General features: G+C 35.7%; 116 protein-coding genes, 10 tRNA genes, 1 other RNA gene and 3 pseudogenes (2 of these 130 running past the window's edge). 47 read left to right on the top strand and 83 right to left on the bottom strand.

Going from position 1 to position 115,343, the window contains the following annotated elements; genetic code table 11:
* Positions 1-1,933 carry the 3' portion of a 5-methyltetrahydropteroyltriglutamate--homocysteine S-methyltransferase gene (gene metE, locus EL158_RS07515; RefSeq protein WP_027304501.1) on the top strand. Its footprint begins 332 nt before the window's first position, so the window shows 1,933 of its 2,265 coding nt (coding positions 333-2,265); the start codon falls outside the window, past its left edge; the stop codon is at positions 1,931-1,933.
* Between the two features lie 9 nt (positions 1,934-1,942).
* Positions 1,943-2,803 (top strand): methylenetetrahydrofolate reductase [NAD(P)H], encoded by an 861-nt coding sequence (gene metF / locus EL158_RS07520; RefSeq protein WP_126361604.1) that lies wholly within the window; start codon positions 1,943-1,945, stop codon positions 2,801-2,803.
* 5 nt (positions 2,804-2,808) lie between these two features.
* Here the strand turns inward: metF and EL158_RS07525 are convergent.
* Positions 2,809-2,896 (bottom strand) — tRNA-Ser (locus EL158_RS07525).
* Positions 2,897-2,979: 83 nt separating this feature from the next.
* On the opposite strand from EL158_RS07525, the gene EL158_RS07530 reads away from it, so the two are divergent.
* A tRNA-Met gene (locus EL158_RS07530) sits at positions 2,980-3,056 on the top strand.
* On the opposite strand, the gene EL158_RS07535 is transcribed toward EL158_RS07530, so the two are convergent.
* The 7 genes from EL158_RS07535 to EL158_RS07565 form a co-directional block, all read right to left on the bottom strand.
* Positions 3,035-3,805: a TSUP family transporter gene (locus tag EL158_RS07535; protein ID WP_027304503.1), complete on the bottom strand. Its 771-nt coding sequence runs from the start codon at positions 3,803-3,805 to the stop codon at positions 3,035-3,037. The genes EL158_RS07530 and EL158_RS07535 overlap by 22 nt on opposite strands.
* Positions 3,795-4,535 (bottom strand): TIGR02757 family protein, encoded by a 741-nt coding sequence (locus tag EL158_RS07540; protein WP_027304504.1) that lies wholly within the window; start codon positions 4,533-4,535, stop codon positions 3,795-3,797. Before EL158_RS07540 ends, EL158_RS07535 begins: the two co-directional genes overlap by 11 nt.
* A 91-nt stretch (positions 4,536-4,626) precedes the next feature.
* Positions 4,627-6,453 carry a flagellar hook-associated protein FlgK gene (gene flgK / locus EL158_RS07545; RefSeq protein WP_027304505.1) on the bottom strand — a complete coding sequence of 609 codons (1,827 nt, stop codon included), beginning with the start codon at positions 6,451-6,453 and terminating at the stop codon, positions 4,627-4,629.
* 12 nt (positions 6,454-6,465) lie between these two features.
* Positions 6,466-6,897: a flagellar protein FlgN gene (locus EL158_RS07550; RefSeq protein WP_004275570.1), complete on the bottom strand. Its 432-nt coding sequence runs from the start codon at positions 6,895-6,897 to the stop codon at positions 6,466-6,468.
* A gap of 35 nt (positions 6,898-6,932) precedes the next feature.
* Complete coding sequence (locus EL158_RS07555) at positions 6,933-7,133, bottom strand: flagellar biosynthesis anti-sigma factor FlgM (RefSeq protein WP_004277937.1); 201 nt, start codon at positions 7,131-7,133, stop codon at positions 6,933-6,935.
* 57 nt (positions 7,134-7,190) lie between these two features.
* Positions 7,191-7,556: a rod-binding protein gene (locus EL158_RS07560; RefSeq protein ID WP_027304506.1), complete on the bottom strand. Its 366-nt coding sequence runs from the start codon at positions 7,554-7,556 to the stop codon at positions 7,191-7,193.
* Positions 7,556-8,602, bottom strand: coding sequence for a flagellar basal body P-ring protein FlgI (locus EL158_RS07565; protein ID WP_027304507.1), 1,047 nt, complete (start codon positions 8,600-8,602; stop codon positions 7,556-7,558). Before EL158_RS07565 ends, EL158_RS07560 begins: the two co-directional genes overlap by 1 nt.
* 135 nt (positions 8,603-8,737) lie before the next feature.
* Between EL158_RS07565 and EL158_RS07570 the strand changes: the two genes are divergently transcribed.
* Positions 8,738-8,812: transfer RNA gene (locus EL158_RS07570), tRNA-Glu, on the top strand.
* 183 nt (positions 8,813-8,995) lie between these two features.
* Here the strand turns inward: EL158_RS07570 and EL158_RS07575 are convergent.
* The 5 genes from EL158_RS07575 to EL158_RS07595 form a co-directional block, all read right to left on the bottom strand.
* Positions 8,996-9,080 (bottom strand) — tRNA-Leu (locus EL158_RS07575).
* Between the two features lie 5 nt (positions 9,081-9,085).
* Positions 9,086-9,162: transfer RNA gene (locus EL158_RS07580), tRNA-Arg, on the bottom strand.
* A 10-nt stretch (positions 9,163-9,172) separates the two neighbouring features.
* Positions 9,173-9,249, bottom strand: a tRNA-Arg gene (locus EL158_RS07585).
* Positions 9,250-9,252: 3 nt separating this feature from the next.
* A tRNA-His gene (locus tag EL158_RS07590) sits at positions 9,253-9,329 on the bottom strand.
* Positions 9,330-9,351: 22 nt separating this feature from the next.
* Positions 9,352-9,429: transfer RNA gene (locus tag EL158_RS07595), tRNA-Pro, on the bottom strand.
* 159 nt (positions 9,430-9,588) lie between these two features.
* Between EL158_RS07595 and EL158_RS07600 the strand changes: the two genes are divergently transcribed.
* Both EL158_RS07600 and feoB read left to right on the top strand, forming a co-directional pair.
* On the top strand, positions 9,589-9,813 hold the full coding sequence (locus EL158_RS07600) for a FeoA family protein (protein WP_004277973.1): 225 nt from the start codon (positions 9,589-9,591) through the stop codon (positions 9,811-9,813).
* Complete coding sequence (gene feoB / locus EL158_RS07605) at positions 9,814-11,823, top strand: ferrous iron transport protein B (protein WP_027304508.1); 2,010 nt, start codon at positions 9,814-9,816, stop codon at positions 11,821-11,823.
* Here the strand turns inward: feoB and EL158_RS07610 are convergent.
* Genes EL158_RS07610 through gap form a run of 5 tightly spaced genes read right to left on the bottom strand, consistent with a single transcriptional unit; the run spans position 11,815 to position 17,112 of the window.
* The gene (locus tag EL158_RS07610) at positions 11,815-13,443 is read right to left on the bottom strand and encodes a hydrogenase small subunit (RefSeq protein WP_225532316.1); all 1,629 of its coding nucleotides are present in this window, start codon (positions 13,441-13,443) and stop codon (positions 11,815-11,817) included. The two genes, feoB and EL158_RS07610, sit on opposite strands and share 9 nt — an antisense overlap.
* A complete protein-coding gene (fabI, locus tag EL158_RS07615; RefSeq protein ID WP_027304509.1) occupies positions 13,424-14,251 on the bottom strand; it encodes an enoyl-ACP reductase FabI in 828 nt (275 codons plus the stop codon). Before fabI ends, EL158_RS07610 begins: the two co-directional genes overlap by 20 nt.
* A complete protein-coding gene (locus EL158_RS07620) occupies positions 14,248-14,925 on the bottom strand; it encodes a triose-phosphate isomerase (RefSeq protein WP_004277969.1) in 678 nt (225 codons plus the stop codon). Before EL158_RS07620 ends, fabI begins: the two co-directional genes overlap by 4 nt.
* Positions 14,925-16,115, bottom strand: a complete 1,191-nt coding sequence (locus EL158_RS07625; protein ID WP_027304510.1) for a phosphoglycerate kinase — start codon at positions 16,113-16,115, stop codon at positions 14,925-14,927. The genes EL158_RS07620 and EL158_RS07625 overlap by 1 nt, the downstream gene beginning before the upstream one ends.
* A gap of 1 nt (position 16,116) precedes the next feature.
* Positions 16,117-17,112 (bottom strand): type I glyceraldehyde-3-phosphate dehydrogenase, encoded by a 996-nt coding sequence (gap, locus tag EL158_RS07630; RefSeq protein WP_027304511.1) that lies wholly within the window; start codon positions 17,110-17,112, stop codon positions 16,117-16,119.
* A 61-nt stretch (positions 17,113-17,173) separates the two neighbouring features.
* On the opposite strand from gap, the gene nadD reads away from it, so the two are divergent.
* Together nadD and rsfS are read left to right on the top strand one after the other, a co-directional pair.
* Positions 17,174-17,713 carry a nicotinate (nicotinamide) nucleotide adenylyltransferase gene (gene nadD / locus EL158_RS07635; protein ID WP_027304512.1) on the top strand — a complete coding sequence of 180 codons (540 nt, stop codon included), beginning with the start codon at positions 17,174-17,176 and terminating at the stop codon, positions 17,711-17,713.
* Positions 17,714-17,733: 20 nt separating this feature from the next.
* Positions 17,734-18,051: a ribosome silencing factor gene (rsfS, locus tag EL158_RS07640; RefSeq protein ID WP_027304513.1), complete on the top strand. Its 318-nt coding sequence runs from the start codon at positions 17,734-17,736 to the stop codon at positions 18,049-18,051.
* On the opposite strand, the gene EL158_RS07645 is transcribed toward rsfS, so the two are convergent.
* Complete coding sequence (locus EL158_RS07645; protein WP_027304514.1) at positions 18,031-19,722, bottom strand: tetratricopeptide repeat protein; 1,692 nt, start codon at positions 19,720-19,722, stop codon at positions 18,031-18,033. The genes rsfS and EL158_RS07645 overlap by 21 nt on opposite strands.
* Positions 19,723-19,732: 10 nt before the next feature.
* The gene (locus tag EL158_RS07650; protein ID WP_027304515.1) at positions 19,733-21,097 is read right to left on the bottom strand and encodes a phosphomannomutase/phosphoglucomutase; all 1,365 of its coding nucleotides are present in this window, start codon (positions 21,095-21,097) and stop codon (positions 19,733-19,735) included.
* 78 nt (positions 21,098-21,175) lie between these two features.
* On the opposite strand from EL158_RS07650, the gene fliL reads away from it, so the two are divergent.
* The gene (fliL, locus tag EL158_RS07655) at positions 21,176-21,712 is read left to right on the top strand and encodes a flagellar basal body-associated protein FliL (RefSeq protein WP_027304516.1); all 537 of its coding nucleotides are present in this window, start codon (positions 21,176-21,178) and stop codon (positions 21,710-21,712) included.
* Positions 21,712-22,059, top strand: a complete 348-nt coding sequence (acpS, locus tag EL158_RS07660; RefSeq protein WP_027304517.1) for a holo-ACP synthase — start codon at positions 21,712-21,714, stop codon at positions 22,057-22,059. Before fliL ends, acpS begins: the two co-directional genes overlap by 1 nt.
* Here acpS and EL158_RS07665 read toward each other — a convergent pair whose 3' ends face one another.
* The 5 genes and pseudogenes from EL158_RS07665 to EL158_RS07685 form a co-directional block, all read right to left on the bottom strand.
* Positions 22,060-22,467 (bottom strand): hypothetical protein, encoded by a 408-nt coding sequence (locus EL158_RS07665; protein WP_027304518.1) that lies wholly within the window; start codon positions 22,465-22,467, stop codon positions 22,060-22,062.
* Positions 22,464-23,825: a cytochrome P450 gene (locus EL158_RS07670; protein ID WP_027304519.1), complete on the bottom strand. Its 1,362-nt coding sequence runs from the start codon at positions 23,823-23,825 to the stop codon at positions 22,464-22,466. The genes EL158_RS07665 and EL158_RS07670 overlap by 4 nt, the downstream gene beginning before the upstream one ends.
* A 1-nt stretch (position 23,826) precedes the next feature.
* A complete protein-coding gene (locus EL158_RS07675; protein ID WP_027304520.1) occupies positions 23,827-24,954 on the bottom strand; it encodes a hypothetical protein in 1,128 nt (375 codons plus the stop codon).
* Between the two features lie 68 nt (positions 24,955-25,022).
* The gene (gene kpsS / locus EL158_RS07680; RefSeq protein ID WP_027304521.1) at positions 25,023-26,210 is read right to left on the bottom strand and encodes a capsule polysaccharide modification protein KpsS; all 1,188 of its coding nucleotides are present in this window, start codon (positions 26,208-26,210) and stop codon (positions 25,023-25,025) included.
* A gap of 22 nt (positions 26,211-26,232) precedes the next feature.
* Positions 26,233-27,363: pseudogene (locus tag EL158_RS07685) on the bottom strand (capsular polysaccharide export protein, LipB/KpsS family); the annotation flags it as partial.
* 67 nt (positions 27,364-27,430) lie between these two features.
* On the opposite strand from EL158_RS07685, the gene EL158_RS07690 reads away from it, so the two are divergent.
* From EL158_RS07690 to recO, 6 genes are all read left to right on the top strand, one after another.
* The gene (locus tag EL158_RS07690; protein WP_034956078.1) at positions 27,431-28,408 is read left to right on the top strand and encodes a galactosyltransferase-related protein; all 978 of its coding nucleotides are present in this window, start codon (positions 27,431-27,433) and stop codon (positions 28,406-28,408) included.
* Positions 28,409-29,392 (top strand): bifunctional diaminohydroxyphosphoribosylaminopyrimidine deaminase/5-amino-6-(5-phosphoribosylamino)uracil reductase RibD, encoded by a 984-nt coding sequence (gene ribD / locus EL158_RS07695; RefSeq protein WP_027304523.1) that lies wholly within the window; start codon positions 28,409-28,411, stop codon positions 29,390-29,392. It begins immediately after the preceding gene.
* Complete coding sequence (locus EL158_RS07700; protein ID WP_027304524.1) at positions 29,370-29,870, top strand: hypothetical protein; 501 nt, start codon at positions 29,370-29,372, stop codon at positions 29,868-29,870. The genes ribD and EL158_RS07700 overlap by 23 nt, the downstream gene beginning before the upstream one ends.
* A 14-nt stretch (positions 29,871-29,884) precedes the next feature.
* Positions 29,885-29,960, top strand: a tRNA-Ala gene (locus EL158_RS07705).
* Between the two features lie 2 nt (positions 29,961-29,962).
* Positions 29,963-30,038: transfer RNA gene (locus EL158_RS07710), tRNA-Val, on the top strand.
* 16 nt (positions 30,039-30,054) lie between these two features.
* Entirely contained in the window at positions 30,055-30,669 is a 615-nt protein-coding gene (recO, locus tag EL158_RS07715; protein WP_027304525.1) for a recombination protein RecO, read from the top strand.
* On the opposite strand, the gene EL158_RS07720 is transcribed toward recO, so the two are convergent.
* On the bottom strand, positions 30,664-32,493 hold the full coding sequence (locus EL158_RS07720) for a flagellar assembly protein A (RefSeq protein ID WP_051529142.1): 1,830 nt from the start codon (positions 32,491-32,493) through the stop codon (positions 30,664-30,666). The two genes, recO and EL158_RS07720, sit on opposite strands and share 6 nt — an antisense overlap.
* Positions 32,486-33,181: a bacteriohemerythrin gene (locus EL158_RS07725; RefSeq protein WP_034956081.1), complete on the bottom strand. Its 696-nt coding sequence runs from the start codon at positions 33,179-33,181 to the stop codon at positions 32,486-32,488. Before EL158_RS07725 ends, EL158_RS07720 begins: the two co-directional genes overlap by 8 nt.
* A 132-nt stretch (positions 33,182-33,313) precedes the next feature.
* Here EL158_RS07725 and ffs point away from each other — a divergent pair.
* An RNA gene (gene ffs / locus EL158_RS07730) (signal recognition particle sRNA small type) lies at positions 33,314-33,411 on the top strand.
* Here ffs and queC read toward each other — a convergent pair.
* A pseudogene (gene queC, locus EL158_RS07735) lies at positions 33,412-34,077 on the bottom strand (7-cyano-7-deazaguanine synthase QueC); the annotation flags it as partial.
* A gap of 112 nt (positions 34,078-34,189) precedes the next feature.
* Between queC and EL158_RS07740 the strand changes: the two are divergent.
* Positions 34,190-35,419, top strand: coding sequence for an HD domain-containing protein (locus EL158_RS07740; protein WP_027304528.1), 1,230 nt, complete (start codon positions 34,190-34,192; stop codon positions 35,417-35,419).
* Positions 35,420-35,438: 19 nt separating this feature from the next.
* On the opposite strand, the gene trxB is transcribed toward EL158_RS07740, so the two are convergent.
* The 5 genes from trxB to cueO all read right to left on the bottom strand — a co-directional run bounded on the left by trxB (position 35,439) and on the right by cueO (position 39,876).
* Positions 35,439-36,374 carry a thioredoxin-disulfide reductase gene (trxB, locus tag EL158_RS07745; RefSeq protein WP_027304529.1) on the bottom strand — a complete coding sequence of 312 codons (936 nt, stop codon included), beginning with the start codon at positions 36,372-36,374 and terminating at the stop codon, positions 35,439-35,441.
* 90 nt (positions 36,375-36,464) lie between these two features.
* Positions 36,465-37,655: a molybdopterin molybdotransferase MoeA gene (locus EL158_RS07750; RefSeq protein ID WP_027304530.1), complete on the bottom strand. Its 1,191-nt coding sequence runs from the start codon at positions 37,653-37,655 to the stop codon at positions 36,465-36,467.
* Positions 37,656-37,664: 9 nt separating this feature from the next.
* The gene (locus tag EL158_RS07755; protein WP_027304531.1) at positions 37,665-38,120 is read right to left on the bottom strand and encodes a molybdopterin synthase catalytic subunit; all 456 of its coding nucleotides are present in this window, start codon (positions 38,118-38,120) and stop codon (positions 37,665-37,667) included.
* Complete coding sequence (locus EL158_RS07760) at positions 38,121-38,342, bottom strand: MoaD/ThiS family protein (RefSeq protein WP_027304532.1); 222 nt, start codon at positions 38,340-38,342, stop codon at positions 38,121-38,123. It abuts the gene before it with no gap.
* Entirely contained in the window at positions 38,329-39,876 is a 1,548-nt protein-coding gene (gene cueO / locus EL158_RS07765; protein ID WP_027304533.1) for a multicopper oxidase CueO, read from the bottom strand. Before cueO ends, EL158_RS07760 begins: the two co-directional genes overlap by 14 nt.
* 126 nt (positions 39,877-40,002) lie before the next feature.
* Here cueO and nspC point away from each other — a divergent pair, with 126 nt between their 5' ends.
* The 6 genes from nspC to EL158_RS07800 all read left to right on the top strand — a co-directional run bounded on the left by nspC (position 40,003) and on the right by EL158_RS07800 (position 46,663).
* Positions 40,003-41,151 (top strand): carboxynorspermidine decarboxylase, encoded by a 1,149-nt coding sequence (gene nspC, locus EL158_RS07770; RefSeq protein ID WP_027304534.1) that lies wholly within the window; start codon positions 40,003-40,005, stop codon positions 41,149-41,151.
* A 302-nt stretch (positions 41,152-41,453) separates the two neighbouring features.
* Positions 41,454-42,152 (top strand): TorD/DmsD family molecular chaperone, encoded by a 699-nt coding sequence (locus EL158_RS07775; protein WP_027304535.1) that lies wholly within the window; start codon positions 41,454-41,456, stop codon positions 42,150-42,152.
* Positions 42,127-42,318, top strand: coding sequence for a twin-arginine translocation signal domain-containing protein (locus EL158_RS07780; RefSeq protein ID WP_004277943.1), 192 nt, complete (start codon positions 42,127-42,129; stop codon positions 42,316-42,318). Before EL158_RS07775 ends, EL158_RS07780 begins: the two co-directional genes overlap by 26 nt.
* Positions 42,318-45,104, top strand: a complete 2,787-nt coding sequence (locus tag EL158_RS07790) for a molybdopterin-dependent oxidoreductase (RefSeq protein WP_225532254.1) — start codon at positions 42,318-42,320, stop codon at positions 45,102-45,104. Before EL158_RS07780 ends, EL158_RS07790 begins: the two co-directional genes overlap by 1 nt.
* Positions 45,105-45,107: 3 nt before the next feature.
* Positions 45,108-45,749 carry a formate dehydrogenase FDH3 subunit beta gene (gene fdh3B, locus EL158_RS07795; protein ID WP_027304538.1) on the top strand — a complete coding sequence of 214 codons (642 nt, stop codon included), beginning with the start codon at positions 45,108-45,110 and terminating at the stop codon, positions 45,747-45,749.
* Entirely contained in the window at positions 45,746-46,663 is a 918-nt protein-coding gene (locus tag EL158_RS07800; protein WP_027304539.1) for a formate dehydrogenase subunit gamma, read from the top strand. The genes fdh3B and EL158_RS07800 overlap by 4 nt, the downstream gene beginning before the upstream one ends.
* 16 nt (positions 46,664-46,679) lie before the next feature.
* On the opposite strand, the gene EL158_RS07805 is transcribed toward EL158_RS07800, so the two are convergent.
* From EL158_RS07805 to EL158_RS07865, 15 genes are all read right to left on the bottom strand, one after another.
* Positions 46,680-47,546: a helix-turn-helix transcriptional regulator gene (locus tag EL158_RS07805; protein ID WP_027304540.1), complete on the bottom strand. Its 867-nt coding sequence runs from the start codon at positions 47,544-47,546 to the stop codon at positions 46,680-46,682.
* Positions 47,543-48,610 (bottom strand): HP0729 family protein, encoded by a 1,068-nt coding sequence (locus tag EL158_RS07810; RefSeq protein WP_027304541.1) that lies wholly within the window; start codon positions 48,608-48,610, stop codon positions 47,543-47,545. Before EL158_RS07810 ends, EL158_RS07805 begins: the two co-directional genes overlap by 4 nt.
* A 61-nt stretch (positions 48,611-48,671) precedes the next feature.
* Positions 48,672-48,977 carry a hypothetical protein gene (locus EL158_RS07815; protein WP_027304542.1) on the bottom strand — a complete coding sequence of 102 codons (306 nt, stop codon included), beginning with the start codon at positions 48,975-48,977 and terminating at the stop codon, positions 48,672-48,674.
* Between the two features lie 12 nt (positions 48,978-48,989).
* Positions 48,990-49,160 (bottom strand): hypothetical protein, encoded by a 171-nt coding sequence (locus tag EL158_RS08570; protein WP_164715690.1) that lies wholly within the window; start codon positions 49,158-49,160, stop codon positions 48,990-48,992.
* A 3-nt stretch (positions 49,161-49,163) separates the two neighbouring features.
* Positions 49,164-52,196, bottom strand: coding sequence for a helicase HerA domain-containing protein (locus tag EL158_RS07820; protein WP_051529143.1), 3,033 nt, complete (start codon positions 52,194-52,196; stop codon positions 49,164-49,166).
* The gene (locus tag EL158_RS07825; protein ID WP_027304543.1) at positions 52,193-52,720 is read right to left on the bottom strand and encodes a hypothetical protein; all 528 of its coding nucleotides are present in this window, start codon (positions 52,718-52,720) and stop codon (positions 52,193-52,195) included. Before EL158_RS07825 ends, EL158_RS07820 begins: the two co-directional genes overlap by 4 nt.
* Positions 52,721-52,792: 72 nt before the next feature.
* A complete protein-coding gene (locus tag EL158_RS07830; protein WP_027304544.1) occupies positions 52,793-53,155 on the bottom strand; it encodes a hypothetical protein in 363 nt (120 codons plus the stop codon).
* 62 nt (positions 53,156-53,217) lie between these two features.
* Positions 53,218-53,892, bottom strand: a complete 675-nt coding sequence (locus EL158_RS07835) for a hypothetical protein (protein ID WP_126361607.1) — start codon at positions 53,890-53,892, stop codon at positions 53,218-53,220.
* Positions 53,893-53,955: 63 nt separating this feature from the next.
* On the bottom strand, positions 53,956-54,618 hold the full coding sequence (locus tag EL158_RS07840; RefSeq protein ID WP_126361610.1) for a hypothetical protein: 663 nt from the start codon (positions 54,616-54,618) through the stop codon (positions 53,956-53,958).
* Between the two features lie 14 nt (positions 54,619-54,632).
* Positions 54,633-56,858 carry an acetate and sugar kinases/Hsc70/actin family protein gene (locus tag EL158_RS07845; RefSeq protein WP_051529145.1) on the bottom strand — a complete coding sequence of 742 codons (2,226 nt, stop codon included), beginning with the start codon at positions 56,856-56,858 and terminating at the stop codon, positions 54,633-54,635.
* A gap of 14 nt (positions 56,859-56,872) precedes the next feature.
* Positions 56,873-57,727: a coiled-coil domain-containing protein gene (locus tag EL158_RS07850; protein ID WP_126361612.1), complete on the bottom strand. Its 855-nt coding sequence runs from the start codon at positions 57,725-57,727 to the stop codon at positions 56,873-56,875.
* Between the two features lie 112 nt (positions 57,728-57,839).
* The gene (locus EL158_RS07855) at positions 57,840-59,063 is read right to left on the bottom strand and encodes a GTP pyrophosphokinase (RefSeq protein ID WP_027304546.1); all 1,224 of its coding nucleotides are present in this window, start codon (positions 59,061-59,063) and stop codon (positions 57,840-57,842) included.
* Between the two features lie 303 nt (positions 59,064-59,366).
* Positions 59,367-59,534: a hypothetical protein gene (locus EL158_RS08575; protein ID WP_164715692.1), complete on the bottom strand. Its 168-nt coding sequence runs from the start codon at positions 59,532-59,534 to the stop codon at positions 59,367-59,369.
* Positions 59,521-60,045 carry a hypothetical protein gene (locus EL158_RS07860; RefSeq protein ID WP_027304548.1) on the bottom strand — a complete coding sequence of 175 codons (525 nt, stop codon included), beginning with the start codon at positions 60,043-60,045 and terminating at the stop codon, positions 59,521-59,523. The genes EL158_RS08575 and EL158_RS07860 overlap by 14 nt, the downstream gene beginning before the upstream one ends.
* Before the next feature lie 2 nt (positions 60,046-60,047).
* Entirely contained in the window at positions 60,048-60,461 is a 414-nt protein-coding gene (locus EL158_RS07865; RefSeq protein WP_027304549.1) for a hypothetical protein, read from the bottom strand.
* A gap of 146 nt (positions 60,462-60,607) precedes the next feature.
* Here EL158_RS07865 and EL158_RS07870 point away from each other — a divergent pair, with 146 nt between their 5' ends.
* The 5 genes from EL158_RS07870 (at position 60,608) to selD (ending at position 66,527) form a co-directional block, all read left to right on the top strand.
* Positions 60,608-63,322: a S8 family serine peptidase gene (locus EL158_RS07870; protein ID WP_126361615.1), complete on the top strand. Its 2,715-nt coding sequence runs from the start codon at positions 60,608-60,610 to the stop codon at positions 63,320-63,322.
* Positions 63,323-63,412: 90 nt separating this feature from the next.
* A complete protein-coding gene (fdhD, locus tag EL158_RS07875; protein ID WP_027304249.1) occupies positions 63,413-64,189 on the top strand; it encodes a formate dehydrogenase accessory sulfurtransferase FdhD in 777 nt (258 codons plus the stop codon).
* On the top strand, positions 64,182-64,907 hold the full coding sequence (locus EL158_RS07880) for a winged helix-turn-helix domain-containing protein (RefSeq protein ID WP_034955988.1): 726 nt from the start codon (positions 64,182-64,184) through the stop codon (positions 64,905-64,907). The genes fdhD and EL158_RS07880 overlap by 8 nt, the downstream gene beginning before the upstream one ends.
* A 17-nt stretch (positions 64,908-64,924) precedes the next feature.
* Positions 64,925-65,497 (top strand): sulfurtransferase-like selenium metabolism protein YedF, encoded by a 573-nt coding sequence (gene yedF, locus EL158_RS07885; protein WP_027304247.1) that lies wholly within the window; start codon positions 64,925-64,927, stop codon positions 65,495-65,497.
* A 7-nt stretch (positions 65,498-65,504) separates the two neighbouring features.
* Positions 65,505-66,527 carry a selenide, water dikinase SelD gene (selD, locus tag EL158_RS07890; protein WP_081788092.1) on the top strand — a complete coding sequence of 341 codons (1,023 nt, stop codon included), beginning with the start codon at positions 65,505-65,507 and terminating at the stop codon, positions 66,525-66,527.
* Positions 66,528-66,529: 2 nt separating this feature from the next.
* On the opposite strand, the gene EL158_RS08610 is transcribed toward selD, so the two are convergent.
* Genes EL158_RS08610 through EL158_RS07910 form a run of 4 tightly spaced genes read right to left on the bottom strand, consistent with a single transcriptional unit; the run spans position 66,530 to position 69,353 of the window.
* Complete coding sequence (locus tag EL158_RS08610; protein WP_051529133.1) at positions 66,530-67,630, bottom strand: Cj0814-related protein; 1,101 nt, start codon at positions 67,628-67,630, stop codon at positions 66,530-66,532.
* A 37-nt stretch (positions 67,631-67,667) separates the two neighbouring features.
* Positions 67,668-68,285, bottom strand: coding sequence for a hypothetical protein (locus EL158_RS07900; RefSeq protein WP_034955987.1), 618 nt, complete (start codon positions 68,283-68,285; stop codon positions 67,668-67,670).
* A 40-nt stretch (positions 68,286-68,325) separates the two neighbouring features.
* A complete protein-coding gene (locus EL158_RS07905) occupies positions 68,326-68,727 on the bottom strand; it encodes a Cj0814-related protein (protein WP_027304243.1) in 402 nt (133 codons plus the stop codon).
* The gene (locus EL158_RS07910; protein WP_034955986.1) at positions 68,724-69,353 is read right to left on the bottom strand and encodes a hypothetical protein; all 630 of its coding nucleotides are present in this window, start codon (positions 69,351-69,353) and stop codon (positions 68,724-68,726) included. Before EL158_RS07910 ends, EL158_RS07905 begins: the two co-directional genes overlap by 4 nt.
* 194 nt (positions 69,354-69,547) lie before the next feature.
* On the opposite strand from EL158_RS07910, the pseudogene EL158_RS07915 reads away from it, so the two are divergent.
* The 4 genes and pseudogenes from EL158_RS07915 to EL158_RS07930 all read left to right on the top strand — a co-directional run.
* Positions 69,548-70,333 (top strand): annotated as a pseudogene (locus EL158_RS07915) (hypothetical protein); the annotation flags it as partial.
* A complete protein-coding gene (locus EL158_RS07920) occupies positions 70,318-70,914 on the top strand; it encodes a C39 family peptidase (protein ID WP_027304240.1) in 597 nt (198 codons plus the stop codon). The pseudogene EL158_RS07915 and the gene EL158_RS07920, both read left to right, overlap by 16 nt.
* A gap of 40 nt (positions 70,915-70,954) precedes the next feature.
* A complete protein-coding gene (locus EL158_RS07925; protein ID WP_027304239.1) occupies positions 70,955-71,449 on the top strand; it encodes a hypothetical protein in 495 nt (164 codons plus the stop codon).
* Between the two features lie 4 nt (positions 71,450-71,453).
* Positions 71,454-72,500 (top strand): Cj0814 family flagellar-dependent secreted protein, encoded by a 1,047-nt coding sequence (locus EL158_RS07930; protein WP_051529131.1) that lies wholly within the window; start codon positions 71,454-71,456, stop codon positions 72,498-72,500.
* A gap of 13 nt (positions 72,501-72,513) precedes the next feature.
* On the opposite strand, the gene EL158_RS07935 is transcribed toward EL158_RS07930, so the two are convergent.
* Positions 72,514-73,485, bottom strand: coding sequence for a glycosyl transferase family 90 (locus tag EL158_RS07935; protein WP_027304238.1), 972 nt, complete (start codon positions 73,483-73,485; stop codon positions 72,514-72,516).
* Positions 73,486-73,659: 174 nt separating this feature from the next.
* Between EL158_RS07935 and EL158_RS07940 the strand changes: the two genes are divergently transcribed.
* The 3 genes from EL158_RS07940 to ybeY are packed head-to-tail and all read left to right on the top strand — an operon-like array spanning position 73,660 to position 79,126.
* Positions 73,660-77,172, top strand: a complete 3,513-nt coding sequence (locus EL158_RS07940) for a proline dehydrogenase family protein (protein WP_027304237.1) — start codon at positions 73,660-73,662, stop codon at positions 77,170-77,172.
* A 9-nt stretch (positions 77,173-77,181) separates the two neighbouring features.
* Positions 77,182-78,663 carry a sodium/proline symporter PutP gene (gene putP / locus EL158_RS07945; RefSeq protein ID WP_027304236.1) on the top strand — a complete coding sequence of 494 codons (1,482 nt, stop codon included), beginning with the start codon at positions 77,182-77,184 and terminating at the stop codon, positions 78,661-78,663.
* Positions 78,664-78,718: 55 nt separating this feature from the next.
* Positions 78,719-79,126 carry an rRNA maturation RNase YbeY gene (gene ybeY, locus EL158_RS07950; RefSeq protein WP_027304235.1) on the top strand — a complete coding sequence of 136 codons (408 nt, stop codon included), beginning with the start codon at positions 78,719-78,721 and terminating at the stop codon, positions 79,124-79,126.
* On the opposite strand, the gene EL158_RS07955 is transcribed toward ybeY, so the two are convergent.
* From EL158_RS07955 to recA, 5 genes are all read right to left on the bottom strand, one after another.
* A complete protein-coding gene (locus EL158_RS07955; RefSeq protein WP_034955984.1) occupies positions 79,101-79,982 on the bottom strand; it encodes a DNA ligase in 882 nt (293 codons plus the stop codon). The two genes, ybeY and EL158_RS07955, sit on opposite strands and share 26 nt — an antisense overlap.
* Entirely contained in the window at positions 79,951-80,607 is a 657-nt protein-coding gene (cgpA, locus tag EL158_RS07960) for a glycoprotein CgpA (RefSeq protein WP_027304233.1), read from the bottom strand. Before cgpA ends, EL158_RS07955 begins: the two co-directional genes overlap by 32 nt.
* A complete protein-coding gene (locus tag EL158_RS07965) occupies positions 80,594-80,800 on the bottom strand; it encodes a hypothetical protein (RefSeq protein WP_004277997.1) in 207 nt (68 codons plus the stop codon). The genes cgpA and EL158_RS07965 overlap by 14 nt, the downstream gene beginning before the upstream one ends.
* A 65-nt stretch (positions 80,801-80,865) precedes the next feature.
* Positions 80,866-82,110, bottom strand: coding sequence for a phosphopyruvate hydratase (gene eno / locus EL158_RS07970; protein WP_027304232.1), 1,245 nt, complete (start codon positions 82,108-82,110; stop codon positions 80,866-80,868).
* Positions 82,111-83,139, bottom strand: a complete 1,029-nt coding sequence (gene recA / locus EL158_RS07975) for a recombinase RecA (protein ID WP_004277999.1) — start codon at positions 83,137-83,139, stop codon at positions 82,111-82,113.
* Between the two features lie 89 nt (positions 83,140-83,228).
* On the opposite strand from recA, the gene EL158_RS07980 reads away from it, so the two are divergent.
* The 8 genes from EL158_RS07980 (at position 83,229) to EL158_RS08015 (ending at position 90,094) form a co-directional block, all read left to right on the top strand.
* The gene (locus EL158_RS07980; RefSeq protein ID WP_027304231.1) at positions 83,229-84,086 is read left to right on the top strand and encodes a menaquinone biosynthesis family protein; all 858 of its coding nucleotides are present in this window, start codon (positions 83,229-83,231) and stop codon (positions 84,084-84,086) included.
* A gap of 9 nt (positions 84,087-84,095) precedes the next feature.
* Positions 84,096-84,365, top strand: coding sequence for a flagellar biosynthesis protein FliQ (gene fliQ / locus EL158_RS07985; protein ID WP_004278001.1), 270 nt, complete (start codon positions 84,096-84,098; stop codon positions 84,363-84,365).
* On the top strand, positions 84,362-85,138 hold the full coding sequence (locus EL158_RS07990) for a UDP-N-acetylmuramate dehydrogenase (protein WP_027304230.1): 777 nt from the start codon (positions 84,362-84,364) through the stop codon (positions 85,136-85,138). Before fliQ ends, EL158_RS07990 begins: the two co-directional genes overlap by 4 nt.
* A 36-nt stretch (positions 85,139-85,174) precedes the next feature.
* Positions 85,175-86,011, top strand: a complete 837-nt coding sequence (locus EL158_RS07995; RefSeq protein ID WP_027304229.1) for a biotin synthase — start codon at positions 85,175-85,177, stop codon at positions 86,009-86,011.
* A complete protein-coding gene (locus tag EL158_RS08000; RefSeq protein WP_027304228.1) occupies positions 85,992-87,167 on the top strand; it encodes a cation:proton antiporter in 1,176 nt (391 codons plus the stop codon). The genes EL158_RS07995 and EL158_RS08000 overlap by 20 nt, the downstream gene beginning before the upstream one ends.
* Positions 87,168-87,290: 123 nt before the next feature.
* Positions 87,291-88,556, top strand: coding sequence for a citrate synthase (locus EL158_RS08005; RefSeq protein ID WP_027304227.1), 1,266 nt, complete (start codon positions 87,291-87,293; stop codon positions 88,554-88,556).
* A complete protein-coding gene (locus EL158_RS08010; protein ID WP_027304226.1) occupies positions 88,553-89,317 on the top strand; it encodes a 3'(2'),5'-bisphosphate nucleotidase CysQ family protein in 765 nt (254 codons plus the stop codon). Before EL158_RS08005 ends, EL158_RS08010 begins: the two co-directional genes overlap by 4 nt.
* A gap of 36 nt (positions 89,318-89,353) precedes the next feature.
* Positions 89,354-90,094 carry a hypothetical protein gene (locus tag EL158_RS08015; RefSeq protein WP_027304225.1) on the top strand — a complete coding sequence of 247 codons (741 nt, stop codon included), beginning with the start codon at positions 89,354-89,356 and terminating at the stop codon, positions 90,092-90,094.
* Here the strand turns inward: EL158_RS08015 and EL158_RS08020 are convergent, their stop codons facing one another.
* The 9 genes from EL158_RS08020 to tolB form a co-directional block, all read right to left on the bottom strand.
* Positions 90,095-90,724: a hypothetical protein gene (locus tag EL158_RS08020; protein WP_027304224.1), complete on the bottom strand. Its 630-nt coding sequence runs from the start codon at positions 90,722-90,724 to the stop codon at positions 90,095-90,097.
* A gap of 54 nt (positions 90,725-90,778) precedes the next feature.
* Positions 90,779-91,297, bottom strand: a complete 519-nt coding sequence (locus tag EL158_RS08025) for a cysteine hydrolase family protein (RefSeq protein ID WP_027304223.1) — start codon at positions 91,295-91,297, stop codon at positions 90,779-90,781.
* Positions 91,298-92,053, bottom strand: a complete 756-nt coding sequence (locus EL158_RS08030) for a tRNA 2-thiocytidine biosynthesis TtcA family protein (RefSeq protein WP_027304222.1) — start codon at positions 92,051-92,053, stop codon at positions 91,298-91,300.
* Positions 92,050-92,736 (bottom strand): 5'-methylthioadenosine/adenosylhomocysteine nucleosidase, encoded by a 687-nt coding sequence (locus EL158_RS08035; protein ID WP_004278011.1) that lies wholly within the window; start codon positions 92,734-92,736, stop codon positions 92,050-92,052. Before EL158_RS08035 ends, EL158_RS08030 begins: the two co-directional genes overlap by 4 nt.
* A complete protein-coding gene (gene fabD / locus EL158_RS08040) occupies positions 92,733-93,656 on the bottom strand; it encodes an ACP S-malonyltransferase (RefSeq protein ID WP_027304221.1) in 924 nt (307 codons plus the stop codon). The genes EL158_RS08035 and fabD overlap by 4 nt, the downstream gene beginning before the upstream one ends.
* A complete protein-coding gene (locus EL158_RS08045) occupies positions 93,653-94,216 on the bottom strand; it encodes an FKBP-type peptidyl-prolyl cis-trans isomerase (RefSeq protein WP_027304220.1) in 564 nt (187 codons plus the stop codon). Before EL158_RS08045 ends, fabD begins: the two co-directional genes overlap by 4 nt.
* A 20-nt stretch (positions 94,217-94,236) precedes the next feature.
* Entirely contained in the window at positions 94,237-95,175 is a 939-nt protein-coding gene (locus tag EL158_RS08050) for a tetratricopeptide repeat protein (protein ID WP_004278014.1), read from the bottom strand.
* Positions 95,175-95,672: a peptidoglycan-associated lipoprotein Pal gene (pal, locus tag EL158_RS08055; RefSeq protein WP_004275651.1), complete on the bottom strand. Its 498-nt coding sequence runs from the start codon at positions 95,670-95,672 to the stop codon at positions 95,175-95,177. Before pal ends, EL158_RS08050 begins: the two co-directional genes overlap by 1 nt.
* A 77-nt stretch (positions 95,673-95,749) precedes the next feature.
* The gene (tolB, locus tag EL158_RS08060; protein ID WP_027304219.1) at positions 95,750-96,958 is read right to left on the bottom strand and encodes a Tol-Pal system protein TolB; all 1,209 of its coding nucleotides are present in this window, start codon (positions 96,956-96,958) and stop codon (positions 95,750-95,752) included.
* A gap of 119 nt (positions 96,959-97,077) precedes the next feature.
* Between tolB and EL158_RS08065 the strand changes: the two genes are divergently transcribed.
* Genes EL158_RS08065 through EL158_RS08075 form a run of 3 tightly spaced genes read left to right on the top strand, consistent with a single transcriptional unit; the run spans position 97,078 to position 103,009 of the window.
* Positions 97,078-98,694 (top strand): type I restriction-modification system subunit M, encoded by a 1,617-nt coding sequence (locus tag EL158_RS08065; RefSeq protein ID WP_027304218.1) that lies wholly within the window; start codon positions 97,078-97,080, stop codon positions 98,692-98,694.
* Positions 98,694-101,699: a type I restriction endonuclease subunit R gene (locus EL158_RS08070; RefSeq protein ID WP_027304217.1), complete on the top strand. Its 3,006-nt coding sequence runs from the start codon at positions 98,694-98,696 to the stop codon at positions 101,697-101,699. Before EL158_RS08065 ends, EL158_RS08070 begins: the two co-directional genes overlap by 1 nt.
* The gene (locus tag EL158_RS08075; RefSeq protein WP_081788091.1) at positions 101,696-103,009 is read left to right on the top strand and encodes a restriction endonuclease subunit S; all 1,314 of its coding nucleotides are present in this window, start codon (positions 101,696-101,698) and stop codon (positions 103,007-103,009) included. Before EL158_RS08070 ends, EL158_RS08075 begins: the two co-directional genes overlap by 4 nt.
* On the opposite strand, the gene EL158_RS08080 is transcribed toward EL158_RS08075, so the two are convergent.
* From EL158_RS08080 to rplO, 16 genes are all read right to left on the bottom strand, one after another.
* The gene (locus EL158_RS08080) at positions 102,993-103,760 is read right to left on the bottom strand and encodes a TonB C-terminal domain-containing protein (protein ID WP_027304215.1); all 768 of its coding nucleotides are present in this window, start codon (positions 103,758-103,760) and stop codon (positions 102,993-102,995) included. The genes EL158_RS08075 and EL158_RS08080 overlap by 17 nt on opposite strands.
* 2 nt (positions 103,761-103,762) lie before the next feature.
* Positions 103,763-104,152: an ExbD/TolR family protein gene (locus EL158_RS08085; RefSeq protein ID WP_004278019.1), complete on the bottom strand. Its 390-nt coding sequence runs from the start codon at positions 104,150-104,152 to the stop codon at positions 103,763-103,765.
* A gap of 1 nt (position 104,153) precedes the next feature.
* Positions 104,154-104,711 (bottom strand): MotA/TolQ/ExbB proton channel family protein, encoded by a 558-nt coding sequence (locus tag EL158_RS08090; protein ID WP_027304214.1) that lies wholly within the window; start codon positions 104,709-104,711, stop codon positions 104,154-104,156.
* On the bottom strand, positions 104,708-105,100 hold the full coding sequence (gene atpC, locus EL158_RS08095) for an ATP synthase F1 subunit epsilon (protein ID WP_004275659.1): 393 nt from the start codon (positions 105,098-105,100) through the stop codon (positions 104,708-104,710). The genes EL158_RS08090 and atpC overlap by 4 nt, the downstream gene beginning before the upstream one ends.
* On the bottom strand, positions 105,100-106,554 hold the full coding sequence (gene atpD, locus EL158_RS08100; RefSeq protein WP_027304213.1) for a F0F1 ATP synthase subunit beta: 1,455 nt from the start codon (positions 106,552-106,554) through the stop codon (positions 105,100-105,102). Before atpD ends, atpC begins: the two co-directional genes overlap by 1 nt.
* Before the next feature lie 23 nt (positions 106,555-106,577).
* Positions 106,578-107,465: an ATP synthase F1 subunit gamma gene (gene atpG, locus EL158_RS08105; RefSeq protein ID WP_027304212.1), complete on the bottom strand. Its 888-nt coding sequence runs from the start codon at positions 107,463-107,465 to the stop codon at positions 106,578-106,580.
* A 9-nt stretch (positions 107,466-107,474) separates the two neighbouring features.
* Complete coding sequence (gene atpA / locus EL158_RS08110; RefSeq protein ID WP_027304211.1) at positions 107,475-108,980, bottom strand: F0F1 ATP synthase subunit alpha; 1,506 nt, start codon at positions 108,978-108,980, stop codon at positions 107,475-107,477.
* A gap of 11 nt (positions 108,981-108,991) precedes the next feature.
* Positions 108,992-109,510, bottom strand: coding sequence for a F0F1 ATP synthase subunit delta (locus EL158_RS08115; protein ID WP_027304210.1), 519 nt, complete (start codon positions 109,508-109,510; stop codon positions 108,992-108,994).
* Positions 109,510-110,022 carry a F0F1 ATP synthase subunit B gene (locus tag EL158_RS08120; RefSeq protein ID WP_027304209.1) on the bottom strand — a complete coding sequence of 171 codons (513 nt, stop codon included), beginning with the start codon at positions 110,020-110,022 and terminating at the stop codon, positions 109,510-109,512. Before EL158_RS08120 ends, EL158_RS08115 begins: the two co-directional genes overlap by 1 nt.
* 8 nt (positions 110,023-110,030) lie before the next feature.
* Positions 110,031-110,456, bottom strand: coding sequence for a FoF1 ATP synthase subunit B' (locus EL158_RS08125; protein ID WP_027304208.1), 426 nt, complete (start codon positions 110,454-110,456; stop codon positions 110,031-110,033).
* A gap of 61 nt (positions 110,457-110,517) precedes the next feature.
* The gene (locus EL158_RS08130; RefSeq protein ID WP_027304207.1) at positions 110,518-111,357 is read right to left on the bottom strand and encodes a ParB/RepB/Spo0J family partition protein; all 840 of its coding nucleotides are present in this window, start codon (positions 111,355-111,357) and stop codon (positions 110,518-110,520) included.
* A 4-nt stretch (positions 111,358-111,361) separates the two neighbouring features.
* A complete protein-coding gene (locus EL158_RS08135) occupies positions 111,362-112,147 on the bottom strand; it encodes a ParA family protein (protein ID WP_004278029.1) in 786 nt (261 codons plus the stop codon).
* Complete coding sequence (locus tag EL158_RS08140; protein WP_027304206.1) at positions 112,144-112,779, bottom strand: biotin--[acetyl-CoA-carboxylase] ligase; 636 nt, start codon at positions 112,777-112,779, stop codon at positions 112,144-112,146. The genes EL158_RS08135 and EL158_RS08140 overlap by 4 nt, the downstream gene beginning before the upstream one ends.
* Positions 112,760-113,668 (bottom strand): methionyl-tRNA formyltransferase, encoded by a 909-nt coding sequence (gene fmt / locus EL158_RS08145; RefSeq protein WP_027304205.1) that lies wholly within the window; start codon positions 113,666-113,668, stop codon positions 112,760-112,762. Before fmt ends, EL158_RS08140 begins: the two co-directional genes overlap by 20 nt.
* 44 nt (positions 113,669-113,712) lie before the next feature.
* A complete protein-coding gene (gene secY, locus EL158_RS08150) occupies positions 113,713-114,978 on the bottom strand; it encodes a preprotein translocase subunit SecY (protein WP_004278032.1) in 1,266 nt (421 codons plus the stop codon).
* Positions 114,978-115,343 carry the 3' portion of a 50S ribosomal protein L15 gene (gene rplO, locus EL158_RS08155; RefSeq protein WP_004275671.1) on the bottom strand. Its footprint extends 27 nt past the window's final position, so the window shows 366 of its 393 coding nt (coding positions 28-393); the start codon falls outside the window, past its right edge — the gene reads right to left on this strand; the stop codon is at positions 114,978-114,980. The genes secY and rplO overlap by 1 nt, the downstream gene beginning before the upstream one ends.

A 115,343-nucleotide genomic window follows, 5' to 3' on the forward strand; every position in this document is an offset into this window, starting at 1 on the left:
GATGAAAAAGTGGTTTAATACAAATTACCATTACCTAGTGCCTGAATGCGATGAAGCAGAGCTTATAGCACTAAGCGGGGATAAAATTTTTAAAGAATATCTCGAAGCAAAAGAGCAAGGTATAGAAACTAAGCCTGTTTTAGTGGGAATTTTTACACTCTTTAAGCTCATAGCCTTTAAAGATGAAAGCACACAAAAACTAGCTCAAAAAAAGCTTTTAAACGCTTACCTAGAGCTTTTTGAAAAATTAAACGATTTAGGGGTGCAGTGGCTAGAGCTTGATGAGCCTTATTTGGTTTATGATTTAAGCGAGAAAGATTTAGCCTTATTTGATGAATTTTATAAAGAGCTTTTAAGTCATAAAAAAGGGCTTAAAATTTTACTGCAAAGCTATTTTGGAGATGTAAGAGACATTTATGCTAAGCTTTTAGAATATAATTTTGACGGCTTGGGGCTTGATTTTATAGAGGGAAAAGAGAGCTTAAATTTGATTAAGCAATACGGCTTTTCTAAGGATAAAATCCTTTTTGCAGGTATTGTTAATGGTAAAAATATTTACGCTAATGATTATGCTAAAAGTTTAAAGCTCATTAAAGAGCTTCAAAAATACGCGCAAAACATTGTTTTAAATACCTCTTGTTCGCTTTTGCATGTGCCTTATAGCACAGAATTTGAAACTAAGCTTGAAAAAAATTATCTCAAACTTTTTGCCTTTGCAAAACAAAAGCTTAAAGAGCTTAAAGACTTAAAAGAAATTTTAAATAGCAGTGAAGAAAATCCGCTTTTCAAAGCCAATCAAGAACTTTTTACAAATATCCCTAACCGCTTTGATGAAAAGGTTAAAGCAAGGCTTAATAGCCTAAAAAAAGAAGATTTTGTGCGTAAGCCTGAATTTAAAAAACGCATTAAAATCCAAGAAGGCGTTTTAAATCTCCCACTTTTACCGACGACGACCATAGGTTCTTTCCCGCAAAGTGCCGATGTGCGCTCCAACCGCCTCGCCTTTAAACAGCAAAAAATTTCAGCACAAAACTACACAGAATTTAATCAACAAAAAATCAAAGAATGCATACAAATCCAAGAAGAAATAGGGCTTGATGTGCTAGTGCACGGTGAATTTGAAAGAAACGATATGGTGGAGTATTTTGGTGAGAATTTGCAGGGCTTTTTATTTACACAAAATGGCTGGGTGCAAAGCTATGGAACAAGATGCGTTAAGCCGCCTGTGATTTGGGGCGATGTATCACGCACTAAGCCTATCACGCTTTCTTGGTCCAAATTTGCCCAAAGCCTTAGCAAAAAAATCGTAAAAGGTATGCTCACAGGTCCTGTAACCATACTCAACTGGTCTTTTCCAAGAGAAGACATTAGCCTAAAAGAAAGCACGGAGCAAATTGCTTTAGCTATAAGAGATGAAGTTTTAGACCTTGAAAAAGAGGGCATTAAAATCATACAAATTGACGAAGCGGCGTTAAGAGAAAAGCTTCCTTTAAGAAAAAGCGACTGGCATAGTGAGTATTTAAACTGGGCTATCCCTGCCTTTAACCTCGTTCATAGTGGCGTTAAAGCCTCGACTCAAATTCACACGCATATGTGTTATAGTGAATTTAACGACATTTTAAAGGATATTGACGCTTTGGATGCGGATGTGATTTCTTTTGAAGCGAGCCGTTCGAATTTAGAGCTTTTAGACACGCTTAAGGCGGTTAATTTTAAAACGCAAGTGGGTCCTGGCGTTTATGATATACACAGCCCTAGAGTGCCAAGCGAAGAAGAGATAAAAACGACCATAGAGAAAATTTTAGCAAAGCTTCCTAAAGAACAAATTTGGATTAATCCCGATTGCGGACTTAAGACTAGGGGCTATGAAGAAGTGGTTTTAGCGCTTAAAAATTTAGTCGCAGCGACTCGAAAAGTTAGGAATAGTTTATAAGGAGTTTTTATGTGTAGCTTTTCCTTTGAAGTTTTTCCGCCAAGAAGAGATGAAACTATCAAAAATTTAGACGCTATTTTAGAGGATTTAGGGCGATTAAGCCCTAATTTCATCAGCGTAACCTTTGGTGCAGGTGGCTCTATAAATTCGAAAAATACCATAGAAGTGGCAAGTCTTATCCAAGAAAAATACCAAATTCCTAGCATAGTGCATTTACCTTGCATACACTCAAGTAAAGAAAAAATTACAGCTATACTCAAAGAGTGCAAGCAAAGAGGGCTTAATAAAATTCTAGCCCTTAGAGGAGATGTGTGCGAGGGGCTAGAAAAGAGTAAGGATTTTTCTTATGCAAATGATTTAATTTCTTTTATCAAAAAGCAAGAAAATTTCGAAATTTACGCCGCTTGCTACCCTGAAAAACACAGCGAGGCTAAAAACATCATCGAGGATATTCATCATCTTAAAAATAAGGTAAATGTTGGCACAGATAAACTCATCACGCAACTTTTTTATGATAACGAGGACTTTTACGCTTTTAAGCAAAATTGTGCTTTAAGTGGTATAAAAGTGCCGATTTATGCGGGGATTATGCCTATTACAAACAAAAGGCAAATTTTAAAAATTTCACAACTTTGTGGGGCTAAAATCCCCACTAAATTTACTAAAATTTTAGAAAAATATGAAAACAATACCTTAGCCCTAGAAGACGCTGGCATCGCCTATGCGATAGACCAAATCGTTGATTTAATCACTAGCGGGGTGGATGGAATTCATCTTTATACTATGAATAAAACCAAAGCGGCTATAAGAATTTATGAAGCGGTAAAACATTTACCAAAAGAAGAAAACGAGGCTAAAAATGTGCTTTAAATTTGTGGCAGAAAGGAAGGGATTCGAACCCTCGAAAGCTTGCACTTTACACGCGTTCCAGGCGTGCTCCTTCAACCGCTCGGACACCTTTCTATGATAAGAAGGAAAATTATAGCTAAAAATTTTATAAAATCAGCCAAATTTTAGTAAAAAAAGATATAATTACACTTTCACAAGTCAGGGTAGCTCAGCTGGTTAGAGCGCTGGTCTCATAAGCCGGAGGTCGGGAGTTCAAGTCTCCCCCTTGACACCAATATAATCCCACGCTACTTTAATAATCGTCGCTCCCACAACAACTAAAAATAACACTTTAATAAATTTCCCATTTGTTTTTAGCACAAGCTTTGAGCCTAAAAACGCCCCAAAAACCTGTCCCACACCCATCAAAAGTCCCACAAGCCACAGCACATCATAAAGCCAAAGGAAGATAAAAAGGGCGATAATATTACTTGAGAAATTGAGAATTTTCGTGTTAATGCTAGCTTTTTTCATATTAAAACCCAAAAATAACACACAAGCAAAAATCCAAAAAGACCCCGTCCCAGGACCCAAAAAACCATCGTAAAAACCTAAAGTTAGCCCGAAAATGAGATGAAAAATTTTAATATTGTGAATTTTAGGCTCACTTTCTCTTTTACCAAGGCTAGGCTTAAAGGCTGTGTAAAGAAAGGTAAGGCTTAAAAAGATTAAAATAATAAGCTTTAAATGCTCATCTTTAATAAGCAAAACGCTCCAAGTCCCAAAAGCCGCCCCAAGTGCTGTAAAAAACACACCCCAAGCAAGGTGTGGGAGAGTGGTAGAGCGAAAATAAGTCGCTGCTGCTGTAAAAGAGCCAAAAACGCTTTGAAGCTTATTAGTCGCTAAAGCAAGGTGTGGCGGGATACCACTTGCCATAAGAGCCGGGATAGTAATAAGCCCACCCCCACCCACAATAGAGTCGATAAAACCAGCAAAAATAGCAACACAAAATAAAATCGCATAAGCGCTTAATTCAAGTTCCACTAGCTCCCCCCTGCCCTAGTCTATAAAGAGCGAAGTCGTATTTAATAGGATCTTTAGGGTCAAATTCTTTTAATTTTTGCGTAAGTTTTAAAACGGCTTTAAAATCGTAGCTTTTACGCTCTAAAAGTCCTAAATTTAACGCCATTTTCTGCGTGTGCGTGTCAAGAGGGATTAATAAATCTTTTGTTGAAATTTGCTTCCAAAGTCCTAAATCAAGCTCGTCTTTACGCACCATCCAACGCAAAAACATATTATAACGCTTAAGCGGAGAAGTCGGCTCTTTTTTCCACACTTTGCCAAAAAAGTGCATATAACCCTTGCTCGTGTAAGCATTGATTTTATAAATTTCTTTAATGCAATTTAAAATTCCATCCGTGATATTTCCACTTTTTTTATAAGGCTTTGTAAAAATTTCCTCTAAATCATAGGCTTTTTTAAGTCTAGCAAAAGTGATGAAAATTTGCCTAATATCCTCACTTGTTTGAAAGCGGTATTTAAGGTCTTTAACGCCCTCTATAATCTTTTTTTCCTCTTTATCGATGAGAGTAAAATCAAGGCTTTCTAAAAATTGCATAATATTTTTAGCACTTCCATAAGAAAATAAAGCACACATCAAAGCGATATAAGAATCGCTAAATCGTTTAGCCACCTGCAAGGGGTCGGCAAATTCTTTTAAGCCTCTTTCAGTGTTTTTCTCGCTTACGAGGGCATCAAGTTTAGCTTTTAGCAAAGCCTCCGCCCCTCAATTTTTTCAATTTTTCGCAGTTTTTCATAGTAATCCTTTCAAAAAAATTGAAAGGATTATAATATAAATTTTTAAATTAAGATTTAAGTCCTAGTAGCGTATCAAGCATTTGATCGACTGTGGAGACGATTTTCGCCGCCGCACCATAGCTTGACTGCCACTGGATAAGTGCGGCTAACTCCTCATTAGTATTTACCCCACTTTTACTTTGATACTCGGCATAAACAGAATTATAAAGGGTTGTGTTACTTTTATGAATCACATTATTATTTTCCCCATCGCTTGCGATTTTACCTGTAAATTTGCGGTAATACTCCTCCATAGTTAGCTCATCTACCGTGCCGTCTTTATTGTAAAAGCTAACTTTGTTATATTGAAGCTGTATGATTTGATTTGCCATATCATTCCCACTATCTACGCCGTTTTTACTCGCTCTTACCGTGCTTGGGTCGCTTAAAAGGCTTTCCTTAACCCTAATATCACTCGCATCTTTTCCGCTAAAAAAGCCCCCCACACTAAAAGCACCAGCGAAATTTGTGCCTTTATCCTCTAAAGAGACTTTAAAGCCATTTTTGGCATTGATTTGAAAAAGTCCGCTATTACTTTTAGAATCGAAGCTAAAACTCGCATTGATGAAATCATCGACATCGTCTTGGTTATTTTTATTTCCATTATCATCTGTGTTAGCCTTGATTTGACGCATTAAATCATTCATTGTAGTCGTTACATCGATGGTAATGCTCTTTCTAACCTTTTCATTACCTTTTTCATCGTAAATGACAATATCAAAAGTCCCCGCCTGTATGGTTCTATCGTAATTCATTAAAGGCACATCGCCCGTTAAACCCTCTAAATAATCCGAAGTTGCCGAATTTTTAGCTGAACCTGCGTAAAGATTATTTGTTTCGGTTATTAAAGTCTTTGAAAAGGTATTTAAAGAGTCGATATAACCTTGCAAAATTCCATTATCATAAGCTCCCTCAAGCTTATCATAATCACGCCCCCTTAAATCAAGCTGCGCTCCAAGTTGACCGCCCTTAAGTTTAGCTGTAAGGTCGTGAATTTTCTCATCTGGAGTTTGATAATAAATACTATAAGATTTATTTTTATCATCATAGTCAAGCTTTAAGGGGTGAAAATTCACCCCATCAACTATACTAAAGCCCTCAATGCTAAGATTATAATGATGTCCGGGGTCGGTTATAGTCTGCTCAAAGCGATTATCTTGCACAATTTCATTTTTACTTGCTACCGCACTTACAAGTTTAGAAAGTGTAAGCTCAAGCTCATCACGCCTATCTCTCAATTCGTTCGCGTGGTCAGTCGGTAAAGCCTCCTCACCATAAATTTGCTTATTAATGTGAGCAATTTCCTCTCCGATGCGATTAATCTCCTCAACGGTGGATTTAATGTCATCATTAACCTTTTGCTGGACTTTCTTAAGTGTGCTATGTGCTTCATTAACGCTTTCTGCTAAAGTCTTAGTCGCATTGACAAGGGCTATTTTGGTGGCGTTTTCGTTAGGATTAGATGCAAAATCGTTCCAAGCCTTATTATAATTTTCTAAATTATTTAAAATCCCTGTATTTTTAAGGTCTGGAAAGCGTTGCGAAATTTCTTCTAAAACCTGTCCTAAATAACCTGTGTATTCTTGCTGAGTGCTAGCATTTTTAAGCTTAAAATAAGCGTGTTCATCGTGAAGTCTCACTATGCTTTCTATCGCCGTTCCTGTGCCAACTTGCACTCCGCCTGTGGTAATATAGCCATTTGTCGTTTGCACAACTCTTTGACGAGTATAAAAAGTAGAATTGGCATTGGAGATATTATTACCCGTAGTGGCGATTTGCACTTCACTCGCTTTTAAGCCTGTAACTCCTGTATGTAAGGTCGCAAAGATACCCATTTTACCACTCCTTTACACTTTCATTTTAAAAATTTCTGGGATATGCTCTTTATCTCCATAAGCATTATTTGTTCCACCATTGATGTCAAACATTGTATTTACCAAGCCGTCTAAAAAATCTTTTACTATGAAGACATATTTGGCGTATTCTTTATTTTTAGTATGTAAGGTTTGAAGATTTTGTTTAAGTAGATCAAGCTTTTGCTTGTCCTCATCGTCAAGCATTTCGCTAAGTCCCTTTGTAGAGCTGTTATTTAAAGCCACTAAAGCTGCATCAAGTTCTTTTTTAGCTGCTACAAATTTGGTAATGAGTTCATTTTTAGCCTCGACACTAGGAGCGACCTTGTCGTGCTTGGCAACTTGTATGTCTTTAATATCCTCTTCGGTTAATTCTATCATCTGTGCTAAGATAGCATTAACCTCATCTAAGCATTTTTTTAGCATTTTTTCTCCTTTCCTAGTCAAAAAGGAGAAAAAATTTAGATTAAAGAGTCTGCTACCGCCGCTGCTGTGGCTTTTAAATCAACTTGATATGTGCCATTTTTAATTTGCTCAGCTATTTTAGAAACTCTATCGTTTTCTACCTTTTGACTTTGCTCTGTTTTTGCTTCTCTTTCGACCTTGCTAGTATTGTTTAAAGAAGCACTAGCGACATAACTTTGTTGTATAGGATTTATCATTTCTGCCTCCTTGATTTATAATCCTCTACAAGCTATATCGACTAAAATTATAAAAACTTAACCCCTCTCTTTTAAAAAATCAAATAATAATTTTGAAAAGCCCATTCCTCCACTTAAAGCCTTACTCATCGTATCGTTATACATAGAAGAATAAATTTCGCTACTTGCATCTTTACCAAAAAGTGAATTTTGATTTTTCAAAGAAATGTCTAAAACAGATTTAATTAAAAAAGCTTCAAAAGCATCTGTTTGCTCTTTTAAAGCCTTCTCTTCATCTGTTTTAGCGATAGCTTCATTGTCTTGCTCTTTAAAATAAGCTGCAAAATTTTCGTCCGCTTTTTGCGAATTTGAGCCTTTAGCCACCTTTTCTAAAAGCACATTTGAACTCATACTATAAGTGCTTAAAAAATGATCCACTTTCATTATATCACCTCTAAGTCCGCATTGATAGCACCTGCGCGCTTTAAATTTTCCATTATGGCGATAATGTCATTTGGCGTAGCACCTAATTTATTAAGCATTCTTGCGATATTTGCCACCGTTGTTTTTGGATTTGAAATTCTAAGGGTATTTGAAGCTGGATCAATAGCCCCTCCGTCCTTCATATCGATTTCATTTTGTGCTACGGCGTTTTGGTTATTTGGGTCGATTTTAATCGTAATATCCTTATGCGTGATTAGCACAGGCTCAACCTCCACATCAACGCCCGCTATCACAGTGCCTGTTCTTTCATCGATGATAACTTTACTTTGTGGAGTATAGGCTATATCTTGCTCTAAAACACGAGCCATAAATTCCACTGCACTAAATTCTTCAGGCTTATTAAGCTTAATCGTGCGGGAATCAATAGCCCTTGCCACGCTTTCATCAAAAACGCTATTTAAAACTCTTTCTATATCGTGAGCTGTTTTAAAATCCGCCGTTTTAAGACTTAAGGTTAAGTCGGTATTTTCATTAAAATTTTGCGGAATTTCTCTTTCAACATTTGCTCCGCCCATCACACTTGCAGCTGTGGAGTGTGAGCCTGCCCCACCCGGTCTAGCTGTAAGTCCTCCAGTAGAAAGCGAGCCTTGTGCTATGGCATAAATTTCTCCGTCAATCCCTCTTAAAGCTGTGAGTAAAAGTGTGCCACCTTGTAAAGATTTCGCATCACCTAAAGATGAAACAGTGATGTCAAGCTTATCGCCACTTTTTGCAAAGGCTGGAAGTTTTGCTGTAACCATAACTGCAGCGGTATTTTTGGATTTGATGTCGGCTGGATCGACTTTAATATTCATACCTTGCAAGAGATTTGAAACGGATTGTAAGGTAAATTTAGAGCTTGTGCCATCGCCACTGCCATTAAGTCCTACAACAAGACCATATCCTATGAGCTGATTATCCCTAACGCCCACGGTGTTAGCTACTTCCTTAATAGGCACTGCAAAAAGCATTGCGCTAAAGGCACAAAGACTTAATAAGAATTTCATAGATTACTCCTTTAATCTTCAACTTAATCACAAATAAGCAAAAAGAGTTCCACTTTTAAAATAGCTTAAAAAAACTGAAATTTAAAGTTTTATTAAGTATTTTTATATATAATTACATTTCTTTTATTTTGTATTGGCCCATTCGTCTAGCGGTTAGGACATCGCCCTTTCACGGCGGTAACACGAGTTCGAGTCTCGTATGGGTCACCACATACATCATTATTTAAGCTAATTTTGACTTCCTAAAAGATAGAGTTTCATTATATTAATCAGTCTCATTTTTTATCCAACATTTTCTAATATGTATTGAAATGGCATTCTAAATTTCTTTTTAAGTTAGGAAAAATGTGTTGTTTTATAAATGTTAAAGTATAAAAGTGAAGGTTGACAGCGTGGTGCGGATGAAAGGACTTGAACCTTCACGCATTGCTGCACCAGATCCTAAGTCTGGCGTGTCTGCCAATTTCACCACATCCGCAAAAATGGTACGCTCAAGAGGATTCGAACCTCTGACCTACGGCTTAGAAGGCCGTTGCTCTATCCAGCTGAGCTATGAACGCATATCTAAGGTGGTGCGCCCGATAGGAATCGAACCCATAACCTACAGATCCGAAGTCTGTCGCTCTATCCAATTGAGCTACGGACGCTGATGGGGTGAGTGATGGGAATCGAACCCACGACCCTCAGGACCACAATCTGATGCTCTAACCGACTGAGCTACACTCACCATTTTTATAAATTATAAAAGATGGTCGGGGTGAAAAGATTCGAACTTTCGGCCCCCTGGTCCCAAACCAGGTGCGCTAACCAGACTGCGCTACACCCCGTAAAATTAAAGTCGTTATTATGCCAAAAAAAGAATTTTATGTCAAGCATTGAAATTTATTAATGATACGATATTTTTAAAATATAATATTTTGATAATTAAACTCAAATTTATTTTTAAAAGAATATAATACGCCTTCAATATTTTTTAAGGAGATTTTATGACACTGGATTCTTTAAAAGATGGAGAAAGTGCTTTAATAATAGGTTTTGACGCTCCATTGGAACTTAAAAATAGGCTTTTAAATTTTGGTTTTTTAAAAAATAAAAAAATCAAAAAACTCAATTCTTCCTTAAAAAAAGCGACAATTTTAGTTGAGCTTGAAAATTCCTGCGTGATTTTAAGAGCTAATGAGGCTAAATTTATAAAAATAGAAAGAATTTAAATGAAAAAAATTAACATCATTTTAGTTGGTCAGCCAAATGTTGGAAAAAGTTCTCTTATAAATGCACTTTGCAAGTCAAATTTAAAGGTAGGAAATTTCCCGGGAGTTACAGTGGAGAAGGCAAGTGCGAAAATTGTTTATAAAAATTATACGCTTGAATTTATCGATTTACCTGGGACTTATGCGCTTGATGGTTATTCTGAAGAAGAGAAAATTACTCAAAATTATATTAAGACGCAAAATTATGATCTTATCATTAATATACTTGATTCCACAAATTTAAAACGCAATTTCATCTTAAGCACTCAGCTTTTAGAGTGTCAAAAAAAGATGATTTTAGCTCTTAATATGAGCGATGAAGCCAAAAAAGAGGGCTTTAGTATCGATGTAAAGAAGCTTGAAGAGCTGATTAAAACGCCTAGCATTAGCATTTCTTCTAGGACGAAAGAAAATTTAAACGCTCTTTTAGAGCTTATCATACAAACGCACGAAGCCGCTTTTACCCCCTTTTTGAGACCTTATGGGGAGCAGTTGGAAGAAGAACTTGCTAAAATTCAGCAAGATATAGAAAAACTTAATTTAAATGAAAATCCTAGAGCCTATGCCGTGTCCTTACTTCAAAATAAAATTCAAAATAATGTTTGTCAAGAGGTGGTAAAAAATTCGCAAAATAGGCTTTTTGAGCGTTATCAAAGTCAAAATATTGATGAAATTTTTAAGGAGGATTTACTCGCTTTTAGTGCAGGGCTTTCTCAGCAAATTTCAAAGCAAGAGCCCACTTCAAATAACATCACAAAAAGTCTTGATGCTCTTTTGATTAATAAATATTTTGGAGTGCCAATCTTTTTATTTTTAATGTGGGTGCTTTTTCAGCTTACATTTACGCTTGGTGCTATTCCTATGGATTATATAGAAATGGGCTTTGGGGCGCTTGGGGATTTGTGTAAAGAATACATTTCCAACGAGCTTTTAGCCTCTGTTTTAGCTGATGGGATTATAGGCGGTGTGGGGGCTGTGATTTTATTTTTGCCTAATATTTTGATTTTATTTTTCGGCATTGCTCTTTTAGAAACTACGGGCTATATGTCGCGTGTGGCGTTTTTACTTGATGGAATTTTGTATAAATTTGGCTTACACGGAAAAAGTTTTATTCCACTTGTTACGGGTTTTGGTTGCTCTGTGCCTGCCTTTATGGCTACAAGAACGCTTAAAAATAAAAGAGATAGACTTCTTACGCTTTTTGTAATTAATTTTATGAGTTGTGGAGCTAGGTTACCCGTTTATGTGCTTTTTATCGGTGCTTTTTTTGGGGGTGAGCAAGCGGGAAATTATTTATTTGGAATTTATATTTTAGGTGCTTTTTTGGGGCTTTTAGCGGCTAAATTTTTAAAAATGACTGCTTTTAGGGGCATTGATGAGCCTTTTGTTATGGAAATGCCAAAATACCGTATGCCAAATTGGAATTTGGTATGGCAAATGTCTCTTAATAAAGCTAAGATGTATCTTAAGAAAGCGGGTACTTTTATATTATTAGCCTCCATTTTAATATGGTTTGCAAGTAATTTTCCTATTCAAACAAATGCACCAGAAGATGAGAAAAAAGCTGCAGAATTACAGGTCGAAAACAGCTACTTGGGGCAGTTTGGTAAGACTATCGAGCCTATTTTTGCTCCACTTGAGCTTGACTGGAAATTAAGCGTTTCTTTGCTAAGTGGTTTAGCGGCTAAGGAAGTGATGATTTCAACGCTTGGGGTGCTTTATGCTTTGGGTGAGGATTTGGACGAAAATGATGAAAATTTAAGACAAACCCTCGCTTCAAATATCCCTTTTAGCACGGCGGTGGCATATATTTTGTTTGTGATGATTTATAATCCTTGTTTTGCGGCAACCATAGTTTTTGCAAAAGAAAGTGGTAAAGCTAAATACATGCTTTATCTTTTTTTATTTACTTGCATAAGTGCTTATATCGTGGCTTTCATAGGGCTTCATCTTAGTAAAATGCTAACTTAGAATTTGATGTAAAAAAGGCTGATTTAAGCTTTCATCAAGACTTAAAATCAGTCTTTTATCTGCATAATTTTTATGAATTTCTTTCAAACTTTTAGCCAAAGCATTAAGTAGAGAAAAGGCTATCCCCTCAAAGTCAAGCCCCCCACAAAGATAAATCAGGCTCATTCTTAAGGATTTATTTAAATCAAGCTTTACACCATCTTCTTTAACACTTAACTTAAAATCATAAGGGCTAGCGTGCTTAAAAGCGTAATTTTGTGCCGCTTCAATAAAATGCCTTTTGTCCTTTAAAAATTCTCCCTTAGCCAAAATATAACTTAAGCCAAAAAATTCCCAAATATCACTTGAAGGTCTTGAATTTTCGTCAAAATTTGCTTCGATGAAGGCGTATTGTTTAGGAAAGCTTTTTTTATAATTTTCAAGCAAATTAAGTCCTAGTTTATTTTTAGCCAAATTTGCTAAAGCACATTTTAAATTTGCTTCAAAATTAAATTTTAAAAGCTCTAAAACTTCTTCTTTTTTGATGAGAATTTGCATCGTTTCTTTAAGATATAAAATTAGCTCATCGTTTTTTACATCATTTTTTAAAGTGTTTAAATTGAGATTTTTGTTTTCTAAAAGAAATTCTTGTTTTCTAAAGATTTTTGAATAGGCAAAGGCGTTTGCCATAGGTTTTTCATAAAAGCCAAAATCATCCCAAAAATTCTCTTCGCTACAAGCGATGCATCCGTGCCCTGCCGCCACAGGCCAAGAAGTTTTAGCATTAAATTTCACTTTAGGGCAGTTATTGTAAGTGTAGGGTCCCTTACAGCCTAGTTTAAACAAGCACGCTCCATTTTTAGCCGCCTCATCATCAAAATTTTGAGCAAAAATTCCACTTTCAAATTTCGCCTTTCTTTCGCACATATCGTGCAAACACTTGCCATACGACCATTTAGGGCGATTTTTATCATCAAGCTCGGGAGAAGTGCCAAAAAGAGCATAAAAAGCTAAAGTAGCGATAATATTCACATCACTTGGCGGACAGCCCGGAATTTGAACGACTTTTTGACTTAAAACCTGCGAAATTCCGCAAGTTTTTGTAGGATTAGGCTTAGCAGCTTGTATCCCACCATAAGAAGAACAAGTCCCAGCGGCGAAGATAATTTGAGCTTTATCTGCGACACTTTGCAAAAGCTCATAGCCACTTTTACCCTCTGCTCCTATGCTAAGATAAAAGGTATCTATGGGTGCGACCGCCCCCTCAACGATAAGAGCAAATTCCTCTTCCATTGCTTTTTCTAGGCATTCTTCAGCCTTAGTGCCATTAGCACTCATTAAGGTTTCGTGATAATTTAAAGAAAAAAAGTCAAATATAAATTCGGCTAAATCAGGCTTTTCGCTTCTTAGTAGGCTCTCACTACAACCTGTACATTCTGCTAAATGAAGCCAAATGACATTAAGCTTAGGTGCTAGGGAAAAATACTCACAAGCAAGACTTAAAAGCTCATTAGAGATACCAAGATGTTTAAGCATAGTCGCCACACTTGCTTCATTAACAATTCTTTTTTCTTTGCCTTTTAAATTTACAAGGCGTTTTTCTAAACACGCTTTAAGGGCGTCATTGTCCATTGTGCTTATCCCAGCAAAGTATGGTTTGACCCTCATCATCTTTGGTTACATCGCCCATACCCATAATATTATAACCCGCATCGACATAGTGAATTTCACCCGTAACCCCTTTTGCTAAATCGCTTAATAAATACATCGCTGAATTTCCTACATCTTCTATGCTGACATTGCGTTTTAGGGGGGCGTTGATTTCATTATATCTTAAAATCATTCTAAAATCGCCTATCCCACTTGCCGCTAGAGTTTTAATAGGACCTGCGGAAATGGCATTAACGCGAATTCCACGCTCTCCTAAGTCCCTAGCCAAATATCTCACAGAGCTTTCCAAAGCCGCTTTAGCCACGCCCATAACATTATAATGCGGGACATATTTCACCCCACCTAAATAGCTTAAGGTTAAAATTGAGCCATTATTCTTTAGCACGGGTAAAGCAGCCCTTGTGAGTGAAAGTAGAGAATAAACGGAGGTTTGCATCGCTATATCAAAAGCTTCTTTGCTTGTTTGTAAAAAGGAATTTTCTAAAGCTTCTTTAGGTGCGAAAGCCACAGCATGCACGATAAAATCGATCTCACCCAAATCTTTCTTAATCAAGGAGGCGATTTTGTCTAAATGCTCTTCATTGTTCACATCAAGTTCATAAACTGCATTTGAGTTAAATTCCGCAGCGATAGGCTCAACGCGTTTTTTCAAAGCTTCATTTAAAAAGGTAAAAGCTAAAGTCGCCCCTTGCATAGCACAAGCCTTAGCTATGCCATAAGCTATGGATTTATTATTTGCTACGCCGACTATTAAGCCTTTTTTGCCTTGCATAATCATTTTGACCCCTTTATTAATGTGATGAAATTTTCTACTTTTAAAGCATAAGAGCCTACTAAAACTCCTCCGCAATGCTTAATTTGTGTGAGTTCTTTAATATTTGTCTCATTAACACTTCCCCCATAAAGTAAGGGCGCTTTTGTAAGTGTGCGTAAAAATGCCAAAATGGCTTCTATGTCTTCATTTTTAGCACTTATACCTGTGCCTATGGAATAAATCGGCTCATAAGCAATGATGAGTTTTTCATAATTTAAGTCCAAATTTTCAAGCTGTTTTTTTAAAAAATCTTTTGTTTTGCCCTCTTGCTTTGTTTTTAAATCCTCTCCTATGCAAAGAAAAATTTGCCATCCTTGCTCTTTGGCAAAGTCAAATTTCGCCTTTATCAAAGCTTCATTTTCAAAAATTCTACGCTCACTATGTCCTATTAAGACGCATTTGATACCAAATTCATCTAAATGTTCCTTGCCTAGCTCCCCTGTAAAAGCACCATTAACGCAAGGGTAGAAATTTTGCGTCCCTTGCGTGAAAAAACTTTCTTTTTGTGAAAAGGCTACGCTAGGAGGAAAGACAAAAACATTTTCATTTTGTGTTTTTAAAGCCTCATTTAAAGCCTTAAGATAAAGCTCAAAAGAGGCTCTTGTGTGATTGCATTTTAAATTCGCTGCGTAAATCATCACTCACCTCGTAAAGGTTTCACGCCCGGAAGTTCTTTACCCTCGATTAGCTCTAAACTTGCCCCACCTCCTGTGGAAATAAAGGTCATCTCATCAGCCTCGCCACTTCTTGCGACTACATCAGCCGTATCACCTCCTCCTATGATGGTCGTAGCGTGGCTATCGCCTATGAAATGTGCCATTTTTAAAGAACCTTTAGCAAATTTTTCTATCTCAAAAACGCCCATAGGTCCATTCCACCAGATCGTTTGTGCATCGGCTAAAGCTTCTCTAAAAAGTTTCCCACTAGCAGGTCCTATGTCAAGTCCCATAAAGCCACTTGGAATTTCTTGCGTTGGCACATAAGACATAAAAGCTTCGCTCGAACAAGTCCTTGCCACAGCCACATCAACTGGTAGGTAAATTTTCACACCAAGTTCTTTACCCTTTTTCATAATCGCCCTTGCATCTTCGAGTAATTCTTCTTCTAAAAGTGAATTTCCTATATCATAGCCTAAAGCTTTTAAAAAGGTGAAAGCCATACCTCCGCCTATGATGAGTTTATCGACTTTTGGCAGGAGATTGATAAGGGCTTGTAGCTTTCCGCTTACTTTTGAGCCGCCTACTACTGCGACAAAAGGACGAGCGGGGTGGCGTAAAAGATTATCAGCGAATTTAATCTCTTTTTGTAACAAAAAGCCTGCTGCTTTCACATCAAAAAATCTTGTAATCGCCTCCACACTCGCATGCGCTCTATGACACACGCCAAAGGCGTCGTTAATATAAATTTCCGCCATAGAGGCAAGTTCTTTAGCTAAATTTTCATCGTTTTTCGTTTCGCCCTTTTCAAAACGCAAATTCTCAAGCATTAAAATTTCACCTGCCTCTAAATTTTCCGCCTTTTTCTTTGCGTCTTCACCAATGACATCTTTAGCTAAAAGCACTTCTTTACTCATAAGTCTTGAAAGTCTCTTTGCTACAGGTTCTAGGGAGTATTTTGAACTAATTTCTTTTGGGCGTCCAAGATGAGAGGCTAAAATCACGCTACAACCATTATCTAAACAATATCTTATCGTAGGGATAGCCGATCTTATGCGTCTATCATCTGTGATATTTAAAAAATCATCTTGAGGGACATTAAAATCACATCTTATAAAAACCTTTTTTTTAGCTAAGTCTATATCTTTAATGGAGATAATTTCGCTCTTCATCTTAAGCTCCCATTACATAAACAGCCATATCGACAAGGCGACTAGAATAGCCCCATTCATTGTCATACCAAGCGACAATTTTAACAAAATCCTCGCTAATCACTTGAGTTAAATCACTTGCCACCACAGCACCAAAAGGCGATGTGATGAAATCGCTCGAAACTCTTTCTTCATCATCAACGGCTAAAATTCCTTTTAAATTTGTCTTGCTTGCCTTTCTAAAGGCTTCATTGAGCTCTTCTTTACTTACTTTTTTGCTTAAAAGTGCGGTTAAATCCACGCTTGAAACATCAATCACAGGCACACGCATACTTTGTCCGTGAAGTTTGCCATCAAGCTCTGGCATTACAAGCTTCATAGCTTTTGCCGCTCCTGTTGAAGTTGGGATAATATTTTGTGCAGCAGCTCGGCTACGGCGTTTATCCTTAGCCTTAGCATCGATAATGCTTTGCCCATTTGTATAAGCGTGTATAGTCGTCATTAAGCCTTTTTCTATGCCAAAATTATCTTGTAAAACTCTACAAACAGGACCTAAGCAATTAGTCGTGCAAGAAGCGTTAGAAATAATAGCCTCGCCTTTGTAAAGATGAGAATTCACACCCATTACAAAGGTTGGGGTATTATCCTTTGCGGGAGCGGACATTAGCACCTTTTTAATGCCCTTATTTAAAAAGGCTTGACATTTTTCTTGCGTTAAATGCGCACCTGTGCATTCAAAAACGAGCTCTGCGCCATATTTTGCAAAGTCAAGCTCATTAATATCACGCGTATGAAACATTTTAACTTTTTTGCTATTAATGAGTAAATCGCCATTTTCAAGCTCCACGCTCGCATCAAATTCGCCGTGAACAGAGTCATATTTTAAGAGGTATTTTGTCAGTTCAAGCTCTGTCGTATCATTGATAGCTACAAGCTCTAAATCATCACGCTTTGTGATGATTCTCGCTACACATCGCCCTATACGCCCAAAACCATTAATCGCAACTTTTATAGCCATTTAATTTCCTTTTGCAAAATAAAATGCTAGAATTCTACAAAAAAAAGGTTAAAAAATTTAAATGAAAATCGCACTTTTTGGAGGGAGTTTCGACCCACCACATCAAGGACACGAAAGCGTTATAAAAGAGGCTTTAAATACACTAGAAATCGACAAACTCATCATTATGCCAGCTTTCATTAGCCCCTTTAAAGAAAGTGTGAGTGTTCCTGCACAAAAAAGGTTAGAGTGGGTTAAAAAACTTTGGGGGAAATTAGAAAAAGTCGAAATTTGTGATTTTGAAATCAAGCAAAATCGTCCCGTGCCGAGTATAGAGAGTGTTAATTTTCTTTATCAAATTTATAAGCCTAGCAAATTTTATCTTTTAGTGGGAGCTGATCATCTTCAAACTTTATCTTCTTGGCACTCTTTTGAAGAGCTTAAAAAAAAGGTAGAATTTGTTATAGCAAAGCGTGATAAAATAGTAATTCCAAAGAATTTTAAAGATTTAAATACGCACATTAATATCTCCTCATCTTTTATAAGAAAGCATTTAAATTTAGATAAAGTAAGTGATGAAATTCAAGAAGAGGTGAAAAAATACTACCAAAAACAGCTATAATTTTAAAATAAAGGACGAAAATGCAAGAAAGAATCACCGCAATCACACAAATTTTAGATGAAAAAAAGGCTGAAGATATTGAAATTTTTGATATGAGAGGGGGAGAGTATTTTGTAAGCTTTGTCATCATCGCTACGACTTTGGGCGAAAGACACGCCCTTTCTTTAATCGATGAACTTAAAACTAAACTGAAAGCCAAAGGGGAGGAATTTTTAAACATAGAAAGCAGTGAGCAATGGAGCGTGATTGATTTGGGTGATATTTTAATCCACCTCCTAAGCCAAGAACATCGCGGAATTTATAAGCTAGAAGAGCTTTTAAGGGACTTTGTAATTTAAAATCTTACAAATTTGCTTTTTAATGCCGCTAGGTCCTTCTTGATTAACCCTACAAAAATGCGCTTTCTGCCAAAAAATGCTTTTAGGGCTTTCAATTTTCCCCCAACGCCAATCAAAGCGGTCTCCCAAAAGCACTAAAGTGGGAATTCCTAAAGCTAAACTCAAATGTGCTATCGCACTATCAATGCTTACAAGCAAATCCACCTCACGCAAAGCCTCGCTTGTAGCTAACCAATCATTAAGCTCAAAAGATACATCTTTAATATTAGCAGGAAGTTCTAATTCGCCTTTTTGATAAAGAGTGAAATTCACAAGCTCCACATCAAGTCCATCAAAAGCCTCAAGTAAAAATTCCAAATCAATATTGCGATAAAATAAACTTTGTGTATGGGGAATAGTGCTTGTGCGAAAGCAAATTCCTACCTTCGCTCTTTGCATCCGTGTCTTTTTCTCCACGCTAATGAGAGGCGAGGGTAATTTTGCTATGGTTTTCGCATTATAAACACCTAAGAAAAAATAAAGGGAGCAAATCGGCACCGCATAATCAAAATCTTGCGGAATTTGTGCGAATACTTTAAGATTACTTTGAATTTTATTTTGTTTTTGAAGCGTTTGAATATGTGTATTAAAAAGACTAAATAACGCACTTTGAGGGCAAAAAATCACTTCCTTTGCCACCTTAGAAAGACTGCGTAAAATGCGAGAAAACATTATTGTATCTCCATAACCTTGCTCGCAATACACAAGCACTTTTTTGCCGTGTAAAAAATTTTTATTTTCATAAAAAGCCGCATAAGCAGCATCATAATGCCTTTGAGAAAAAGTGAATTTAGAAGCTGCGTGTAAGCGTGTTTCATAATATAAAAAGCCCTCTTCAAAGCGTCCCAAACGCAAACAAAATTTAGAAAATTCAAAACTAGTATATATATCAGCATTCAAAGAAATAGCTCTTTTATAGCATTTATAAGCCTTATCATAATAGCCTGTATATTCTAAAGTTAAAGCATAAAAGAGGAAAAATTGAGGATTTTTAGCATTATAATTTTCTACTTTTTTAAATACATTAAGAGCATTATCATAGCGATAAAGTCTAAAATTTAAATATGCCAATTCAACAACCAAACGCATATAAAGAAAATCATCAAGTGCATTAAGCAATTCTTCTTTTTCCTTGCTTGGATTTTTTTCCTTCTCTAATTCTTGTTTATATTCTAAAAAATGATGATAAGCTTTCTCCACTATGGCAAGGGATTTTTCATCATTGGTATATTTGTGCGCAAGAGCGTAATTAAGCCAAAGTTCTTTAGAATAAGGCTCTTGTTTTAAAAGTTTTTCAAATAAAATTTCAGCTTCATCATAAAAACTATAAGACACAAGAATAAGAGTTAGCTCGAAAGTAAAAGTATAATCGTGCTCTCTTGTTAAAAGTTTATCAACAATATTTTGTATTTTTTCTGGGGGGGGGGTAGCATCTTGAAGATTGCCATATACGCGTAATAATAGAAGTAAAACATAAGAACTTTGCTCTTTCATATCTTCTAAAATTACTTGTGCTTTTTCATAATTGCCCTCCTCACAAGCTAACAAAGCTCCAGCATAATCATCGCAAGATAAAGCATAAATTTCCTTGTAATTCTTGCGGGAAATGTAAAATAAATCTTTTTGTGTCATCAATGTTTCCTTATGATACACTTTTAACTTGTTTAAAAAGTTCCATTACAGCTTCCTCAAGCTCCTTAGCCCTTAAAGGTGTATTTGCTTCAAAACGCGTGATGAGATAGGGACTAGTGTTTGAAGCACGCAGTAAAGCCCAGCCGTCCTCAAAGTCCATTCTAGCCCCGTCAATCTCACAAAGCTCTTTAACTCCCTTTAAAGCCCCTTTTCTAACTGCCTCTTTAAAAGCCTCTACAAGTTTAAATTTCTCCTCTTCGCTTACGGGAATTTTAAGCTCTGGTGTCGTATAAAGCTTTGGCAAAGCGTTAATTAAACTTTCTAAATTATAGCCTTTAAAGATGAGTTCTAAAGCTCTTAAAAACGCATAAATTCCATCATCATAGCCAAAATAACGATGTTTAAAGAAAATATGCCCACTCACTTCAGCTGCTAGGTCGATGTTAAGTTCTTTCATCATTTTTTTAATATTAGAATGCCCTGTTTTCCCCATAAAAATCGTCCCAAATTGCTTCACTGCATCAAAAAGATTTTTAGAGCATTTGACCTCACCTAAAATTCTAGGATTTTCAATATCTTTAGCAAATAAATAGCAAAGCTCATCACCGCAAAAAGTGTGTGTTTTGCTTAACGCGACAACTCTATCTGCGTCCCCATCAAAAGCAAAAGCCATTTGTATGTTTTGATTTTGTTCCAAAAATTTTTTAAGAGGGATTAAATTCTCATTTTCTGTTGGGTCTGGAGAGTGATTAGGAAAAGTGCCATCAGGCTCTTTAAAAAGAAAATGTGCTTTCAAATTTAAAGCCCTCATCAAAGGCTCAAGCACCACGCCCACAGCACCATTAGCACAATCTAAAGCAAATTCATAATTAAAATTTGCCAAATGCCCAAATTGCTTTTTCATAAATTCCACATACAAGCTTAAAATGTCGTATTTTTCAGCCCTTAAGTCTTGAGGAATTTCATCATCTAAGTGCCTATAAACCTCCTTAGAAAATTCCTTAAGCTCCGCCCCAAAAAAGCTTTCCTTGCCTATGGTGATTTTAAAGCCATTGTAATCTTTTGGATTATGTGAGCCTGTAATCATAATATTTGCGTCAAATTGTAAGCCCTCATAAAGTGAAAAATAGCCAAGCGGAGTTGGCACAAGCCCTATATCATAGACTTTAATCCCCGCTTTGTTTAAGCCACTTACAAGATAAGCAAAAAGCTCATCGCCACTATATCTTGCATCTTTTCCTACGCTGACATTTTTACAACCCTTTTGAAGCATCACTTCACCCAAACAAAAGCCTATGGCTTTAACGCTCTTTTCATTTAGCTCTTTATCATAAAGTCCTCTTATGTCATATTCTCTAAAAATCACATCTAGCATAAATTTCTCTTAAATTTAAATTGTATTTTAAAAAAATCTGCTACAATTTTACATCAAATTTACTAATAAGGAAGCTTTATGGAAGAAGAAGTAGAAAATTCGGAAGAGAAAAAGAAAAAAGGAAGTTCTCTTGTTATTATCATCATTGTTGTGCTTTTCGTTTTACTTCTTACTATTATGGGCTTTATCGCCTATCTTCTTACCTCCACTTCGAGCGATGAGGGTGCAGTAACCGAAGCACCAAAAGAAGAAGCCAAACCAGCAGCAAAAACCTCTCAAGCACCAACGCAAAGAGGAAGTGATTATGCTAATATCGGTCCTATGTATCCGCTTGAGCCTTTTACCTTAAATTTATTGAGTGATAGTGGTTCGCGTTATGTAAAATGCACCATAGAGCTAGAGCAAAATAGTGAGCTTTTAAAAACAGAGCTTGATAAAAAGGTCGCCATTATCCGTGATGTGATTATACGCACTTTGACGGCTAAGACTTTTGAAGAAATTAGCACGAGTAAGGGTAAAGAAAGACTAAAAGACGAGCTTGTCGGTAAAATCAATGAAATTTTAACGGACGGCTTTATTAAAAATGTCTATTTTACGGATTTTGTCGTTTCTTAATGCGTGTGGGTTGTGATTTAATTTCCATAGAAAGAGTAGAAAAAATTTACAACAAACACGGCAAAATTTTTTTAGATAAATTCCTAAGCCCTGAGGAGCAAAAACTCATCAAAAATTCAGCTACCTTAGCTGGCTTTTGGGCGGCGAAAGAAGCGGCAAGTAAGGCTCTTGGGGTTGGGATTTCTAAGCATTGTGGCTTTTTAGATATGACAATTTCAAAAAGCAAAAAAAATGCCCCTAAAATCAAATTTTGTAAAAAAACTAAACGCAAATTTCACATCAAAAAAGCTAAGGTAAGTATCACGCACGATAAGGGCGTGGCTATGGCTGTTGTGATTGTAAAGTAATTATTTTCCTATGGTTTGTTGGTCAAGCTTTCTTGAAAGGATGAAATCGACCACAGGTTGTTCTCTGCGGTTTGCCCTTTTGCAATGATCTTTTTGAAAAAAATCGGTGATTTTAATGACTATTTTCGCCCACTTTTTACGATTTCTCTCTCGCCAAGCGTGAGAGGATACGCTCTCCCAAGCATAGCCGTTAAATAAACTTGCATTGACAAAATGATCCAAAGCCCTAACTCCCTGTCTTGCTCTAGCTGTGCTAAAAAAAGTCCCTACAATCACAATGAACAAATAGCCAAGCACTGCCAAAGGCACAATGGCACAGAGTAAAATCGTCCCCGCTAATTTTTCCTTAAGGCTTCCTTTGATATTTTTCCGCACTTTTGCACGAATTCTAGGTTCTAATTTTTTCATCGTTTGCTAAATTTAATCCACATTCCATTAAGGGAGCGAATTGTAAGTCGCCCAACGACATCTGGCACAAAGCCTTCTTTAAGCTCAAGCTTATAAGTTTTTAAAATATTTGCTAAAATAAGAATTGCTTCTTGCATAGCAAAGCCCTGTCCTATGCAAATCCTCTCTCCCATACCAAAAGGTAAATACGCCTCTTTTTTATACTCTCTTTCAAAACGCGAAGGATCAAAGCCGTGAGGATTTTGCCAAAAAAGCTCGTGGCGATGAATCAGCCAAGGTGCTATCACAACGCCAGAGCCTTGCTTGATGAGCTTATCTCTTACCTGTGTATCTTTTTTAGCTTCTCTTGCAAAAAAGCCTACAGGTGGGTAAAGCCTTAAAGACTCTTTAAAGACATTGGTGAGAAATTTAAATTGTCTAAGATGGGCGATTTTTATCTCCTTGCTATCTTGCAAAATTTCGCAAATTTCATTATAAGCTCTTTCTTGCTCCTCAGGATACAAGCTTAAAAGATATAAAGTCCAAGTAAGAGAGCTAGCGGTCGTTTCGTGTCCTGCTAAAAATAGCATTGCCACTTGGTCTAAAATTTCCTCAAAAGAAAATCTTTGATTTGTCTTTGCATCGATAACTAAAAGTAAAGAAGAAAGTATATCCTCATAATCGCTTTTTTCTAAATTTGCTTCATAACGCGGTTTTATAATATCACTTAAAGCCTTTCTTATCAGCTCTCCTGCCTTAGCTCTTTTTCTATCTCCTAGCAGATAAGAAAGCCATTTTGGAAAATAAAACATCCCCCGCATCGCCGTTCTAACGCTTTCTTCTTGAAAGGTCGCAAAGGCTTCTAAAATTTGCCTACCTTGCACTTCATCAAGTTTAGAGGACATAATCGTTCTAAAAATCACATCAGCAGTTACGAAAGTCATCATTTCATCGACTTCTATGTAAGAATTATCGGGGTATTTTTCAAAACGCCTCATTAAATCCGCCACCGCTTCGCTCATCAAATTAAAAACCTTAGAAATTCGAGTCAGCTCAAAGCTAGGTTTTAAAAGCTCTCTTTGCTTATGCCACACCTCACCATTTGTTGTGAAAATGCTCTCTCCTAGCAAGGGACTTAAAAGCCTATGTAAAAGCTCACTTTTAGGAAATTCCCTCACTTCATCGACCATCATTCTTTTAACTTCTTTGGTATCATTAATCACATAAAGATCGAAATTTGGCATTTTCACATAGCCTGTTTGCATTTGATAACTTCTTTCATAAAGTCCGTCTAGCCAAGAGCGTCTTTTAAGCAAAAAGGTTAGTAAAGTCGAAGCCTTGTTTTTATAAGGTTTTGGAAAAAAGGGACACTCACTCATTTTAATCCTTAATCTTTTCTTCTAAAAATCGATCTAAAATGATGAAGTTGAAAAAATCATAACCCCCATCATTTTCTACACTCATTAAATACAAAAAATGCGCCTTATTTTTATCACGCTTGATTTTTTGATAATTTTGCGATTCGTAAAGGGTGTGAAAGCGCGGATTTAAAAGCTTTGGTCCAAAATGCTCTTTCGCATAAACTCCGCTTGTTCTTATAAAATCTACCTGCGGAAAACACGCCCCATCAATTATCGAAGTATAATCATACCATTTTAAGTCAAACCCAGCGACAAATTCGAGCTTTTTTCTAAAATCTGTGGATTTTTTTTGATAGCTCACTAAGGGGATACACTCGCCAAGCGTGAGAATTTTAAGCTTAGAAAAATCGACCCCATTTTCTTTACAAAGGATTAAAATTCTAGCTAAAACCTCAATGCAAAGCACACATCCCACACTATGCGTTAGTAAAATAAGCTCATAATTTTGCTCTTTATTTTCTTTAAGAGTATGATAAATTTTTTGAGAAAAAAGCTCCATTTTTTCTTCCAAAGCCCCCTTTTTTCTCTCTTGCCAATTTGCACAAAAAGAGCAAATTCTAGCAATCCAAAAAACGGCTAATTTTTTCCCATAATAAAATAAAAAACGATTAAGATAAAAAGCGAGTAAAATTCCCACCCCAATAGCCAAAAATAAAGGCACATAAAAATAAAGCAAATAAAAAGCGAAAAAACCAAGCCCTAAAGAAAATAGCAAAGAAAAAAGCACATAAAAAAAGGGGTAATAGCCCGTGATTAATTGATAAATGCTTTCTTTACCAAATTTAATAAAAAGTCCCGTAATGGTATAAATTCTAAAAAAGCTGTAACAATCATAAAGTGCGTCTTTATAATTTTGCGACCAATTCTTTTTAACGATATCATTCCACGCTAAAAAAGTATAGCGACACGAGACATTTTCCGCCTCCACGCTCCAAAAGGGAAAGTCCTCATCAGTATGGCTTTTAGAAAGCTTGGCTTTAATCTTAAAGCGTTTTTGATACTCCTCTAAATTTCTTTTAAATAATAAATAATAATACCGATATCCCTTAGGGTCATACCCTGCTATATAAAACACATCTCTTTTTATCATTTTAAAAACTCAAATTTAATTTTTGAAATTATAACGCAAGAAAATGATTTAACAAAAGGCTAATTTTATCTCATTAAAGAGGAATTTTTGTAAAAATTGCCATTGATTTGATTTGTTTGAAGGAGATATTTTTTAAATTGTGAAACAAGTAAGGAATTTGGCTTATAAGCGTGGGCTTCACGCCAGAAAAAATGAAGTTTCTTAGGATAAGTCAACCCCTCAAAATCATAAAAAGCCTCCCCACACACCTTAGTAGGACAGCCCTCCATAATCGCACTAAGTCCTACTGTGGAATTTATGGTAATGCAGCCTAGAGCATTTTGAAGTAAAAGTGGCAAATAGCTATCATGCACATATAAAATGCGTCCTTCGACATGGTATTTCTCGCTTAATTTCTCTATCAAAGCGGCGTAATTTCTATATCCTCTATCCATAGGGTGATGTTTAAAGACGAGGTAAGATTTAGCTCTTGCGTGATTAGCAAAAGAAAGGATAGTTTCTTCGATAAAATGCTCAATATCTTTTTTGTAGTGATGTAAAATTTGTGTGTCATTATAGACTTGTAAAATGGCTAAAAAATATTTTTTTTCTAGTTTATAAATTTTAGAATTGAGCCTTTTTTCACTGATTTTATACTTGTATTTTAAAAACAAAGCCTTAAACCAAGCAAACATTTCTAAAGGATTTAAAGGGCGGTGATGCAAAGAATTATTAAAAAATGGAGCTAAAATAAAGGCAAAAAACCAGTATAAAAAGCTATAAAAACCCATAAATTTAAAGCCACCTGGTATTTTTTTTATCTCAGTGCCGACATCTTTTAAATTTAAGCTTAAATAGAAATTTTTATCGCGTGGCATAGTCGAGTTTGCATTAACCCCATCTTTTTCTAAGGTGATACAATAAGGTCTTAAATACCCCTCCTCAAAAACCCACACCGCAATGCCCAGCTTTTTGGCGATTTCCAAGCCTGTATGATTGACAAAACGGCAGTCATTATATATCAAAACGACCTCAATTTGATTTTGCGTGAAAAAATCCTCATAAAAAGCGGCTAAATTTTCTTTGCTACCTCTATAAATTCGTCCCTTAGGATAAAAGAAAAAGTCTCCGCCGTTAAAATTGATTTTTACAATTTTCGCGTCCATTTTTTTAAGCTTTGCTCCCAAACGCGAGAAGAAATTTCCCACAGGACCTTGTAAAAGTGCGACATTTTTACCACTAAATTCTTTTTTTAACAAAAGATCAAATTGCATACTTTTACCCCCCCCCCCCCCCTCATTTTTTAAATCCTCTCATTGTTTCCCAAGTGCGTCTTAATTTCCTTAAAGCATAATTCCTAGAATCTATCCCCCACTTAATGTAGAATTTCGAAAAATATGCCCTTTGCATTTGTGTGATGATGTCTAAACTCGTCTCAACCTCACATAAATTCTTAGTTTTAGGATGTAAATAAAGCGGATAAAGAATCAAAACTCCAGCCACAAGCTCTTCAAGGCTTAATTTTCTACTTCGGCGTTTAATTTCGACCCTATCTTCACTTAGTCCCCAGCCTGCATAAAAAGGTGTGCCATAAACGACAACCTTTTTTCTCCTTAAAAGTGCGTCAAAACCAGCAGTTGAGGTAATGGTATGCACTTCATCACTTGCTTCTATGGCACTATGGATACTAGAATGACGCAACATTTCATCACAAATTTGCAAAATGATTTTTTCATCTTTCAAGCCTTTGCGATTTCCGCTTAAAACATCAGGGTGAGGTTTAAAAACTAGATGGGCGTTAGGATTTTCCTCTCTCACTTTTTGGATAAATTGCAAGGTATCAAGCCCTCCACCTCCCAAGAGCATAGAGGCGTCATCTTCGACTTGAGCGGGGATTAAGATAATTTTTTGCCCGGTCTTAGCTTTAAAGTGTAAATTGTCGTGTTTGAGGGTATTATATTTAGAAATTTTATAAAGCTTTAATTTTTCAATTAAGCTTTTTGCCCTTTTTAAAAGCTCTTCATCAAAGTTGTGATTTTGTAAAATTTCTTCTAAATCGCTTGGTTTTGAAGCATCGATGTAAAGCCCCTTGCTATCGACTACTAAAGAAAAAGGACGCGTAAGGTCAGAGCCTAAAGACACCGAACGGATAAAGCCATCTTCAACAAAACAAATTTTTGGTTTTAAATTTGCGTTTTGTTTCGCAATTTGCGTTTTTAAATCCTCTTTTTCTAGGCGTTTGCCCCAGATTAAAAACACATCATCATCATTTAGTCTAAATTTCTCAAGCTCCTTTAAAGAATTTAAAAAATGCATACTTTTAGCCTTAAAAAATGCCTTCACAAAAGAACGCTTCCATAAAGTAAAACCGAGAAAAAAAAGACGATGATTACTAAACACCCACACCCTTTTAACAAATTCTTTATATTATAACTTTTAAAGCTATCTATTTAGTAAATTTAAGTTTTGTTATAATTGCGTTTAAAGGAAAAATATGAAATATAGCATTATTATCCCTGTGGATTTAAAACTTCGCCCCCTTGATATTCTTAAAAAAGTAAGGCTCATCTTACAAAGGGCTAATGAGGATACAGAACTCATTTTTGGGCATAATGATAGAGGGGGATTTTTTGATAAAAAGCTTAAAAAACTCATCGCTACTAAAAAAAATGCCAAATTAGCCTCCAAACCCTTTTATAAAGAGCTTATCTGCCAAGCCTTGCTAAGAAATGAAGCCTTTAAACTTAGCTCTTGTGAATATATTTATTTAATGGATGTAGATTGCTTACTTGATGAGCAGGTCAATTTAGCTTGTATTAAGGAGCTTCAAAGTGGTCAAAGTGAATTTATGTTTTTGCCTTGTCTTTATCTTTCATCTAAAGGCTCAAGAGTTGTTTTGAAAAAGAGTCGTGAAGAGCTTTTTGACGCTTTTATCACTTATAAAAAGGACTTATTTACTAGCCTTGCCCTGCCTAGTGCTTGCATTTTTATGAAAAGGGCTGATTATATTGCTATTGGGGGCTTTGATGAGAATTTTAGGGGGCGTGGGGGAGAGGACTTTGACTTTATGCTGCGTCTTGCTTTATTTAAAAAGGCTTTGACACCGAGTAAGGATTTAATGGACAATGTTTTTTATAAAGCCCCCTTGCTTTCAAGTGGCTTTCGTAAATATCTTGCCTTTTTTTCTTTGCCATATTTTTTTGAAAAAAGGGTGATTTTTCACATACATCATAGTAGAAATAGGCTTCGTGCTTATTTTAGACGCTATGGACAAAACGCCCAAATTTTAGAGCAAAAACGCTATTTTGAAGAGGAAAATTTAAGTCCTTATGGAAAATCTTTACTCAAGCTTTATGAAAGCTTATGCCACAAATATCAAATTAATCTTGACACTTACTCCATTTTATTTCACGATTATCGTCCTAAACTTTTGAGTTTGGAGAGATTTTTACTTTTTTTAAAGAGACTTTAAATGAAAGAATTTTATATGAATTTAGCCCTAAAAGAGGCTTGGAAATATCAATTTTTAACTTACCCTAATCCAGCAGTTGGTTGCGTTATCCTTGATAAAAATAATCAAATTTTAAGCATTAAAGCCCACGAAAAACAAGGCGAAGCTCACGCTGAATTAAACGCTATTAAAGAAGCCTTAAAGGTTTTAAAGCCCGAATTTAATTTCCCAAAAGAGCCAAATGCCCTGCATGATTTTATCCTTACAAATCATCAAAAACTCCTACAAAACGCTACCGCTTTTGTAACTTTAGAGCCTTGCGCACATCAGGGTAAAACTCCACCTTGTGCGAAGCTTTTTAGCACGCTTAAATTTAAAAAAGTTTTTGTAAGTGTTAAAGATGAAAATCAAATCGCAAGCGGTGGGGCGGAGTTTTTAAGGCAAAATGGTATTTTAGTGGAAATGGGAATTTTAGAAAAAGAGGGTAGGGAGCTTTTAAAGCCTTTTTTAAAATGGCAAAAGGGCACTTTCAAGCTTTTTAAACTCGCCCTAAGTCTTAATGGCAGCGCTTTAGGCAAATTTATTAGCAATGAAACAAGCCGCACTTATGCGCATCAAATTCGCTCCATTATCGATCTTTTAGTCGTTGGTGGAGGGACTTTAAGAAAAGATCGCCCCATTTTAGACTCTAGACTTTGTGGAGGTAAAGCACCAAATCTTTGCATTTTAAGTCGTCAAAATTTAGAAAGTTTTGATAAAACTATCCCCGCTTTTAATGTCAAAAATCGCCAAATTTTCACGCAAATTCCTTCTAATGCGAAATTTTTAATGTATGAGGGTGGGGCGGAGTTTTTAAAAAGCTTTAAGAATCAAATGGATATGTTTTTAATCTTTCACAATGCTAAATTTAATCAAGAAGAAAATGTCAAACTTGATTTAGAATTAAGACCGCTTTTTAAAGGAAATTTTAAGGAGGATAGTTATGGAATTTACGAGCTTTTATAATTATGCAAGGAGTGATTTAAAATGCTTAAAAATTCAAAGTTTTGAGAAAAATCACACCCTTTATACGCTTCATTTTAAGCAAGACACTCTTAATCCAAACGCCCTAAGTTTGCAGTATAAAAGCCTTAAGCATTATCATTTTAAGGAAAATGACACACTTTTGCTCTGTCATTTAGAGGGTAAAATCATACTTTTTCATAATCTCACCCAAAAAGAAGATAATTTTAAAGAGGCTAAAATAAAACATTGCATTTTTTTATGTTTTTTGGGAATTTTTGCTCTACTTTTTGCCTTTTTTGCAGCGATTAACGCCTTTGCTTTGCTTTATCTTATTTTACTCAGTGCGAATTTAATTTTGCTTGTTTTAGCCTTTATTAATCTTGGCTTACTTTTTAAGCAAATTCGCATTTTAAAAACGAGTAAGCAAAGTGAAATTGAAGATTTTTTAAAACAAAATTTAAGCAAAAATTCGGCATAATTAGCGTTTTTTGTGGGGCATTAGCTCAGCTGGGAGAGCACGACGCTGGCAGCGTCGGGGTCAGCGGTTCGAGCCCGCTATGCTCCACCAGTGGTTCCGTAGCTCAGTTGGTAGAGCACTACCTTGACATGGTAGTGGTCGTTGGTTCGATTCCAATCGGAGCCACCATTTTTAAAGGCTTCATTTGCAAGGCTTCATTTTGCACACACAAAGGGTTAGAGACGAGGATTTGATCGTCTATATTTTAAGCCCTAAGACACTTTTAAAGACTTATAGATTTTACGGCTTAAGGCATTCTAGTATATTAAGTGGATATAAGATAGATTTTGCTCTTGAGGAAAATTCTAGCTTTTTGCCTCGTCTTAAAGATGTGCTTCATTTAGGTTTTTCGTGGATTTTAGATAGAGAGAAAATGCTTTTTTGGCAGGAATTTATACGCCTTTTATATGGGCATTTAAAAGAGGTAAGTGAGCTTGATAGCTTTTATTTTGACTTGCTTGATGAATGTGCCAAACGCTTTTTAAAGCAAAATCCAAAAAGAGTCATTCTAGATGCTTATGTGAGAATTTTAGAATTTGAGGGGAGGCTGCATAAAGACTTCATTTGCTTTGCTTGTGATGAAAAAATTAAAGGCAATATCACGCTTTTAAGAGCCTTTTTACCTTCGCACGATTTTTGTGCTTTTTCTTATGAATTTCCCCATCAAAAGCTTGAAATTTTTTATGAGAAGAAAAACTGCTCCATTTTTAATGACGAGGAAATTCACAAGCTTTATGAGCTTGTTAAGCAGGGCTTATGAATCTTCTTGTAAAAATTCCAAAAAAGGTGCTTTAAGTGTTTCTATTTCACTTTCATCATATTTTTCCTCACATTCAATTCCTTTTTCTTTCAATCTATAAAGCCCTTGTTTTTTAAGTTCTAAATAGACATTTTTCACGCCATCAAATTCTAAAATATTATCTTCTTCTTTTATTTCAGCTTGGATATAAATTTTGACTTTAAATATCATATTTTCAAGACTTTCAAGTCGTCTTTTTGTTTCATATTTTAAAGCGACAAGTTTTTTATATTTTACAACACTTACTTGGTATCTTTGTAAAATATCTTCATAAATCTCTATAATTTTAGTATCTACTTGATTGGCATATTTGTTTTTCTTCAACTTGATAACTTTTGCTTGATTTGTTACAAGATAAGTGTAAAAATTTTGCTTTTGTTTTAATAGGGTTGTTAATTTGATATTGATTTTAGCAAATAAAGCTTTAAGTTCTTTTGTTTCGTCTTCACATTTATTTATTGTAAAACAAACTTCTGGAGAGACTTTTATGCGATTATTTGCCTTGATATTTTTAAGAATAATTAAATTTTTCTTAGGATAGAGCTTATTATCCATAAATAAATCTTCAATAAAAATATTATCCGCTTCTATTTTGGAAGCGATACAACGCTTTACATAAACATTTTTTGCCTTAATCTCACCTCGTTCTAAATTATTGATAAAAACGACATCTCCCTCAAAAAATCCTTTATGATTTGCTATAAAAGCACTTTGTGCGTAAATTTTTGATTTTGCGTGTGTAGCACCTGAAATTTGAAGTTTGGCGGCTTTTAGTTCTGTCGCACCCACATGTCCTTCGATATTGACATTAGCGGCTTTTATATTGACTATTCCTGATTTTACAGCATCATCATTGAAATTTTTATTTGAAACTTCGATATTAATTTCCTCATCTAAATCTGTTTTAATTGAACCTGTATTTTTTAAATCTACTTTCGATACTTTTAAGGAATTATTTACACTAAAGCCCTCAATATCCTTAGTCAAAAAACCATAATTTGCACTAAAATATTGTATTCTATCTTCTAATTCTTTGGTGTAAATGCTATCATCTTTTAATTTGATCGCATTAAGTTCTTCTTCCAAAGGTTCTATTTTTAGTAATTCTCCTCTTAGATTTCGCCCAATTTTCCCTAGTTTTCTATACATATATTCAAATAAAAGCTCATCTTTTTGCACAGGTTGAGAATATTGTCTTTCATCATATGTTCTACCCTCACTCATTTCAACCTTTGTGTTTCTGTGAAAAATAAGTTTCGCATTTTGATGAGGGATTTCGCTCACGCCTCTTGCAACTATAAATTCAAAACCATCAGCCTTATCTTCTTTAAGCAAAGCAATACACTCATCTAAATTTCTTTCTAAATCCCTATCCAAACGCAAAATAAGAATTTTGTGTTTAATTAAAGTTTTATATAAAGCCTGTTTTAAATGATGATTGACATTTACATTAGAATCTATTTTTTCATAATTTAAACGAGCTTTTATAAGAGTTAAATTTGCATTAGTTCCTAAAGTAAATTTAAAAGGATTGTTGCTTGTTTTAGGAAAAATTTCTATCTTGAATTCTTGATGAATGGTATCATAATTTTTCACAAAAAAATCATCAGAATAAAACACTTCAAGATCAGTTCTAGGATAATTTTTGCTTCTTGGTGGATTTTGTTTGATGCCAAAAGTGTTAAAGTCTAAAATGCGAAAATCTAAGTCAAAATCACACTCTTTTTGCTCAGACTGCAAAACTTTAAAAGGATTTTTTGTTTGTAAGGCTTTATTTTCAAACATCATTTTTTCCTATTTTTATAAATTCTTTTTCTAAATATGAAAGATCCTTAATTTCCCCTTCTTCCCACAATACTAAAATTTGCTCACAAACTTCACATTTTAAAACACTCTCTTCTTTTAAAAGCTCCTCATGTATGCTTTTTGGCATTTGATGAATTTTATCCTCGCACATACAAAGATATTTAAAGCATTCTTCTTGGTCTATAGCGGGATTTCTTAAAGTTTGTATAGTTTTGTAAGTTTTTAAGCTAAAATGCACTTCGTTAAGATGAATTGCTCTATATTTGTAAGCATCAATCCACTTATCATCAACGCAAAAATGTTTAGAAATCCAATCTCTTGTCAAACTAGCAAGCTCTTTGGCAAATGTTTGAGGGTTTTTGGAGTGATTTAAAAGCTCTTTGGTTTTTTCCACTAAAACTCTATGCGCTTCCTTATGTTCTTCTAGCAATGGATAATCGATCTCTTTCATATAGGCTTCCTCATCTTTAAAATGAATTTTGATATAATCAAAAAGCCTTATAATTATTTTTTTAAGCTCTTCTTGTAAGGAGTCATCATAATGCTCTAAAACCTCTTTAGCAAGTTCATTGGCATGATTTGTGATGTCAAATATAAGCTCGTGTTGCTTATCTAGCGTGTAGTTGTTAATGCTAAATTCTTTATTCCATTCAATTTTTTTATTCATTTTAATCCTTCTATTCAATATTAATCGATTTTATATATTTTTTAATATATTTTATCAAAAAAAAAAAAACAAAATTAAATTTTTAATAACTCAACGCTTTTTAAGGCAAAATCATTATAATTTCATCGCCTTTTCTCAGACCTGTGCAATGTTTTCTTTAAGCAAAGCTTCAGGGTGGGAACACAGCAGAGCACTTGAATTTAATGTGTGCCGCAGTCATCTGGGGAGAGGTTTTCATATTCTATCTTATCCTTAATTCCCGCTTTTTCAAAGCCCTTTAGCCTTAATAAACAGCTATCGCAAGCACCGCAAGCCTTATCCTCACTCTCATAACAAGACCAAGTTAGCTCTAAAGGCACATTTTCTTTTAAAGCAAGACTTACAATTTCAGCTTTATTTAAATGCACCAAAGGCGTTTTAATGCTTAGTTTAAATCCCTCACTCGTGCCTTCATTGATAAAATTTTCCGCCTTTTTGATAAAATTCTCACTACAATCAGGATAACCGCTACTATCCTCCTCGACCACCCCTATATAAAGAGCCTCGCAGCCCTCTTTTTCTGCTAAAGAAGCCGCTATGCTTAAAAATATGCCGTTTCTAAAAGGCACATAAGTTATAGGCAAAGTGCTTTCGTGTAAGGAATTTTTAGGCACAGCAAGACTTTCATCAACCAAAGCATTTCCGCCTATGTCTTTAAGAAAACTTGCATTTAAAACATAGTGTTTTAAAACGCCCAAATGCTCACAAATTTGATGAAAACACTCTTTTTCTTTTCTTTTGGTGCGCTGATTATAGTCAAAATGCAAAGCGATAATTTCAAAGCCTTCCTTCTTTGCCAAATACGCACACAAAGCACTATCCATACCGCCACTTATGATACATAAAGCCTTTTTCATTTTTTCTCTTTATAAATTTTTCTAGCATATCGGCAAAATCATTTTAAAATTTAATATCTTGCAAAAAAAATCATAAAAATTTATAATAATGCCTTCAATGAAAGGATAAAAAATGATTAATATTAAATTAATAGAGCATATCTTTAAAGCCGCTTCTATAAGTCGCTGGAACGATTATCCTAGAATGGCAAATTTAGTCGAGCTTGACAAGCAAGCGCATAAATTCATTATCGCTTATTTTATCGCTAAAATGGAAAAAGATGTCGATATGAGAGTGATTATAGAGGGAGGAATTTTTGAATTTTTGAGCCGCGTTGTGGTTACTGACATACGCCCTGATGTGTATCATCAAATCGTGCGTCAAAAAAAAGATGAGGTGAATCATTGGGTTTTTAGCATTTTAGAACCTATGATAGAAAATATTGAAAATGGTGAATTTCTTAAACGCTTTGAAAATTATATTAAAGGTAACGATTATCCAAAAGAAAGGCTTATTTTAAAAGCAGCTTCTTATTTTGCCACGCGTTGGGAATTTAATATTGTTTATCAAACTTCTTCTTTTTTAAATGATATTGAGGAGATTAAAAATAAGGTCGAAGAGGAGCTGGAGGACTATTATGAGCTTATCGGTGCTAGGAAAATTGCCTTAAATCAAAAAATAGCAAAACTTGTGGATTTAAGTGGGAGGCTTCGTTTTCAAAAGCGTTGGGCGCAAACACCTCGTATCCCTGAAACTGCCGTGCTAGGACATATGCTTGTTGTGGCGATTTTGGGATATTTTTATTCCCTTAGCATTAAAGCTTGTGATAAAAGATTAGAAAATAATTTTTATTGTGCCTTATTTCACGACCTACCAGAAAGCTTAACGCGTGATATTATAAGCCCTGTAAAATACGGCATAAGCGGACTTCATACCATTATAAACGATTATGAAATGCAGCTTATTAATGATAAAATTCTACCCTTTGTCCCCGAACACTTAAGAGCTGAATTTGCTTATATTTTAGGCATTAGAGAGGGAAGAAATGGTGAGGATAAATGGGTCAAAAATGAATTTGAAAATCGCACCTTTAAAAATGGCAAGATCGAGCTTTGCAGTGGGAGTTTAAATATCTGTAATGAAAATGAATTTGGTGCTATTGACGGCAAGGCACTTAAATACTGCGATAAATTCGCCGCCTTTATTGAGGCTGGACTTTCTATAAGTTATGGAGTGAAATCCAAGGAGCTTTTAAGCGGCTTTAATGAAATGTTTAAATTTTTCTCTCAAAATAAAAGCATAGAGGGAGTTAATTTTCTCACACTTTGTGAAGAATTAAAAAAGGAATTTAATATCGCTTAAAAAGGGCTTTACGCCCCTTTTAATGCAAACTTTCTATGTAAGCTAGAGCTGAAAGTGCTGCCACAGCTCCGTCTCCAGCCGCACAAATAACTTGTTTGGGAGCATCTTGTCTTAAATCTCCTGCTGCAAAAAGTCCGGGGATATTTGTTTGCATTTTGAGATTAACGCTGACTTGCCCACCCTGCTCCATTTTACACAAAAATGAGCCATCATCTTGTTTTAAAATTTCATTACGCACATCAAGCCCTACGAAAGTAAAGATTCCCGGCACCTTTAAATCTCTCTCGCCATTTTTTAGCTCAAGTTTCACGCCTAAAACTCCACTTGCATCGCCATAGACTTCGTTAATACTTGCATTTGTGATAAGTTCGATTTTTTCATTTTTCTTAACCTTTTCTACCGTGCTAGGAGCAGCTCTAAATGTATCGCGGCGGTGGATTAGATAAATTTTAGAGCAGATATTTGCGAGATATAAAGCCTCCTCAAGTGCTGTATCGCCACCACCTAAAACGGCGACTTCTTTATTTTTATAAAAAAAGCCATCGCAAGTCGCACAAGTGCTAACCCCACGCCCAAAAAACTCATCTTCGCCTTTAAACCCTGCTTTTCTAGGTGCTGAACCCGTGCAAACAATTACCGCTTTAGCCACTTCACTCTTTCCTCCCTCAAGAATGATTGTAAAAGTGGCGTCTTCATTTTTACTAATCTTTTCAACGCCGACCATTTCGTGCTTTAAGCCAAAACGCATACATTGCTCACCCCAAGGAGCCATAAAGGAAATTCCATCCATTACTTGGGCGACTCCGGGGTAATTTTCAATTTCAGAGCTTGAAGTGATCTGCCCTCCTGGCATACCCTTTTCAAACATCACAACATTTTTAAGACCGCCTCTTGTCGCGTAAAGTCCCGCACTAAGTCCCGCAGGACCACCACCTATAATCGCTAAATCTAACATCATTTTTCCTTTAAATTTTTATTTATGCCAAATGATACAAAAAATTTCTTAAGGCTAGTTAATAAAAATTATTATTTGCAAAAATTTGCACTAGGGCATTAAGATTATATCTACTAAGGTTCCTTTTTGCACTTTTTCGCACTCTTTTGGGACTATCATTAAGGCGGCTTTGTTGTTAAGATTATTGATAATTGCACTTGAGCCGTCTTTTTTACCCTTTAAATTGACATAAATTTTACCCTCTTTAAATTCGACATTGCACGCGACAAATTCTAAATAAGGGCTTTTTTTAACATAATCTTGCTCCAAAAAAGCGTGTAAAATATAATCCTTTTTTTGCAAAAGCCAAGCGTTTAAAATTTCTCTTGCATATAAATTAAACATCACCATAGCAGAGTATGGAAAGCCGGGCAGTGCAAGGATAAATTTCTCCTCAAATTGAGCGATTTTAATGTGGCGACCGGGCTTGATATCAACTTTATCAATGATGATTTTATACGCTCTTACCGCTTTTTTTAAAAAGTCAAAATCTCCCATAGAAACGCCCCCTGTTGTGATTAAAATATCGCAAGTTTTAAGGGCATTTTCTAAGGTGCTTTGCGTGAGTTTTTCTTCATCTTTTAAAAGGGGGAAGACTCTAGCTTCACAGCCTAATTTTTGTGCTAAATTCGCTAAGGCGATGTGATTTGATGAGCGAATTTGCGCAGGATTTTCCAAAGCCTCACCCAAGTCCTTAATCTCACTTCCACTACTTAAAACTCCCACCACAGGACGCAAAAAAACGCTAATGTGAAAAAAGCCAAGTTCAGCTAAAAGCGCTATCTCACTATAATCGAGTTTCGTTCCTCTTGCTAACAAAAGCTCATCTTTTTGATAGCTCTCCCCTACTTTTCTTACCGCAAACCCCTTTTTAACCGCTTCTTTAATGTAGATTTGCCCCTCCTTTAATTCCACATTTTCCACAGGCACCAAAGTATCACTACCCTCACTCATCAAAGATCCTGTGAAAGTTTTCACACAAGTGCCACTTTCGACCTTAAATTCAGGCATTTTCCCTGCTGGAGTAACGCCTAAAACTCTCAATGGCTTGTTTTGCTCGTCAAATTTGAGTGCGTAGCCGTCCATAGCAGAGATGGGGAATTCGGGGTAGTTTTTAAGGGCTTTGATATCTTGAGCTAAAATGCGTCCTAGACACTGCGTTAGGGCGACTTTCTCCACCTTTTCATAGGGCTTAATATGTGCTTTTAAAAGCTCTAAACTTGTTTCATAAGACATTAACATTGTTTATCCTTAAGCTAAAATTCCAGCGCCCTTAAGTTTATAAGAGCGTTTTTTCGCGTAAATTTTTTCACCCTTTATCACATCATATTTCCAAATGGGCGCACTTTTTTTAAAATCTTCCACAAAATCGTTTAAAAGCTTTAAACCAAGTGTTCTATTTTTACTCAAAACCCCTGCCAAATAAGAACTTTGATGAATTTTTACCTCTCCTAAAGAATGCGCGAAAAAAAACTTGACTCCCTCATTTTTGTAATTTTCTTCCCAGCCCTTAAACCATGCCTTTAAAAGCGGCTCATAAATTTCAAAGCTAAGAGCCTCTACTATACCCTTAGTTTCATCGCTTTGCTCTTCTCTTACTATGCCGCAAAAGCTCAAAAATGCCCCGCAGTTTTTATCTCTAAGGCTTTCATACCATTTTGTATAAATGAGACTTATATCTAAAGCCCCTTTGTGAATTTCAAACATCTAGCCTCCACAAACAGGCGGTAAAAGGGCGATTGTATCCCCTGATTTTAAACTGACATTTTCATCAAAAACCATAACGCCATTTAAACAAATCGCACAAAGCTCAAGCCACTCTTTCAGGCTTTCATCTTGCTTTAAAATTTCTTTAAGCTCTTTTAAAGAAGAGATTTCAAGCTTTAAATTTGGCTTATTGATAGGTCCTAAAAATTCAATCGTTACCATTATCTTCAACCTCCAAATTTCCCATCATACCTAAATCCTCGTGTTCTAAAATATGACAATGATACATTCTAAGCCCCTTAAAATCTTGTTTCATTCTAAGTCTTAATTCTTCATTGGGACGGACATTAATCGTATCTCTTAAGGCTCTAAATTCGGCTTTTTTAATCTTGCCATTTAATTTTGATGAAATAAGCTCAAACTGCGTCCCGTGTATGTGAAAAGGATGATCCATATGAGATTTATTAATAATAATCCAATCTTCAACAACCCCCACTTTAGAGCTTAAATCAATGCGTTTTAAATCATAAATTTTATTATTGAGTAAAAACATCGAAGCTAAAGCCTTTTTTAAGTCCTCTTCGCCTTTTTTCATCAAGCCGTGCATTTGCGTATGATCTTCACTCATAATCACTTCTTTAAATTCCTTAGGCTCTTCTAAAGGCTTGAATTGTTTTAAAGCTTTTGGAAGTTCTATATTTTCTTTTTTTATACTAATATCAGCTAGAAAAAGTGTGCTAGGCTCTTCTTTTACCATCATTTTATCCCTATCATAATAAAGACTTTCTAGCTTAAATTCGCCACCCTCTGGCACAGAGATTAAAAATTCCGCCCTTGAAGCGGGGCTTAAAAAAAGCTCATCTTTAAAAAGTGGCTTTTCTATCAACCCCCCATCAGTGCCGACAAGGATAAATTTAGCCCCTTGTATGCGTAAATTTAAATACCTTGCCGCTGTAGCATTGTAAATGCGGATGCGCTCCTTTGTGCTAAGGGTGATTTTAGGCTTAAACTGCCCATTAATAAGCACAAATTCCCCCTCCCTACCATTAAGCCAATCAGTAAGATTATTATTTGGAATTTGAGCATTTTCATCAAGTCGCAAATCGCTTATCATCAAATCTTTTTCTTCAAAATGACTTAAAGCATCTTTTTTAGCCTTCACTACAAAAGCCCCAGCCAAGCCCATAAAAACTTGCTTAGAGCTAATAAAATGCGGATGCGGATGATACCAGTAAGTCCCTGCGCTGTCTTTAGGGATTGTAAAACGATATAGCCTTTCTTCTCCAGCTAAAATGGGATCGTGAGGATTTCCATCTTGCTCAGGTGGGACTAAAACTCCGTGCCAATGTATGGTCGTAGGCTCTTTAAGTTTATTTTTAACGATAATTTCAACAACATCTTCTTCAAAAACTTCTATTTTTGGGGCTGGAATTGAGCCATTGTAAGTATAAAATTTAGTTTTTTTACCTTTAATGAGTTCAATTTCACTTTCTTCAATGTCAATTTTTGCACGGAAAAAATTTCTCTTTTTGCTTTCATTTTGAAGTAGAGGTAAGGCTTTTAGCATTTCTCCTTGTGGAAAAATATTAGGATCTAAAAGCTTTAAATTTTTGGGAGCAAAATTGATAAAAGAAGTATTTAAATTCGTATGATTAACGCTATGATGTGCGTGGTGGCTTTGCATAGGATTAGCGTAGGCTATGCCTAAACTTGCCAGGCTTAGTGCGTTAAATTTTAAAAAATTTCTTCTATTCATAAATTTTCCTTATGTCTATTAAATTTCTGATAATTGTAACCATTTTTTTAAAATTTTTTGTAAATGTTTATTGTGAATTATTGTGTTAATTTTGTTATGATTTGGCAATTTAATTAAGGAAAAATAATGTTTTATGAAACAATTCAAACACCAGCTTACATTTTAGAAGAGGATAAATTAAGAAAAAATTGCGAACTTTTAGCCAAAGTGAGTGAAAAAAGTGGGGCAAAAGTGCTTTTAGCCTTAAAAGGTTTTGCCTTTTCGGGTGCAATGAAAATCGTAGGAGAATATCTGCACGGCTGCACTTGTAGCGGACTTTGGGAGGCGAAATTTGCTAAAGAATTTATGGATAAAGAAATTCATACTTTTTCGCCTGCTTTTAAAGATGAGGAATTTGATGAAATTGCAGAGCTTTCTCATCATATCGTTTTTAATTCTTTACATCAATTTCATCATTTTAAAGAAAAGGCTAAGGCTAAATCTTTAGGGTTGCGTTGTAATCCCGAGTATTCCTTAGCTCCAAAAGAGCTTTATAATCCTTGTGGGCGGTATTCTAGACTTGGAATTTTAAGTAAAGATTTAGAAAATACAGATTTAAGTGGAGTGAGTGGTTTGCATTTTCACGCTTTGTGTGAAGAAAGTGCGGAGGCTTTAGAGGCAGTTTTAAAAGCTTTTGAGGCTAAATTTGGCAAGTGGATAGCTGGGATGAAATGGGTGAATTTTGGTGGGGGACATCACATCACAAAAAAGGGCTATGATGTGGAGAAACTCATCGTTCTTTGTAAGAAATTTAGCGATAAATTTGGGGTGCAAGTGTATTTAGAGCCGGGTGAGGCTGTGGGCTGGCAAACAGGCGTTTTGGTCGCTTCTGTTATCGACATAGTTGAAAATGAAAAGCACATAGCTATTTTAGACACTTCAAGTGAGGCACATATGCCTGATACTATCATTATGCCCTACACAAGCGAGGTTTTAAATGCTAGGATTTTAAGCACGAGGGAAGGAGAGCAAATTTCAAGCTTAAAAGAAGATGAGGTGGCATATTTGTTAGCGGGAAATACTTGTTTAGCAGGTGATGTAATGGGGGAATATGCCTTTAAAAGTCCGCTTAAAAGGGGTGATAAAATCGTCTTTTTAGACCAAATTCATTATTCCATAGTTAAAAACACGACTTTTAATGGCGTCATTTTACCGAATTTAATGCTTTATACTAAGAAAAAAAAGCTTGAGATGATTAGAAAATTTTCTTATGAGGATTATGCGAAAAGAAATTGACTTATTATGTCAATAAAACATAAAATAATTTTTGCATTTTTGTTAAATTTTTTTTAAAAAATATAAAAAATTTTTACATTTAATCATATTTCAAAAATGTTTTAAAATACTATAATTTCGTATTTTTAACTTCTTTTATCGTGTAGTGAAAATGTGAAAAAAATTTATAAATTTCAGTTTTTTTTAAATTAAATAGTATTATGATACAAGCAAGTTTTAAAGGGACTTAGAGTGCGTAATAGGCAATTTTTGCATAATATTATTTGCCCTAGAAACGAGTCTTAAAAAGTTGGGGAGTAGTGGTGAATTTAGAAAATTTAAGATCTGCTAGAAGTCTTTATTATCAATGCTTAGGCGAGGTTTTTAGCTTTTCTTTTTCTCAAAATAGATTAGCAAATTTGACCCAGTATCTAAATGCAATGAACGAGTGTATTTTCGATGATACCTTAAAGACAAATTTTGCTTTTTTGCTTGAAAGTTTAAAAACTCCACAAGATATGCAAAAACTCATTAAAGAATATGATCTTTTATTTTTGGCTTTAAAAAGTGCTATTCCTACGACTTTTTCCTACATAGAGGAAGGTTTTGAAAATTCAAATGCCTTGCTTTTAGTGCGTCAAATTCTTATCAAAAGTAAGCTAAGAAGAAATGAAGCTTTTTTTAAAGAAGGTGAAGATAGTGTCGGCTTTTGCTTTCTTTTAATGAGTGAATTTTTAAGAGAAAAAAGTGATGATTTGGCAAAAGAGCTTTTTGAAAAACTCATTAATCCTAACATTGATGAGTTTTTAAATCTTATCTTGGCAAATGAGGCTGCCTTATTATTTAAAGAAATCGCTTTAATAGGCACGGCTTTTATAGAATTTGAAAGATTTTGTTTTGAGCTTGAAAAGCCTATAAAAACACAAAATAAAAAGGTACAAAATGACCTTTCTAGATCCGAATTTTTAAGGAGAGAAACCAATAAAAGGAGAAAGCTTGGAAAAACGCAGGAAATTTCTTAAAAACTCTGCCCTAGCTTTAGCTGGAGTGGGTGTTTTAGGTGCGACAAATGTGGCTTTTGGCGAAGAAAAAGCTGAAAATAAACTTGTTCGCGGAAAGAGTAAAAAAAAGGAAGTGCTTTATCAAAGAAGTGCTAACTGGGAAAAATACTACATAAAGGCTGAATAATGAAATTAAATCGTCGTTCATTTTTAAAAATGGCAGCACTTTCAAGCCTTGCAACTCCGCTTTTGGGGCGTAGTGAGGTGTTAAGAGAGGCTAAGGAAAGTGAGCTAAGTGAGGCTTTTGAAGGAAGCAAAAAGGTAAGAAGTGTTTGCACTGCCTGTTCTGTGGGCTGCGGTATCATTGCTGAAGTGCAAAATGGCGTTTGGCTTAGACAAGAAATCGCCCAAGATCACCCTGTGAGCTTTGGAGGACATTGCTGTAAGGGTTCTGATATGATCGATATGGTGCGTTCTCATGTGCGTTTAAAATACCCTATGAAAAAAGAAAATGGCGAATGGAAACGCATAAGTTACGAGCAAGCTTTAAGCGAAATAGGAGAAAAATTAGCTGGCTATCGTAAGGAAAATCCTGAAAGCGTGATGTTTATAGGCTCTGCTAAATTAAGCAATGAACAAGCCTATTATATACGCAAATTTGCCGCCTTTTTTGGGACAAATAATATAGACCACCAAGCTAGAATTTGACATAGCGCAACAGTCGCCGGTGTGGCGAATACATTTGGTTATGGCGCGATGACAAATCATCTTGGCGATATACAAAAGTCAAAATGTATTTTCATTATAGGAGCAAATCCGGCTGTAAATCACCCTGTGGGCTTTAGACATTTTTTAAAAGCTAAAGAAAAAGGTGCGAAGCTTATCGTAGTCGATCCTCGTTTTACAAAAAGTGCAGCAAAAGCGGACATTTACGCACAAATTCGTCCCGGCACTGATATAGCTTTTATGTATGGTATGCTTAAAATTATCTTTGATGAGGGTTTGGAAGATACAAAATACCTTGACGAAAGGGTTTTTGGGATCGATAAAATTAGAGAAGAAGCGGCAAAATGGGACGCTAAAGAGGTTGAAAATGTTACGGGCATACCAGAGGCTAAATTAAGAGAAATTACCTTTGAAGTCGCTAAAAATAAGCCTACAACGCTCATTTGGGCTATGGGGCTTACCCAGCACACCGTAGGAACTTCAAATACGCGTTTAGCACCTATTGTGCAAATGGTGCTTGGTAATATCGGTAAATTTGGCGGTGGAGTGAATATTTTAAGAGGACACGATAATGTGCAAGGTGCGTCCGATGTGGCTTGTTTGAGTGAAAATTTACCCGGCTATTATCCTTTAAATGAAGCGAGTTGGAGATATTACGCGCAAATTTGGGGCGTGGATTATGAGTGGCTTTTAGGAAATTTCGTCAGTAAAGAGTGGATGCACAAAACGGGCTTAAGCCTTGCTAGATGGTGGGCGGCGGCTTTAAATGGCAAAGATGATAATGATAAAATAGACAATGCGGGAACGGCTTTAAAAGCTTTAATTGTAATGGGTAATGGTATTACCTCAACCGCCCAGCAGGCTAAAGTCAAAGAGGGTTTAGAGGCTTTGGAGCTTTTAGTTTTAGCCGATCCTTTCGTCAATGAAGCGGGTATTATAAGTGAGAGAAAAGATGGAATTTATCTTCTTCCTGCTGCAACGCAGTTTGAAACAAGTGGGAGTGTAACCGCCACTAATCGCAGTGGGCAGTGGAGATTTAAGGTCGTAGAGCCACTTTATGAAAGTAAGGAAGATCAAGAAATTTTATTTGAACTTGCTAAAAAACTCGGCTTTTATGAGGATTTCACTAAAACCTTACGCGATGAAAATGGCAAAATTGTTTGGCCTGAAAACGCGACAAAAGAATTTGCCGGGGCAATTCGTAGCATAGGGCTTAATGGCTGGAGTGCAGAAAGACTTAAAAAGCATACGCTAAACTGGGATAAATTTGATGAAATCACACTCGAGGGTAAAGAAGGTGAGGTAAAAGGCGAGTATTTTGGACTTCCTTGGCCTTGTTGGAGTGAAAAGCACCCGGGCTCTCCTGTGCTTTATAATACTGACATTGAAGTGGCTAAAGGCGGTATGGGCTTTAGAAATAATTTTGGGCTTGAGTATGAGGGCGAAAGTCTTTTGGCTAAAAACGCTCCGTTAAATTCGCCTATTAATACAGGCTATCCGCAAATTACTAAGGATAATATAGAAAAGGTTTTAGGCATTACTTTAAGTGAAGAAGAAAAGGCTAAAATGGGTCCAACTTGGGCTTTAGACGCGAGTAATATCATCGCCACAAAATGTATGCAAAAAGGCATAGTGCCTTATGGTAACGCTAAGGCTAGAGCTGTGGTATGGACATTTAAAGATCAAATTCCGCTTCACAGAGAGCCACTTCACTCTCCAAGAAATGATTTGGTGCAAAAATATCCTAGCTTTGAAGACCAAAAAGCTCTTTATAGAGTGGATACGAAATTTATTTCCGTGCAGCAGGCTAAGGATTATTCCAAAGAATTTCCGCTTAATCTTGTTACCGCGCGTCTTGTGAATTTAAATGGTGCAGGTATGGAAAATAGGGCTTCTATGTATCTTACTCGCCTGACGCCTGAGATGTTTTGTGAGATTAATGAAGCATTAGCCAAACAAGAAAATATCAAAAAAGGCGATATGATATGGGTGCATTCGCCTGAAGGCACGAAGATTAAGGTTAGAGTTAAAATTAATAACGGTGTAGCTAAGGATATGATTTTCCTACCTTTCCACTTTACAGGAGTCATGCAGGGTGTGGATTTAACGCATAATTTCCCTGAAGGAACGAAGCCTTATGCAAGTGGAGAAAGTGCAAATACGGTAACAAATTATGGTTATGACATTATGTGTCAAATTCCAGAAACTAAGGGTGGCTTGTGCCGAATTTCAAAGGATGGGGTGTAAAAGATGAGTAAGATTAATTTTGCAAATTTAGAAAAAGAGCGTTTGAAATTCTTTTGCGATAATGAAAGATGTATCGATTGTAATGGCTGCTCTGTCGCTTGTGATGAAGCACACGAGCTGCCTATTAATATACGCCGTCGTCGCGTGATAACGCTTAATGAGGGCGAGGAGGGGAAAGAAGTTTCGACTTCTATCTCTTGTATGCATTGCGATGATGCGCCTTGTGCGATTGTGTGTCCTGTGGATTGTTTTTATATTAGAGGCGATGGGGTGGTTTTGCACGATAAAGAAATTTGTATAGGGTGTGGATACTGCCTTTATGCTTGTCCTTTTGGAGCGCCGCAATTTCCACAAAGTAGTGTCTTTGGAGATAAGGGCATTATGGATAAATGCACGATGTGTGCGGGAGGTCCTGAAACGACAAATTCGCAAAAGGAAAGAGAGCTTTACGGACAAAATAGAATCGCCGAGGGTAAAGTGCCTGTATGTGCGGCGATGTGTTCAACTAAGGCTTTGTTAGTTGGAGAAAGCTCTAAGATAGAAGAAATTTACGCACATCGCTTAGAAAGTAGAAAATATGGCATTAAAGCTCCAAGCGAAAGTATGGAGTGGAGAATAGCCTATACAGGAAAGGAGCGTTTATGAAAAAGCTTTTTTTACTCGTTCTTTCTTTTGCAAATTTATTTGCCTATGGTGAAGAAAGAATGGGGCAAGATACGCAAATTTGGGATTATAATCGCATTACAAATATAGCAAATTATGATACTTTTGGTAAGCTTTGGACGACTTTGCAAGGCGAGTATATCGCTACCGTAGCTTTGCTTAGTGTGATTGCCGTTTTGGCGGCTTTTGCTTTGCATTATATGGTTATAGGTCCTAAGCAATTCTCTCACGCAGGAAAGAAAATTTACGCCTTTTCGCTTTTTGAAAGACTTTTTCACTTTATCGCTGCACTTTCTTGGGTGATTTTAGTGCCGACAGGTTTTATTATGATGTTTGGAACGACTTTTGGTGGGGGGCTTTTTGTGCGAGTGTGTAAAAATTTACACGCCATTGCGACTATCTTATTTATCGTTTCTATTATCCCTATGTTTTTTTGGTGGATTAAAAGAATGCTTCCTGCAAGTTATGACATTAAATGGCTGATGATAGTAGGTGGTTATTTAAGTAAGGAAAAAAAGCCCGTGCCAGCAGGAAAATTTAACTTTGGACAAAAATCGTGGTATTACATCGCTGTTTTTGGAGGCTTTTTAATGATACTAACAGGAGGGTTTATGTATTTCTTAGACTTTAATTCTACTCCTGTGCAAAGTATTTTCGGGCTTAGCCATATCGAGCTTTTAAGGCTTAGTGCGATTATACATAATCTTTTAGGTATAGTGTGTGCTGTGTTTTTTGGCGTGCATATTTATATGGCTGTGTTTGCGATTAAGGGCAGTATTCACTCTATGATAAGTGGCTATAAAGAGGAAGAAGAGGTTTATATCCTGCATAGTTACTGGTATAAAGAGCTTTCTAAAAAGAAACAAATCGAACCTAGCTTTTCTTACAATCAATAAATTAGGAGGTGATTTATTATCCCTCCTCGAGATATTTTCTCAAAATATCTTTCACTTTGTTTTTTAACTCAAGTGGGGCAATGATTTTAACATAAGGAATCCATTGTTTGATGAAATTTAAAAACTCATCTTCATAAGAAACTTGTGTGCTTAAAGTATAACTCGTCTCATCTTCATCAATAATTTTATAATTAGTCAATATTTCTTTTCTAAAAAAATACTCTTTCGCCTTTTTATCTAGTCGCAAAAGCACCTCCCTACCCTCACCCAACCAGACATTTTGGTCATTTTGAATTTGCTTTTTAAAGGCTTCATTGGGAATAAATTTCTCGTTCATTACATCAAGTTTCAAAATTTTACTAAAATTAAAATGCTTTAATTTGCCATTTTCATCGGCTAAAAGATACCAAATACCCTTATAATTTACTAATTTATAGGGTTTTACACTGCGTTGTTTATTTTTATAGTCAAAATTTAAAACATTATGATTTAATATAGCAACGCTAAGATTCTCAAAAAGCTCATAATCCACCCTTTGAAAACCCTCATTTTTTATCTTCAAAATTGTATTAATTTTTTGGCTTAAAATATCGCTAATAAAATTTTTATCAAGCCTAGGATAAAGGTCACTTATACCGCTTATGGCGGCGAAATTTTGTATATCTTTAAAACTAAGTTGCCCCAAAGCAAAACTTTCTAAAGTATATTTACCATTTTCTCTTTTAATAGGCATAAAGGAAAGTCTTTGATTTAAGTCTCTTTGTATAGTTCTCGTATCCACATTAAATTCCTGCGCTAACTCCTCCACGCTCACGCTTTCACCATTATTAAATTTTAGCAAGATTTGCACCAAGCGTGTGCCTAATTTGTCGTATTCTTTCACAAATTTTCCTTAAGAATCAAAAGGTCTTTAAGCAAACTCGTATTTTCTATCCCCAAAATCTCACTCCTTAGACTCTTAAGTTCGCTTAAGCTTGGATTTTTGGCGTGAACAGCTTCATTGCGTATCTTTTGGATAAGACTTAAGCTTTTTGAAAAACGATAGTTAATAAATCTAATAAGTTCTCTATCTAAATAAACTTGGATTTTTGGGTGCTTGAGTAGAAATTTAATGCTTCCAAGATTAGGTTTTTGAGTAAAAAAATCTTCGAGTATATAATCTTTACCCTGCACATTATATTTTAAATCATAAAGGCTAGAATTTTGTTCACAAAGCTTTAAAAAAAGCTTTTTTGCAAAACTATAAAGCTCATATTCTAAGGTTTTAGAATATTTAACAATAATGCTTGTGAAGTCATTAAGCGGGTCATTTTCGCTATGCATAAGCTCTAATTCTGCGTTGATAAGATTGCTTACACTATTAGGGTGGAGAAGATAAAAAAGTCTTTTACCAAAAATAAAGCGTATGAAATTTTCTTGCATAGTCAAATATTTTTCATCTTTATATACGCTTAAATAATGCCTCTCATCGTCTATAAAATAACAACACTCTTCCTTCATTCTTACGCACAAAGGATAGCTGTAATTATTACCATAAATGGCGTAAGTATGATGATTAGGCGTGATAAAATTGGCTAAAAATCTATCTCTTAAAAGGCTAAAATCCTCCCTCACCAACTCCCTTAAATCACTAATGATAAAAAAATCCTCCACTTCCAAATTCTTTTCTTTGTAGTAAGCAGGAATTAAACTTTCATCGGCATTTTTACAAACTTTTATCACCTTAGCAACAAATAAATTCGCATAATCGCTTAGAAAAAGTTGTAAAAAATTATCCTTAGTGGTAGTTTGATAGATATTTTCTAGGGAATCTTGCCTTTCTTGGTCATTTAGCTTAGATTTAATTTTACCAAAGGCAACTTGAGATTTTTTCTGTAAAATACTCAAATGCTGCTCGATAACATCGCTTTGGTAATAAGGATTGTAAAGAATTAAAAGATGATTCATATTTTAGCTTTCTTTGAAGAATTTACGCACATATTTTAGCGTATCTTTCAATAAAATTGCCTTATTTGAAAAGCTCTTTGATGTTTTGCTTAATGTCATCAGAATTTTGCTTGTAATCTTGCAAAAGCTCTTTGACAATCTCAAAAATTTCATCAAAATCCTCAGGATATTTATTTTTAAAATCAACCAATAAATCCAAAGCCAAACAAAGGGCATCGGCGTTACCCTTACTGCTTTGAAAAATATTTTTTATATCCATTAGTAGATTTACAATACGAGAACTTTGTAAAGGATTTGTAAGGCGTTTAAGGATTAAGCCCTTAAACACACCAGCAAGTTTAAATGATGAAAAAATTTTAGAGAACATTTTGTTTATTTCCTAATTCTTAAACTTAAAAATGCGAGATAAAAATTCCAAAAGCCCACTTCTTTCGCCCTTACAACGAGAGCAGATAAAATCTAGCGGATTTAAGGCATCGCTTTTAGGACGAGCTAAAAATTTCTCCCCACATTTTAAACATTTTTGAAAACTTGGTCTAGGCTTTATCATCGTTTATCCCAAAAAAAGTTCATCTTTAAAATATATAACATCATCTTCAGTCAATCTTTCCTCTAAATATTTATTAATAAATTCTAAAGCGATATTTTCTTTTTCAAAATTTAAATTGTTTTCCAAAAGAAAATATTTAGCCAAAAATTTCCTAGAAAATTGTTTTTCACATTCTTTTAAACTTAACAATAATTTAGGTGCTATTTTTTGCTTATTTTCATAGTGTCTTTTAATCTCTTTCATTACACCACCGCGTCTTTGTATATCCAAAAGGCTTTTAATATCTTCTACATCAACCTTATCAAGCCAAGAAGATCCTAATATAACGCCACTTTTAAAGTGTTTTGCATAAAACTCATAGACACTTCTTTGTAGGTCATTTTCTTCAATAAAATCATTAGAACTTGTATTTGAACTTTGCTCTATTTTACACATTACCGCCTTATTAAAACCTCCAGAAAAAACAACAGCAACGCCCGTTTCAAGCTTTCCAAGATATTGCGCTTGCTCTTCTTCTAGCGCCATTGTATTTGCGATAGTTTCTTTATCATCTGCAGCAAAAATTCTATGGACAATCTTAGTATTTGTGTTTTTTAGCACTTCTGGAGTAAGTTTGTTTGGAATTTGGTCAGCAATCATCAAGCATTCCCCATACTTACGGATTTCAGCTAACATATCAGCAAAAACCTCTACTCCCTGCTTTTTATTAAGACTATCTCCGGCTTGATATTTGCTTAAAAGCCTATGAGCCTCCTCAATAAGAATGATATGCTTAATATCGTGCTTTCTTTCACTAGAAAAGAAATTAGCCTTAATGGCTTCTAAAATATTACTCAAGATAAAGCCCATAATTAAAGACTTTTCGCTACCATTTCGAATTTCTTCTATCTCCAAAACAACCCGTTTATCGAGTAATTGTCTAAAATCAATAGACCTTTTTGTATTTAACATAAAGCCCTTAGAACCTACCAAAAGTCCGTTTAATCTAGCCTTTATAGAACCTATATAATCGTTTTTTAGTCTTTCATCAAATCCTTGCTTTAAAACAACATTTTCAATTTTATTATTTAAATCTTCTAAAGTTGGAAAAGAATAAATTCCATCATCAAAAGCAATTTCTCCATAAATTTCATTTTTATTAGTAGCAATATTCCAACCCTTATCCTTATAGCATTCATATATCGCACTTTCTATAATTTGAGGGATTGCCGCTTCCATATCAAATGCCGCTTCTATACTTGCTTTTATCATATCTACCCGCGAAGTGATGCTTTCGTGAGGAAAAAATTCAAAAGGATTAAGTCTAAAAGGTGCTACCGTATCCTTTCCTAATGTAAAAATCAGCAGGTCATCATATTTCTTTTTCAAAATTCTATATTCTGTTTTTGCTGGTTCTATCACTAAAAACGGCTTATTAGAATTAATCAACAAATTTTGGCAAGTCGTTGTTTTACCACTTCCTGTAACACCCGTGATGAAAATATGTTTATCCAAACTTAATTTATCGATACTTACATTTTTATTAGTAATATTTCCACTCTGCATTAGTTTTCCCAAAACAAGCTCATTTTCCGACTCAGGACTTTGAAAATTTAAGCCAAATTCTACCTCTTCTCGAAGTTCTAAACCCATTACATCTTTTTTAGGCAAACCTGAAATTAAACTTAGCTCCTTAGAACTAATCCAATTTCCCAAACTGGTATAACTTTGAGAAAGCAAAGAATTAATTTTAGGGTCACAATTTTCAATTTTTATTTTAGGAAGTTGCAAGTTTCTAAAAGCGTGCAATCTCTTCCCATCATTAAGCAAAAAAGCGCGTAAAGGAATTTTATTACCATTTTCTCCACTAAAAAGAGAGATGATTGTATTTTCAAGTTTCTCTAAAACGGCTTGAGAATTAGAAAAACAAAACATACTACTCACAAACATTCCCTTACCTTTCCCATAGTCGATTCTAGGAATCAAAATTTCATCGATATATTTAAGCCAATCTTGACTTTGCTTATCGATAAATTCAAAAGTGAGAGCATTAGAAGTTGTAGTGCTTTCATTAGTGCTTGTTGTAAGGGACTTATTAGTTCCATCAGTTACACTCGTGCTCTCTCCTTCATTTTTAGTAATAGCTTGACTTTTACTTCCACCTACGGTGCGTGTTGTGCTTGAACCTTGCGATTGACTTTGCGAACTTCCCTTATTAGTGCCTGAGCTATCATACCTATCACCCTCTGAACGACTTGTGCCTTGAGATGTACTCTTACTCCTATTACTGTTCTCGCTCTGTGCTTCACTTTCATTTTGGGCAATGGTTTCACTCTTACTTTCTCCTGAATTTTCGCCCTTAGTCTCACTATAATTTGTGCCTTCTGTTTTACTTTCTCCTTCACTCCTAGCGTTTGATGTTGATTCTTGTTCGCTGCGTTTTGCCATTGGAGAAAGTGAAGAATAAAGCTCAAAAATATTATTTTCTATCCCTAAAATTTCATTATCATTTACTAAAGAAGCGATAATCATAAAGCCAAATTCACTATCAACACCCATAACATCAGCAAGACGATCAACGCCTTGAAACTCATTTTCATCTTTTAATATACCTGGAACACCCTCTATGACACTTTGAAAAGAATTATTTTGAATTTTCTGAAGCACGGCGCGTTTTTTTTCTTTTTTAATCGCCTCTATCTTACTCCCACGAAAATTTCCTTTTATGCTAGGTTCAAGTATAAATTTACCTATTTCATCGATGTTTAATTTTGGAGCTTGTTTTGAATGATTTCTTGCTATACCATAGTAAAACTCTACTCCCTCATTATTCCCTAAAATGAGATAAATAAAATTAATCCCCTCTATCCTCAAAGCACTTAAAACATTTTCCAAAGCCTCTCTGCGAGGTGCATCTTTTTTAAAAGTTACACTTTCAACCTTATAAAGCACCATATCGCTTGGGTCTATATCCTGCGTTTTTAAGGTGCTAATATTGTCCTTACTATTAAGATAGTAATTATTTTGCTTACTTAAAAAATTTTTTACTTCTATCATTTTAATTTTTCCAACCTTTCCTTATATTCTCTTTCTCTTTTTTCTCTAAAAAATTTATATGTTTCAGTCTCCTCTTCAAGCTCTTCGCCATCTCCATCTAAAACAATAGAGTGGGTATTGATTTTATTTTGAAGTGTGATGTTTGAAGATAAACAAAGTTTCTTTTTTTTACTCCCTATTATGGCACCATCTTCGGTTTTTATCTTAAAATCACATTGAAATTTACTCAAAACCTTCTCAACGATACTTTTATTCCAAATGCTATCTTGCAAATACTCTGTGAAGAAAGAGCTTTGAAAAATGATTGGATTTTGCTCGTCCCAAATAAAAGCAAAGTCAAGTTCATCTCCTTGCATATATTCCTCTTTTTCCTCCCACCACTTCCAAAAATCGTCCCAAATTTCAAAAGAGGTCGCTCCCTCATTTTTCAAAGCCAAAAGCTCACTATTATAAAATTTACAAATTGTAATTTTATGGTCTTTAATCAAAAATAAATTACAAATCACTCTTTTTTCTTTATCCACTTTTCTTCCTTTCAAAACCCAAACAAGTGCTTTTTTTGCTATTTATAATGAAGTTTATCGCATCCTTTAACACTATCTTCTGCTTGATTCTTTATTTTTTTTGCTCTTATTCACTCCCTTAACTTTTTTGTTGGCAAAAGAAAAGAATTCATCGCTTGAGTGAAGTTTATATTTTTCTTTAAGACTTGAAAAATCCGCACCATTATTAGAATTCGCATTTGCTTTAGCAGCTTCCATTTTTTTAATAAGGGCACTGATTTCACTAAAATCCTCAGAATTGATATTGTTTTGACTGGAATTTTTAAGTATGCTTTCAACATCCTTTTCGTCTATTTTACCCTCATTAAATTTCTTCCCCATACCTTTCCAAAACTCAGTACTTGTTTGATTATTAAGGTTCGCAATACCTAAACCAATTCCACTCCAAAGACCCATTTTTTCTCCTTATTTTAATTTGATAGTAAAATTTCTTCACCCTTAGATAAAACCTAAAATACTCAATCATTTCTAAGAAGTGCGTTAAATTTATCCTTTTGCTCTTGCTCTGTAAGCTCTGGCTTACTTTCCTTCAATGCCTCCTTCAAGGTTTGTGAAATATCCGATGGCTTTGTTCCATTCGCTAAGGGTTGATTTTGCATATAACGCACTAAATCCTCAGAATTGATATTGTTTTGACTGGAATTTTTAAGTATGCTTTCAACATCCTTTTCGTCTATTTTACCCTCATTAAATTTCTCTCCCATACCTTTCCAAAACTCAGTACTTGTTTGAAGTTTGAATTTTTCATTAAGGCTCTTAATACCTAAACCAACGCCCAAAGCTGTATCCGCCCACTTATCTATATCGCTTTTTTCTTTATTTAAATCAATTCTTCCCGCTTTCATTTCAGCACTAAGATAGTCAATATAAGCATTAGTGCTATCAAAATCCTCAGGCTTTTTTTCAGCCTGTCTTAGTGCGGCACCGTAATCCTCAGGCGTATATTCCTTTTCAAAGATGCCTAACGAATTTACCACCGCAGATACCACATCTACAATTGACTTTAGATAAGGCGAGAAAGCCTCTATTGTCTTAAATAAAGAGCTACCGAAAGACCCCAAAGTACTACATACACTACTTACCACACTAATTCCTGCACTAATTGCTGTACCAACGAAACTCCAAAAACCCATTTTTTCTCCTTATTTTTAATTTGATAGTAAAATTTCTTCACCCTTAGATAAAACCTAAAATACTCAATCATTTCTAAGAAGTGCGTTAAATTTATCCTTTTGCTCTTGCTCTGTAAGCTCTGGCTTACTTTCCTTCAATGCGATCTTCAAGGTTTGTGAAATATCCGATGGCTTTGTTCCATTCACTAAGGGTTGATTTTCCATATAACGCACTAAATCCTCAGAATTGATATTGTTTTGACTGGAATTTTTAAGTATGCTTCCAACATCCTTTTCGTCTATTTTATCCTCATTAAATTTCTCTCCCATACCTTTCCAAAACTCAGCACTTGTTTGAAGTTTGAATTTTTCATTAAGGCTCTTAATACCTAAACCAACGCCCAAAGCTATATCCGCCCACTTATCTATATCGCTTTTTTCTTTATTTAAATCAATTCTTCCCGCTTTCATTTCAGCACTAAGATAATCAATATAAGCATTAGTGCTATCAAAATCCTCAGGCTTTTTTTCAGCCTGTCTTAGTGCAGCACCGTAATCCTCAGGCGTATATTCCTTCTTAAAGATGCCTAACGAATTTACCACCGCAGATACCACATCTACAATTGACTTTAGATAAGGCAAGAAAGCCCCTATTGTCTTAAATAAAGAGCTACCAAAAGACCCCAAAGTACTACATACACTACTTACCACACTACTTACCGCACCAATTACACCCAAAAAACTCATTTTTTCTCCTTATTTTAATTTGATAGTAAAATTTCTTCACTCTCATAGCAAAGACCAGCTTCTTTATCCCATACACCATACCTAAAAGTATTTGGACCTGTGATTTTTATGCGAAGTTCCGCATTCTCATAACAATTATCAAGACTAATATTATAAGACTTTACCTCCTCAACACCTAATGAACCAGAAGTAGCACTCGCATATGGAGTATAGTAAATTGGATACTCTTTCGTATCATTGTCGCATTTGGCAAAGGTATGCCATTCCCCACTTACTGTATCTAAATTGTCTTTATCAAGCTTAATCACAAATTTCTTCATTCTCACTACACCAAGATAGAAATTAAATTTAGCCTCATCATCGATGCCTACTTCAGAAATGACATTGATACTGCCTCCCTTTCTTCCGTCAAGTAAGCCAAACACAACACCCGTTTTACAAGTGATTTTGGTGGATAAGTCATCATTTGTATCCTCTTCTAAATTCAATTCTCTACGCTTTTCTTCAGCTTCTGGAGTCCCAAGTGCTGGATAAAGCTCAAAATCTAAACTCTCATTTTCTCTTTTAGCTTTTTGCATCATTCTTTCAAAAGCTTCCTTAACTAAAGGGGAACGCGAAGAATTTCCTCCCAAAAAGATATGAAGTTTGTTAATGCCTTTCATCTTTTCAACAGCAATCTTATAGGTATGATAAAAATTTTCAACTCCCTTATCAATACGCTCAACCAATTTAGCCTCCAAATCCTTAACATTACACTCAAGCTCCAGAGCTATCATTTTTCCGTCATTATCTATGAGACTCACTTGTAATTTACCGCTTTTTAACGCACTAATTTTCTCATCGACTATTTCCTCTTCTTTTCTAAAAAGGTCGATATTTTCCCAAAAAGGTCTAATTTCCTCCACAAGAGCGGTGGTATTTTTCCTTGCTTCTTGTGAATTTTGAACTAAACTTTCATCTCCACCAAAGCCCCGCTCTGTAATTGGCTTTGTAAAAGAACAACCCTTTGAACGCATAGCATTCTTGTTTGCCTTAAAAATTTCATAAGCCAAAAATTCGAGCAAATACTCTCCCCCAAGATAAGGGTCCCCACCCGCACCAAAATGCTCTATATCAAAGTCGTAACGACTCTTTTCACTACCACGCCAAACTCCAAAATCAAAATCTGTCGTTCCACCACCAAAATCAAATACCCCATAAAAAGTTTTCTTATCTACAAATGCTTCATCATAAAAGCCATACGCCTGTAAAGCACTGATAGCATAAGCTGCGGGCTCACTAACACTAAGTTGAACTTTAAATTGCTTTGAATATTCTGATCTAAATACCGCATCAGGGATAGCTTTAGCAATGCCCCTTTCAAAACTTTGACGGATTTTCTCCCTTACCGCTTGAGGATATTTCACTGGAAATGATAATACATAATTCAAATAAATCCCACGCATCATATTATTAATATATCTACCTATATAATAAGCATAAATTTCAATAGGATTTAAATCGCCCTCTTCACATTTCACAAAATCTTTTAGGGTGTAAGATTGCGAGTTATCTTTGATACGAAATTTATTATCAGTTGTGCCAGCCCATTGCTTTAAATTGCTAAAAAAGCGGTAAAATCCCTCATTATCAGCCTTTTTAAGATTCTCGTTTGCAGCGTGAGAAATGCGTATATCTTCCCAAAAAGTAAGTGGTCTTGACTTACAAGAATCATAAGCATTTTTAAACCTTTCTATATTCACAAATTCTACGATAGTAGGATTTTCATAATCGTCTTTTTCTTGCTCTGACTTAGTATCCCCAGAACCTATACGAAAAAGTCTCTTATGCGATGTCTCATCAATCAACCCCGCAACAGTGCTTTTAGTCCCAAAATCAATGGCAACAACACCCTGTTCTTTAACATCTAATAATGGGGACCTTGCATTAAGAGGCTTTTCTAATTTGATACTTTCCGTCTGTTTAGTCCCTTTTGTAGCTCTATAAATATCCCAATGCCCTTTATTAATATCGTAAAGTAAGGTTTTATCATAAGCACTTAAATTCACAGCATAATAATCTACTTTAAGCAAAAAATTTTCTATTATTTTTTGCCGTAAGGCTGCTGGTAAATCCTCTTTAGTAACATGCTGTAACTCTGCTGGTAAATCCTTCCTAATAACATTAAATTCTTGCGCTAACCTTTCATATTCATTTGTATTTAACACAATGGTATCTATGGTTTTGACTTGCTGACTCATCATTTTCCTTTCTATTATAATTCTACTAAGGAACGACTAGTATCATTCCCATCTTTAAAGCCTACTAGGCAAACCTTTTTTATTGACCCTTGTCCTTTGCTATCTTTGATGTTAGTATGCTCCTTATTATTAAAATTATCACCCTCTTTTACCTCTAAGCGTTTAAACCCATACAATTCTTCGTGTAAGGGAAAAAGTTTGTTGAATAATTCTATTATAGATGAATCTTCACATTTTTCATTTTCTATGAAGCCATAAAGACTTTTTAAAATAGTCCTATTTGTGCTAGTAGCGTTAAAATGTATCAAATTATCATCTTTAATGTATGTAAAGTTACTGCGAAATTGAGAAGATAAGCTCTTATAAAACTCATAAAGTTCTATATTTACCTCATTTTTTAAATTTTCTAATGTCTGGCTTGTCTTGTTATTTTTTTGCTCTAATGCTTCATTTCCCACCTTTAGTGCAAGATTTTCTTCTTGGAGTCTTCTTAGATTAATTTCAAGCTCTTTTTTGTTATCCTTAGTTTCATCTAATTCTCTTTTTAAATTTTCTAATGTCTGGCTTGTCTTGTTATTTTTTTGCTCTAATGCTTCATTTCCCACCTTTAGTGCTTGATTTTCTTCTTGGAGTCTTCTTAGATTAATTTCAAGCTCTTTTTTGTTATCCTTAGTTTCATCTAATTCCTTTTCAAGCTTTTTTTTGTCGCCTTGAACTGATTCCAAGATCTCTTTAAGTCCTTCTAAAGCCCTAATAAGCTCCTTACTATCCTTTTCCCTAACAAAAGTTACGCAACTTTTTTGCCCATCGCTAGATTCTACACTAACTATAAGCTTTTTAATGCTATCTTCTTTCATGTTCTCTACCATAATTTTCACTCCTTTAATTTTGTATTTTTTAAAAATTTTAAAAATCCATTTACATAATTTAATATAAGCCTTCTTTTTTTTTACTACCTTCTTTTTTTTTACTGCCTTCATCTTATTTCGTATCCTCACTATCTAAAATCTGCATCATACGCTCGTGAATCAATTTTTTGCTCTTAATCTCCTCTTTTTGTTCCTTATTTGCCTTAGCATAAATTAAAATTTGTAATACATTAAGTTTTTGAAGTATGCTTTTACCTGTCTTATATTTGTCCCTATAAGCCGCATAACGATGTAAAATTTCTCTAAGACTTTTATCCTCTAAAAGCAAATTAAGGTCTTTCGTATAATCAAGCTTGACACAATGTAATAATTGTATAAATTTAGCACTGACAGAAATGGGTTCTTCATCACATAAAATCATCAAATCGATATTTTCTAATTTTTTAAATTTTTCCTTAACCCTTTCATTTTTTAAAAACAATAGCACAGTCGTGCTATCTAGGCTTGCAGACTTAATTTTTTCTTTTTTTTCTAAAGACTGATTTTCATTTTTCTCAAAAAATTGGCTTTTTTCTTGTTCTTGGGTAATGATAGCTTGTGCTTCCTGATTTATCCTTTCACTTTCATCAATGAGGTCTTTAAATAAATCATCAGCCACTTCAATCAAAGCCGCCAAGCGGTCAAAATAGCGTTTCTTATCAGCTGAAAGCTCCTCTCCAGCCTTATACCTTGCCTTATGCTCCACTTCAGCCCAAACATGTTGTAATAAAGTCTTAATTTGAATTTCAGCTTTCAAACCCTCCAATTTTTCTTCATTTATGTCTAAATCTTGTTTTGACACGATATTTAACATTTTTGGGGAGTAACTAATCACTAAATGTTTACCGAGATAACCAAACTTCCTTTGCTCTCTAAGCTCTTGCGTTTTATCGATACTATTTTCCTCATCAATTTGCTCTCTAAGTTCTGCTCTAAGTATTTCATAGACAATTTGACTATCTTTAATCGAAGTGAGTAAAATCTTAACACCAACCAAATCGGTAACTTCTTTTAAAGGATTGCTGTATTTAAGCCTCTTGTCATCTCTGTTAATTTTCCCCTCAAAACTTTCAGGAGTTTTAGTGCGAGATTGCGTTTCAGCGACATTTTTATCTAGCTTACCTTCTTTAACAGCCTTATCAATCAAAGCATCAATATATGCTCTTAAAATACTTTCAAAAGATTTATAAATAGAGACATCTTTTTTATACTGCTCAAGCACTTCTTTTGAATTAAATTTTATTATATCTTTTAGAGGTTCCTCTGGGGTTACCTCAAGATTAAAATCTTTTATCATAAACTTCACCATACCTTAATATTTTTAGATAAAAAATGTTTTTTATTATATCACCCCCCCCCCCCCCCCTTGTCAAGTAAAGTGCCAAAATTCAATATCTATCTCTTAAAATGTGTTTCCACCCCCACAATAAAAAGAGTAAATATAAAACACAAAGCACTAAATTATAGGGAAAGGGCTGTGAGTAGAGATAATTAAATATCCCAATCCCCACAAGAACAATAAAAATGATAAGGAGGCAACCAAAATGAACTACAACACTAGCAAACCCCATCAAAACTAACGCAAGAGCGACCCACAACATCATCGACCTCTAAAAATACGAGATAAAAATTCCAAAAGCCCACTTCTTTCGCCCTTACAACGAGAGCAGATAAAATCTAGCGGACTTAAGGCATCGCTTTTAGGACGAGCTAAAAATTTCTCCCCACATTTTAAACATTTTTGAAAACTTGGTCTAGGCTTTATCATCAAAAAGCTTCATTATAAAGGGTTTTTCTTTTGAAAAATAAAGATTCATTTGCCTTAAATATTTATTAAGCTTATCATCAACGCTTTTTGGATAAACTCCACTTTCCTTCACTCCCTCCAAAAGAGAAACCATAATGCTATTAAGCCCATTAAACCATATAAAAAGTTCTTTTTCTCTAGGATTAAAATCCTCAAAATTATTTTTTTGAGAAGCCAGATGCATAAACTCATCTTGTAAATAATCCAAGCAATTCATCAACATTGTCATCTTAAACCTTATTCCAAGACTTATAAAATCCTCAGCCTGAAAGACAAAGTTGATAACTTCTCCTTCAAAATGATTCACCCTTAAAAGAAGCTCTTGGATAAAATTAAACCTTCTAGCTTCTTCTTCGGCACTTCCTAATGTATCATCGCTACTTGTATCACTCGCAAAATATTCATAAAACTTTTTTAGCCCATATCCTGTAGCAGCGAGGGCGATACCGCCCACTATAACTTTTTTAAGCATTTTTACTCCTTATCTTTCAAAGTCTCATTAAGCTCTTCATTTGTTTTAGAAAGTTCAGTTTCAACAGAATCTTTTTCAGTTTTCTCTAAATCTTCATTTTCTTCAAAAAACGCATTGAATTTAGCAAAAGCTTCCTTCGTCCTCTCATCTTCCTTAAATTGCTCTTCGCAATCTCCGTCCGCCTTAGAATCTTCGCCTAAAAAAGCTTCCACCTTATCAAAAATCTTTTCCGCTCTATCCTCAAAATCTTCGATTTTATTATAAAAAGAGTCCATCTTATCGCTCACCATTTGCGACACAACATCTTTTGAATTCTCAACCCACCAGCTATTTTCTTCCTTAGTTTTGTCATAATGCTTTTTAAATTTGACTCCAGCATAAGCAAGAACACCTGCTCCTATAATTAAAGGTAACATTTTTTCTCCTTTGACTTAAAATTAATAAGGAGATTATAAAACACACTAACGACAGGTCGTGTCGTAAATAGCAATAAAAAATAAATTAAGACTTATTTTATACTATTTATTATACAATCATCGCATTTTATTTTTGGGATTTATCGATGAAAAAAGTTATAAAAACTCTATTTTTAAGTATTATTTTTTTATTTTATGGTTGTGGGGGGGGGGGGGGTGGCTCGGTAGGCACAGCCTTAAAGCCACCTTCACTTCGCCCTCCCCAAGTAGCACCAACTCTCTTTTCAAAAGCTCATCAACCAACGCAATTTAGCAGCGTTCAAACACCACAAACAGATAATTACAACGATGAAAATAAAATTTCTCACATCGGCATAACTGATGGAGTTTTTGCCACATATGACAAAACTGAGGCTAAAAATATGACGATGACTAATCAAGTCATTGCAAATACCACAGGTGCTGAGGGACACGGCTCAAAAGTAGCTTCCGTAGTCGCTAGATATAATAATACCTCAAAGCTTTTTGGCTATGATGCGGGTGAAGCAGATAAAACTACGCTTAATTCAAGTAAGTTAAGTTCAGCCTACATCACGCTTGAAAAGCAAAACACAAAAATTTACAATAATTCTTTTGGCACAAACCCGACTGCTGATTTAAATCAAATCAATCATAATTTTTATGACAATTTAGCTAAAAGAGTAAAAGAGCAAGATAATATCTTCGTATGGTCAGCAGGAAATGAAAAAAAAGAAATGGCAAATGACCAATCCTCCCTCCCCGTAAAACACAATGAAGCTAAAAAAGGCTGGATAGCTGTAACAAGCCTTAATCAAAATAATCAATTTGATAACCGCTATGCTAATAAAATAGGCGAAAGAGCGAAAAACTGGGGCATAGCCGCACTAGGAGAGCATACTTTTCAACAAGGAAATGGCTCTGGAACCTCCTTTGCCGCTCCGGTGGTAACAGCAGCAGTGGCTAAAGTGTGGGAGCAATATCCGTGGATGGATAATCACTTAGTCGTTCAAACCATACTTAGCACGGCTGATAAAGAAAACTCAAACCAACCTACCGAAGAACCAAACGCTACCATAGGCTGGGGTAAGCTTAATGTAAATAGAGCCTTAAAAGGACCGGCGCGTTTTGACAAAAAACTTCTTTTAGATGGTAAAGATATGGTGGAGGTTCATTTAGATTACAGAAATTATACTAATCAAAATAAGCTTACTTGGAGTAATGACATCAAAGGCGATGCAGGACTTCATAAAAAAGGCACAGGGACGCTTATTTTAAGCGGAAATAATAGCTACACAGGAGAGACAAAAATAGAAAATGGTGCCTTAAAGCTCACAAATGGGGGCATTACAGGTAATAAAATCAATATCCAAACACAAGGCACACTCACCGCCGCTAGCTCAAGCAATATGATAAATGCAAAAACCATTGATAATCAAGGCGGAATTTTTGAAATCACAGGCAAAGGCGCTAAAATCGAAAACTATCAGGGAAGCTCACAGGCTAAAATCATCATCGATTTGGCAAGTAAATTAGAAGCCTCGAATAAAATCGATATGAAAGATAGTATCCTCATCACCAACGCAACGCAAACAAATAGCATTGTCTCCACATATCAAAACAGCTACCACACGCTTATAAGTGCCAATGAAATCGCTAATTTTAACGGCAATTATCAAATCACTTCAGGAAGCAATGCCTTCATCAACATCAAAGAAGCACTTTATAATAATAAAGAATTCAAGGTATCCTACACCAGAAACAGCACCCCTAGTGTCGTAAAAGCCCTAAATTACGATGATGAAAGAACCTTAAAAACGGCGGATAATTTTGAAAATCTTTTAAAGAGTTTAGAAAATGACAAGGAACAAAGCCCCATTTATGAAGCGTCTTTGAGTGTGCTTAATGCTAATGTGAATTCTTTAAATCGCATTATCGACTCGCTCACAGGCGAAATTCACGCGACAAATAATCACTTCCTAGCCAAGCAAAACGAACTCTTAGCCTATAAAACCGCCCAAAGAATCAATTATCTAAGAAGACAAGATAACAGCGGAATTTACGCCCTTGCTTTACATAGTAAATTTGACATTTCAAGCGATGTTTATGCGGGAGGTAATGCTAAACTTAACTCCGTGCTTATAGGGCATGACCATCATATTGATGATTTTATGTTAGGCTTTAATATCCTCGATGCGAAAACAACAGCAAAATTTGACAAAATAGCAGGAGAAAGCGAGATAAAAAATCACTATTTTAATCTTTATGGAAGTTATGAATTTGATGATTTTTATTTAGCGAGTGCTTTGGGACTTGGCTTTGTGAAAAATGAAACTCAAAGACTGATTAACAACGCCCCCTCTCATAGCCAGCACGATGATAAACTTTATAATTTTTACTTAGAAGCGGGGAAGGATTTCTCTCATCATAGTGCGATTTTTACGCCTTTTGTTGCGTTTGCTAATGAAAATATCACAAGGGGAGCTTTTAACGAGGATACCGCACTTGGTTTTGTAGCGGAGGAAAAGAACTATCATTTATATAAATTACTCGGTGGCTTGAGGACTTCTTTAGTTTTTGAACAAATTGAATTTGAGGGAGAGTTACGCCATAGTTTTGCCTTAAATCCTAGTGATTTTGACTTTGATGCGGCGTGGAAAAACGGCGCTAAGGCTTACATCAAAGGTGCGAAACAAAATAAGCATTTAACTTATGCAAATTTTAGCACAATTTATCATCTTTCACCACGCTTAAAACTCGACACACAATACGATTTATCCTTAGAAAATCTTAAACAAAATAAAGTTCATATCTTTAGCTTGGGTTTGCGTTATGCTTACTAATCTACCCTCACGGCAAATTGTCGTAAGGTGTAGATTGATTAAAAAAAAACTAATATAATATCTCATTAATTTATTATGAAAGAAAAAATTATGGAAGCTTTATTTACGACAGAAATTGTTAAATTCAAGGGCGATGAGCGTTTAGTTTGCGAAGATACTTTAGTGCGTGAAATTAAGCTTGAACTTTTTGTCAATGATGAGAAAATCGGTGCTTTAATGGCGACTCCCACAGATGAAAAAGCCTTAGCGGTGGGCTACTTGATGAGCGAAAATATCATCGCTAGCGTAAAGGACATTAAAAGCATAGAACAAGATGATATGAGTGTAAGGATAGAGGCTAAAATCGATGAGGCGAATTTAGCCAAGCTTAATGCTGAGGGCGTTGTCATTAGTGGCTGCGGACGCGCTCACACGGCAAACATTGACCCAGAAGCCATACAAGCGAGTCAAATCAATTCTAAAGCCCAATTTAGCAAAGATCAAATTTTAAAACAAATGAGTGAATTTTATACACAATGCGAACTTTACGAAAAAACAGGCTGTGTGCATACTGCAAAGCTTTTTGTCGATGAAAATACCTTTTTCATCGGCGAGGACATCGCCCAGCATAATACCATAGATAAGGCTTTAGGCAAGGCAAGACTTGCGGGGGTAGATTTGCAAAATTGCTTTTTAATGGTAAGTGGGAGATTAAGCTCTGAAATGGTCGCTAAAGCTGTTATGCATAAAATCCCAGCCCTTATTTCACGCACCGCACCCACTTGCCTTGGCGTGATGATAGCGAGAAAATTTAATCTTACTCTTTGTGGCTTTGCAAGAGGAGATAAAATCAACATTTACAGCGGAGAAGATAGAATTAATGCGTGAAATTGTAGAATATATGAAAGAACTTTTAAATAGCAATGAAAAATTAGACTGCGGGACCGCTTTTAAAATCGCTAAAAAATTTAATAAAAAAGTTGAGGAAATCGGCAAAATCGCTAATAAAAATGGAATTCGCATTGATAATTGTGAGCTTGGGCAGTTTGGACATTTGGACTTTGAAAAAGGTAAAATCGAAACTTTAAAAGCTCTTGAGCCTTTTTTGGATGAGAGAAAACGCATTTTTTGTCAAGACGCTAGAGAAGTAGCAAAACGGGGCTTTGGGCTTAAAAATGTGCGTTCAAGCCTTAAAGCCTATAAAATCGATGTAAAATATTGCAAATTAGGCTGCTTTAAGGAAAAAAAGGGTAAAAAATTTGTCGTTAAAACAAAAACTTGGATAGAAAATGCGGACGGAGACTTGCTCTTTGGCAAGGGTAAAACCGAGCTTTTAGAACTCATCGCACAAACGGGAAGCTTACTTCACGCCTCTAAGCTTATGGGGATCAATTATAAAAAGGCTTGGACACATTTACAAACCTTGCAACTTAATTCTCAAGAAACACTAGTAAGCTCAAGGCAAGGAAGATCGAGCAAATCAGGCACAAAACTCACGCCTAGAGCCTTAGAATTAATGCAAAATTATACGATTTTACAAAAAGACATTGAAGAATACGCCAACAAACGCTTTAAAGAGCTATTTTTCAAAGAAGAGAAAAAATAATTCGCAAAGGAGAACCATTGAAAATCGATTGTCGTAATTTAGACTGCCCAGCACCTGTGGTAGAGACAAAAAACGCCTTAGAAAAACTTGAAAATGGCGAAAAATTAGAAATTCTTTTAAATTCTCACATCGCAAAAAATAATGTGATAAAATTTTTAAACTCCTTAAATTTAACTCACACTTGCGAGGAAAGGGGCGAGGAATTTTGCATCACAGTGCAAAAAAGTGCTTGTGAGCTAAATTTCAATGAAGAAATCAACAATACAATTTTATTTTTAAAAAGCACTAAAGTAGGCGATGGGGAGCTTGGGGAGAATTTATTGCTTGGCTTTTTATCGACCTTAAAAAACTTAGAAAATCGTCCTAATAAAATCATTTGCGTCAATGATAGCGTTTTAATCAACACGGACAAAACGCACAAAGCCCACGAAGCTATGCTTGAGCTTGAAAAATTAGGCGTGGAAATTATAAGCTGTGGGGCGTGTTTGGAATTTTTTGATAAAACTAAAGAACTTAAAATAGGTAGCATAGGCAATGCTTATGCGATTTTAAATGAGCTTTTTGGAAAAGCTAAAATCATCACTTTATAAGGCTTAAATGGACTATAAAGATCAAAAATTAACGCATTTTGTCAAAGCGGCAGGCTGAGCAGCGAAGCTAGACCCGTGCGGTCTTAAAACAATACTAAACTTTATGCAAACAAGCCCCGCCTTACTCAGCGGTATCGGCAATAACGAAGATGCAAGCGTGTATCAAATAAGCGAAGATTTAGCCCTCGTGCAAACGCTTGATTTCATCACGCCTGTGATTGATAGTGCATATCACTTTGGTGCGATTGCGGCGGCAAATGCTTTAAGCGACATTTTTGCTATGGGAGCAGAAGTGATAAACGCCCTAAATATCGTAGGCTTTGATAATAAAAATCACAACTTAGAGCTTTTAGGCGAAATTTTAGCAGGAGCAAATGATAAGGTGCAAGAAGCCAGCGGCATAGTCGTTGGAGGACATACCATAGAAAGTGCGGAAATGTTTTTTGGACTAAGTGTAACAGGCAAGGTGCATCCTAAACAATTCATCGCTAATAACACGGCTCAAATAGGTGATGTTATCATTTTAACCAAGCCTTTAGGTGTGGGGATTTTAAGCACGGCTTTAAAAGGGGGACTTTTGGAAAATTCGCATTTAAATTCTATGCTTGAAAGTATGCTTACTCTTAATCTAAAAGCGAGTCGCTTGGCTGTGAAATTTAAAGCTAGTGCGATGAGTGATGTAACGGGCTTTGGACTTTTAGGACATTTAAAAGAAATGCTTAATCCGCAAATTTCCATACGCATTTTTGAAAATTCTTTGCCTTTATTACGAGGTGCAAGGGGGTATTTTGAGATGGGCTTGATTCCGGCTGGAGCTTACCAAAACTATGAATTTATAAAAAAAAGCTATCCGCATTTGCAAGAAAATGCTCTTTTATTTTGCAGTCCCGAAACTTCTGGCGGACTTTTAATCGCTGTGAGCAAAAAAAATGGCGACACTCTACTTAAAACCCTACAAGATGAGGGTATAAACGCTGCTATTATCGCCCTTTGCGAAAGTAAAGGACAAAAAGAGCTTGAGCTTATTTAAATTCACGCCTTTATATCCACACTTTTTGGGGTGTTTTTAGAAAGCATTTTGCTAAATTCTCCTGTTTTATCATCGCTAAATTTAATTCCAAAAAGAATTTCTAGCTCATCACTTTTACCAAATTTATTTTCTAATAATTTTTTTAAAAGTTCATTTTTAGCATTGTCATCTTTATAAGTTTCTTTGTTTTGACTTTCGCTTTGTATGGGGGTGAAATTATTTTTTTCAATGGGCTTAATTAATAAATGATTATCCATAGCCATTTCAAAATCTTTTACAAATTCATCGTGCCTTTTTTTAAAATCTAAATATTGAGTTTTAAATTCTTCCAAATTTAAATTTTCGCGTAAGAGCTTGTCAAATTCATCTTTAAAATCTTTAGCTTTATTTACAATAGAATGATCCAAATGAAAATTTATAGCATAAGAAACATAAGTTTGTAATTTACTTCTTTCTCTATCAACTCCCATCCACACATCAGAAAGTATATTTTTAAAAGAGGATTTTTCTATTTTATTTGGATCTTTGATTTGATTTTTTTGCATAAAGGCATAAAATTCGTTCATTTCTTTTTCGCTTATATGACTATCAAATCCATAAGTTTTACCAAAAAGAGTGCTTTTGCCCTCTTTAAATTTGATTGTATTGATATTTATAAAAAGATCAAGCAGAACATCGCTTTTGGTAAAATTATCCTTAAGGGAAACATTAAATTTGTTTTCAATTTGCTCTCTGTCAAAATTCTCCCCAAATTTATCGAGGGCTTGTAAATTTTCTTTATAAAAATTACCAAATTCTTTTGCCCAATTGATATAATCATACAAAGCTTCGGTGGTAAGTTCTGTCGTTGTTAAAGTTTTATTGAGAGCTTTTATAAAATTTGCATTAATTTTATAATCTTTTGGAATTTTAGCTGCTTCATTAAAATCACTCGTAAAAAAGCCCTCTTTATCCACGCCATAGCCTAAAATTTTATCCACCGCTTGAGTTTTATCGCTAGGCGAGTTGATTTCCTTTATATTTTTTAAATTCTTAACTTCATCTTGTAAATTCAAATTTACAAAATTAACACTTGGATAAGAATTTGCAAAATTTATCATCATTTTGTTCCTATATCTTTTTATAATGTATTAAATTAATTTACATAACATTTGCATTGTATCCTCCCATTGCACTTTCGATTTGGGATTTATATTTTTGAGCCATTTCTTTGATAATCATATTATATTTTAATAATCTACTAGAAGTTGCAGGATCAAATTTATAATGTTGCCCGTTTGTATCCATTACACCAACTTGATATGAAAAAAGAACATAAGGTTGTCCCAAATGAGTTCTTTTAATCTGTCTTTTTACTATCAATGTAGGAGAAAAAATATAAGATTGATTTGTGATGTCAAGATAATCTATAAGTCTTCTTTCGCTAGGATTTGAGCAGTTTGCTACATTAAGTCCGCATAAACCTTTTTTGGCATTTGGATCTTTAAAAATATAGTTTTTAATATAATCAACCTCACCCGGATGAAAATTTGCTACAAGATAAAATTCGGAAGTAAGATTTAATTTATCTTGATTAAATTTGGTATCTAATATATAATACCCACCCCTGACCTCTTTCATCTCATCAAGGCTAAGAATTTTTACTCCTACGCTGTTATCACTCACCGCACCATTACTCAGCTTAGCAAAAAGATCATTTACAAAGCTGAAATTTATTAATAAAGCACTTAAAATGATAATATTTGATAGTGTTTTCATAATTACTTCCTTAGTAATCAATTTATTGACTATAAATTCTTTAAGCTCTTATATTTATCGATACAATGTTATGAGTTTGATAGCCGTGTCTAATTTCATATCTCTTTTTAGTTTCGAGATATTTTTCTTTAAATTCATTAATGCTCATTGTTGAATTAAATAGGGAATTAAATTCACTCTCATATAACATAAAAAGCCCTTTTCCTCCAAAATCAAATCCCCCAATTTTATAATCCGTCTCAATAAACTTTTTTAAATCCTCCACCTCTTTTTTGCTTATGCTTTTATCGTATCCCCATAATTTCCCCAAAATAGTTGTCTCGCCATTTTTGGCATATCCCAAATTTGGTATGCCTGCAAGGTCCATAAATTTAGCCTGTTGCTTATTATTTGTTTTCATCATAGCTGACAAATTTAAATGATTTAAAGCCCCTATTGTCATCTTAATCCTCCCAAAGCATTCTCTAAACGATCTTTATAATTTCTTTTTAATTCATTAATAATTATGTTATTGTTTAGCGTTGCACTATTAGTTACATTGCGTATGCTTCCATCAAAACGATTGACAGCAACAACTCCATAAGAAAAATAGACAAATTTTCCAGCCCTATTAAAGCCCACATTTCTTTTTACGCTAAATCCTAAAGCCGTATAAAGAGGATTTGAGCCGTCTAAAGCATTGGTAAATTCTTGTAGTCTTTTTTGACTTTGCCATAAATGTTTTTTGGTCGCACTATTAGAATAACATTGCGTAGAGCCCATTTGACACAACCCTCTATCATTTTTCATAGTTTGTTCAAGATTAATTTGACCATTTTTTATTTCCCAACCTAATTCATTTTCAAAATCTGGAACTGCTAAAGCAGCTAATTCGTTTTGGGAAATTCTTATAGTTGCTACGGCATACCCACCCCTGACCTCTTTCATCTCATCAAGGCTAAGAATTTTTACTCCTACGCTGTTATCACTCACCGCACCATTACTTAGCTTAGCAAGAAGATCATTTGCAAAAGCAAAATTTGCTAGTAAAGCACTTAAAGCTACAATGCTAAATAGTTTTTGAAACATTTTAATTCTTTTTATTTAAGATGTATTTAGGCTTATTCTATCATTTAAAAAAATTGAAGTCAAATTCGTAAGGCATAAATTATCATTATTTAAAAACTTAAAACACTCCTTGCTTGATTATCCTTTATGCAATATTTTAAAAAGGACAGATAATGAGAAAAATGATTTTCATTTTAATAGCTTTAAATGCTTGACTTTTTGCTAGTGATGAATTAAATATCGATAGTTTGTTTAAAAGCATTACAAGTCTATCTTTACTTAGCACGGGTAATGCAAATTCTTATCTGCTTTATCCTAATATCAGCATAGGGGGTGATCCTACCATTTGGAACGATACAAAGCAAGTTTTTTTAACGCAAACTTTCATTTATACTTTGCATCCTAAATTTGACCTACTGATTTCAGGTGGTGGAAGCTATGCAAGGCAGGAATATACAAATTTTTTCACAAATGAATATTCCCATAAAGATCGCATAGGATTTGATAATCTATGGCTAGGATTTATTTATACTGGGGAAAGTTTTGCTGACTTTATCCCGCAAATCACCTTTCAAACAGCACTCGTTCAAAGAGAAAAAGCACTCAATAATACTAAAAATTTTATCTCAAATCGCAAAATTTACAAGCTAGTTTGTAGCGATCCTGTTTTATATAGCATTTATAGCGGCTTTGGATACAATCAAGCGAGGAAATTTAAAACCCTTAAAATAGAATATGGACATAGCATTTATGTGGGTGGAGATTTATCTATCGTTTTAAGCCCTAAAATCACTTTAGATTTAGGAGCGGAGCAAAGATTTCAAATGAAACAAAAAATCAATGGCTATCAAAATTCTGAGGTGCGTTCTATCCCGACTTTTAGTTTAGGTTCAACTTATAGCATTAACGCAGATACTGCCATATCCGTTAATGCAAATTTTGGCGGTAGTTCGGCTGCTCCTGATAGTGTATTTGGCTTAAGTTTATGGAAAAAGTTTTAAAGAAATTTATCATTATATTTTTTATACCCTTAGCGTTGTGGGCGGAATTTGCAGTCAAGTCTTACCAAGAGCTTAAAAACGAAAGAGTAGTAAGGCAAAATTATGAAGAATCTTGCGGAGCGGCTTCTTTAGCTACCTTGCTTAATCTCATCGATGATAAGAAATTAAGCGAATTAGATCTTTTGCAAGTGATGAGCGAAAAAGAGCTTTATACGGATATGGTAAGCTTTGCGGATCTAAATGAAGCGGTTAAAAAGCTAGGCTATGAAAGTAAGGCTTATAAGATCGATAAAGAAATTTTAAAAAAACTTGTCAATGTCCCTATGCTTGTGAAGATTGAAGACGATCCTCGCTTTCCGCATTTTGTGGTGATTATCAATTATAGGGGCGATTATTTGCAAGTGCTTGATCCAAGTCATGGGGAATATATAAGTTCCAAAAGAGAATTTTATAGCGTTTGGGATAGGTATGATAAGGGCGGATATGCTTTGATAATAGCCCCTAAAAAGACTCTAAAAACTTTTAAGCTTCCTTTGCCAAATAAAATAAATTACGAATTTGACTTCAATTTTTTTAAATGATAGAATAAGCCTAAATACATCTTAAATAAAAAGAATTAAAATGTTTCAAAAACTATTTAGCATTGTAGCTTTAAGTGCTTTACTAGCAAATTTTGCTTTTGCAAATGATCTTCTTGCTAAGCTAAGTAATGGTGCGGTGAGTGATAACAGCGTAGGAGTAAAAATTCTTAGCCTTGATGAGATGAAAGAGGTTAGGGGTGGGTATAGAACAAGTGCTTTTCTTATAGCTGAAAATGAATATCTTGCTTTAGCAATTCCAGATCAAACTACAACTTATGGTCAAGCAGTTGCAATTTACAGGGTCACCAATGATGATACTTTAAGAAATGTCTTAGTGGGCTACACAGTTAAAAGAAATATAGGCTATTCTAAAAATGGAAATTTTGTATATTTCACTTATGGTGTTGCTATGGTTGATAAAAATGGTGTTCATAGGGTCAATATGAATTCTGCACTAAATAATAATTTAGTTATAAAAGAATTAAGCAGAGCTTATAAAGAAGACTTTGAAAGAAGACTTGGTGGCTTAAGATAGTAAAATGACCTTAAATTTAAACAATTACGCAAATATCAACAATGGGATTTATGCGTCAATTCCAAAATTTGAACGCGAAAAATCCCATAACGAATTTTTGGGCTATAAAATAGACCAAGAGGGCTTTTTTACGAGTGATTTCAATAGGGCGATGAATTTGCCTCTATCTTACAAAATCCACTCAAAAAGTATAGAAAATTTTTTAACATATCAAAACAGCACACATTTTTCAAAACTCGATTTAAAGCAGACTATACAAAACGCTTATAAACTTTTTTCTGGGCTTATAGACGGCTCTAAAGAGCAATTTAGCCCCTTAGATTTAAATCATATCCCTCAAGCTTTTGAATTTGATAAAAATTCTCTTAATATAACAAAAATTTATTCTTTTGACAAAAAAGAATATGAAAATTACAGCCCAAAAAACAATACCATTTTAACAACGACTTTTTTTAGCTTAGACACAAAAGCATTGAGCGAGAATTTATTTTCTTATCTTCCATACGATATAAATCAAAAGGCTTACATTGATGAAAATGGCAATATTTCCACATCAGGACTTTTTATGGCTTTTATATCAAATCAAAAAATCGACCATTATATTGCAGAGGGGGAGACTAATTTATTTGGTAAATTGCAAGGTTTGGATAAAAATATAGACAAAAGCGAAGTGGATAATTTGTGGAAATTCCTTAATGAATATAGTGAATATTTTGACCCAAGTGAGCTATTTTTTGGAATATTGAGACAAAATTTAAGCATAGAGGATTTTAAGCAACTTGCTTTTTCTAAAAAATCTCAAGTTTTATTAAACGAGCAAAATGTCTCAAGTGAAATTCCATCGAAAAAAACCCCCATACAAAGCGAAAGTCAAAACAAAGAAACATATAAAGATGACAATGCTAAAAATGAACTTTTAAAAAAATTATTAGAAAATAAATTTGGTAAAAGTGAAGAATTAGAACTTCTTTTTGGTTTTGTGATGATAAAAACAGGAGAATTTGGCAAAATTCTTTCTAAAACTAAAAAGAGTGTAGATATAAAGGCGTGAGGTTTAAAGGTTCTTAAATGCTAAGAAAATTAAGCTGATTTGTATAATAAAAATATTTTTCCAAAACCAAAAGCGAGATTAAATCCTCGCGTTTTTTATCAAAAAACTGCGCGACATATTGATGAGCATTATAAATAATATCCTGTGCAAAAGTGGGATGCAAAAGGCAAAATTCAAGCCTTTCTTCTAAGTCTTCATAATCATCTCTAATTTGTAAATAATGGACATTTGGCTCTAAACTTCCCTCCATAAACCAAGTTTCAAATTTAGGCTTTGGCATAATGGCTAGGGAATTTGAACTCATTATCCATTTAAGATTACTCGCTACATCGTTACCCTCTAGGGCTAAAAGAAATTTATAAGGCAAATGTTTAGCGATGCTTATCCTAGCTTTTTGCCAAGCGTGGTGGAGACTTTTACTTCCTACATGTCCTAAGTCGCATAAGGGATGGTTAAAGTATTTTTGAAAAAATTCAATTCTGTGTTTTTGATAAATCGCCCCACGGTAAAAAAGCTTATCTTGCTTTTGGCTAAATTTATAGGGGTCTTTGATGAAGACAAAATGGCGATTTTTATCTAGTTTTAAAAGCGTGTTACTCCCCCCACCACCACTTTCAACAGGACGAGATTTCGTAAAAGAAGGCTTAGTGCAAATATAAGAAACATCACCAAATTCAAAATGTGCTTTGAAATCTTGCGGAAAATAACGCAAATATTCATAAGAGTCAAATTTATAACCAACGCCCTTTCTAGCAAATCTCACACTAGCAATGCTTTTTGCGTCTTTATCAAGGGTGATTTTGCTGTTTATTTGACAATAATAATCCACCCTTTTTTTAATCATATCCACATCGCTTCGCTCCTGCAAAGCACACAAAATATCCTCACGCCTTGCGAGTAAAAAACGCGGACTCATCATACGCGTAATACCCTTAATATTATAGGCTAAATGGCTAAGTCTAGTTGCTAGACGGCTATTTCTCATCACTCTCACTCTCTTTAAATATTTTAAAATACTAACACGCTTATATAAACATCAAATAAATGTTACTAAAATATACAAAATCATCAAATTTTACACACAAAACACAAAATAAAAAATACAAATTTAATCTTTAATTGTATCATTTAGAAAAATTTCACAAAAGGACTTTACAAAATGATACAAAAATCCATCGCTTTGGCAGAAGAACTACAAAGCAAAATCGAGCAAAATCTCTCCGCTAGTGAGAGACAATTTCACGCTAAAATGCAAAAGCTTCTTAATAATCCCAAAAATAAAGTAATGCTAATCGAGCTGCTTGACCGCTCTTTTCGTTGTAAAGATAAAAAAGCAAGTTTTGAACTCATAGAACACACGCTTAATAAATTTGGCATAGCGGACTTTTTCTCTGCCTTTGAGAAATTCTTGCTTTTTAGCTTTTTAAATTTTGGCAAACTCGCTCCTAATCTTAGTGTGCCATTTTTTGTTTCGCATTTAAGAAACGATACAAAGGCTATGGTGCTAGACGCTGATGAAAATTTCCTAGCCCCGCACATTACCAAGCGTAAAAATGAGCAAAATATCACGCTTAATGTCAATCTCATCGGTGAAGAGGTTTTGGGCGAAGCGGAGAGCCAGTATCGTATGCAAAAATATGAAGAAGCCCTAAAATCAAGCTATATCACTTACATTTCTATCAAAATTACCACGATTTTTTCACAGATTAATATTATTGATTTTGACTATTCTAAAGAGGAAGTTGTTAAAAGGCTTGATAAACTCTACGCCCTAGCCTTAGAAGAACAAAAAAAGCAAGGCGTGAGTAAGTTTATCAATTTAGATATGGAGGAATTTAGAGACTTAGAGCTAACCGTGGCTGCCTTTATGGAGAGTGTGGCGAAATTTGATATTAAAGCGGGGATTGTTTTACAAGCTTATATCCCTGATTCTTATGAATATCTTAAAAAGCTCTTAGCCTTTTCAAAAGAAAGGGTTTTAAAGGGTATGCAACCTATCAAAATCCGTTTTGTTAAGGGTGCAAATATGGAAAGTGAGGAAACCATAGCTAGTCAAAGAGGCTGGGAGCTACCGACCTTTAGCCGCAAAATCGACACCGATAGCAATTATAATAAAATGCTTAATCTTGTATTAGAAGATGAAAATTACAAATATATCAATGTTGGTATTGCAAGTCATAATATTTTTGAAATCGCTTATGCTTACACACGCATTAACGAAGCTGGGGCAGGTGAGAGCTTTACCTTTGAAATGCTTGAGGGTATGAGTTTGCAATGCTCTTATGAGCTTTCACAAATGCACGATTTAATTCTCTATGCACCTGTATGTGATGAAGCACACTTTAATAACGCCATTGCTTACCTTGTGCGCCGTCTTGATGAAAACACAAGCGAAGATAATTTTATGCGTTATTTTTTCAATCTTAAAGTTGGCTCTAAAGAATGGGAAGAGCAAAAAAGCTTATTTTTAAATGCCCTTGAAGGCATTAAAACCCTTGATAATACCACACACAGAAAGCAAGATAGAACCAAAACGCAAAATATACCAAGCTCTTACACGACAAAAACTTTTACTAATGAAAGCGACACAGACTTCATACTCTCACAAAATCGCTTATGGGCGCAAAATATCAAGGCGAAATATGAAAATTTAGCAAATTATGATGTGTATCCTGTGGCTGGAGAGCTTGACTTCACACAAGCGGATTTAAACACTTTAGAAGTTAAAGACAAAATCGCCCATCGCACCATAGGCACAGCGTATTTAGCAGGAGAAAATGAGCTAAAAGCAGCTTTAGAAGTGGCGAAAAACTCAAACTTTACGCAAAAAAGTAGCGATGAGATTTATGGCGTTTTAGCCAAAGTCGCCAAGCTTATGCGTGAGAGAAGGGGGGATTTGATAGGGCTTGCAGCATTAGAGACAGGCAAGACTTTTTTAGAAATTGATCCGGAAGTAAGCGAGGCGATTGATTTTATAGAGTTTTATCCCCACTCTCTAGAAACACTCAAAAAGCAAAATCCAAACACCACCTTTAAGCCAAAGGGCATAGGCGTTACCATTGCGCCGTGGAATTTCCCTGTGGGTATTTCTGTGGGCACCATAGCTGCTCCTTTAGCTGCTGGTAATATCGTGCTTTATAAGCCATCATCGCTTTCTATGCTGACAGGCTATAAGCTTTGTGAGTGCTTTTGGGATGCGGGCATTCCAAGAGATGCGCTTATTTTCTTACCAGCAAAGGGCAGTGATATATCGAAATATATTTTAAGCGATGAAGCGGTGAAATTTTCCATACTTACAGGCGGTGAAGATACTGCCTATGCAATGCTAAAAGCAAATCCTACCCTACTTTTAAGTGCAGAAACTGGAGGCAAAAATGCGACCATTGTGTCTAAATTTGCCGATAGAGATAGTGCGGTCAAAAACATTATCCACTCTGCATTTTCAAATTCTGGGCAAAAATGCTCAGCGACTTCTTTACTTGTGCTTGAAGATGAAGTGTATGAAGATGAAGAATTTAAAAAAGCCCTTGTCGATGCGGCAGCTTCTTTGGCGGTGGGAAGTCCTTTTGTCTTTAAAAATAAATTAGGTGCTTTGTGTGATAAACCTAGCGAGAAACTGACAAAAGCTATCAATGAGCTAGAAGCTGGGGAAGAGTGGGCGTTAAAACCAACATTTATAAATGATAACGCTCACTTAATGACTCCGGGCATTAAATACGGCGTGAAAAAGGGAGCTTTCACACATATGAACGAGCTTTTCGCACCGCTTTTGAGCGTAATGAGGGCTAAAGATTTAAAAGAAGCGATTGAAATCGTCAATTCCACAGGATACGGACTTACAGCGGGATTTGAAAGCTTAGATGAAAGAGAGTGGGAATATTTCCACACTCATATTGAGGCAGGTAATATCTATATCAACAAGCCCACAACAGGCGCTATCGTGCTAAGGCAGCCCTTTGGCGGGGTGAAAAAGTCTGCCATAGGCTTTGGGAGAAAGGTTGGAATCTATAATTACATCACGCAATTTATGGATATAGAAGCAAAAGCTGATACAAATTTACTTGATAGCCCCTTAGCAAGTGCATTAGAAAAATTAAGCAAAGCAAGTGATGAAAGCACACAAGCTACCCTAGCAAATGCCGTCCTTATAGCACAATCTTATGCTTATCATCATAAGCACGAATTTAGCGTAGCAAAAGATTATGTCAATATCCGTGGAGAAGATAATCTTTTTTCTTACACGCGGATTAAAAACCTAGCCTTTAGGGTGTGTGAGCAAGATAGCTTGCAAGATATTCTAGGCGTTATCATAGGGTGTCATACGCTAGGGCTAAGTCCTCTTGTAAGCTATGATAGCGCACAAAGCTCTATCATCAAAGAGCTTAAGAAAATTTGCAAGGCGGTAGATTTGGGAGCGGATTTTGTAGAAGAAAATGAGGAGCAATTTATCGCTAAAATTTCTAAATTTGAACGCATTCGTTATCACGCTAAAGCGGATAAAAATAGCCCTCTCTATCAAGCTGCTGCTAAAGAGGCTAAGATTATTATCCGTGATAAGCCGCTATTAAATGGGCGTTTTGAGCTTTTGTTCTATCATAATGAAAAGGCTTTAAGCGTGTCTTATCATCGCTATGGAAACTTAGGCATTCGTGCTTTAAAAAATTCACAATAAGGAGAAACAATGGAAGTTGTCAAAATTAACACAGAAATTGCCATTACTTTTATCGCCTACTCGGCTTTAATGCTATTTATCGGCTTTTATTTTTATAGGAAAAACAAAAGCACAGAAGACTACTTTCTAGGTGGGAGGTCGCTTGGTCCTGTGGTGTCAGCTCTAAGTGCTGGGGCTAGTGATATGAGTGGTTGGCTTTTGATGGGTTTGCCCGGAGCTTTGTATGTGAGCGGTTTTGTAGAAAGCTATATCGCCATAGGTCTTAGTATAGGGGCGTTTTTAAATTGGGTTTTTGTCGCTAAAAGACTTAGAATTTATACAAGCGTGATTGCTAATAGCATTACAATCCCTGATTATTTTGAAACGCGTTTTGATGATGATAAGCACATTTTACGCATTGTTTGTGCGATTGTGATTTTGGTGTTTTTTACTTTTTATGTTTCTTCTGGGCTTGTAGGTGGAGCGAAACTTTTTGAAAGCACCTTTGGGATTGATTATACTCACGCCCTTACCACAGGGACTATTATCATCGTGCTTTATACCTTTTTAGGCGGCTATAAAGCTGTGTGCTGGACGGATATGATCCAAGGACTTTTGATGATGAGTGCTTTAATTATCGTGCCTTTAGTAATGCTTTCAAATTTAGGTGGTTATGAAGCTGCTATAAGCATCGTCCAAGAAATCAAGCCTCAAAATTTATCTATGGGTGAGGGCGTATCGGCTCTTGCGATTATTTCAGCTCTTGCGTGGGGGCTAGGGTATTTTGGACAGCCGCATATTTTGGTGCGTTTTATGTCTATACGCTCGACTAAAGAGATTCCAACTGCTACTTTTGTGGGGATTTCTTGGATGGTGATTTCACTCATTGGGGCGTGCTTGATTGGAGTTTTGGGCATTGCCTATGTGTATAAATTTAATCTCTCCTTGCAAGATCCAGAAAAAATCTTTATTGTGATGAGCCAATTACTCTTTAATCCTTGGATCGCTGGGATTTTGCTTAGTGCGATTTTAGCGGCGATTATGAGCACGGCTAGTTCGCAACTTCTTGTTTCAAGCTCGACTTTGGCAGAAGATTTTTATCGCCGTATTTTCAAACAAGATGCAAGTTCGCAAATAGTGATGAGACTAGGTAGAATAGGCGTTTTACTTGTAGCCCTTATCGCTTTTCTTATTTCAACAGATAAAAATTCAAGCGTCTTAAGCATAGTCGCTTATGCGTGGGCTGGCTTTGGTGCTAGCTTTGGCTCTGTAATGCTCTTTTCGCTCTTTTGGAGTAAAATGACGCGTATGGGTGCGATCGCAGGTATGGTTACAGGTGCTGTTGTAGTTGTGGCTTGGAAAAATTATTTAGCAGGGGCTTTAAATTTCCCAATCTATGAAATCGTGCCCGGCTTTGTGTGTGCTAGTCTTGTCATTATCATCGTAAGCTTAATGACTAAGGTGCGTCCAGGCACTCAAAAAGCCTATGAAACGATGCTTAAAAATCTTTAACGGGGCTTAAAGCCCCCTTCCCTTTTTTTAAATAATTCAAATTTAAAGGCTTTTAGTGATACTTTGTGAAGAAAATTGCGAATTTTTACAAGACATAGCCAATACTTTAAGTCCTAAAGATGTCGAGCTTATCTTCGTAGAAAATGAAGAGATGAGAGAGTTAAATTTAAAACATAGAAATAAAAACAAAAGCACAGATGTATTGTCCTTTCCCCTGCAAGCTATAAATGAAGCTCTCCCGCTTGGCAGCATAGTCATTAACAAAACTCTAGCACAAGAAAAAGCTAAGGAATTTCATCATAGCTTAAAAGATGAAATTTCCCTACTTTTTATCCACGCTATGCTTCATCTACTAGGCTTTGACCACGAAAAAGACAAGGGCGAAATGCGTCAAAAAGAAGAAGAATTAATCCACCTTTTTAAACTTCCACAAAGTCTTATTGTAAGGACGGAGGCTCTTTAAGGCGTAAGAATATAGGAAAACGCGGCAAATTATTTTTAGTATATCCGCTAAATTTATAGGTGATAATGGCATTTATTTGCGGAGGATTTGCCCTATCTTTGTTTTTTAAGCCTGAGCCGATTTTGATAATTTTACCATTTGGCATTTGACAGAGCAAAGCCCCCACCATACCTTCAAATTTGCCCCTTCCTTGCGTATATCCTACGACTTTACACTCTGCATCTTCATAAGGCTTAAGTTTTAGGGCATTATTAGTGCGTCCTTTCTCATAAGGAGCATTATTTTTTCTAATCACAAGCCCCTCTCCACCTTCTTTTAGCACCTTTTGATAAAATTGCTCTAAATGTTCTTGACTTTGAATTTCAAAATGAGGGATAATTTTAATGTAAGAATTTGGATATTTTTCTAAATATTTTTCTAAAATACTTAACCTATTTTTGAGAGAGCAGGGATTAAGCTTAAATTCTTCACAGGCATTTGGCACATCAAAAACATTATAAGTAACATCTCTCCAAAGAGTGTTTTTCTCATCATCTTTACGCAGCAAAGCAGAAAGAGTATCGAAAGAATTTTTACCCAAATAAAGCTCTCCATCAAGCACAAAAGAAGGAAAATTTGCCCTAAAAAATTCAGGGCTTTTTATGGGATAATTTTTTCGGCTTTTAAAGCCTTTTCCATCCCAAATTCCCCGCACTCCATCAAGCTTTTCGCTCATTAAATACTCGCTCAAATTTGCATCTTTAAAAGCTTTTTGATCAAATTTATTGAGTAATAATAATTCATCGGCTAAGACAAAATTAATCAAAAAAATAAAAATAAAAAATCTACAAAATAAAGATTGTATAGCCACTCGCATCTTTTTCTATCTTATAATTATACTTGCCATCTAAATATAAAACTAAGCGATAATAGCCCTTATGAGAACCGAAATCTAGCCTTTTAAAAAAGGAATTTTTTATCCTCACAGCCTTGCTAGGGCTGATGACATTTGACTTAAAGTCCATTACGATTTTGCTAGGATTACCTATGGAAAAATCGGACACAAGCTCGTCATTTGCATTAAGACGAATTTTATTTTTATAGACACTATAAGTTAAAAGCTTATCTATGCTTCCACTTTGAATTGGAAGTTCCACATCGATAGAAAGATTTGAGTCTGCATTACCCTTACTAGGTATTGTTACAGAAACATCTAGGATTTTAGATGGTTCAGGGCTTTTAGAACGCATTATAGTATAAGTATCGTGCCAATCTATGCTTTTATTCACATCTAGCACGAGAGTTTCTTCTGTGCCGTCTAAATTGATATAATTAAAACTAACACTTTTTAAAATTCTCGCATTAGAATTAAATTTCACATCACTTCTCGTAAAAGATGAAGGGGTAATGATACTAACATTTTGCTCACCGCTAAAAGGATTATCATTTGCATAAGCAAAACTAAAAATCAAGAAAAATAAAATCCATCTATTTTTTTTCATCAGGGTCAAGTCCTTGTAATTCAAAATATTCTTTTTGCGCTTTAGCATTTTGTTCTTTAAGAAGTAAAATTTGTCTATTTAACTCTCTTTTCATTGATTCTAAAGAAAGCATAGTATCTAAAGAATACTGCCCAAAGAACATATTGCCAAAATAAATCGCCCCCACAATCACAATTAAAGAAAGAAAGCACATTTTAAAAATTTGTGCATAAAAGCCTTTTTTCTTAGTGCTTTCATCATATTCTTTTAATAAATCGCTCAGAGTCCCTCTCCTAAATATTCATCATTTTCAAGCTCAATCTCAAGCAATCTATTATACTTAGCCGTTCTATCCGCCCTTGCTGGCGCACCTGTTTTAATCTGCCCCGTATTTAAAGCCACCGCAAAATCAGCGATAAAAGCATCCTCACTCTCACCTGAACGATGCGACATAATGCACTTATAATTATTTCTTTGTGCTAGACGCACAGTTCGCATAGTTTGCGTGAGTGTGCCGATTTGATTAGGCTTGATTAAAATGGCATTTGCCATTTTTTTCTCTATACCCTCTTTTAAAATTTCCTCATTTGTTACAAATAAATCATCTCCTACAAGCTGAATTTTAGCTCCCAGCTCTTTTGTGAGTTTAATCCACCCCTCAAAATCATTTTCCGCTAAACCATCTTCAATACTGCAAATAGGATACTTCGCACAAAGCTCCACATAACGCGCAATTAGCTCATCACTCGTAAAAGTCCTACCTTCTAAATGATACTTACCATCCTTATAAAATTCCGTGCTAGCGACATCAAGAGCGATTTTAATTTGCTTTTCATACCCCGCCTTTTTAATGCAAGTCATTAAAAACTCAATAGGCTCTGTATTGTTTGCTAAATTAGGTGCAAAGCCGCCCTCATCACCTAAAGCAGTCGGATGTCCGCCATTTGCCAATTCTTTTTTCAAAATGGCATAAATTTCACAAACCGCCCTTAAACCCTCTTTAAAGCTAGTAAAACCATAAGGCATAATCATATATTCTTGAAAATCAACACTATTATTCGCATGTGCTCCGCCATTTATGATATTACACATAGGCACAGGCAAAACGCTAGCATTTGCTCCACCTAAATAGCGATAAAGTGGCATACCTAAAGAATTCGCCACCGCTCTTGCATTTGCCATAGAAACACCCAAAGTCGCATTTGCTCCAAGTTTAGAATAATTTTTCGTTCCGTCAAGTTCGCGTAAAATGGTATCAAGCTGAGTTTGATTAAAGGCGTCAAGCCCTGTAATTTCATCGGCTATATTTTCATTAATGTTAGAAACAGCCTTTAAAACACCCTTTCCGCCAAATCTAGCCTCTCCGTCTCTAAGCTCCAAAGCCTCCTTAGAACCTGTGCTAGCTCCACTTGGCACTATGGCAGAGCCTGAGCTTCCATCGCTTAAAATCACTTCCGCTTTAACGCTAGGATTACCCCTGCTATCCAAAACCTCAAAGGCTCTTACATCTTCGATAATCAACATTTATTCCTCCTCTTCTTCGCTATTATCACTCATCACACCCTCTATACCCATAGAATTTTGTATGGCTTTTGTGATTTCATCGGCAAGTTCTGGATTTTCCCTTAAGAATGCCTTAGAATTTTCTCTACCTTGACCAAGTTTTTTATCTTTATAGGAGAACCACGCTCCACTTTTATCGATAATGTCAAGCTTGACCCCATAGTCAATCAACTCACCCTCACGACTCAAACCCTCTCCATACATCACATCAAATTCCGCCACTCTAAAAGGTGGTGCGACTTTATTTTTAACGACCTTAACCTTAACGCGGTTACCAATAGGCTCTTCATTTTGCTTTAAAGTCGCCACCTTACGCACATCAAGACGCACAGAAGCGTAGAATTTCAAAGCATTTCCGCCCGTAGTCGTTTCAGGAGTGCCATAACCCATAGCACCGATTTTCATACGAATTTGATTGATAAAAATCACCGTAGTATTCATCTTATGCACTATACCCGTAAGTTTTCTTAAGGCTTGACTCATCAAACGCGCTTGAAGACCCACATGCTGATCTCCCATATCTCCATCAATCTCCGCCTTAGGCGTGAGTGCTGCCACGCTATCTACGACTATTAAATCAATAGCCCCACTCCTAGCAATAGTCTCCACAATCTCCAAAGCTTGCTCACCAAAATCAGGTTGAGAAATATAAAGATTATCTGTATCCACGCCCAAATTTTTAGCATATTTCACATCTAAAGCGTGTTCGGCATCGATAAAGGCACACACGCCTCCAGCCTTTTGACACTCGGCAATGATATGAAGTGTGAGAGTCGTTTTACCCGAGCTTTCAGGTCCATAAATTTCTATAATACGCCCCTTAGGAACACCTCCTATACCCAAAGCTAAATCAAGCCCCACAGAGCCTGTGCCTATGCTATCAATTTGCTCAATCTCCTTATCCCCAAGCCTTAAAATCGTCCCTTTCCCAAAGGCTTTATCAAGGCTTTTTAAGGCTGCGTCTAAAGATTTTTTCTTATTATCGTCCATAATTGTCCTTAAAATTTAAAAAATATGGCTAGAATTCTAACCAAATAAAAATAATAATTTATTGCCAAATAAAATACTTAGGAAAAATTATGAAAGAAATTCACATCGCTCACTCTCCTGACGCTGATGATATTTTTATGTATATGGCTATTGAATTTGGCTGGGTAAAAAGCTTTAAATATCATCATCAAGCCCTAGATATCCAAACTCTTAACGATCTCGCTCTTAAAAACGAATTTGACGCTACGGCGATTTCTTTTGCACTTTATCCGCTTATCGCTAAGGACTATGCACTTTTACGCACGGCTGTAAGTTTTGGTGAGGGCTATGGACCAAAGCTTATTAAGAAAAAAGATAAAATTTTAAAACGCAATTTTAAGGTCGCCCTAAGCGGTGCAAACACGACAAACGCCCTTATTTTCCGCATTAAATACCCAGAAGCAAGAATTATTTATAAAAATTTCTTAGAGATAGAAAAGGCTGTTTTAAATGATGAAGTTGATGCGGGGGTTTTAATCCACGAAAGCATTTTAGAATTTGATACAAATTTATGCGTGGAAGCTGAACTTTGGGATATATGGCTAGAACTTGTTAAAGAAAATTTGCCCCTACCACTTGGAGGTATGGCTTTAAGACGCTCTTTGCCTTTAAGCGATGCGATTAAGATAGAAAAAGATCTTACAAAAGCCGTATTTTTAGCACATCATAACCGCCGCATTTTAGCCCCTATGCTACTAGAAAGAGGTTTAATCCGCGTCGATGAAGCTAAACTTGAAACCTATCTTAATCTTTATGCAAATCATAATTCCATTTCGATGAGTGAAATTCAATTTCAAGCCCTAGATATGCTCTTTAAACTGGGCTATGATTATAAATTTTATGATAAAATTCTAAAAGCAAACGATTATCTTATCCCTAGCGAATATGAACAAGCTAGGAATTTATAAAGGAAAAGTATGGAAGAAAGCACTCTCGTGGCACTTGGCGTAGCGACTTTTAAGGTTACTCTTTTACTTTCTTTACCTATGCTTTTAGCGGGGCTTATCGCGGGGCTTATCATTAGCATCTTTCAAGCGACCACGCAAATTAATGAAATGACGCTTTCTTTCGTGCCTAAAATCATCTTAGTCGTCGTTGTAATCATCTTTTTAATGCCGTGGATGACCTCAACGATGATTGATTTTACCGCAAATATACTCAATCAAATTCCAACTTTTATCAAATGATTATAGATTTTAAAAAATACTCCTCCGTGCGTATAGGACAAGCTTTTGAAGTCGAAGTTTTAGATAATGTGCGTGAATTTGACGGCTTTATAATAGGAGGAGCTAATAATATTTTAATAAGCCCAGAGCCTAAAAAAATGGGCATTTTAGGAGAGGAATTTAATTTTATCAAAATTCTCGATAAAAACGCAGATTTTATCACGCTTCAAATAGGCTGTGCAACTAAATCAAGCACCATATATCAATTTGCCAAAAAGCATAATTTAAAAGGCTTTGAATTCCTTACTAAAATCCCGGGCAAACTTGGCGGACTTTTAAAAATGAATGCGGGACTTAAAGATTGTAATATTAGCACAAATTTAAGCAAAATTATGACAGCAAAAGGGGAAATAAAACGCGATGAAATAAACTTTTCCTACCGCTTTAATCCCCTTAAAATGCCCTTTTTTTGGGCGGAATTTAAGCTTGAATTTGGCTTTGATTACGAAAAAGATAAGACTTTAAAACTCGCCAGGTCTAATCAGCCAAGCGGTGCTAGTTTTGGCTCTATCTTTAAAAATCCTAAAGATGATTATGCGGGGCGTTTAATTGAAGCAGTGGGACTTAAAGGCTTTAGAAAAAATGACGCAAAATTAAGCGAAAAGCACGCAAATTTTCTCATCAATCAAAAAAACGCCAGCTTTGAAGACGCACTTTTTCTTATCGAGTTTGCAAGAAAAAGAGTCTTTGAGGAATTTGGAATTTTGCTTGAAAATGAAGTCATAATCCTTTAAAAAAATTTGCTACAATACGCGCAAAAAGGAGAAATTATGCAAATTATGCTTTGTGCTATTTGTAATATCGCGAGTGGAAATTGCTCTGAAGACTGCAAATACTGCACCCAAAGTGCCTTTGTCAAAACAAAAATTCAAAAATATCGCCGCAAAGAAATCGCTCAAATCGTTTATGAAGCTAAAATGGCTAAGAAAAACGAAGCCTTAGGATTTTGTCTTGTTACTGCTGGGCTAGGGCTTGATGATGAAAAATTAGAATATGTTTGCGAAGCAGCTCACGCCGTAAAAAAAGAAGAGCCAAATTTACTTCTAATCGCCTGTAATGGCAAGGCTAGTGTGGAACAGTTAAAAGAGCTTAAAAAAGCTGGAATTTTTTCTTACAATCACAATCTTGAAAGCTCACGCGAATTTTTCCCACAAATTTGCACAACACACACTTGGGAGAGTCGTTTTGAGACAAATTTAAATGCCAAAGAAGCTGGGCTTATGCTTTGCTGTGGGGGAATTTATGGTATGGGTGAGAGTGAGGCAGATAGAATAAGCTTTAGAAAGTCCTTAAAGGAGCTTGAGCCTTTTTCAAGCCCGATTAATTTTTTCATCGCTAATGAAAATTTGAATTTGAAAGTGCCAAAATTAAGTGCTGATGAAGCTTTGCAAATCATCAAAGATAGTAAAAAGGATCTACCAAATTCCGTTTTAATGGTCGCTGGAGGGCGTGAAGTGGTGCTTAAAGATAGGCAATATGAAATTTTTGAAGCAGGAGCCGGGGCTATTGTGGTGGGAGATTATCTTACAACCAAAGGAGAAGAGCCAAGTAAAGATATTTTAAAGCTTAGAGAAATGGGATTTAGCTTTGCATCCGAGTGTCATTGACCCGCAAAATCTTATCGATCTTAAAATTCTTATTATTATCGCTATTTGTTTGCTTTTATCGCCACATATAGCAAAAATTCTACGCCTTAGCCTTTCAGCGACTGAAATTATGCTCGGGGCTTTGGTGGCGTATTTTGGATTTGCCTTAGAGAGTGAAAATTTTAAGCTTTTAGCAAATATAGGCTTTGCTTATCTTATGTTTATCGCTGGTATGGAAGTGAATTTACATCATTTATTTAGTATGGATAAAAAACTAGCACAAAAAAGCCTTATTTATATTCTTTTACTTTATACACTTTCTTCTTTGCTGGTGTGGATTTTTGGGCTGCATTATATTTTTATTTTAATTATCCCTGTGATGAGTGTGGGACTTTTATCCATACTTTATAAAGATTTTGGCAAGGAGTGCTACTGGCTTAATGTCTCTATGCTAGTGGCAACTTTAGCTGAGGTTGTATCCATAGTGCTTTTGACCTTAGTGGGTGCTTTTTTAAACGAAGGCACAAGTGCGCTTGATGTCGCTAAAAGCATCTTATATCTTAATCTTTTCCTAGCTCTTTGCATTGTGAGTTTCAAATTTCTTAAGGTGCTTTTTTGGTGGTATCCGCAGCTTCAAACTCTCTTAATGCCTTGGGAGGATAAAAACGAAAAAGATATAAGATTTTGTGTGGCGATTTTTATCTTTATCGTGGTGGCTATGATGATTACCAGACTAGAAATTGTGTTAGGAGCTTTTATCGCCGGTTCTTTCATTGCGACTTTTTTTAATCACAAAAAAGACTTAGAGCATAAACTCTCAAGCTTTGGTTATGGTTTTTTAATCCCCATTTTTTTTCTTTACATCGGCACAACCTTCAATCTTTCTTTACTTTTAAATTATGAAATCGTTTTGCAAGCATTTTTATTAATGTTTTCAATGATTATTTTAAGGGTGGTAAGTGCTCTTACTTTTTATAAAAAAATGGGTTTTAAAAATATGCTTCTTTTTGCTCTAAGCCACTCTATGCCACTAACCTTACTCATCGCTACGGCTACGCTTTCTTATTCGGCTAAACTCATCACGGCAAATCTTTATTCAGCTTTGATTTTAACAGCATTTTTAGAGGCTGTTTTGGTGATGAGTATGATTAAAATTCTTGCAAATTCTTGCAAATAGCCTTAAAAATATGTTACTTTCTTACTCACATAAAAATAAATATTTTGTAAATTATTTTTTAAAAAGCTCTAAATTTTGCTTATTTGTTACAATAATAAATAAACTAAAATGAAAGGATAATTAATGTCAAACACCATAACTCTAATAGATAATAGAAATGGCAAAAGCTGTGAATTTCCTATTTACAATGCGACTTTAGGACCTAGCGTTGTCGATATGTCAAGCTTTTATAAGCAAACAGGTATGTTTTGCTACGATGAAGGCTTGACCTCTACTGCTACCTGCAAATCGCAAATCACCTACATTGACGGCGAAAAGGGCATTTTGAAACATCGCGGTTATCCTATTGAGTGGCTTGCGGAAAATAAAGTTTTTTTAGATGTGGTTCATCTTTTGCTCTATAAAGAATTACCCGATGAGGGTAGGTTGGAGTCGTTCCGCTACGAACTTAAAAAACGCTCTTTTATCCACGAGGGGATGCATAAACTCTTTGACGCTTTCCCAGATAATGCCCATCCTATGGCGGTTTTACAAGGGGCAGTTTCTTCACTTTCAGCCTTTTATCCTGATCATTTAAATATGAATGTTAAAGAAGAATATATGGAAATGGCAGCACGCATTGTTGCTAAGATTCCTACCATAGTCGCCACTGCTTATCGTTACAAAAATGGCTTTCCTATGGCTTATCCCAATTTAGATAGGGGCTTTACCGAAAATTTCTTATATATGCTTCGCACCTATCCTTACGACCATGTGAAATTAAGACCGATTGAAATTAAAGCTTTAGATACAGTGTTTATGCTTCACGCAGATCACGAGCAAAATGCCTCAACATCGACAGTTCGTGCAGTTGGCTCAACGCACGCTCACCCTTATGCTTGTATTAGTGCGGGCATTGGTGCGCTTTGGGGACACGCACACGGCGGAGCCAATGAGGGCGTCATTCGTATGCTTGAAATGATAGGCACACCTGATAGGGTTGATGAATTTATCAAAAAAGCTAAGGATAAAAATGATCCTTTTAGACTTATGGGTTTTGGACATAGGGTTTATAAGAATTTTGACCCGCGCGCTAAGGTGCTTAAAAAGCTTAGAGACCAGCTTATTGACGAGCTTGACATTGATACTAATCTCATTAAAGTCGCCACTAAAATCGAAGAAATCGCTCTACAAGATGATTATTTCGTGCAAAGAAATCTTTATCCCAATGTTGATTTTCACAGCGGCTTGATCTTAAAGGCGTTAGGGATTCCAAATGAAATGTTTGCCACACTTTTTGTTATCGGTAGAACGCCCGGATGGATCGCACAATGGATCGAGCAAAAAGAACAAGAAAGCCTCAAAATAGTCCGCCCAAGACAACTTTATCTAGGTGAAGTAGAAAAATGAATTTAGACTCTTATTTAAATTTGGCTCTAGACGCTGCAGAAAAAGCATCTAAAGCTATACTAAAAGAAAAAGAAAATCTTAAAATTCTATCCAAAGAAGACGGCACGGCTCTTACTTCAGCCGACCTTGCCTCCAATGAAATTTTAAGCGAAGCTCTTGCAAAAACGGATTTAAAAATTCTTTCTGAAGAAAAAATCTTAAGTTATGAAGAAAGGCGAGAATTAGAGTATTTTTGGCTCATCGACCCTCTTGATGGCACAAAAGGCTTTATAAAAGGACAAGATGAATACTGCATTATGATAAGCTTAATTCATCAAAAACGCCCTATTTTAGCCCTTATCAAAAGTCCTGAAAAAAATGAAGTTTTTTACGCACACAAAGAAAGTAAAGTTTATAAAAATGCAAGTCTTCTTCAAAACGATGAAACTTTTTTTAAAAAAAATCAATATACCGCACTTTTAAGCATTAATCATCTTTGTAAAGAAGATGAAGAATTTGCTAAAAAATATCAATTAAAAGCCTTAAATATAAGCTCTGGGCTTAAATTTACCGCTCTTTTAGAAGGAAGGGCTGGAATTTATAGACGCAAAGAAAAACTAAACATCTGGGACATAGCTGCTGGAGATTTTTTACTTAATCAAAATGGTGGCTTTATGGGAAAATTTGATAAAACTTTACTTTCTTACAATGAAAAAGATTTAAGGGCGGATTATTTCATCGCGGTATCAAATAAGGCTTTTTTGCAAGATTTTGGCGATTAATTCGCTATAATTTTGCAAAAATCTCAAAGGAAAGCTATGCGTTTATTTTTAATTCTTTTTATTTTTGCTAATCTTTTGCAAGCAGAATTTTCACAAAAACAAATTATCAAAATGGAAAAAGAAGAAAGCTTTGAGCTAATCGACCTCAATCAAGACACTACAAAACAGCACATTGATGAACAAAAAGCTGTTTTTGATAGCTCTACGCTAAAGCCTAAAAAAGAACTTCAGGTTAGCAGAGATAAAGTGCTTGATTATGGTATAGTTTTTAGTTTTAATGAAAAATTTCATTATTTTTTAAACAATCATAAGGTTAATGCTAGAGATTTTTCACGCACTTTTACGCAAAAAACTTTACGCAATTTAAAGCTTAATTTCCTAAATTCCACTGCAAATGGAATTTATCAAAGTCAAAAAACTTTGCAAGATTTCAGTCCTAAAAATGCAAAATTAGTTAATGTCGCTCCCTTTCTAAAACAAGAAAAGGATAAAAATAAGCTTTATACGCAATTTATGGATTATCTCATTGTGATTAATCTTAATGAATTTTACATTGAGCTTACAAATTACTTCATCACGCAAAGTGTAAGTGCTCACGCAAATATCAATTTTAAGCTTATTTCAAGCTCCAAAGGTTTGATAAAGTCTAAAAATATCCATCTTAAACTTGCGTTAAAAGATCACAACACGAGGGAAAATCTTCAAGAAATCTTAAATGAAATGCCCCAAATGTTAGCCGAAGTAGTCAAAAAAGAAACGAAAGGTTTAAAGCCCTAATCACCCACCGCCGATGAAGTATTTCTCCACATCATCGAGCAGCTTTTCACATATGCGAGAATCCGTGCTTTTTTCAACAACGAGGTTGATATAAGTTTTTGTATCTCTAAAACTTCCTGCGGATTTGCTATTTTCACGCGTTAGTTTTTGATTATCTTTTGTGTATTTAATGGTAATGTTAAATTTCAAAGCCGCCGAAGCTTCGCCTAAATTTGTCTCCACGACAACATTCATTTGCGAGGCTTTGCCAAGAGTGGCTTGCATTTTAGAAATGATTTCTCTAAATCTTTGACATTGTCTAATGAGTGTTGAAATGAATTTATTATCAACACCCTCATAAGCAAGCTTTAGCTTGTTTTTAATATCCTTAGTGCTTTCTTTTTCAGGGGCGACAAAAACCATATAAAAGCCATTTTTAATCGGCACATTATCACTTTTAGCATCACGCCCACTTGACATCACTTTCACATAAATAGCATTATCCAAATAAACCCTATCGACCATAGGACCATAAATTTCATATTCTTTTTTACGCACGATAACTTCACGCGCCAAAACATTAAGCTTGACATTAGCTTCTTTGATAATAGGTTCCATTTCTTTTTTGATTTCTAAAAGCTCTTTTAACATCACGCTATCCTTTTAATTAAAATAGGTATTATAACAATTTTTTCTTATAAAAAATTAACTTTCCACAAGCTTCACGCCATAAGCTTTTAGAAGTTCAAAAGCGTGATTTTCTAAGCTTTCATCAAAGCTAGTTGTGGCATTTTTATGTAAGATTAAGGTAGCATTTGGCTTCGCGCAAAAGGTTAAAATGATATTAAAAAACACACAAATATGTGACACAAGTCCGCAAAAATGGATTTCTTCATAAGGGCTTTTTGCTAAGAAATTTGCAAGTTCTAAGCTACCAAAGCTATCTTTATGAAAGATTTTTTTCGCTTTCGATAAAAATGGAACAAATTCGCTAGGCATTTCCCAACCAAAAGTGTTTTTAATGCAGTGTTTAATGGGTAAATTCTGCCCCTCTCTCGTCTTTAAATAATCCTCTTCGTGCGTATCAAAAGTGATGAGTAAATCCCCCTCAAATTCACTTAAGAGCCTTATAATTTCACTCTTTATGCTAGGAGCCTTTTCAAAACCTAAACTCCCATCAATAAAATCATTTTGATAATCCACCAAAACAAAAGCTTTTTTCATCTATTCCCCTTTCTCCCAAAAAGTCTCACTGTGTAAATTCGAAAACGCACTTTTAAGACTAGTAAAAAGCTTAGGATGCTTACTTTCAAGCTCTTTTAATAAAGCTTTTGCCTCTTCTCTTGCATGAGGAAATTTGACATTTTTCTCGCTTAATTTCATACCGGGACAAAATTCATTGCCTATCACTTCAAGCTCGTTGATTGTGGCATTGTCTCTTAATTGCCTTTCGCGGACGAAAATCAAAGGGCGTATGATAGTAATGCCTCTTTTGCTTTTATAAATGGGCGCAAGAGTTCTTAAAGCACCATTGTGGATAAAATTCATAAAAAAGCTCTCTGCTGCATCGTCTAAATGATGAGCAATTGCAAGCTTATTAAAACCTTTTTCAAGTGCATAAGTATATAAAGCTCCACGCCTCATACGCGAAAAATAACTACAAAAACTCGAATTTTCTCTAATCGTATCGCCAGAAATTTCATAGATATTACTCTCAATCACACTATGCTTAATTCCGTGTTCTTCGCAATGTGCGTGAAGTTTGGAATAATCCTCCCCCATACCATAACTCAAAGTCGCCGCCTCAAGCTCAAATTTAAAAGGTGCGTGGGCTTGCATACGCTTTAAAAGATGTGCTAAGGCTAGGGAGTCCTTACCTCCACTAAGTCCTAAAAGCACCTTGTCATTATCTTCTATGAGTTTGAATTTCGCATTAGCCTGAGCAACTTGTCTTATAAGTTTTTTGCTAAGATTTATCATAATTTATCGCACATTTTAAGGACAAAATTAGCAGAAATTTTAGCAGACTTTACTACAAATTCATCAAAATCAAATTCTGCCTTTTCTCCAGCCTTATCACTCATCGCCCTTAAAATAAAGCAAGGCACTTTCAAAGCCTGACACACTAAAGCCACGCTAGCACCTTCCATCTCACAAGCATCGGCATTAAAAATTTCTCTAATTTTCGCCTTTTTTGTCTCATCGCAAATAAATTCATCGCCCGTTGCAATAATCCCTGCATTAAGCTTGATATTAAGCTCCTTAGCCACTTCAAGTGCGAGAGTATTTAAACGCTCATCTGTTTTAATAAAAATTTCATTACCCGGCACAAAACCTAAAGGATGTCCAAAGGCTGTAATGTCTAAATCATATTGCACCAAACTTTTAGCATAAAGCAAATCACCTATTTCTAAATTTGGATTAAAAGCACCCGCTACACCCGTAAAAAGCAAAGTTTTCGCACCATATCGCTCTATCATCACGCTAGCACTTAAAGTAGAATTGACCTTGCCGATTTTAGAATAAGCTAAAATAAGCTCGTGTCCCTTGTAGTTTGCAAAATAATAAGTGTTATTAGCATATTCTTCACTTGTATAGTCTTTTAAAATTTCAAGTAGAGGGGCGATTTCTTCTTGCATCGCACCAAGTATTGCTATTTTCATTGTATAACCTTTAAAAATTCATCAACTTCATTTAAATTTGTTAAAGCGTAAGTTTCTTTTGTGGTGATTTTTTTATTAAGACCTTTTAAAACACTCGCTCCAAATTCGACAAAATAATCGACCTCATCTTGTATATTTAAAATGCTTTGTTTATAAAGCACAGGAGAGATTAGCTGAGCTTTTAGTAAATTTAAGGCTTCGCTTTTGCTTTCATAAGATTTAGCATTGACATTTGAAATCACAGGTAAAAAACTAGGCTTCAAAACGCCTTCTAACTCTTTGCTAAGCTTAATTGACGCTTCATTTAAAAGCGGACAATGACTAGCCACACTCATATTTAAAAGCATAGCTCTTTTAGCACCAGCTTCTTTAAATTTCGCTTCATATTCTAACAAATGTGCTTTTAAACCTGCCACGACAATTTGCCCATCGCAATTATAATTTGCCGCAAAAATGCTTTTACCCTCTGCCTTTGCTAACTCGCAAAGACCTTGCACTACTTCATCGCTTAAACCCAAAATTACCATCATACCAGCTTCAATTTTAACGCAATCTTCTTGCATATAAATTCCGCGTTTATTGACTAAAACAATAGCCTCTAAAAAATCAAAAGCCCCATTAATCGCCAAAGCACTAAATTCACCCAAAGAATGTCCCAAGGCAAAATTATGCCTAAAATCTGGCTTTTTTTCTAACAAAGCAGCATAAGCCATTAATGAGCTTAAAACAATCGCAGGCTGTGTAAATTCACTCCTAGCTAAGTCATCATTTTGTGTAAAAAGTAGGCGTTTAAAATCAATCTTGCTATATTCACTAGCTTCATCTAAAAGAGCTTTCGCTTTTGGAGAATTTTCGTAAAAGTCCTTTCCCATACCAAGGCTTTGAGAGCCTTGACCGGGGAATATTAATGCGCAACTCATCCGTGGCAACCACAACCTCCGCCGCCGCCTCCGCAGCAGCCGCCTCCGCCTCCGTGATAATGATGTCCGTGTCCGCTTCCGCAGCAGCCGCCACTTCCAGCTATGATTCCTGTTAAAATTTCGTCTTCACTAGCTTCTCTAGCATCGACTATATTAAGAGAAAAAAGCAAATCCCTACCTGCATAAGGGTGATTGTAATCTATTGTTACTTCATTATCATTTATCTCTTTTACGCTTACACGCACGGTTTGCCCATCTTCACCTTCGCCAAAAAGCTCCATACCGACTTTTAAATCGATACCAGCAAATTGCTCCTTAGGTAAGGTTTGCACCGCACTTTCATCATAATCGCCCAAAGCCTTGTCTTTTTTGATAAGCACATCGGCATTTGAAGGGCATTCAAGCTTCATCACTTCTTCTTCTAAACTATCTAAAATTTGCCCTTTTCCAACTATAAATGCAATAGGCTGGGCGTTAATATTAGACTCTAAAATTTCATTAGTATTCGCATCCTTTAATTCATAAAACATCGATACTACACTATTTTTTTCTATAACCATTTTTTCTCCTTTAATTTGTTTTATTTGCGATTTGGCGAAGCTTTTGCTTCTGGAGTGTTAGGATAATTTGTTTTTAAAGCCTTGTAAAAGCCATTGGCACTTTTTGTATCGCCCACTTTATCCAAAGAAATTGCCGTATGATACAATAATTTAGGAAAATAGTCTCCCTTAGTGCTTATGCTTGAGCTTTTTTTGTAATAAACAATAGCATTATTATAATTTTGCTGTTTATACTCTATCTCTCCAAGCCAAAAATTCGCCCTTGCAGGCTTATAATGTTTTTCTATAAGATAATTTAATTTTTCTCTAGAATTTTCAAAAAGATTTTCATTTAAATCTTTAATTGCCAATTTCAAAATTTCATTATGCTTTTCTTTTTTCCAACTATCATCAATTTTAACTTGTTGCGTTTGTGAAGTTACAGCGATACTAGCATTTTCTTCGCTAGTAAGATTACTATCATTTATTATTGTGCTAGAAGTCGTTTTTGTGCGGTTTGTATCATTAAAGTCATTTTTAGAAACATAATTGTTATTGATAGAATCAACCAAAGAACTAAGCTCTGTTAAAATCTTCTTAACTTGCTTATGATTTGCATCTTGTATTTTTCTACTTTCCTCAACATAGGCTTTAAGACTTTTAAGCTCTAAGCTAAGATTATTTTCTACACTTTCGCTATTTGCCTCAAGCTGATTTAGGCGCGAATTTGACTTAGCATACTGAGAATTAATGCCCTCAAGCATACTTTGCAAACCCTCTAATCTCTCATTTGTTTCATTGATTTTAGCACTAAGTGAAGAATATTCATTACTTAAACTATCAAGTTTATCTTTAAATAATTTTTCATTTGAAGTCAGCCCATAAGCCGAATTGCTTGTCAAATTTCCTGCACCAAAAGCAGAAGTTTCCGCGTAAAGAAATGTAGCCCCCAAGAGAGCTACTAAAGTTATTTTTTTCATTATCTTGCTAGTTTAAACTCTGCACGGCGGTTTTGTGCATCGCAAGTTTTAGTTTTCTCTGTGCAAACAGGATTAGTTTCTCCATAGCTTTTTACAGAAATTCTATCAGAATTTACACCTTGAGAGATAAGTGCATCTTTAACAGCCTTAGCTCTTTTAAGTCCTAAAGCTTGATTATACTCATCAGTTCCCCACTCATCGCAGTTTCCTTCAACAGTAATGCTCGTGCCACTTACTTCAGTGTTGAAAATATTTGCATTTGTGCTAACGACAGACTGCATATCACTTCTAATATTGAATTTATCAAAGTCAAAATAAACCTTACCTAAAGTATCGTTAAGTTGAGAGATTTTCGAATCGATGTCCCAACCATCGCTACCACCTGAGCCACGAGAGCCATCAACATCTGTGCCACCACTTACACTAGTACTTTTAGTACTACAACCACTAATCACAATCGCAAAAGCTGCAATTGAAGTAAAAAGAATTTTCTTCATTTAAGACCTTTCAAAGTTTGTTAAATTGTAGTTATTATAACTAAAAAATTGTTAATTTTAATTAATATTTAAAAAAATTACCAATCAATCGATTGAATTTTACCTACTTTCAATGGAAAATAAAAAGTTTTATTTGCATTGACACGAATCACACCTAAGGCACTTTGATTACCCAAATGCTTGATAAACACTATACTACCGCCATCACTAGAAAAACGCGGAAATAAATTTTTACCATTTGCACTAAGCTGTCTAATATAATCACTCTTAATAGACATTAAATAAATATTAAAGACACCCGCTTGTTTTGGCTCGCGACTGGAATAAACCAAAAAGTCCTTATAAGTCGAAACCGCAGAATTGTTTCTTCCGTGAAAAACGGCTTGTTCGGCTGAAGTGCTACCTAAATTTTGTATAAAAATATTAGGATAGCCTAGCCTATCTGAAACAAAAACGACTTTCGACTCATCTTCACCTATGAAATTTGCATTGACATCAATGCCTGAATAATTTGTAAGTTTGCTTAAATTTTTACTATTTAAATCATATAAATACACATCAGGCTGGTCCTGCGGTGCCATAGTAACTAAAATTTTATCGCCCTTTTTATTAACATCACTAGCTACGACCATACCACCACTTGAGAGAATTTTACTCGCTTTATTATTTGTCAAATCAAAGCGAAAAAGAGTAGGTTTATCGTGGTCATAAGCGGTGTAGTAAAACATCGTTTGTTCCTCGTTTGCCCATTTAGGAAACAAATTTAAGCCTCCATCAACTATCACTCTTTGATAAGTAAGCGTATAATCTGCCATTATAATTTGACTGCGTTTTGACGAATTTGTCCTAGCGATAAGAATTTTATGGTCCATCCACTCCACAGGTGCCAAGCCCAAAAATTGCACAGAATCCTTAACGCCCTTATGTGCTAAAAAGGGATATTGCTCGACTTTGTTTAGCGTGTAGTCTTGATTAGCTTTTTCCACTCCACCTGCTTTGATTTTGATATTAAGGCTTAAATTTTCGCCATTTTTTGCAAGAGCATATTCAAAAGTATAGTTAGAATTTTCGCTTCCCTCATCGACCACTTCAAAATTGGAACTAACTTTAAGATCATTGACTATCATATTATAAAAACTACGCTTTAAATTTGCATCGCTTAAATTAGAATTATCTTTAACGATGATTTTGGGTAAAACAACGCCTTGATTAACAACATCAATAACAGGGTCCTCCGCCCATACCACACTAAAAATAGCTAAAAAAACTAGTAAAATTTTTCTCATTTTTTCTCCTTAAATTCATCCGCAAATTCTAGCAAAAACAAAAAGCTTAATGTTAATCAAAATTTAATAAACTTACACAACACCATAGAAACAAATCAAACAAATTTTAAGGAAAAACAATGCCACAAGCACCCCTAACAAGACAATCTCAAAGAGATGCCTTGCACTCTACCATTTGGAAAGTCGCCAATAAGCTACGCGGAAATATTGATGGCTGGGACTTTAAAATGTATGTGCTAGGTATGCTATTTTACCGCTTCATTAGTGAAAATCTAGCAGCATATATCAATGCCAAGCAAGGCATAGACCCTGCCACCTCGCATACGGGAGGAGGGGAGAGGGAGAACCCCAACAGCTACGAAAATTTAAGTGATAAAGATATAGATGAAAATGAAAAGAGTCGCGAAGCTATCATTGATGCAAAGGGCTTTTTCATCTACCCAAGCCAGCTATTTTGCAATGTTTTAAAAGCCCACGCCCACGACACCACAAACCTAAATCAAACCCTAAGCAATGTTTTCGCACAGATAGAAGCCTCCACCATAGGCACACAAAGTGAAGCTAAATTTAAAGGACTCTTTAGCGATATTGATGTCAATTCTAGCAACAAACTAGGTGAGACCCTACTCAAACGCAACGAAAAACTCTATCAAGTAATGCAAGAAATAGCCACGCTTGATTTGCATTATAGTGATAATGCTATCGATACCTTTGGCGATGCGTATGAATACCTTATGCGTATGTATGCGGATAAAGCAGGCAAAAGTGGGGGTGAGTTTTTCACCCCGCAAGAAGTGAGCCACCTCCTAGCAAGGCTTGTAAGCTATGGTAAGCAAAGTGTCAATAAAGTCTATGACCCAGCTTGTGGGAGTGGCTCGCTGCTCTTGCAATTTGCCAAAGTGCTAGGCATTGACAACATTAAGCAAGGCTTTTTTGGGCAGGAGATCAACCCCACAAGTTATAATCTCTGCCGTATCAATATGCTTTTGCACGATATAGGCTTTGAGAATTTTGACATAGCCCTAGGCGATATACTCCTAGAGCCAAAGCACGCAGATGATGAGCCTTTTGATGCCATTGTATCAAATCCTCCATATTCTACCAAATGGATAGGCGATGATGACCCTAAACTTATCAATGACCCTCGCTTCGCCCCTGCTGGTATGCTAGCCCCTAAATCTTACGCTGATTTGGCTTTCACTATGCATATGCTCTCTTGGCTCTCTCCTAGCGGCACTTGTGCCATAGTAGAATTCCCGGGCGTACTTTATCGCGGAGGCAAAGAAAAGCAAATTCGCAAATATTTGATAGATAATAACTTCATAGACACCATTATCCAACTTCCGGAAAATCTCTTTTTTGGCACAAATATTGCCACTTCTATCATCGTGCTAAAGAAAAATAAGCAAAGCGTAGCGACCTTTTTCATCGATGCAAGTGAGCAATTTATCAAAATTACAAAGAAAAATATCCTAGAGCCAAGCCATATAGACACCATAGTAAATGCCTATGCCACACGCCAAGATATAGAGCATTTCTCGCGTTTAGTAAGCCTTGAAGAAATACGAGCAAACGACTATAATCTAAGCACCTCTACTTACATCACGCCAAAGGACACAAGAGAAGTCATAGACATCACCGCTCTCAATGCACAAATCGCCCAAATCGTAGAGAAGCAAGCCGCCCTAAGAGTGCAGATAGATTCTATCATCAGCTCCCTAGAAGGTGCTAACTAATGCGAAGCCTAAAACTCCTAGCCCAAAGCACCGCCTCCACCATAGCCGTAGAATTTACCCCAAGCAAAAAAGTGGATTCTAGCTACCAAAGCGAATCCCAGCTAGAAAAAGAGCTTATCGCCACACTCCAAGCCCAAGGCTATGAATACGCCCCTATCAGTGATGAAAAATCCCTAGAATCCAATCTGCGCACAAAGCTAGAGACGCTAAACTCCACCACCCTAAGCGACACAGAGTGGCAGAGATTTTTCAAGCAAGTGCTAGCTAGGGCAAATGCCTCTATTGTAGAAAAAAGCCAGCTAATCCAAGAGGACTATATCCAGCCCCTAGAGCGTGATAATGGCAGCACTATCAACTTTAAGCTAATCGACAAAGCCGACATACATAAAAACTCCCTGCAAGTTATCAATCAGTTTCAAGCCCAAAGCCCCACGCGCTCCCACCGCTATGATGTAACTATCCTAGTCAATGGACTGCCCTTAGTGCATATCGAGCTAAAGCGGCGCGGCATAAGCCTTAAAGAAGCTTTTAGGCAGATCAATCGCTACGGGCGGGAGAGCTTTTTTAGCGGGAGTGGGCTCTTTGAGTTTGTGCAGATTTTTGTCATCAGCAACGGCACGCAAAGCAAGTATTATTCTAACACTACACGCGATTTACATATCAAAACAAAGCAAGGCATAAAAACGACTAAAACTTCCAACACCTTTGAATTCACAAGCTATTTTAGCGATGAGAAAAACACCATCATAGATGATTTAATAGACTTTGCAAAGACCTTTTTTGCTAGGCATACACTTTTGCAAATCTTATGCCATTACTGCGTGCTAGATGTGGATAGAAAGCTCCTAGTCCTGCGACCTTATCAAATCGCCGCGTGTGAAAAGATCTTGCAACAAATCGCCATAAGCTACCACAACAAATTCTACGAAAAATCAAACGGACAAAAAAGTGGCGGCTATATTTGGCACACCACAGGCAGTGGCAAAACGCTCACAAGCTTTAAAACCGCCCAGCTAGTAAGCAAAATCCCAGAAATCGCTAAAGTGCTTTTTGTCGTGGATAGAAAAGACCTAGACTATCAAACTATGCGAGAATACGATAGATTCCAAAAGGGTGCTGCCACAGGGAGCAAAAGCACCAAAGAGCTGCAATCACGCCTTAACAGCACAGATAAAAACCACAAAATCATCATCACCACTATCCAAAAGCTCTCCCGCTTCATCACCCAAGCAGAAAAAGACCATACAATCTTTAACGAACATATTGTGATGATTTTTGATGAGTGCCATAGAAGTCAATTTGGGCAAATGCAAAAAGACATCACCAAAGCCTTTAAAAAGCTCTATCTTTTTGGCTTTACAGGCACGCCCATTTTCGCCGCAAACGCTCTAGGCTATGAGACGACACAGCGAGTCTTTGGCGAGTGCTTACATCGCTATACCATTATCCACGCCATACGCGACCATAATGTCCTGCCATTTCGCGTAGATTACCACACCACGACCAAAGATATCACGCAAATCACAGATGAGATTTTGCTAAATCCCACCCGTATAGAGCATATCACTCGCTATATCTTAGAGCATTTCACCACTCACACCAAACGCAACGCAAAGTCTTACAATCTAAATGGCAAGCACACGCTAGGCTTTAACGCTCTTTTTGCCACCCAGTCTATCCCTATGGCTATGCGATATTATGAAGAGTTTAAAAGACAGCAAGCCCACCTAAGCCAAAATGAAGCCCTAAAAATAGGCATCATTTACAGCTATGCCCCAAACGATGAGCTAGAAGAAGAAAACAGCGAGGACACCACCGCCCTGCCTAAGTCTCAAAGAGACTTTTTAGACGCGGCGATAAGCGACTATAACGCAATATTTGCGTGCAGATTTGATAGCTCCGCGGATAATTTTCAAAACTACTACAAAGACTTCTCCCTAAAGCTTAAAAATAGAGAGCTAGACCTAGCTATCGTAGTCAATATGTTTCTAACAGGCTTTGACGCCACCACGCTAAATACCCTTTATGTCGATAAGTCCTTACGCTATCACGGGCTTTTACAAGCCTACTCACGCACCAATAGAATCCTAAATTCCGTCAAAAGCTTTGGCAATATCATAGCCTTTAGAGACCTAAGCAAAGCCACAGATGACGCCCTAGCTCTCTTTAGCGATGAAAATGCCAAAGGCATAGTCTTTCTAAGAAGCCTAGAAGAATACCTACAAGGCTACACCGATGAAAACGGACAAAAACATAAAGGCTACAACGAGCTTACAAAAGAGCTTACAGACAAATTTCCGCTTGAAAGCTTCCGCCAAGCCACGCTAAAGACAAGCCAGAAAAAGCACTTTTTAGCCCTCTTTGGAGAGCTTTTAAAGCTGCGTAATATCCTTGAAATTTTTGATAATTTTAGCGATCCACTAAATGAACGCGATAAGCAAGATTATCAAAGCCACTACATAAGCACCTATGAAGAGCTACGCAAAGACAAAGATGACAAAGAAAGCACCCTAGATGAAGTAGAATTTGAAGTCGAGCTTCTAGCTCAAGTAGAAGTAAGCATAGAATATATCCTAGAGCTTATCGCCAAATATCACAAAGACCAAGCCACCAACTACGAGCCTATACTAAAGCTACTAGATTCTAGCCTAAGCCTACGGAGTAAAAAGGAGCTTTTTTTACGCCTCATAGACTCTTTACACACGCAAAGCAATGTGGAAAAAGACTTTAGCACCTACATCAAAACGCATAAAAATAACGCCTTGCAAGACATCATAAACGCCCTAAATTTAGACCCCAAAAAGACTAAAGAATTTATGCAAGATAGCTTTGAGCGAGGTGAGCTAAGGGACTATGGGAGAGCTTTTGATGAGATTTTGCCACCTTCTCCACTCTTTGGCAAGGGTGCAGAGCAGACGCATAAAGTCCGCAAGCAAGCCCTAGAAAAGCTACAAGCATTTTTCGAGCTTTTTAAGGGACTAGATATGAGCAACAAGGAGCAATGATGAAAGCCTTAAACAATAACGCCCACCCCCTAGAATCCTTACTGAAACAACACTGCCCTAATGGCGTGGAGTTTAAAGAGCTGCAAGAGATTTGTAAGCTACAAGCTGGAGATAGAATTATCAAATCAATGATGAACGATAAGGCTAAATACCCCGTTATGGGTGGCGGCACAGAACCGACAGGCTATTATCACGATTATAATTTCAATCAAGCTATAACCATAGCAAGAGCAGGAAGTGCAGGCTATGTTGCTTGGCAAGAAGGAAAATTTTGGGCGACTGATGTTTGTTTTGTGGCAATTTTGCCTATTAGTCATTGCGAGACTTCCGCAAGGAAGTCGCGGCAATCCACAAATACAAAATCTAAACAAATGGATTGCCACGAATTTGACAAGTCAAATTCTCGCAATGACAAAGCCATACTCAAATTTGTTTTTTATGTCTTAAAAGCCAATGAATACGAATTGAAAAAGCATCTTTATGGTGGTTCTATGCCTAAGCTTGATAAAAATTATCTTTGGAGTTTCCCTATCCCCCTGCCGCCGCTAGAAATTCAGCAAAAAATCGTAGATATTTTAGACGCCTTTACAGAATTACAAGCAGAATTACAAGCAGAATTACAAGCACGCCGCAAGCAGTATGAATATTATAGAAACAAGCTTTTAAGCTTTGAGGAACTACAAAGACGCACTGATATGCTAAACGGGGGGGGTCTTAAGCTTGTAACCTTAGGCGAGATAGGAACTTTCACGCGTGGCAATGGTTTAACAAAAAGCGATTTTGTAGAAGTTGGCGTGCCTTGTATCCATTATGGGCAAATCCACACGCATTACCATAATTACACTCATAGCACAACAAGCTTTGTCAGTGAAGAAAAAGCAAGGAAACTAAAAAAGGCTAAGTGTGGGGATTTAGTCATAGCTGGGGTAAGCGAGGATAAAGACTGCGTTTGTAAGGCAGTCGTGTATCTAGGAAAGCAAGAAGCGTGTGTTAGTGGTGATACTTTCATATTCTCACACTCACAAAATCCAAAATTTATAGGTTATATGTTTCAAACCGAAAATTTTAATACATTTAAACACAAATATGCACAAGGTGCAAAAGTTTTAAGAGTTCATAACAAGCACTTAGAAAATTTCCAAATCCCCCTACCGCCTTTAGAAGTGCAAAATGAAATCGTAGAGATTTTAGACAAATTTGACACACTGGCAAATGATTTAAGCGCAGGGCTGCCCGCCGAGATAGAAGCGAGGAAAAAACAATATGAGTATTACAGAGAGAGACTTTTAAGCTTTATTGCAAAGGATTAACTCCCTCATCTTTTAAATTCATCGTTATAGCTACGCCCTTATTTTTAGGAGGATAGGCGATGAATTTACCTTTTTGACTTTCTAAGAATTCCAAAACCTTAGCGTCAAAAATGCTATCATAACTCTTTTCTACCGAAGTGTAGCCGAATTTCCCCTCGCTATCGATGAAAATTTTTACCTTAACGCCTATATTTTTAGGATTAGGATAGTATTGACTCCAACGCTGTTTAATCACCCTTTCAACCTTACCTAAAAACTCATCATAAATCCCTACTTTTTGTGCTTGGGTGCTTTGTCCGTTTGCGGTGCTTTCTTCTGGGATAAGATTGTCATTTAATTGCTTTAATAATTCGGCGGCACTTTGGGAATTTGTGCCTTGTCCTGATTTTTTGGAGGATTGAATTTGCGTGCTTTTTTCTTCTTGTATTTCTTTGACATTGCCAAAAAGGGCGTTAAAATCGGTGGCTTTTTGATTAACATTTTGCGTTTTGACCATTTTATTAGTCGTTTTTGCGAAAAGATCATTGACATCAACGGGGCTTGTTTGAGGCTTAGGAGTGGGCTTAGGGCTTGAAATTTGCGTAGAAGCTTCACTTAAATCGACATTAATAAAACTATCTTTTATATCCGTATAACTTAAAACAGGCTCTTGCATAGTAACTAGCCTAAAAAAGACAAAGCCCACAACGATAAAATAAACCCCACAAGCGAGACAAAAGGAGGTAAGATTACTCAAGCCATAATTTTTCATCATTATTCAGTCTGTAAGGCGACCTTGCTAAAGCCTAAATTTTTCACACTTCTTAAAACGAAAATCACATCATCATACTTTAAACTCTTATCCGCTCTTATGAAAACAGGCTCTTCAGTGTTAAATTGTGCCTTTTTTTGTGCAAGATTATCCGCGAAAGAAAGGAAGTCAAATTTTTCTTGATTGATGAAAATTTCTTTTTTAGAATTCACGCTTACAATAAGACTTTTCACGCTCGGCGAACTTGCACTTTTTTGTGAGCCTTGAGGGAGATTAACCTTTTCTTCGTAAGTAATACTAGGAGCAGTAACCATCAAAATGGCTAATAAAACAAGCATAATATCCACTAAGGGAGTGATATTAAGCTCGGGCTTTTCATCATCAAACGGCATATTAACCCTTATGTGAGCTAAGAACCTTAATCTCACTATCAATAATGCTTAAAAGCTCAAAAGCCTTTCTTTTAATAATAAGATGAAAAGTATAAGCAGGGATAGCGACTAAAATTCCACAGCCCGTAGCTACTAAAGCCTCGCTAATTTTAGGTGCGATAATGCTTAAGGAATTTTGTGTGCCAAGTCCTCCAAAAGTCTCAAGTATAGAGATAACCGTGCCAAAAAGTCCTATAAAAGGCGAAGTCGAAGCAACGATACTTAGCCAAGTTAGCCCCAAAGAAGAGCGGCGTGCGGCTAAATTTTTATAAATTTCTAAATGCGAAAGGCTTGTGTCGGTGCATTTTCTTAAAATAGAATCGGTGCGACTTAAATCCTTCTCGCCTAAAAGTAAGGTTTCTAAACTTTCCTTTTCCTTACTACGCCAATTTGCCAAAAAAGAAAGCCTTGCAAAAAGTATAGCAAAAGAAAGGATAAAATAAAAAGAAAGCCAAGCCAAAACCACATAGCTAATAAGACTTGATTCGTTAAAAAAATGGAAAATAGCCTCGAAATTCATACATTTGCCTTAGCATTATCAAGCTTAGAAAAGGTCGCAGCTAAGGCGGCATTGTCCGAACTCATAGCTTTGATTAAGTCTTTTGCGTTATTAAGATTTTTCTCAATCTCACTTTCACTTGAGCCGCAAACCCAAACAGCACCTTTAGCCAAAACGCAAACTTTGTCTTCATCTACCTTAGCATAGCCTGAGTCAATGGCAACTAATTCGTGTTTTAAATCTTGTTTTTCTACATCAATGACGCCAGATTTTAAAGAAGCCACTAAACTCGCATGCCCCCTTAAAACACCAAATTCCCCCTCACTTCCAGGTAAGGTAACGGACTTTACCTCTCCTTGATAAATCATTCCTAGAGGGGTTACTATTTCTAAAGATATTAAATCCTGCATCAATTAGCCTTTTTTTGTTCAACCTTACAATTATCTAAGCAAGTATCACCTCTACTAATCTCCCTCAGAGTTTCTGCCTTAGCAATTGCCTCGTCAATATTTCCTACCATATAAAAAGCATTTTCTGGCAAATCATCATACTTACCCTCTAAAATGCCCTTAAATCCACTGATAGTCTCTTCAAGGCTTATATATTTACCCGGACTTCCCGTAAAAACTTCCGCCACGAAGAAAGGCTGAGATAGGAATTTTTCTATTTTCCTTGCTCTTTCGACGACAAGTTTATCTTCTTCGCTAAGCTCGTCCATACCTAAGATAGCGATAATATCTTGTAAATCTTTGTATTTTTGAAGCACAGATTGAACGCCCCTTGCTACCTTATAATGTTCCTCACCTATGATTTGTGGGTCAAGCATACGCGAAGTTGAATCAAGTGGATCAACAGCTGGATAAATTCCCTTTTCAGCAATAGCACGGTTAAGCACTGTAGTTGCATCAAGGTGTGCAAAAACGGTGGCAGGTGCTGGGTCTGTCAAGTCATCCGCTGGGACATAGACGGCTTGAACAGAAGTTATAGAACCTTTTTTAGTGGAGGTAATCCTCTCTTGGAATTTACCCATTTCACTTGCTAAAGTCGGTTGATAGCCTACTGCTGATGGGATACGCCCTAAAAGAGCGGACATTTCGGAACCTGATTGAGAAAATCTAAAAATATTATCAATAAACATCAATACATCAAGCCCCATTTCATCTCTAAAATACTCCGCCATAGTAAGACCTGTAAGGGCGATGCGATTTCTAGCACCTGGTGGTTCGTTCATTTGCCCATAACATAGAGCAACTTTATCTAAAACATTACTTTCTTTCATTTCATTATAAAGGTCATTTCCCTCACGCGTTCTTTCGCCCACACCAGCAAATACAGAATAACCGCTATGTTTAAAGGCGACATTGTGAATAAGCTCCATAATAATCACCGTCTTACCCACACCGGCACCGCCGAAAAGTCCTACCTTACCACCCTTAGCATAAGGCGCAAGCAAATCTACAACCTTAATACCCGTTTCAAAAATTTCACTCTTAGTGCTTTGCTCTTCAAAGGCAGGTGGGTCTCTATGAATACTCCAATGCTTATCAAAGCTTATCTCTTCGCCCTCATCTATCAAATCGCCCGTAACATTAAAAATCCTTCCCAAAACTTTTTCACCCACAGGCACAGAAATAGGACCTCCCAAAGCTTCCACCTTAAGTCCTCTTACTAAACCATCTGTCATATCCATAGCTATGGTTCTTACTCTATTGTCCCCCAAATGTGCGGCGACTTCTAGGATTAATTTTTGCTCTTTTCCATCGTTATTAAAATCTACCCTTATCGCTTCGTTAATTTGTGGTAAATAATCATCAAAATCCACATCTACAACAGGTCCTAATACCTGCGAAATAAATCCTTGCATTAATTCTCTCCTTAAAAATTTACTTACTTCATCGCCTCAACACCACTGATAATCTCAATCAATTCAGTAGTGATGGACTCTTGTCTTGCTTTATTATAAGCTAAATTGAGCTGCTTTACTCTTGCTTTAGCATTGTTTGTGGCATTATCCATAGCCTGCATTCTAGCACTATGTTCAGCCGCCAAAGAATCAATAAGAGCGTAATACATATTGTATTCAAAATAAGTTTTCATCAATTCCTCTAAAAGCTCTCTTTCCTCCGGCTCAAATTCCAAAAGCGAATTTGCGGATTTTTCATCAATAGCTTTAGGCTCCACAGGGATAAGATGACTAATTTTAAGCTCTTGAGTGATCATATTTTTATAGCCATTATGCACCAAAACAATAGCATCGGTCTCTCCAGCCAAATAATCCTCAACCGCGGCACTAATCACCTCACAAGCTTTTTCATAATCAGGACTTGAGCTAAGATGAAGATATTTTTTCAAAAGCTCTCTTTTTTGGAAATTAAAATACTCTATGCCTGTTTTTCCTATGGCTCTTAATCTCACAGCTATATTCTGCTCTTCATAATCCTTTAAAAGCTCATCTACGGCTTTAATGGTCTTAATATTAAAGCCGCCACAAAGCCCCTTATCTGCGGTGATAAAAATTACATCTACATTTTTAAATTTTTCTCTTTTTTGAAAACAGCTTAATTGAATATCTTTTTCATCTTGATTTGCCTTGTGAATTTGAAAAGAAATTTCATTAAGCATTTCATCAATTTTTTGTGCGTAAATTTTAGACCTCTTCGCTGCTTCTTCAGCTTTTTTAAGCTTTGCAGTAGAAACAAGTTTCATCGCATTGGTCGTTTTTTGCGTATTATGAACGCTTTTTATCTTTCTTTTAATTTCTTTAAGATTAGACATAAAAAAGCCTTATATATGATTTTCTTTAAAATCTTCAATAGCCTTAGCTAATTTATCTTCCAAATCTTTATCCAAAGCCTTTTTGGTGCGAATTTGCTCAAAAAGGTCTGGATATTTAGCCTCAATAAAAGGATAAATACCATCTTCAAATTCTCTAATTTTGCTTACCGCCACATCATCTAAAAATCCTCTTGTTCCTGCAAATATAAGCACAACTTGCTTTTCCACAGATAAAGGCGAATAAGGCGGTTGCTTTAAAAGCTCGACCATTCTTTGTCCGCGTTCTAATTGCTTACGACTTGCTTCATCTAAATCACTTGCAAACTGAGCGAAAGCTTGAAGCTCCCTATACTGCGCTAAATCAAGCCTTAAAGTCCCAGAAACTTGCTTAGTCGCTTTAATCTGTGCTGCTCCACCCACACGAGATACGGATAAACCGACATTAATAGCAGGGCGAATGCCTGAATTAAACAAATCTGTTTCTAAGAAAATTTGTCCATCCGTAATGGAAATAACATTAGTTGGAATATAAGCAGAAACATCTCCCGCTTGCGTTTCTATAATAGGCAAAGCCGTCAAACTTCCTGCACCAAGCTCGTCATTAAGCTTAGACGCTCTTTCAAGCAATCTTGAATGTAAATAAAACACATCACCCGGATAAGCCTCACGACCCGGAGGACGGCGTAAAATTAGCGACATCTCTCGGTAAGCCACAGCGTGCTTACTTAAATCATCATAAACAATTAAAGCGTGTTTTGAATTATCCCTAAAATATTCACCCATAGTTACACCAGCATAAGGGGCGAGATATTGTAAAGCAGCGGAATCTGAAGCGCCTGCATTTACAACTATGGTATATTCCATAGCACCATGCTCTTCAAGCCTTTTTACCACTTGTGCAACGGTGCTTTGCTTTTGCCCTATGGCAACATAAATACAAATAACCCCTTGTCCTCTTTGAGAGATGATTGTATCCACAGCGACGGTAGTTTTACCCGTTTGCCTATCGCCTATAATTAGCTCTCTTTGTCCCCTACCGATAGGAACGAGGGCGTCAATCGCCTTAATCCCAGTATGCAAAGGTTCGTGAACGCTTTTTCTAGCCATAATACCCTTTGCCTTCTCTTCAACAAAACGAAATTCACTTGCATTTATAGGACCCTTAGCGTCAATAGGCTCTCCCAAAGCATTAACAACACGACCGATTAAAGCCTCTCCAACAGGCACTTTAAGAAGCTTTTTAAGCCTTTTAACAGAGTCGCCCTCCCTTAAGCCTTCACCCTTTCCTAAAACAACTATACCAACACTGCTTTCTTCAAGGTTAAGTGCCATACCCTTTTCACCATTTTCAAACTCAACCATCTCTCCAGCCATAATGTTTTTAAGACCATAAACCTTAGCCACACCATCTGCAACAGATATGATTTTGCCAGTTTCTTCAATTTCCAAATTTAAGTCAAAATTTTCTATTCTTTCTTTAATAATAGAACTGATCTCATCAGCTTTAAATTTCATTCATATTCTCCTTAAATAGTTTTAAGTATAAACTCGCTTAGTTTATTTTGCAAAGTTTTCATAGAAAAAGAAAGCTCATAGCCAAGCTCCTCCAACGCAATTTTTACCCCATCAATTTGTGTCATTTGAACGCTTAGTTGAATTTTAACATTAAATTTTGCACTAAGCTTATTTTCAAGTTCTTTTAAACTTTGTTCGTCTAAATTTTCACTCGTATAAACCACGCCCAAAAAAACATTTTCCTTAAAGGCATTTTGTCTTTCAAGCTCTTCAACGATGTATGGCACACAAGAAAGTCTTGAATTTTCTATCAAAATTTTTAGAAAATTTTTAAAATTTGGGCTAAGTTGTTCAAAAAAAGACTGGATAAGCTCTAGCTTTTTTTCTTTTTTAATCTCGGTAGATTCCACTAAAATTCTAAATTTAGCCAAGGTAAAAGCCGAAGCTAAGATGCGTAAATTTTCATAAAAATCTCTAGCATCAGCCCTTAAAGCGATGGCTTTGGCATATTTTTTTGCTACCGTATTCATTAAGAAGCCTTTTTCATCATAATATTAATAATTTCTTTTTGTCCAAAATGTGCATTATTTTCATCAAAAAGCTCAGCTAAAATTTGAGAGATGACCTCTTTTTCCATTTTTCTCAATTCATATTCTTTTTGCTCTTCAAAATGCCTATCCAAAAGCGCAAGCTCTCCTTGCAATTCTTCTTTAATCCCGTTTGCTAAAATTTCCGCTTCTTTTTTAGATACAATCAAAGCCTCCGCAGCATTAGCCTTCGCCTCCTCTAGCTTTTTCATTATATCAAGCTTTTTAGATTTACTTTCAAGCAATTTTTTTTGTATCTCATCTAGTCTAGAAGAAATTTTTAAAATACGACTTTTATAAAAATGCTTCGCAGGATTGACTAATAAATAATAAAGTATCGCAACGAAGATAACAAAATTCACCGTTCTAGGTATAATGTCATACTCTCCACTTCCACTCGGTGCAGCAACAGCACTTAAAGGCAATAAATAAATAAGATAAATTAACCCCTTCATCACTCTCCTTAAATCTTTTTAATATTATTTTCTAAAAGTTGTTTAAATTCTGGTAAGTTTTTTAATAAATTTTGCTTCAATTCCTCTTTTTGTGCATTAAGCTCGACATAAAAACTTGCCATTTTACACTCAAGCTCTTCCTTCTTTGCTTTAATTGCGACTTGTGCTTCTTCTTTGGCTTGATTAATAGCACTTTGTTTAATTTTATGAATTTCTTCTCTTGTGCTTTGATGGATTTTTTCTACCTCATCGTTTGCTCCAAGCATTTCTTGTGAATTTTCCTTGACCTTATTTTCATCATTTTTAATGGAGCTATTTCTCTCGTCTATAAATCTTAACAAAGGCTTGTATAGCATAGAATTTAAAATCAAAATCATAACTAAAAAAATTGCCATTGTGGCTAACATTATCGAAATGTGCATATCTGAAAACATTATTTTCCTTTATCATAAACTATTGTAAATACTGTATCTAAAACAAACTAAATTCTAAATTTCAAGCTAAAATTTCAAATAATTTTTTAATTTTATCTTTATTTGTTAAATATATTGTTAGTTTTTCCCTTTTATTTTCACACTTTAAGCCATATTGATTTAAAATTTTCTTAATTTTTTGCATATCCTCATCAAATTCAAAAGAAAATTTTTCATCTTTTGGCTTTTTATTTTTCAAATTTTGGACGATTTTCTCAGTATCTCTTACACTTAATTTTTGCCCTATAATGCTATCGACCATAGTTTTTTCATCATCTTTTTTAAGTCCAACTAAAATTTTAGCGTGTCCTTGTGAAATTTTACCCTCACTAATTAATTTTTGCGTTGTTTGTTCTAAATTTAAAAGTCTTAGTGTATTTGTGATTTGCGCGCGACTTTTATGGATAATGGACGCTAAATTTTCTTGAGTGATTTGATGCTCTTCAATCAAACTTTTGTAAGAATAAGCCAATTCGATAGGATTTAAATTTTCTCTTTGTATATTTTCTATCAAAGCAAGTTCTCTAAGCCTTTTTTCCTTGACATCAGCCACAAAAGCCAAAATGCTCTTAAGTCCTAAAATTTTACTCGCCCTAAGCCTACGCTCTCCCGCGACTAAAATATAACGCCCATCTTTTTTAAGCACGATAATGGGCTGAATGAGTCCATATTCTTTAATAGAATTAGCAAGCTCCTCCAAAGCCTCTTCGTCAAAATGCTTTCTAGGCTGGTAAGGGTTAAGGTCTATTTTGGCTAAAGGAATTTCGCTGACTTGATTTGTATCCAGTCCTAATTCTTTGCTATATACCTCGTCCAAATCGCCGATTAATTTACTTAAACCTTTATCTTTATTTAAACCCATCAATTTATCCTAAAATACAATAAGCCAAATTTTGATACGCCAAAGAACCGGGTGATTTTATATCATAAAGTATAATGGGCTTCCCAAAACTTGGACTTTCCGCAAGCTTTACATTTCTAGGGATAATGATAAAGTCATCTTCACTGCTTTTCATTTTAAAAAGCTGCTTTTTGAAATTTTGCTTTAAATCCTCCACAACATCTTTAGAAAGATTATTTTGCGAACTATACATAGTCGGCAAAAAGCCCCTAACCTTAAGCTTTGGATTAATCGTTTTTTTAATAATCTTAATGGTATTTAGCACCATAGCCACACCTTCAAGTGCATAAAATTCACATTGTATAGGGATAATCACACTATCACTCGCCGCAAAAGCGTTAATGGTAATATTTCCAAGTGCAGGAGGCGAGTCTATAATGATAAAATCATACTTATCCACGACTTCCTCAAGTTGCCTTTTAAGCATCATTTTCTTTTCATTTCCCTCATCTTTAGCAAGCTCTTGTTCTATACCGACAAGCCCTATATTTGACGGAGCTAAATGCAATTGAGGTAATTCTGTTTTTAAAATAATATCACTTAATTTTTTACGACCTATGAAAACATGATAAATATTATATTCATAATTATTTCTGTTAAAACCAAGTCCTGTTGTTGCATTTGCTTGTGGATCTACATCGATTAAAAGCACCTTTTTTTCTGCTACCGCCAAAGAAGCTGCTAAATTGACCGCTGTGGTCGTTTTACCCACACCACCTTTTTGATTTGCTATTGTTATCACTTCGCTCATCTTAAACTATATACCCTTTTATTTGCTAATAATATCGAACCATCTTCATACAAAAGGGCATCTTTTAATGCATAAAGCCTACCCTCATAATGGACACTAAATTTTTTTGATTTTTCAAATTCTAACACATACTTACTAAAAATCTGCTTCCATAAAAATTTTTTTTCCAAAACTTTTATAAATTCCTCCACCAATTCTTTAATCTCTATTTCAATATCACAAAAGGTGGCATTTTGCGGAGCAAATTTAAGATTAAGCCCCATACCACAGACTACAAATTCGCCTATTTTATGACTCATCACTCCGCCGACTTTTTTATCTCCTAAATACAAATCGTTCGACCATTTAAGCCAAATTTGTGAGCCTTTTTGTGCCAAAAGATCCTTTAAAAGATAGGCAAAATAAATACTCACAGAAGCCAAAGGCAAATCACTTGGCAAATCTTCCTCTCTTACGCAAAAAGAAAGATGTAAATTCCCCCTAGAGCTAATCCAAGCATTATCTCTACTCCCCACTCCGCTAGTTTGTTCCAAAGCGTAAATGGCGGTATTTTGCTTTATCTCATCTTTTCTTATTTGTTCGCATAAAAAAAGCTGCGTGGAGGCTATTTTTTCAATACAAATAATCTGCACTCTTTAGCCTTTTTCCATTTAAAAAAGTTCTCCCATCAAGAGGTTTTTTACCACTTTCTTGCAGCACTTTAATCCTTAAAGTTCCTTTTTTACAAGTTAGCAAAAAACTCTCTTTTTCTAGGGCTAAAATAAGCCCCTCTTTTTCATTTTCCTTTTCATCATAAAGTTCTATGTCTAAAAATTTCAAACCATTTTCCAAAAAAACACCCGGCCAAGGATAAAAGGCTAAAAATTTACGATATAGCTTTTTTGCATGACTTAAATCTACCAAACCATCTTCTTTTTTGATTTTCTTACAAATGCTAACCTTGCTTTCATCTTGTTTTTGTGGGGTGATTTGAGAAAAATGACGCAAAGTTTCCACCGCTAAAGAAGCTGCTAAATTTCCAAAAATTTCAAAAACTTCCTCTGCCTTCTTATCTTTGATATCGCACTCCACGCTTTGTAAAATAGCCCCCGTGTCAAGACCTGCATCCATAAGCATAGAGCAAACTCCACTAACCTCATCGCCATTTAAAATCGCACTTTGTATGGGACTAGCACCACGGTATTTAGGCAAAAGTGAAGCGTGAAGGTTGATACAAGGAGCTAGATCTAAAATATTTTGTGGCAGTATTTTACCATAAGCAGCAACCACTATAAAATCAGGCTTTAAAGCCTTTAAGCTTTCAAAAAGCTCTTCATCTTTAAGACTTTTAGGGGTAAAAATGGGAATTTGAGGGGCAGTTTTTTGCAAAAAAGCCTTAGTGTCGCTAGGGGTTAAAATTTGTTTTCTTCCCACCGCTTTATCGGGCTGAGTAAAAAGTGCTAAAAGTTCAAAATGCCTTAAAAGTTCTTGCAAAATGTGTGTAGCGTAGGCTGGAGTTCCCATAAATACAAGCTTTTTCATATAAAACCCTTTCGTAAATTTATGGGAAAAGCCCCAAAAGGACTTTAAAGACCTACGGCACTCAAAGTTTGATATTTGCTCATATAAATTTGAGCTTCAATTTTCCTCATCGTATCTAAGGCGACTTGCACGACAATCAAAACAGAAGTTCCACCAAAATTAAAAGGAACTCCCATAAATTTCACCAAAACCCAAGGTAAAGTTGCCACCAAAGCAAGATAAATAGAACCTGAAAGAGTCAGCCTTGAAGCGACCTCATTAAGATACAAAGCCGTCCCCTCACCCGGACGAATGCCTGGGATAAAGCCTCCTTGCTTTTTAAGATTTTCAGCGATGTCCTTAGCATTAAACACTATACTCGCATAAAAATAGGCAAAAAACACCACAAATAAGAAAGTCAAAATGTGAAACGCATAAGAATTTGGATTTAAAAAATCATTAACCGCCAAGATGTAAGGATTCGTGCTAGTTTGCAAAATGGTCGCCGGAAACATTAAAATCGCACTTGCAAAAATAGGAGGTATCACACCACTTAAATTTACCTTAATAGGGATATAGTTCATAATGCGTTTATTTTGATTTTGCATCACAACCTTACGAGAATAAGAAATGGGAATTCTACGCTCCCCAAGCTCAACATAAATAATCACACCTATAGTTAATAAAATAAGCAATAAAATCGCAAAAGCAGTTAAGAAATTCATCTCACCTGAATTAATTTGTCCAACGCTGTTTGAAATGGCTGAAGGTATAGTAGAAACGATACCCGCAAAAATGATAAGTGAGATACCATTACCTACGCCTTTTTGTGTGATTTGCTCTCCTAACCACATCAAAAGCATAGTTCCAGCTAGCATAGAAATAGCACATAAAGCGATGAAAGTATTTAAGTCCTCTACCATAATAGCACTTGAACCACCACGCCCGTGCAAACTTTGCAAACCTATGGCGACACCTATACTTTGCACTAAGGTAATCACAATGGTCGCATAACGAATAATTTGCATATATTTTTGCATACCATCGCGTTCTTTTTTCATCTTGCCTATGTTAGGAAAGGTTGCTGCAAGAAGCTCCATAATAATAGAAGCCGTGATATAAGGCATAATCCCCAAGGAGATAATGGAAAATCTCTCCGCCGCTCCCCCACTAAAAACATTAAAAAGCCCTAACGCATTATTTTCATTATGATTAAAAAATTCTGCAATAACATCAGCATTGACGCCGGGAACTGGCACATAAGCTAAAACCCTATAAGCAAATAAAAATGCTAATGTAATTAAAATTTTATTCGTCAATGCTCTATTCATTATTTTATTCCGCTAAGGCTGATATTTTCATCTTTAACTTTAGCTTTTAAATCCTTCGCACTTGCACCGATTAGCTTAATTTTACTAACAGATTTTGAAATTTTATGCACGGATTTAATGCTCTCAAAAGTGATTTCGCTCAAATCTTTAATGGCTGTAATTTTTTCCACATTAATCACATAAGGTTTTTCGACCTTAGAAGTAAAACCCACTTTTGGCAATCTTCTTTGAAGAGGTTGTTGTCCTCCTTCAAAGCCTCTTTTTTCATTGTAACCTTTTCTTGCAGTTTGTCCCTTTCCACCTTTTGTGGCTGTTTTACCCATACCACTACCTTGACCGCGACCGATTCTTTTAATTTTTCTTGT

Origin of the sequence: Campylobacter upsaliensis (assembly GCF_900637395.1) — a bacterium.
In the GTDB taxonomy this organism is placed as follows: domain Bacteria; phylum Campylobacterota; class Campylobacteria; order Campylobacterales; family Campylobacteraceae; genus Campylobacter_D; species Campylobacter_D upsaliensis.

Bases quoted from the DNA above. Each gene is read 5' to 3' on its own strand.
- EL158_RS07690 (WP_034956078.1), top strand. From the start codon at position 27,431: ATGAAATATAGCATTATTATCCCTGTGGATTTAAAACTTCGCCCCCTT.
- EL158_RS07910 (WP_034955986.1), bottom strand. From the start codon at position 69,353: ATGTTTCAAAAACTATTTAGCATTGTAGCTTTAAGTGCTTTACTAGCA.
- EL158_RS07865 (WP_027304549.1), bottom strand. From the start codon at position 60,461: ATGTTACCTTTAATTATAGGAGCAGGTGTTCTTGCTTATGCTGGAGTC.
- EL158_RS07800 (WP_027304539.1), top strand. From the start codon at position 45,746: ATGAAAAAGCTTTTTTTACTCGTTCTTTCTTTTGCAAATTTATTTGCC.
- fabD (WP_027304221.1), bottom strand. From the start codon at position 93,656: ATGAGTTGCGCATTAATATTCCCCGGTCAAGGCTCTCAAAGCCTTGGT.
- EL158_RS07870 (WP_126361615.1), top strand. From the start codon at position 60,608: ATGAAAAAAGTTATAAAAACTCTATTTTTAAGTATTATTTTTTTATTT.
- putP (WP_027304236.1), top strand. From the start codon at position 77,182: ATGGAAGTTGTCAAAATTAACACAGAAATTGCCATTACTTTTATCGCC.
- EL158_RS07980 (WP_027304231.1), top strand. From the start codon at position 83,229: ATGAAAGAAATTCACATCGCTCACTCTCCTGACGCTGATGATATTTTT.
- trxB (WP_027304529.1), bottom strand. From the start codon at position 36,374: ATGTTAGATTTAGCGATTATAGGTGGTGGTCCTGCGGGACTTAGTGCG.
- EL158_RS08125 (WP_027304208.1), bottom strand. From the start codon at position 110,456: ATGTTTTCAGATATGCACATTTCGATAATGTTAGCCACAATGGCAATT.
- rsfS (WP_027304513.1), top strand. From the start codon at position 17,734: ATGCAAGAAAGAATCACCGCAATCACACAAATTTTAGATGAAAAAAAG.
- EL158_RS07620 (WP_004277969.1), bottom strand. From the start codon at position 14,925: ATGATTTACGCAGCGAATTTAAAATGCAATCACACAAGAGCCTCTTTT.
- EL158_RS07965 (WP_004277997.1), bottom strand. From the start codon at position 80,800: ATGTGCTTTCTTTCTTTAATTGTGATTGTGGGGGCGATTTATTTTGGC.
- EL158_RS07670 (WP_027304519.1), bottom strand. From the start codon at position 23,825: ATGAGTGAGTGTCCCTTTTTTCCAAAACCTTATAAAAACAAGGCTTCG.
- EL158_RS08070 (WP_027304217.1), top strand. From the start codon at position 98,694: ATGCGAAGCCTAAAACTCCTAGCCCAAAGCACCGCCTCCACCATAGCC.
- EL158_RS08075 (WP_081788091.1), top strand. From the start codon at position 101,696: ATGATGAAAGCCTTAAACAATAACGCCCACCCCCTAGAATCCTTACTG.
- EL158_RS08050 (WP_004278014.1), bottom strand. From the start codon at position 95,175: ATGAAAAAAATAACTTTAGTAGCTCTCTTGGGGGCTACATTTCTTTAC.
- feoB (WP_027304508.1), top strand. From the start codon at position 9,814: ATGAAAAAAATTAACATCATTTTAGTTGGTCAGCCAAATGTTGGAAAA.
- EL158_RS07860 (WP_027304548.1), bottom strand. From the start codon at position 60,045: ATGCTTAAAAAAGTTATAGTGGGCGGTATCGCCCTCGCTGCTACAGGA.
- EL158_RS08575 (WP_164715692.1), bottom strand. From the start codon at position 59,534: ATGATAAAGCCTAGACCAAGTTTTCAAAAATGTTTAAAATGTGGGGAG.
- fliQ (WP_004278001.1), top strand. From the start codon at position 84,096: ATGGAAGAAAGCACTCTCGTGGCACTTGGCGTAGCGACTTTTAAGGTT.
- atpC (WP_004275659.1), bottom strand. From the start codon at position 105,100: ATGCAGGATTTAATATCTTTAGAAATAGTAACCCCTCTAGGAATGATT.
- nspC (WP_027304534.1), top strand. From the start codon at position 40,003: ATGTTTTATGAAACAATTCAAACACCAGCTTACATTTTAGAAGAGGAT.
- EL158_RS07930 (WP_051529131.1), top strand. From the start codon at position 71,454: ATGACCTTAAATTTAAACAATTACGCAAATATCAACAATGGGATTTAT.
- EL158_RS07880 (WP_034955988.1), top strand. From the start codon at position 64,182: ATGCGTGAAATTGTAGAATATATGAAAGAACTTTTAAATAGCAATGAA.
- fabI (WP_027304509.1), bottom strand. From the start codon at position 14,251: ATGATTATGCAAGGCAAAAAAGGCTTAATAGTCGGCGTAGCAAATAAT.
- eno (WP_027304232.1), bottom strand. From the start codon at position 82,110: ATGTTGATTATCGAAGATGTAAGAGCCTTTGAGGTTTTGGATAGCAGG.
- ribD (WP_027304523.1), top strand. From the start codon at position 28,409: ATGAAAGAATTTTATATGAATTTAGCCCTAAAAGAGGCTTGGAAATAT.
- EL158_RS07565 (WP_027304507.1), bottom strand. From the start codon at position 8,602: ATGAAATTCTTATTAAGTCTTTGTGCCTTTAGCGCAATGCTTTTTGCA.
- EL158_RS07820 (WP_051529143.1), bottom strand. From the start codon at position 52,196: ATGATAGAAGTAAAAAATTTTTTAAGTAAGCAAAATAATTACTATCTT.
- fdh3B (WP_027304538.1), top strand. From the start codon at position 45,108: ATGAGTAAGATTAATTTTGCAAATTTAGAAAAAGAGCGTTTGAAATTC.
- EL158_RS07935 (WP_027304238.1), bottom strand. From the start codon at position 73,485: ATGAGAAATAGCCGTCTAGCAACTAGACTTAGCCATTTAGCCTATAAT.
- EL158_RS07650 (WP_027304515.1), bottom strand. From the start codon at position 21,097: ATGCTAGATGTGATTTTTAGAGAATATGACATAAGAGGACTTTATGAT.
- EL158_RS07990 (WP_027304230.1), top strand. From the start codon at position 84,362: ATGATTATAGATTTTAAAAAATACTCCTCCGTGCGTATAGGACAAGCT.
- EL158_RS07700 (WP_027304524.1), top strand. From the start codon at position 29,370: ATGGAATTTACGAGCTTTTATAATTATGCAAGGAGTGATTTAAAATGC.
- EL158_RS08025 (WP_027304223.1), bottom strand. From the start codon at position 91,297: ATGAAAAAAGCTTTTGTTTTGGTGGATTATCAAAATGATTTTATTGAT.
- EL158_RS07845 (WP_051529145.1), bottom strand. From the start codon at position 56,858: ATGAGTCAGCAAGTCAAAACCATAGATACCATTGTGTTAAATACAAAT.
- EL158_RS07905 (WP_027304243.1), bottom strand. From the start codon at position 68,727: ATGACAATAGGGGCTTTAAATCATTTAAATTTGTCAGCTATGATGAAA.
- recA (WP_004277999.1), bottom strand. From the start codon at position 83,139: ATGGACGATAATAAGAAAAAATCTTTAGACGCAGCCTTAAAAAGCCTT.
- EL158_RS07555 (WP_004277937.1), bottom strand. From the start codon at position 7,133: ATGATAAATCCTATACAACAAAGTTATGTCGCTAGTGCTTCTTTAAAC.
- EL158_RS07940 (WP_027304237.1), top strand. From the start codon at position 73,660: ATGATACAAAAATCCATCGCTTTGGCAGAAGAACTACAAAGCAAAATC.
- EL158_RS08090 (WP_027304214.1), bottom strand. From the start codon at position 104,711: ATGAATTTCGAGGCTATTTTCCATTTTTTTAACGAATCAAGTCTTATT.
- gap (WP_027304511.1), bottom strand. From the start codon at position 17,112: ATGGCTATAAAAGTTGCGATTAATGGTTTTGGGCGTATAGGGCGATGT.
- EL158_RS08085 (WP_004278019.1), bottom strand. From the start codon at position 104,152: ATGCCGTTTGATGATGAAAAGCCCGAGCTTAATATCACTCCCTTAGTG.
- EL158_RS07740 (WP_027304528.1), top strand. From the start codon at position 34,190: ATGATTAATATTAAATTAATAGAGCATATCTTTAAAGCCGCTTCTATA.
- EL158_RS07850 (WP_126361612.1), bottom strand. From the start codon at position 57,727: ATGGTAGAGAACATGAAAGAAGATAGCATTAAAAAGCTTATAGTTAGT.
- EL158_RS08030 (WP_027304222.1), bottom strand. From the start codon at position 92,053: ATGATAAATCTTAGCAAAAAACTTATAAGACAAGTTGCTCAGGCTAAT.
- fdhD (WP_027304249.1), top strand. From the start codon at position 63,413: ATGGAAGCTTTATTTACGACAGAAATTGTTAAATTCAAGGGCGATGAG.
- EL158_RS08130 (WP_027304207.1), bottom strand. From the start codon at position 111,357: ATGGGTTTAAATAAAGATAAAGGTTTAAGTAAATTAATCGGCGATTTG.
- EL158_RS08610 (WP_051529133.1), bottom strand. From the start codon at position 67,630: ATGATGATAAATTTTGCAAATTCTTATCCAAGTGTTAATTTTGTAAAT.
- EL158_RS07750 (WP_027304530.1), bottom strand. From the start codon at position 37,655: ATGTTAATGTCTTATGAAACAAGTTTAGAGCTTTTAAAAGCACATATT.
- EL158_RS08135 (WP_004278029.1), bottom strand. From the start codon at position 112,147: ATGAGCGAAGTGATAACAATAGCAAATCAAAAAGGTGGTGTGGGTAAA.
- EL158_RS07855 (WP_027304546.1), bottom strand. From the start codon at position 59,063: ATGATAAAAGATTTTAATCTTGAGGTAACCCCAGAGGAACCTCTAAAA.
- atpA (WP_027304211.1), bottom strand. From the start codon at position 108,980: ATGAAATTTAAAGCTGATGAGATCAGTTCTATTATTAAAGAAAGAATA.
- EL158_RS08020 (WP_027304224.1), bottom strand. From the start codon at position 90,724: ATGTTAAAAGAGCTTTTAGAAATCAAAAAAGAAATGGAACCTATTATC.
- EL158_RS07665 (WP_027304518.1), bottom strand. From the start codon at position 22,467: ATGAAAAAATTAGAACCTAGAATTCGTGCAAAAGTGCGGAAAAATATC.
- EL158_RS08015 (WP_027304225.1), top strand. From the start codon at position 89,354: ATGCGTTTATTTTTAATTCTTTTTATTTTTGCTAATCTTTTGCAAGCA.
- EL158_RS07720 (WP_051529142.1), bottom strand. From the start codon at position 32,493: ATGTTTGAAAATAAAGCCTTACAAACAAAAAATCCTTTTAAAGTTTTG.
- tolB (WP_027304219.1), bottom strand. From the start codon at position 96,958: ATGAGAAAAATTTTACTAGTTTTTTTAGCTATTTTTAGTGTGGTATGG.
- nadD (WP_027304512.1), top strand. From the start codon at position 17,174: ATGAAAATCGCACTTTTTGGAGGGAGTTTCGACCCACCACATCAAGGA.
- EL158_RS08010 (WP_027304226.1), top strand. From the start codon at position 88,553: ATGAATTTAGACTCTTATTTAAATTTGGCTCTAGACGCTGCAGAAAAA.
- fmt (WP_027304205.1), bottom strand. From the start codon at position 113,668: ATGAAAAAGCTTGTATTTATGGGAACTCCAGCCTACGCTACACACATT.
- EL158_RS07550 (WP_004275570.1), bottom strand. From the start codon at position 6,897: ATGCTAAAAAAATGCTTAGATGAGGTTAATGCTATCTTAGCACAGATG.
- EL158_RS08005 (WP_027304227.1), top strand. From the start codon at position 87,291: ATGTCAAACACCATAACTCTAATAGATAATAGAAATGGCAAAAGCTGT.
- atpG (WP_027304212.1), bottom strand. From the start codon at position 107,465: ATGTCTAATCTTAAAGAAATTAAAAGAAAGATAAAAAGCGTTCATAAT.
- EL158_RS07925 (WP_027304239.1), top strand. From the start codon at position 70,955: ATGTTTCAAAAACTATTTAGCATTGTAGCTTTAAGTGCTTTACTAGCA.
- pal (WP_004275651.1), bottom strand. From the start codon at position 95,672: ATGAAGAAAATTCTTTTTACTTCAATTGCAGCTTTTGCGATTGTGATT.
- EL158_RS07600 (WP_004277973.1), top strand. From the start codon at position 9,589: ATGACACTGGATTCTTTAAAAGATGGAGAAAGTGCTTTAATAATAGGT.
- EL158_RS07815 (WP_027304542.1), bottom strand. From the start codon at position 48,977: ATGTTCTCTAAAATTTTTTCATCATTTAAACTTGCTGGTGTGTTTAAG.
- EL158_RS08065 (WP_027304218.1), top strand. From the start codon at position 97,078: ATGCCACAAGCACCCCTAACAAGACAATCTCAAAGAGATGCCTTGCAC.
- flgK (WP_027304505.1), bottom strand. From the start codon at position 6,453: ATGGGTATCTTTGCGACCTTACATACAGGAGTTACAGGCTTAAAAGCG.
- EL158_RS08115 (WP_027304210.1), bottom strand. From the start codon at position 109,510: ATGAATACGGTAGCAAAAAAATATGCCAAAGCCATCGCTTTAAGGGCT.
- EL158_RS07760 (WP_027304532.1), bottom strand. From the start codon at position 38,342: ATGGTAACGATTGAATTTTTAGGACCTATCAATAAGCCAAATTTAAAG.
- cueO (WP_027304533.1), bottom strand. From the start codon at position 39,876: ATGAATAGAAGAAATTTTTTAAAATTTAACGCACTAAGCCTGGCAAGT.
- EL158_RS07625 (WP_027304510.1), bottom strand. From the start codon at position 16,115: ATGAAGAGCGAAATTATCTCCATTAAAGATATAGACTTAGCTAAAAAA.
- fliL (WP_027304516.1), top strand. From the start codon at position 21,176: ATGGAAGAAGAAGTAGAAAATTCGGAAGAGAAAAAGAAAAAAGGAAGT.
- EL158_RS08570 (WP_164715690.1), bottom strand. From the start codon at position 49,160: ATGATAAAGCCTAGACCAAGTTTTCAAAAATGTTTAAAATGTGGGGAG.
- EL158_RS07560 (WP_027304506.1), bottom strand. From the start codon at position 7,556: ATGAAAGTGGATCATTTTTTAAGCACTTATAGTATGAGTTCAAATGTG.
- EL158_RS07955 (WP_034955984.1), bottom strand. From the start codon at position 79,982: ATGCGAGTGGCTATACAATCTTTATTTTGTAGATTTTTTATTTTTATT.
- EL158_RS07995 (WP_027304229.1), top strand. From the start codon at position 85,175: ATGCAAATTATGCTTTGTGCTATTTGTAATATCGCGAGTGGAAATTGC.
- EL158_RS08035 (WP_004278011.1), bottom strand. From the start codon at position 92,736: ATGAAAATAGCAATACTTGGTGCGATGCAAGAAGAAATCGCCCCTCTA.
- EL158_RS07725 (WP_034956081.1), bottom strand. From the start codon at position 33,181: ATGAATAAAAAAATTGAATGGAATAAAGAATTTAGCATTAACAACTAC.
- EL158_RS07840 (WP_126361610.1), bottom strand. From the start codon at position 54,618: ATGAGTTTTTTGGGTGTAATTGGTGCGGTAAGTAGTGTGGTAAGTAGT.
- kpsS (WP_027304521.1), bottom strand. From the start codon at position 26,210: ATGCAATTTGATCTTTTGTTAAAAAAAGAATTTAGTGGTAAAAATGTC.
- EL158_RS08120 (WP_027304209.1), bottom strand. From the start codon at position 110,022: ATGAAGGGGTTAATTTATCTTATTTATTTATTGCCTTTAAGTGCTGTT.
- EL158_RS07900 (WP_034955987.1), bottom strand. From the start codon at position 68,285: ATGAAAACACTATCAAATATTATCATTTTAAGTGCTTTATTAATAAAT.
- metF (WP_126361604.1), top strand. From the start codon at position 1,943: ATGTGTAGCTTTTCCTTTGAAGTTTTTCCGCCAAGAAGAGATGAAACT.
- EL158_RS07835 (WP_126361607.1), bottom strand. From the start codon at position 53,892: ATGGGTTTTTGGAGTTTCGTTGGTACAGCAATTAGTGCAGGAATTAGT.
- secY (WP_004278032.1), bottom strand. From the start codon at position 114,978: ATGAATAGAGCATTGACGAATAAAATTTTAATTACATTAGCATTTTTA.
- EL158_RS07830 (WP_027304544.1), bottom strand. From the start codon at position 53,155: ATGGGTCTTTGGAGTGGAATTGGTTTAGGTATTGCGAACCTTAATAAT.
- EL158_RS07810 (WP_027304541.1), bottom strand. From the start codon at position 48,610: ATGAATCATCTTTTAATTCTTTACAATCCTTATTACCAAAGCGATGTT.
- EL158_RS08045 (WP_027304220.1), bottom strand. From the start codon at position 94,216: ATGGTTATAGAAAAAAATAGTGTAGTATCGATGTTTTATGAATTAAAG.
- cgpA (WP_027304233.1), bottom strand. From the start codon at position 80,607: ATGAAAAAAAATAGATGGATTTTATTTTTCTTGATTTTTAGTTTTGCT.
- EL158_RS07755 (WP_027304531.1), bottom strand. From the start codon at position 38,120: ATGTTTGAAATTCACAAAGGGGCTTTAGATATAAGTCTCATTTATACA.
- EL158_RS08080 (WP_027304215.1), bottom strand. From the start codon at position 103,760: ATGAAAAATTATGGCTTGAGTAATCTTACCTCCTTTTGTCTCGCTTGT.
- atpD (WP_027304213.1), bottom strand. From the start codon at position 106,554: ATGCAAGGATTTATTTCGCAGGTATTAGGACCTGTTGTAGATGTGGAT.
- acpS (WP_027304517.1), top strand. From the start codon at position 21,712: ATGCGTGTGGGTTGTGATTTAATTTCCATAGAAAGAGTAGAAAAAATT.
- EL158_RS07645 (WP_027304514.1), bottom strand. From the start codon at position 19,722: ATGACACAAAAAGATTTATTTTACATTTCCCGCAAGAATTACAAGGAA.
- EL158_RS07920 (WP_027304240.1), top strand. From the start codon at position 70,318: ATGGAAAAAGTTTTAAAGAAATTTATCATTATATTTTTTATACCCTTA.